This window comes from Bacteroides pyogenes, from assembly GCF_014196225.1.
GTDB lineage: Bacteria > Bacteroidota > Bacteroidia > Bacteroidales > Bacteroidaceae > Bacteroides > Bacteroides pyogenes_A.
On the sequence record NZ_JACIDI010000014.1, the window covers coordinates 1 to 85,055 of the forward strand.

The window sequence follows — 85,055 nt, forward strand, 5'->3', positions numbered from 1 at the left end:
AGCCCCGCAGATGAGAAAAGCGCAGCGGACAAGGTTCAGAAGGGAACAAGGACCAACAAAGAGGATATACATTAAACCTCGACAGGAATATCCAAGCACTCATAGCCCTGCATATATGCTACGCTGACGAGAGGTTGTAAATTAAACTATATCAGCAAAGAATGAAGTATTAACTTTGCTGATATAGTTTAATTTACAACCTCAAAACTGCGAACGAAGATAATAACAGTAAACAGTAGAGTAGTCAGGAAGAGCTTGTCCGAGAAAGTCTGCAACCTTTATCATTTATTCATTCTGAATATGGGGTAGTGTAAAATAAACTGTGTCACACATTGTTTTTCTTTAAAAACTCATCGGTCGAAGAGCGACCAGCGCCAAGGAGGAAGGTTGCAAATTGCAGTCCCTGCGACAAACTTAGAGCAGCGCAGCAAAACGAAAGCAGGGAATCATTTCTTGGACAACCTCTCCGGGCATGTTCAAAGATTAAAACTGAAAGTAAATAAACGGCTGTATTTCGGTACTCTGCATCTGAATAACGACATAGATCACCGCCACTACGACTACCGCTTTCCCTATCAGCGGCAAACGAACGACTCCACGTGAGAGGGCATGTTCCCAGCTATCGGGTGCAAAATGAAGCAAGAAGCCGAGCAGCATCAGAGCGAACACACGCCAATATCCTTCAATCAACTGGGGAAGCAATTGCGGACGGAATGCCGTAAAAATCTGCTCCAGCATATTTATCGAGTGTTGGAAATCCGTATTACGAAAGAATATCCAGCAGAAGCAAACAAAATGGAAAGTGATAAAAACGCCTGTACCACGAAGCCATCCGCAGCTTTGCTCACTTTTCTTCCGGCTCATGACAGTTCCCCCGACATTATGCGAATCCGGAGAGACTCCGCAACGCCTTTCAACACTTCGACCCGTAACAGATATCCACACTTTGTGCAAAGCCAAAGCAATGCCGTGGAACATTCCCCAAACGACGAAATTCCAAGAAGCTCCGTGCCACAATCCACCCAGAAACATGGTAATGATCAGATTCAGGTATTGCCGGAACTTTCCCCGCCGGTTGCCTCCTAACGATATATACAGATAGTCGCGTAGCCACGTAGAGAGCGAGATGTGCCAACGGTGCCAGAACTCGGTGATGGAGGCAGACTTATAAGGAGAATCGAAATTGATGTTGAAGTGGAAACCCAACAACAAGGCAATACCGATAGCCATATCGCTATAACCCGAAAAGTCACAATAAATCTGCAAGGCGTAGCCATACACCCCCATCAGGTTCTCTACACCCGAATAGAGTGTCGGGTTATCGAAGATGCGCTCTACGAAGTTGACACTGATATAGTCGGATATGACCGCCTTCTTGAAAAGGCCGGAGACAATGAGGAAGATGCCCCGCCCGAACATCTCCTGCGAGACAAAGAGCGGCTTCCGGATTTGCGGAATGAAATCCCGCGCACGCACAATGGGGCCGGCTACGAGCTGGGGGAAGAAAGAGACGTAAAAAGCGTAATCGAGGAGACTGGATAGCGGCTTGATCTCCTTCCGGTAGACATCGATGGTATAACTGAGCGACTGGAACGTGAAAAACGAAATCCCTACCGGCAGGAAAATATCGAGCGCAGTGAAGCTTCCTCCAGTGAAAGAGGTGATGACTCCTCCCAGAAAGTTGGTGTATTTAAAATAGGCAAGCAACCCCAGATTGATACTCAGACTTGTCGTCACCAATGCCTTACGCTTCCACCCCGTAGCCGTGCGTTCCATACGCTGCGCCAGAAAGAAGTCGGAAACCGTGACGATGGCAAGCAGAAAGAAATACGTGCCACTGCTTTTATAATAAAAATAGTAAGAGAACAACGTAACAAAAAGAATACGTGCCGTAAACCGACGGTTTAGCGTGACGTAAATCGGCAGAAAGGCTGCAAACAGCCACAAGAAGATACCGCTGCTGAATATCATCGGCGCTTGAGGATCGTACACAAGAATATCCTTCAGCCGGCCGAAGTCTACGTCGGGTAGAAGCAACGACTCTAATCCGGCGAATACCGCCGCACACGCACACACTTTGCCGAAACCCATATCAATTGGAAACATAGTCATTATAAGCGCGGATTATAGCTTGAAACAATAAATCTCCCTGCAGGACGTATCCTTCGGGCAGATAATGCACATGGTCGAAGTGCATCATATTCGCCTCCGTCCAGTTAAGGCAAGCCCTGCGTCGTCCGCCGACCACCTCATACATATCCCAGAGCAGTACCTGATGATCGCCCGCGTATCTGCGGATTGTTTCCGCCGCTATTGCAGTGCGGGGATTGATAGCATACGTCCGTTTACGTCTTTTTTTGCGGAAACTGTCGTACGACCCCGGCGGCGTAGTCAATAAGAACGGCACGTCGGGGAGGGCCCGACGTAACAACTGCATCAGCTCATCCATCTGGCGATAATGCACATTGGCGTTATACCGCCGGTTGTGGCTTTCATTCGTACCGAAAGAAACAATAAGCAATTCCGGGCGCAGGGCAGCAATATCGGCTATGCGAACCGGGTGTGTGAATGTGAGAGAAGTAGCCCCGTTCACTCCCATATCTACGTAGGATATAGCTCCGAAGGTTTCTGCCAAGCGTATCCCGGCAGTCTGCGGATAAATATGTCCGCGCACGTGGCTGTCGCCGATGTGAACAATACGTACCGTATCTTCCGACAGCCCTGTATGCACTTGGCGTAAGCGTTCGAGAAAAGGGGTCAGCACAGCGAGACTGTCTACAATTTCATTATGTCCCGTACCACGGAACACATCGGGAAACTTTACCTGTACAGCCACTTTCACAGCCTCGCGGTTCATCAGCTCCTGCAAAGGCTTCATCTTCCTCAAAGGATGCTCCGATGCGGCTGTTTGCGGCAAAGAATCCTGAGCCGCCGCTTCGGACAGTGGAAAGAAGAAAGACAGCAGCACCGCAAGAGACAAAGCCTTCAACAACTGCCTGCCCTCACTTCCGGCAGAAACACCGGAAGGTGAATACTCTATCAGCTGAGACTTTACTCTACCGACAGAAACAACGGAAGGTAAAATCGTCACCGGAAGCAAATACCCTATTAGCCAAGACTTTACTCTACCGACAGAAACAACGAAAGGTGGCAACATTGCCGGAGAGAATCCGAGTGTTACCCATGAAAAGCTAAACGACAACCGCAACAAATCGAATATCGTCCGCAAGAAACTAAATGGCAACCGCGAGAAAGCAAATGGCAATAAAGAAAAGCCGGGCGTCGTCCACGAGAGACCGAACGACAGTCGCGAAAGAACCCTTGTCCGGAAAAGCCTGAAAAGAAATAGCACCGCCGGAGAGAGAATCGGCAAGCGGTATTCAATCGCCTTTCTCATAAGAACGCCTCCTTTCATGCTGTTCTCTCCCGTATATCAACGCTTCATAAAGCAGACCCGCCAGATAATGCCCGCCACGGAAATTGATATGAGTGTAATCATAATTCGCCATCGAAGGTTTGGCATGTACCAGCTTTGCCATACTTCCCTCGCCACCCATGGCTTCGTACATATTCCAGAAAGCGATTCTACTTTCAGCTGCGATATTCTGTTGGTAACGGATCAGGTTTTTCACTCCCGGCATGGTACGAACATCACCGGTTTCGGTCTTATAATTGCGGTCGCCCACGCTCAGCAGAAGAATGCCCGCTTGCGGGAAACAGTTTTTCAAATGCTCGACAGATGCAAGCAGCCCCTTGCGGTATCCGTCATAATTCCGCCCATGCTTGGTAACCACGTTCAGCCCATATTCAAGAATAATCAAATCGTATGGACGCTGCCGGTTAAACTGATGCAACATATTTGCTGATATGCCGCGCAGTGATAACCCGGAACTGCCGCGTAATGAGAAATTATCCAGAACGATCCCCTCTTTACCATCCATCGCAAGACCGTAGAAGAGAGCAGAATCAGCCCGATCTACAGACCAGCGAACGGACCCGATGTTCCCTTCCACCGACACCTGCCGTAATTCGCGAGAAGGAACGCACACGTACTCTTTACTCTGGCCGCGGTTCACACGCACACTCAGAGCCACCGTATCTTTGTTATAAAAGAAGATGGAGGCTTGCCCGCACGTATCCAATAAAGAGGCGTATTTGCTCTGACCACGCAGTTCTACATACGCTCCTTTGCGAGGCACAAAATAATGTCCGGAAACCCCTTGTTTCTTTCTGTCGAAGGAGGATCGATCCGTCACGGCATGGCTCGACCATCCGTCGAACGTATGCCGCACGGTAGGCCGATAGCCGTTGATGGCAGAAGTGATCGTCACAAAGCCCACCCCACATCCGCCAAAACGTTTCTGAAGCATTTCCCGCAGGTCGGCAGTGAAAATATCCGCTTCGATGAAAGAGTCGCCAAACACAGCTATGCGCACATGCCCTCCACTGTCCGACAAGCGATCGATCGCTTCGTAGAAAGGCTTCATTCCACGATAAGTAGAGTCACTGTAATCCTCGATGCAGGTCATACCTGATCGGCAAGTGTCGATAAAAGTCGGCTTCGAGAGCGGTGCCGGAATGACGCTATCCGAATCGACCGCCGTTTCGCCCGGATCAGGCAGCCTCAAATCGGCCAAAAGATCGACACGCCTCAACGAATGCCCACCTATCCGGATCGCAGGCAACCAATGAAGCGCGAACAAGAAAAGAAACACAATCAGCGCCAACCACAACGAGTATGTCAAATAATTTTTCATAATTCCAATATTATTTTGTGTGCCTCGAATAAAGCAGACAGACAAAAGAGAGCGCAAAGATAAGCAAAAGAGAGAAATAAAGAGTTCTCCGGAAATAGAAAATCAGAGTTGAAGCTTTTATGAATCAAAACCTTTTTTTTAGGGCAAACCACCATAAAAGCAGTATTTTACATATCCCAGTAGAAGCTTTGCAGGCAGAAACCGGAGAAGCAGATGACTGCAGGAATTGCTCACCCCACCCGACAGGTATACACGGCGGATATGGTAGGCATATATAGTCAGCACGGTGGGTATATATAGCCACGATGGTGGGTATATATGGTCAGGGTGGTTGAGTATATATGGCCAGCACGGTAGGCATATATGGACAAGAACAATAACCATATATGAACCGTCCGATGGATTTTATTTCAGCCTTTCTTTCCCCCCCCAATTACCGAGAAAGCAATATTCCGATATGGGCGAACATTGTTTTCTTTGGTACATCTCCGATGTGATAACTTCATGCTTATAAAAACCATCTGCCTAAAAAAATCGCGTTTGACTAAAGAAACATTTCTATCCTTCTAAACGCAAAAATCTTTTTAGGCAGAGGTAGCTCCTCCCGTAACGTAAGCTCGGCAAAGATTGCCTGCACTTCGCATTTTTCCTTAAACAGGTTCTATGCGTGCGCATTCTACCAAACGATACTCAAAGAGTTTTGTTTCAGGAGTATCACTCCAAGAGACAATCAAATAGTCCGTTCGATGTTCCACACGAAAGCACGCAAGCCCAATTGCTCCGTCTGCAAATCCATCTTATGCAACACTTCGAGCAACGGCTCTACCTTTTCATCATCCACCACCGTGAGGATGGCAGAGCACATGCCCGGCCATGCGTGGCTGCCGAAGTGCGGGTCGCCGGTGCGGGAACCGCGCCCCTGCACCTTTTCCATATAAGTGAATCCACGGCAATTCAAGCGGTCGAGCAATGCGATGATACGCTCGTAATAAGCTTGGTCGAAGGTTATCAATACTGATTTCATCTTTCTCCTGTACTATTTAGTGACAATACTATGCTTTAGATTCTTCGAAATATGCGTTCAACACTTGTTGATTGCGCAGCTTGCGGCGCTGGTTCCTAATGCCTACCCCTGCAAACACAGAATACAAAGTAGGGATGAGAATCAGTGTCAGCACCGTAGACACGGTAAGCCCGCCGATAACGGCAATGGCCATCGGGCTCCACATTTCGGAACCCTGTCCGCCCCCCACAGCCATCGGTATCATACCGAGCACGGTCGTAGCGGTAGTCATCAATACCGGACGGAGGCGGCTCTTGCCCGATGTGACTACGGCGTTCAGCACCGCCATGCCCCGCTCGCGACAAAGCGAAATATATTCGATAAGCACAATACCGTTCTTTACCACAATACCAATGAGCATGATGGAGCCAAGCAAGCTCATTACACTCAGCGTACTTCCGGTAAAGAACAAAGCCATGAGCACGCCGCTGAACGCAAAAGGCAACGAGAACATGATAATAAACGGATAGGTGAGCGACTCGAACTGGGCAGCCATTACAATAAATACAAGGATAATAATCAGAAGCCCCAACGTACCCAAGTCGCGGAAGGAGTCCTGCTGATCTTCATACGAACCCGCTACCTGAATGCTGACCCCTGCCGGAATATCCATCTTATCGATAATAGCATTTCCTGCTTTCACTACATTTCCTAAAGGAGCGCCGGAGATAATGGCAGAAACAGTCACAATACGCTCCCGGTCTTTACGCTCGATGGTCGGCGGCGCAAAACGTTCGACCACTTTGCCCAAATCCTTCACGCGAACCGGCTCTCCCCTGCTGTTGTAAATCAGGATGTTTTCAATATCCTCCAGAGTTGTACGGAATTCGGGAGCGTTGCGTACTTTAATATCATACTCTTCACCGTCTTCACGGTATTTCGAAGCTACCGACCCATTAATACGGTTGCGTACGGCCATACCGGCAGTCGACAAGTTCAACCCGTGCATGGCTAGTTTCTCACGGTCGAAGTCCACCTGATATTCCGGCAGATAGTCGCTCCGGCTGATGTTCACCTCAGACACGCCTTTCACTTGCAGCAATGCACGCTTCAGACGGGCCGACACGCTATCAGTCATAGCCATGTCGTAACCATACACTTCGAAATCGGCGCTTGCCTGTGCAGCCATACCCGAATTGCTTCCTCCCAGAATCACCCGCGCCTTGTCCAACTCCGGATAAGCCTTCAGGTCTTCACGCATCTCATCGCATACTTGCTCCAAAGTAATGTCGCGCTCGCCCGGATCGACCAGACGCATATTGAAAGAGATGATATGCGAACCGTTGGATTGCATCGAAGCCCACGTATTGTCCGAATCGGCCTGCCCCACCGTGTAGTTGCAGACTACCAATATACCTTCATACTTTGTGAGCCATTGCTTCGTCAGCCTCTCGGCAAGTTCTTGCGCCATCTCCTTCCGTGCCCCGACAGGCAATTCCAGATTGATCGAGATACGTGCATTGTCCTGAGCCGGGAAAAATTCCGTACCAATGCCTTTCATACTGAACAAGCTCAGTACGAAGAAAGCAATACAACCCATAATGACAACGGTCCGGTGACGCACCGCCCAGTTCAGCATTTTCGCATATCCGGTATCCAACTTATCCAGTGCCTTTTCTACGGGAGTAAAAAACAAGGTGAAGAGTCTGGTTTGCTTCTTTTGCAGGCGAAGCAACTGCGAACAGAGCATCGGTGTGAGCGACAGCGCCGACATAGTAGAAACCAGCATGATGACACACATCATCCAGCCCAATTGCTTGAAAAGCACTCCCGACATGCCGCTGACCATTGTCAGAGGGAAGAATACGGCAATCATCGTCAGCGTAGAAGCGACAACGGAGATAGCCACCTCGTTCGTGCCATGTATGGCAGCCTGCTTCGGATCCGAACCACGTTCTATATGGGTGGTCACATTCTCAAGCACTACAATCGCATCGTCCACCACCATACCGATAGCAATGGAAAGAGAAGAAAGCGAAATGATGTTGATCGAGTTTCCGGTTATTGCCAGATAGATAAAAGAAGCAATGAGCGAAAGCGGAATAGTGATACAGATAATCAGCGTAGCCCGCCACCTTCCCAAGAAAAGGAAAACAACCAGTACCACGAACAGCAACGCGTACATCACCGTTTCCGCCAAGCTGTCGATGGTATTCAAAATGTTATCGGACGTATCGACAATCATTCCCAGCTTCACATCGCTCGGCAAGCTTTTCTGCAAACGGGGCAGAACTTCCGCCACTTTCTTGGATATATCTACCGAATTGGCTCCCGACTGCTTCTGAATAACAATCATCGCACCCTTCACGCCATTGTTATAGGTTTCTTGTGCCCGCTCTTTTACCGTGTCGGCAACTTTCGCTACATCACGCAAAAAAACATTGGCCCCATTATGCGTACCTACTACAATATTCTCCAACTGACGGGCATCTTTAAACTCACCTTCCACACGTAACGAATAAGTGTCGCTTCCAATATCGAAATTACCCCCCGGAATATTCTTGTTCTCCGCGCCGATAACGGCACTGATCGATTCCACAGTCAGCCGGTAGGCTTCCAGCTTATTCGGGTCGCAATATACCTGAATCTCACGTTTTGGCGCACCGCTGATGGACACTGTTCCTACTCCCGGGATACGCGCTAACGGGTTCACGACACGGTCGTCCAAGATTTTATAAAGCGCTGCCTGACTTTCATTGGCCTGCACCGACAGAATCACAATCGGGATCATGTCCGTACTGAACTTGAAAATAACCGGATTGTCTACCGCATCAGGAAGTTGGGAGCGCACCATATCGAGCTTATCACGCACATCGTTGGTGATCACATCAATATCGTTGCCAAACTCGAACTCCAGTGTGATGAGCGACATGTTCTCCGAAGAACGGGACATGATATGTTTCAGGTTGCTCACCGAGTTCAAGCTATTCTCCAACGGGCGTGTCACGTTATTCTCTATATCCGAAGCGCTTGCTCCCGGATAAGCAGTCAGCACCATAATCGTATTCGTATCTATGTCAGGATACAAGTCGATAGGCAACTTAGATAAAGAGAAAAGACCAAATATCACCACTGCCAGAAAGCAGAGCGAGGTCATAATCGGCTTTTTAACCGCACCTTCGTATAAACTCATTTCTTCTATAATTAAATTGTTGGCAATAAGTTGTCGGCCATTCCACAATCGGGACAATGACGTCCGGCAACGTTACCGACAAGCTGTCGCAATTGTCCCGATTATTTATCCGGGCCTCATCACTTATTGTCGTTTTTTATTTTTCCACTTCTACCTCAGTGCCATTTACCAGACGGGACTGACCGGCGATAACAACCAGAGAGTTATCAGGCACACCCGATTTCAACTCATATTCGTCTCCCAAACGTCTGCCTAACTCCACTTTGTTGTAAAAGACTTTGCCATCTTTATAAACATACACATAACGGTCGCCTGAGCCGGCCTGCTTAATAATGGCTAAATCAGGAACCACTACGTGATTCTCCGTAGCAAAGTTCAGCGTCGCGCGGGCAAACATACCCGGGCGTACACGCTGGTCGCGGTTGTCGAGCTTTATCTCTACCTGAAACGTACGGGTGGACGGGTTGACGGTAGGATATACCAGACTGACTACGCCCTTGAATATCTCTCTCCCATATACATCCAGTTTTACGTCTACCTGCGCTCCCTTCTTTACTTGTGTGAAATAAGACTCAGACACATTGATCAAAAGTTTAACGGGAGTAATCTGCTCTACCACCAGCACAGGAACACCACCTCCGTACATATCTCCGTTATCGTAATTTCGGGCAGTCACCACACCGCTGATAGGGCTTAAGAGAGCAGTATTGTCCTGCAGATTCCTATAAGCGGTTTGCTTTATGTCGAGCTGCATCTTTGCGGCATCCCATTCCGACTTAGACGCTCCGCCCACTTTATAAAGTTCGTCGATACGCTTGAATTCCGTTTCCTGATTGTCCAACTGCAACTTTACTTGCTTCAGATTAGCCGGATCCATCTGTACCAGCTTCTGCCCTTTCACTACCCGGCTGCCTACCTCTACCAAAATACGGTCGATACGTACAGGAGAAGAAGGAGAGATGTTGTTTTTCACTTCGGCTTCTACCGTGGCGGTATATTCCTGCGTCTGCTCTACGGGGCGGGCAGTCACGGCAGCCAACTTGACTCTTGGTTTCTCGTCTGTTTTCACAGCAACCTTATCTTTTGCACCTGTACACGAACCGAGCCATACAGAAAGCAACAAGATTACGATTTGAATACTTCTTTTCATATTTCGTCAATTGTATGTTCTTAATTATATACCTGTTCTTTCCCCAAAACCTGATCCAAGTCTGCCTTGGCACTCAGATAGTCGAAGATAGACTGATTGTACGTGAGCTGCGCCTGAGTGAGCGAAACCTGCGAGCTGTTCAGTTCCAATACCGTTCCTTTGCCGACTTCGTAGCGCTTGTCGGCAATTTCCACCGCCTTTTCCGCCTGCCGCACATTCTCCTTGTTACTCGCCACTTGTTCGGAGCTGGCGGCCATACTGTTGCGATAGCCGGTTGCCTGCATATTCAGTTTCCGTTCCGTATCAACACGATTCCAGTCGAGCTGGCGCATCTGAATACGTGCTGATTTCAATTTCGTAAAGTTAGCGGCTTTATACAAAGGAATGCTTACATTGAACATCAGAGAAGAGCTGTTGGTCCAATTATAATCGAAAAAGTTGATATTCGAATTATAAAGAGACTGGTACTTGTATGAAAAGCTCACCGACAAAGTTGGCATGAAGTTCGTTTTCAACGACTGAATACTTCTTTGCAGCAACTTCTTGTTCAGGTCGAATTGTTTCAGGCTTGTATTGTTCTCCAATGCGGTTTCCGTTACGCTCAACCGATCGCCAAACAACATCGCCTCATAATTGGCCAGATTATCGTTGATCTGTATATCTACATCAGCAGTGATTCCCATCAAAACTTTCAACTGCAATTTCGCTAAAGTTATCGCATTGCCTGCTGCAATCACATTCGGTTTTATACTGCGCATCTGTACCTCCGCACTGATTTTGTCGAACTCGCTGACAGCTCCTTGCTGATATTTTGCATTGACGATATCGAATTTCTCTTCCGCCAGTCTGTAACTGCCCTGAAGTACTTCATAGCTGTCTTGCGCCAACATCAACTGATAAAAAGCTTTGGTCACCTGATTCACCAGACTCAGTCTGGAAGCGCGTGACTTCTCTACCGCCAGCTCGATGTCAGCCTTCGTCATCGACATAGCTTTGTACACAGCCGGAGCGAACAAGGGCAGGTTGATGTTTAAAGCAGCGTTAGCAGTATTGCTCCCGTCTTTTCCCATCTTAAACGACATATCGTTCAGTTTCATTTCGGCGGCTTTGATCGTATGGTCTAAAACACCGCCCATACTTACTTCAGGCAACAAGTACTGCCAAGCCTCTTTAGCAGCTACCTTCTTCAAAGCAATCTCCTCGTCCGCCGCTTTGATGGTGGGATTTTCATCCAATGCTATCTGTAAAGCCCTCTCAAGCGTCAGATTCAAAAGACTCCGTACATTTGAATTTTCCTGTGCCTTTGCAAGACTGCATGAGCCAAGCATTACCGCAATCAGAAGTACTTTTCTCGCCATCAAAATTTTCATCTTATCCCATACACTCATATTCTTATGATTTTAGCAAAAAAATTATAATAAAATAGGAGAATAGAACTCATCTCTTCTGGATTAATTCTCTAATACTTACTCCCGACATCCATTCAGGGCTCTACCCTATCCGACCCTTCCGGTATTCCTGTATAAAATCTTCGAGCATACTCGCGCCTTTTTCAGTAGAAATACCCCGTAAATAAGTGAACATGATAGATTCATACACTTCGATAAAAGGATATTCATTGCAGATGTCCGTATTCAGCAATACATCAAACTGGCTGCGCACCAACAGATTGACTATCCCGAAATTAACATCACCCCTAAAAAGCCCTTGTTCTACGCCGGATTTGAAAAAAGAGAGTACTTTCTCCGAATCAGTGTCATGCCTGTTTTTCACGATAGCATATATCTTCGGATATTTTTTCATATCCTCAAAAAAACGTTTGTTCGTTTTGTGAAAAATCTCTATATGTCTTTGAAATACAGCAAGTATAACCTCCAACACATTGCCCGATTGGGCATAAACTTCCTCCACATAAGAATCTCCTTCAGCCTGTTTTTTCAACACACATGCTTCCAGCAGCGATTCTTTATCTGCAAAAACTTCATAGAGCGTGCGTTTGGAGATACCTAAAGAGGCCGCCACGTCATCCATCGTGATGCATCTGATTCCGTTGGCAGAGAAGGCTTCCATCGCAGTCAATATGATACGCTCTCTTAATTCGGCTCTTTGCGAAGTTTCTTTTTCGTACTCTATCATTACTATTATAACTGATTATCTATTCGATCCTTTATTGAGTTCATTTTTTTATATGAAAAGTGCGACAAAGATAAATAGAAAACTTAAATCATTAGTTAAGTTTCCAACTATTTTTATCGCGTTTGATAAAAATTATCAATCAGTACGTTGGATTTCAAAGAAGTGTTAACAAAAAGAAGACAAAACAAAGATTGATTCATTGCCAGAATGAGAAAAAGAACTTCTTCTAATGACCAATTTTTGAGAGAAAGAGAGAAAGAGAGAAAGAGAGAAAAGCAACACGCTAACAACAAGCATAAATTCCGGACCGACGTATAAGTCCAACAAGGTGATATCTTAAAAAGTACCGCTTCTGCCCGACCGAACAGGCGTAAAGCGGTACTTTTGCAATGTAGCCACAAATTTCAGTTTTCAAGCGACTATCGAATGATTAGATGCATTCCTCAGACATCAATAACAATCAATCATCCAGTTGAGTTCTTTTCAGGAAAGCGACGGTCTTATGTATTTCCTTGTACATTACAATGTCGTCTTTCACAAAAGGAACTTCCTTACGGTAAGCATGCAGGAAGCGTTCCAGCACAGGAGAGGTTTTCAGCGGACGACGAAAATCGATGCCTTGTGCCGCATTCATCAGTTCCACAGCCAATATATGCTCGAGATTATCCATTACTTTATAAAGTTTCGTGGCTGCATTGGCGCCCATACTGACATGATCTTCCTGCCCGTTGGACGAAACGATGGAGTCACTCGAAGCAGGATAACAGTACATCTTATTCTGGCTGACCATGGAGGCTGCGGCATATTGAGGAATCATGAAGCCGGAGTTCAATCCCGGATTCGCCACCAGAAATTCAGGCAGCCCCCGAAGCCCCATAATCAATTGAGCCACTCTTCGTTCGGAGATGTTTCCCAATTCCGCCAATGCGATGGCAAGGAAATCGTAAGAAATGGCAAGCGGCTGCCCGTGGAAGTTACCGCCGGAAATAATCAGATCTTCGTCGGGGAAGATGGTGGGATTGTCCGTCACCGAATTAATCTCGGTCAGCAATACCGACGAAACGTAGCGGATAGCGTCTTTCGTCGCTCCGTGCACCTGCGGGATGCAACGGAAAGAGTACGGATCTTGCACATGCTTCTTCGGACGCTTGATGATTTCGCTCCCTTCGAGCAGTTTACGGAATTCCGCTCCCGTTTCTATCTGCCCCTGATGGGGACGCATCTGCTGAATACAATCCATAAACGGATCGATGCGCCCGTCGAAAGCCTCCAGCGAAAGCGCTCCGATCAAATCGGCCTTGCGCGACAGACGGAAAGCTCTGAGCATGGCGAACACTCCGTTGGCACTCATAAACTGTGTGCCGTTGAGCAAAGCCAAGCCCTCCTTGCTCATCAGCTTCACGGGTTCCCACCCGAACTCATCGAGCACGCTGATGGCTTCGCGCTTCTTACCTTTATAATATACATCGCCTACGCCGATCAACGGCAGAAACAGATTGGCAAGCGGAGCCAGATCGCCCGAAGCTCCGAGTGAACCGCGATCGTAGACAATGGGCATCACATCGTTGTTGAAAAAGTCGAGAATGCGCTGAACGGTGATGAGCTGCACACCGCTGTGTCCCAACGAAAGGGCGTGCGCCTTGAGCAGCATCATCAGCTTGATAATGACCGGACTGATCTCTTCGCCCACGCTGCAAGCATGGCTTTTAATCAGGTTCTCCTGAAGAGTCCCCAGTTCGTCCGGCGAAATATTCTTGTTGCACAGCGAGCCGAATCCGGTCGTAATGCCATACAAAGGCTCTTTCGACGAAACGGTTTTCCGGTCGAGGTAATCACGGCATTTCTGAATGCGGAGCTTGGCCTCGGGAGCCAGCTCGAGCTTTAAATTCTCATTGACAATCCGTTCGATGATTTCGAAGGTCAGATCTCCGGAACCGACTTGATAGACATTGGCACTCATACGCGTAAATCTTGGTTAACGGCATCCAACAACTCTTTTTCCCGTTCGCGAACAGTCTGCTCCATCCGGTCGGCCTCTGCCTGCAAAGATGACGCAAACTCTTTATCTTTCAATCCGCCCAGATTGATGCGCACATTAAGTAACGCGCCCAACACCGCATTGCGGGCAGACATCATCGCCACACAAGCGTCCGTCACGGCATTGCGGTTTCCCAGGCGAGCCACATCGGCTATCACCGGCATCATTTCCAAAGCTTTGCGGGCAACCTCCATCGGAACAAGAGCTGCGTGCTTCGTTGCCTCCTGAATGGCGGCACTCCTTGCCGCCTTCTCTTCGTCGGTGTTTTTGGGCATCTTGAAGCAAGCAAACACTTTATCATACGCTTCCGAATCTTTATCAATCAGACCGACGAACTCCTGCAACCGCTGCGCGGTGGTTTCCCGCGCGTGCAACATTATTTCCTCATGGTCTTCATAGCCCTTCTTGCCGATTGTCAGATTGGCCACCATCGTGGCAAGCGCCGAAGCCAATGCCCCGCTCAGAGCGGCGACGCTTCCACCTCCGGGAACGGGGTCGCTGCCGGCTACTTTATCTAAGAAATCTTTTACGGTTAATTCTACTAACATGGTATTAAGTTTTTAGTTAATCAATTTACAGGATATAGCACTCCTTCCTTTATTGTCATCGCCACGGAATTCATACCTATATAATAAGGTAGAACGTGGTAGTTGTCCGAATTCAGAACGACGAAATCGCCCTGTTTGCCCACTTCGATACTTCCGATGCGATGGGCGCGATTCAAAGCAGCGGCACCGTTCAGCGTGAGGGCGGTAATCGTCTCTTCGATGCTGAGATTCATGTAAATGCAAGCAAGCGCGATGGTCAGCGGTATGGAGCCGGAAAAGCAACTTCCCGGATTCAGATCGGTAGCAAGCGCTACGGCACAACCGGCATCGATCATTTCGCGACCGCGCGCATAGGGTTCTTTCAGCGCGAATGCAGTCAGCGGCAACAACGTGGCAACCACACCCGCCTCCGCCATTGCCCGAATGCCGGCATCGGATGCCTGAAGCAAATGGTCGGCCGACAAAGCGCCCAGTTCGGCAGCCAGCTCGGCTCCGCCAAAAGAGACAATCTCGTCGGCATGAAGTTTCAGCAGGAAGCCTTTCTCTTTGGCAGCCGAAAGCAAGCGGCGCGACTGCTCTACAGAGAATACGCCTTTCTCGCAGAACACATCGCAGCATTCCGCCAAGTCATCTTTGCGGATAAGCGGAAGCATCTCATCGATCAAGAAGTCGATGTACTCGTCGCCACGCCCTTTATACTCCTCGGGAAGTGCGTGAGCGCCCAGAAAGGTAGATACAATATCCACCCGCTTATGCTCCGAATTGTTCAGGCTGCGCATCACTTTAAGCTGGAGCAGCTCGGTGTCGCGATCCAAGCCGTATCCGCTTTTCCCTTCCACCGTGGTCACCCCCATGGCGCTCATCTTCTTCAGAAAGCCTTCGGCTGCGGAACGGAGCTTGAGAAAGTTAAGCGCGCGCGTAGCTTTTACGGTACTGGCAATTCCGCCTCCGCGCTGCATGATAGACATGTAGCTTTCGCCTTTCAAACGCCAGGAGAATTCTTCGGAACGTTCGCCGCCAAATACAAAATGCGTATGCGAGTCGACAAAGCCGGGCAACACACAATGCCCCCGGGCATTGTAATGCCAGTAGTGCTGGTAGTAGCCGTCGCGCGACTCCCCGCGATTCTCGCCTACGTAAGTGATGATACCATCGGTCACCTCCACCGTTCCGTTTTCGATAATGCGCAGTTGCGACATTTCCGCACCGCGACGCGCCGTAAATCCTGTCGGTGTCACGATGCGGGCATTGAATATAATCAGATTTTCACTCATACGCCGTTTTTTATTCCATGATACGTGCTTCGAGAACCTGCTGCATGGAGAAGTTCTCCAATCCGAGATAGTACGATGCCGTGTCGATCAACGCCTCCATCGGTACCAGTCCGATAATTTCGCTTCCCACGATACTCACTCCGTAGCGGCGGGCTTCGATGCGTGTAAGCTCGAAAGCCCGGTAAAGCGCGGTGCGGGTATAGTCGGTCATGTTGATGGAAACCTGCGTGATGTTCCGCTCTTTCAGTTCCACCCCCATCGCTTTCACAAAACGCAACCCGCCGTTGATGTGACGGATGTTTTTGGCAATGCGGCTGGCAATCTCCAGATCGGGAGTATTCAGGTTGATGTTGTAGGCCACCAGCGGCATGCGTGCCCCGATAGCCACTGTTCCTGCCGTAGGATGCCGTTCGGCTGGGCCGAAGTCGGGCGCCCATTCGGGAAGCTTTATCTTCTCCGCCATGCCTTCGAACTCCCCTTTGCGCACTGTGGCAAGATTTTCACGGTAAGGAGCCGAAGCCGACTTTTCATACAGGAAGACCGGAAGATTATAAAGCCGGGCAACCTGCTCCGCCACCTCTTTCGAAAGAGCGATGGCTTCTTCCATCGTGACGTTTTTAATCGGAATAAAAGGCACTACATCTACCGCTCCCATGCGGGGATGCTGTCCCTGATGCTTGTTCAGGTCTATCAGACGAACGGCTATGCCGATGGCTTCCACCACCGCATCGCGCAAAGCTTCCGGTTCGCCTACCAGAGTCACCACCAGCCGGTTGTGATCTTCGTCGTTGCTATAGTCGAGCAACTTCACGCCGCTCTTTCCCCGGAACGGAGATACAATCTGATCTATTTTCGCCAAGTCGCGTCCCTCGCTGAAGTTGGGCACGCATTCTACAATCTTATTCCAATTCATGTCTTTAAGTTATTAGTTTAATTCGTTTACAGGTTTCAAAATATCTATAAATCGCCGGACTTGTACATATCCAAACGAAGGCGTCAAGCATAAGACGAAACACAAGCAGAGACCCCGCGCTTTGCCGGGCGGCAGTTCCCTGCGGATATGCCGCGCAAGCCTGCGGCGACAATCACTTCAACAGCCGTTCTATCAGCTTTTCATCCGCCAGATAGGGCATCGTGATACGGTAGCCTTCAGAATGCGAACGGTTGAAAGCGTCGGTAGTCTCCATCGCATGTTCGTTTCGTGCCCACGAACGGCGCGCCACTCCTCCCATCACATCCCACAACATGGACGAACGGAGAATTTCGTCTACCCGTTCGCTGCCGTCGCACACCATGCCGAACCCGCCGTTCACCGCCTTGCCGATGCCTACGCCGCCACCGTTGTGCAAAGCCACGAGGCTCATTCCGCGCGCGCAGTTGCCGGCGAAACATTGCACAGCCATATCCGCCATCACGTTGCTTCCGTCTTTTATATTCGATGTCTCGCGGAAGGGAGAGTCCGTGCCGCTCACATCGTGGTGGTCGCGGCCCAGCATGATGGGGCCTACCTCGCCCTTGCGCACCATCTCATTGAAACGCAAGGCGATGTTCATTCTTCCCACCGCATCCTGATAAAGGATGCGCGCCTGCGTGCCGACAACCAGCCGGTTCTTCTCGGCATCCCGTATCCAGTTATAGTTATCCATATCCTGTCCGCGGCGGTTCACGTCGATACACTCCATCGCCGCCCGGTCGGTCTTGATCAGGTCTTCATGCTTTCCGCTAAGGCAAACCCAACGGAAGGGGCCGTATCCGTAGTCGAACAGTTCGGGCCCCATAATATCTTCTACATAGCTGGGCCAGATAAAGCCGTCTTTCTCGTCTGTGCCGTTGCGCGAAATCTCCTTCACGCCCGCATCGTACATGGCCTTCATGAACGAATTGCCGTAATCGAAGAAGTAAGTGCCGCGCGCCACGAGCTTGCGAATCACTTCAAAGTGCCTGCGCAGGGAGATGTCCACCAGCTTCCTGAACTCCTCCGGCGACTCGTGCAACAAGCGTGTGCGCTCGTCGAATGTCAGTCCGGCGGGACAGTATCCGCCTTCATATACGGCATGGCAGGAAGTCTGGTCGGAAAGCAGCTCGATATGAATGCCTTTCTGTTCGGCATACTCCAACAGGTCCACCACATTGCCATGATAAGCGATGGAGCAGGGTTCCCGTTTTTCCAAAGCCGCTTGCGCCATCCGGAAAGCTTCCGGCAAACTCTCTGTGACGTGCCCCACCCAGCCCTGATTATAACGGGTTTCGATACGCGACGAGTCGACTTCGGCAATGATACATGCCGCTCCTGCGATTTCCGCCGCCTTGGGTTGCGCGCCGCTCATGCCGCCCAGTCCGGAGGAGACGAAGAAATGCCCGCGCAAGTCTTCGTTTTGGGGGATTCCCAGCTTCATCCTTCCGGCATTCAGCAGCGTATTGAATGTACCGTGCACGATGCCTTGCGGACCGATATACATCCATCCGCCGGCAGTCATCTGTCCGTAATTGGCAACACCCATTTGAGCCGCGACATGCCAGTCGTGCTGATTGTCGAACATGCCCACCATCATCGAATTGGTGATGATAACCCTCGGCGCGTCGGGACGCGAACGGAACAAACCCAGCGGATGTCCCGATTCGATTACCAGCGTTTGGTCTTGGGTAAGCTCTTCCAGATATTGCATGATGAGGCGATATTGCATCCAGTTCTGGCAAACCTGTCCGGTTTCTCCGTAAGTGACCAGTTCGTAGGGATAAAGGGCGATATCGAAGCAGAGGTTGTTGTCGATCATCACCTGAAAGGCTTTTCCCTCGATGCAGCGTCCGCGATATTCGTCGATGGGTTTCGCTTTCAAATCGCCTGCGGGACGGAAGCGGTATCCGTAGATCCGCCCGCGCGTGCGTAGTTCTTCCAGAAATTCCGGAGCCAATTGTTCGTGCCATTCCGTAGGAATGTATCGCAATGCGTTTTTCAGGGCTGTAGCCGTTTGCGACGGGATAAGCGTATACCCGCGATCGGGAGCCCTCCGAATACCTTCTGCAAAATCAGGGTATACGGGAAGTGTGTCGCAAATAGTCTTGTTCATCATAACTTAGGATTAAGATTGCAAACTGTAAGCAATTTCATTTGATAACTCCCGCAATATAGAGAAAAAAGAAGAAAAGAGAAAAGAATCGGGATAAAAAGATTGGCATAAAGGCAAAAAAAGGATCGGAGGAACGACAGGCAACGGCTGCGCAGGCAAAACCGAAGACAAACATTCTGAAACAGATATACCTGCCGTGCAGAATGTATATATACCCGCCACAACGGTCGTGCATAGCCATCATGTGAATATATATAGTTGCCGCACGAAGCACATATGACCAATCACACCGGATATGTACATTCACCATGACAACCCAAAGCAAGCAAGCGGACACGCGCCAATCCTTTCACCGGCATACGACCGGAAAGAAAAAGCCGCCGTGTTGCTTCCCCAACCCGATACCGACAGCCACACCTACCGACGAAAACGCGAAGAAAAAAACGAAGTATTACTCCTCCAACCCGATATCCACAGCCGCAGCCACCGACGAAAGCGCAAAAAAAGAATCGTCGTATTGCTCCTTCAACCCGATACCCACAGCCGCAGCCACCAACGAAAGCGCGATGAAAAAAACGCAGTATTGCTCCTCCAACCTGATACCTACAACCGCAGCCACCGACGAAAACGCGAAGAAAAAACGCAATATTGCTCCTCCAACCTGATACCTACAACCGCAGCCACCGACGAAAGCGCGAAGAAAGAATCGCCGTGTTTCTCCAACCAACCCTTCTTACTTAAGCCCCAAACACGTGTGATCTTAGCACAGAAAGGCTTTAATCCAGTCTATCTTCTTCTTACCTAAACCCCAAACATGTGTGATGTTGAAAGAAAAACAGACTGCCCTTCCGCCTATAGGCAGAGGGTTTGCCGCTCTTTTCCGCAACGGTTCGTGCAGCAAACACCGCCTCACTCCTTCGCTTCTTTGAGCATCATGATGTATTTAAACGTGCTTTTGGATTCCTGACTGTTCTCCTTCAAATACGCCTGCCGCCATTCCGGATATCCTTCAAGCAGCTGAAGCATCCGTTCTTTGCCTACGAAATCGACTTTACCGGTTTCTCCGTTGAGCTCGTAACACACCCGTTTATTCACCAAGCCGGAGGTGGCAAGAGCGTCTCCCACCTCACCGCCTAACTTCTGGTCTTCTTCACCCACAAACAGGCTTCCGACAACAGAGCCTACGGGCATGGCGGAGAAATAAATGTTGTTTCCCAAACGGACGGCCGGGGCAAACCAACCGCCGAATCGCAGCCGTTTGTATCGCAGCTTGCGGCAGTTCAGATACAGGTCTCCCCGATCGCTGAGCACGGCAAAGCAACGCTTCTTCAATATGTGGCAGAGGAGTTCGTTGTCGCCCGCCGTAATCCGGTAATCGGCGCCGCCCGTCAGCAATATCTGGCTCTTCGAACGCTTTTCGATACGCAACGTAGTCACAGTATCGCCTTTCTGGGCAAGCAGATTCTTCAGGTTCACATAGACAATATGCTGTTGTGCCAATAACGGAACGCTCAGGAAACCGGTCAACAATACCAAGAGATATACTTTCTTCATACTTTCCCTTTCTTGAGAGATTTCATGCTTTTCGAGTGGAAAAATACTCATTTCGACAGAATTAAGCAAACTTATCCTTTATTTTTTCAGTGTATCAAACTGTTTTCCCGCAGTCCGACACCCGATGTCGCGGTGGGTTGATACAGCATCTCCCCGAACATCTTTTTTTGCTGCCGCGCTTCGTGAGGGGCGGATGAACGTCTGCCGATTCGATATATTCAACACGTTTAGCCGCCAAATGGTTTATTCCGGACCTTCGGGCGTTTTCATTTCGAAGTCGATAAACTTTGTTTAGCCGTCAAATGGTTTATTCCGGACCCAGTGCGAAGCTGCACGAAAGCGTGAAGAACCTCGCCAACCGCAATGGGTCTCATCAAAAACCGGGAGAAAGGAGTTTCGCACGCAGCATGAGAGAAAAAACGCATCATTAAGGGAGACGGCAGACGGCATAGTTACCCACCGTTGAAAACACCGTAAGAAATGATTAGTTTCCCACTGGGGAAACTTTATTTTCCCCGTATGGAAACTTTTGTTTCCCCAGTGGGAAACTTTTGTTTCATCAGTGGGAAACTTTTGTTTCATTCGGCGGGGAGCTCTTGGTTCATCAATAGGAAACTATTCGAGGAAAGGGCATTAGAGAGGATAGAGGGTAAGTAAATGGAAATGAAAGGGGGTTCAGTATATCTCTATGATTTGCATAAAGGTATAAAGTGCAGAAGATGTGGATTTATGCAGAAGTTCCGTTACCAAATCATTAGTCGATTCGCAGGATGGTAACGATAAGGCAAAAGGAGGTAACCGAAGAGGGTTTCATCGGTAACGAACTTTTCCTCTTCTGCGGTACTGATGATCTATAACACAATGTTTTGAGTAATAGAGAACGCTTCGGCAACGGGTAACTTTGCCCATAAAAAGAGAAGCGTATGCAAACAGAAAAATTCAAGGTATTGCTCTATTTGAAAAAGAGCGGACTGGACAAGTCGGGGCAAGCTCCAATCATGGGGCGAATAACATATGAGCGTACAATGGCGCAGTTCAGTTGCAAGCTTTCGCGTGACCCCGATTTGTGGAATGCTCGTGAGAGCAGACTAAACGGCAAGAGCCGTGAAGCGGTGGTAACGAATGTTTTGGAACGATACGACCGAATGGTTGAAGAGATGAAGCAAAAGCTGGGCATAGAAATAAAGGCTACGACTTTGAATAGTTACTATACTATCCGCAAGCATCTGCAAGTCTTTATCCGTAAGAAGTACCACACGACAGATATTCCTTTCGGACAGGTTGAGGAAGATTTCTTGGAATGCTTGCAACACAACTCTGTCAGAAAATTGGGACATTCACAAGGTTATTATCGTAAGATGGATTTGGCGGTGAAGAAAGTCTGCCGTTTCGCGTATCGTGAAGGATTGACAGAGCGACAACTGTTCGCTCACATGGAGATAGAACGAGGAGAGCACAAACAACCTCGTGCTTTAAACAGGGCTTCGCTGGATAAGTTGGAAGGCTTGACTTTTGAAGCGTATGAAGTAGAGTTAGAAACAGCTCGCAATCTCTTTCTCTTCTCCTATTATACCGCTGTCGCCTATTACGATATGGTTGCCCTTGGTCGGGAGCATCTCTTCAGGATACCCTTTGCCGTGTGAAGCTCCTGCCTGAAGCGATGCGTTTGATAGAGCGGTATCGCTCTGAAGAACGTAGTGCGCTCTTTGCGCCCATTGCCTATTCGGCTTATCTCGCCCAACTCAAAGCTTTGCAACTTCGGTCAGGCATCTCTATTCTGCTTTCGGCTCACGTCGCAAGACACAGCTTCGGCACGCTGACTTTGGAAGCAGGTATTCCGATAGAGAGCATTGCTAAGATGATGGGGTATTCCTCCATTGCCAGCACGCAAATCTATGCCCAAATCACTGATCAGAAGATTGCAATGGATATGGACAGGTTGATGCAGCAAAGAAGTATGTAGAATTAATAGAAAAGAATTTGCTCCATTAGCGTGGAACAAACTCTTTTAATAGCATGAAAGCTATATTATGCTATATTTTTTGATTTATCACTTTCTTCAACTGCTATGTTCATTGATTTTTCAGTTCTGCAAACTGGGAGTTGCAGAATCTAAAGTTTACAGATCATAATATAGTCTTCTTCATTTTCATGAACAACTTCAAAACCTACTTTTTTGTACATACGCACAGCATAGTTCACCTTTTGTACTGATAATGAAACTTGCTTATATTGACGCTCTTTTAATGTCGAAAGAATTTGTTTCATAAGCTCTGTTCCAATACCCAAATTTCTATACTCCTTAAGAAGTGAAATTGAAAGCGATGGTGTTTCATCATCAACATGACCGTAATCATTCATAATACGAGTCCACACTGCTCCTACTATATTCCTATCAACTTCTGCAACATAACACACATCGGTTTTCTTACCAAAGTCCGAAATATACATTTGTAAATCAGGATGTTTTATAATATCTTTTGACGGTGCTTCAACTCCTTCAGGAATAAAAATAGCCTCATATAAAAATATATCCAGTATATTAGTTTCACTTTGCTTTAATTCTCTTATTCTATAATCCATGTAACCCTCCTATTGTTATCCGATAAATTTAACAGTTTCCCCTATTTTAATTGTTATTCGATTATGAAAGACACTGGAGCAAATGCCATTCGTTGGCAATCGTTCCACAAGTTCGATTAAAGTCCTTCATCGCCATTTGAACCACCACCCTCATTAGGTTTAGGCGAGGGCTTTGTACCTTTCTTTGGTTTGGCAGCAGTCTGTTCGTAAGTACATCGGTAAGGGTAAAGTATTTACGAGAGGGCGCGAGCCGAACGACAGGTTTTTCTATATGCTTTTGCACGTTGAAGACCTCGCCTTTTGGCACTATCTTGCTTTTGAATGACGGACTGAGCGTACCCAAGTCGCCAAACTCAAAGATGTCGCCGTTTGCCACGATGTCGCGCGCAATTTCGGTGGCATAGTTCAGCACGGCTTCCACTTCTTGACGATTAAATGTGGTGGACTTTGCCACGCGCCCGCAGAAACTGCGGAAGTCCACACGATGCCTGCCCGTAGAGCGGGCAACTTGTACCGTCTTTCTTGCCTGAGGACCGACATTCATCTTGCGTTCCCTAAGAACGAGTTGCAATGGTTTATTTGCCATAATTCAATAGTGCTTCCTCCTTTGTTTTCTTTCCCGAAGTCGGAGGATTTCGCCTGCGGGAGAGGTTTTCTTGGGTTAATAAAGCAAATGTACTTGATTTATTGCGAAAAGACACCGAGTAATCAGCAAAAAGATACCGAGCGATTGCGATATTGCTCGGTATCTTTTGGGAGGCCATTCGACAAATTCTTTCTGTGTGGCTGCCAAACGGCAAGAAAATACCTCGCGAATGCTTTATCTCCGATAGTTCTCTTGCAGCAGTTAATTGATGCCGGAGAGACGGTAAAGGATTTCTCTGCAATTTGAGCGTAGGGAATGATGTCTTTGCCCCAAAATAGTCCTGCAAGGTGTCGGGCTGATGAAAAGCCGTTCGCAGACCTCACGCCCCGTGAGGCAGATTTCTCCTCCGAAGAGCGGACGGTGCGTTTGGGCGATCTCCCCAATACGTTTGCTTACTTATTGAATGCCTGAGATGAGTTGTTTCATCTCAGGCGTTTCCTTGTTGATGGTCTCGTCTTCCATAACCGTAGTTATTGTCGGTTGAATCTGGCAAGGAGCGCTTCCATATCCTCACGTTTATAATACATTTATGCCCGATTTGGATGAATGGCAGCACGACAACAATGAAGTAGGACGAGAAGCTCTCCAATCACTTCGCACGGCAGGTATCAACGTGGAGGATATGAACCGACACTACTCCCGTTACAAGGACCTCAATGAATACCACGTTGCCGATTCATCAAAAGGAACCTCCTGATTCATTGAAAAAGAGCTTCTGATTTATCAAAGGAGGAGCTCTGTTTCATCAAAAGAAAACCTCTGGTTTATCAAAGGGCAACCCCTCCGCCATCAAGAGAGATCTCTGATTAATCAAAAAGAAACCTCTGATTCACCAAAAGGAAACCCCTCCGCCATCAAAAGAAAACGTTTGCAGGATGCTCAGCTTATTAGCTGTACTCAAGGAGAAGCTCCTGCACTATCAAAATGAAATCGCTGTTTCATCCAAACAGAACCTCTGATTTATTGAAAAAGAGCTTCTGATTTATCAAAAGAGAGCATCTATTTCACGAAAGGGAAACCCCTCCGCCATCAAAAGAAAACGTTTGCAGGATGCTCAGCTTATTAGCTGTACTCAAGGAGGAGCTCTGCCCCATCAAAATGAAACCTCTGACTCATCCCCCCAAATCCCTGTCCCGTTGGCAGGAAACGGTGATTTAACTTTGCCGGGGCGACTTTTTTCTGCATTATCTGCAAGTGCAACTGCCTCCGGGCGATACTGTTTCTATCTCAAGCACACATATTCTTGAGTGCAATTCCCCTACAACCGGGGCGTTCCTGATGAATCTTCCCCCCGGCACAAGGTCGATCCCCATTGGAGTCATTCCACGAGGACTCATATAATGAAGGTCGTTATCGTACGATCGGCAACGCTCTTTACAGCCTACCTCGTTCGAGGAACTGATGAAACGTGCCGCAAGGGGTTTCTTGTTTCGTCCGACGACAGGACTTCCGAAAGCAAACGACGGCTTATTCACCCCGTGCGCCCCGACTCTTCCGAGCATTACACACTCGCGCGCTATTGTCTCTATAAAAAATAATATTTATCTTTGCCGACCAATGGCAAACAGCAATATCCCATGAATAACAACATAAAAAGCATCGAAGAAACATACCGAAAGATTGTCACCGAGTCTGAACAACATTTACAAAAAGCAAGAAAACACATTGCACGGATCAGCCTTCTGCGCGTTATTCTTTTCACCGAAGCCGTCGTCTCTTTCTTTCTCTTCTACGACAGAGGATGGAATTATATACTTCCGCTGTCCGTACTTCCTCTTTTCGTCTTCGTCTGGCTGGTGAAAATACACAATCGCTGGTTTTACCGGAAAGATTACCTGAAGAAAAAGATAGAAATCAACCGGCAGGAATTAAAGGCGCTGCACGGCGACTTCTCGGCGTTCGACGCCGGAAACGAATACATCGACCCGGCACATCTGTACTCTTTCGATTTGGATGTGTTTGGAGACAAGTCACTGTTTCAAGCCGCCAACCGCACGTCCACGAACATCGGGAGCCGGCATCTGGCAGATTGGTTCAAATATCCGCTGGAAGAGAAAGAGCGCATCGTGAAACGGCAGGAAGCCGTCGGCGAACTTTCGAAGGAGTTGGAATATCGCCAGAACTTCCGGCTTTTCGGGCTTCTGAACAGCGCGAACGCCACGAAAACGAGCGAAATCTATGAGTGGGCGAATGCTCCGATACGCTACCGCAAACACTTGTTCCTACGGATTCTGCCCGCTTGTATCGCCTTGCTGAACGCGTGCTTCATCGGAGCCGCCATTGCCGACGCGCTTCCTTTCACCCTTGCGGGCATCGTATTCGTAGGCTGTGTCACATTCAGCTTCGTGTTCACTCAAGGCATCACCAAGCTGCAAATCACCTATGGCAAGAAGTTGCAGATTCTTTCGGCCTATGCCGATCAGATTCTGCTCACCGAACGCAAAGAAATGCGGAGCGAGAATCTACGGACCCTGCAAAACGAACTGACGGCGCATGGAAAAAAAGCGTCGCAAGCGCTTCACCGCTTGTCGCACCTACTCAACGGGCTCGATCAGCGAAACAACATATTGGTGAGCACCATTCTCAACGGACTTTTCTTCTGGGAGTTGCGGCAGGTGATGCGCATAGAGCAGTGGAAAGAAGAGAATGGCGCGGAACTTCCGCAATGGCTGGAGGCAATCGGCGAGATGGATGCGTACTGCTCGCTCGCCACTTTTGCATACAATCATCCGGACTACATCTATCCGGATGTGTCCACACTTCCCTTCGAACTGGAAGCCGAAGCGTTGGGACACCCGTTGATGGCGCCCGAACGGTGTGTATGTAACGACATAAACATAGAGAAACGCCCTTCGTTTATCATCGTCACGGGGGCCAACATGGCGGGCAAAAGTACTTATCTGCGCACCGTCGGCGTGAATTACCTGCTGGCAAGCATCGGTTCGCCGGTATGGGCGCGGAAGATGATCTTCACCCCGACGCGCCTCGTCACGAGTTTGCGCACGAGCGATTCGCTCACCGATCACGAGTCTTACTTCTTCGCCGAGCTTAAGCGTCTGAAGCTGATTATCGACAAGCTCCGGAACGGAGAAAAGCTCTTCATCATTCTGGACGAGATATTGAAAGGAACCAACTCGACGGATAAGCAGAAAGGCTCTTTCGCGCTGATCAAGCAACTCATATCGATGAACGCGAACGGAATCATCGCCACGCACGACTTGCTCCTAAGCACTTTGGCGGATGCCTTTCCGGAGAATATCCGGAATTACTGCTTCGAAGCCGACATTGCAAACAACGAACTCACTTTCTCGTATCGAATGAGAGAAGGGGTGGCGCAGAACATGAACGCCTGCTTCCTGATGAAGAAAATGGGAATAGCCGTCATCGACAGCTGATCGACAATTGACGGTAGTATAAAATTATTGGTGTCCGATAAAACAAAATGGGGAATCCGGCAACTAATGCCGACTGCAACATATAGGTTCAACAAAACAATAGCGACTGCAACTATTAGCTTCATAGTGACAGTCGCTATTGTTATATATAAAGGTTTAATACCTGTAGTTTATCAAATGCTTACGTTCATCGAATGCTTACGTTTAATTTACATCCTCTTGTAGAGGACTTAGAATTCATCCCCTTTGTACATAAAAAAAGGATGTGCCGATTCTTGACACATCCCATCAATATTTTGTCGAATGACAAGTCTTGCAACAGCAAACTGAATCTAAAAAGATAAGCGCTGCATGCAAGACTAAATCTTAGGCATTATTCAGCAGATTCTGCTTTTGGCTCTTCGGCAACAGGAGCTGCAGTAGTCTCAGAAGCAACTGCCGTTGTTTCAGCAGCAGCCCCGCTCTTCTTTGAACGACGAGTACGGGTTGCTTTCTTCACAACTTTTTCTTTTGCCATGTTCTCGTTGTAGTCTACCAACTCAATGAAGCACATTTCCGCATTATCACCCAAGCGATTTCCTGTTTTAATGATACGGGTATAACCGCCCGGACGATCGGCAATCTTTACTGAGATTTCTTTGAAAAGTTCCGTAACAGCAAATTTATCTTGCAAGTTGCTAAATACTACACGACGAGAATTGGTCGTATCGTCTTTAGCTTTAGTCAGCAAAGGTTCAACAAACTTCTTCAATGCTTTTGCCTTTGCAACAGTCGTAGTGATTCTTTTGTGCTTGATCAAAGAGCAAGCCATGTTAGATAACATAGCGCTTCTATGAGAAGCAGTACGACCTAAATGATTGAATTTCTTATTATGTCTCATTTTTTATTCTTTATCTAATTTATATTTAGAAATATCGGTTCCAAACGACAGATTCAGACTTTCCAGCAAATCATCAAGCTCGGTAAGCGATTTCTTTCCGAAGTTTCTGAACTTCAAAAGATCAGTCTTGTTGTATTGTACCAAATCTCCTAACGTTTCCACATCTGCGGCTTTCAAGCAGTTAAGGGCACGAACGGACAAGTCCATATCAACAAGTTTGGTTTTAAGCAGCTGACGCATATGCAAAACTTCTTCATCGAACTCTTCATTACCATCACCGTCACTTGTTTCCAAAGTGATTTTCTCATCAGAGAAAAGCATGAAATGGTAAATCAAAATTTTTGCAGCTTCTTTCAGCGCATCCTTCGGGTGTATAGAACCGTCGGTAGTAATCTCAAGCACCAGCTTTTCATAGTCAGTCTTCTGTTCTACACGGAAGTTCTCAACCAGATACTTGACATTACGTATCGGAGTATAAATAGAATCGATTGGAATTACATTAACATCCGTACAATATTCGCGATTTTCTTCAGCAGGAACATAGCCACGGCCTTTGTTAATAGTAAGATCGATCTGCATAGTTGCCTTGGAATCTAAATGACAAATAACTAATTCAGGATTTAACACTTCAAATCCAGTCAAATACTTACCTATGTCACCTGCTTTAAATTCACTCGAATTCTCTACAGTGATACTCACTTTTTCGCTTTCGAACTCTTCAACTACTTGCTTGAATCTCACTTGTTTCAGATTCAAGATAATGTTGGTAACATCTTCTTTTACTCCGGGTACACTGGAAAACTCATGCTCCACCCCTTCAATTTTGATGGTAGTGATAGCAAAACCTTCCAATGAAGAAAGAAGAATACGGCGTAATGCATTACCTACAGTAATACCAAAGCCCGGCTCCAACGGACGAAACTCGAATTTCCCGATTTTCGGATCCGCATCCAACATTAATACTTTATCAGGTTTTTGAAATGCTAATATCGCCATGAAATTAATTATTATTTAGAATACAATTCAACGATCAAATGTTCTTTAATGTTCTCAGGAATATCTGCCCTCTCAGGTACATGCAACATTTTACCTACTTTTGAAGCTTCGTCCCATTCCAACCAAGCATATTTGCTATGATTGAAGCCGGCCAAAGAATTAGCAACTACTTCCAGAGATTTAGATCTTTCACGAACACCAATCAATTGCCCGGGTTTTACTGCGTAAGAAGGAATATTCACTACTCCACCATCTACTGTAATATGCTTGTGGCTTACCATTTGACGGGCAGCTGCACGGGTAGGAGCAATTCCCAAACGGAATACGACATTGTCAAGACGGCATTCGAGCAACTGAATAAGAATTTCACCGGTAATACCTTTAGCTGTCTCAGCTTTCTTAAACAGATTGCGGAATTGTTTTTCCAAAACTCCATAAGTATATTTAGCCTTCTGTTTCTCACGAAGTTGAACTCCATATTCAGAAGTCTTTCTTTTTCTAGAATTTCCATGTTGTCCGGGAGGATAATTCTTTTTGGATAAAACTTTATCAGATCCAAAGATACCTTCACCGAATTTACGGGCGATTCTTGATTTTGGTCCAGTATATCTAGCCATTTCTTTTAAATATTTAATTGTTTATTCATGAACTCAATTTGTTGCAGCCGCGATTACAGAGAAGAAATAATGCAATCCATAAACAAAATCAAGATCATTTTTAAGTTAAAGGTAAATTAAACTCTACGTCTTTTAGGAGGACGACAACCATTATGCGGAAGCGGAGTCACATCAATGATTTCTGTAACCTCGATACCGGCCCCATGTATTGTCCTGATAGCCGACTCACGTCCGTTGCCCGGACCTTTTACATATGCTTTTACCTTTCTAAGGCCAAGATCAAATGCTACTTTCGCACAATCTTGGGCAGCCATCTGAGCTGCATAAGGAGTATTCTTTTTAGAACCTCTGAATCCCATCTTTCCGGCAGATGACCATGAAATAACCTGCCCTTCACTGTTTGCAAGAGAAACAATAATATTGTTGAAAGATGAATGAACATGCAATTGTCCATTAGCGTCTACTTTCACATTTCTCTTCTTTGCTGCAACTGTTTTTTTTGCCATATCAACAATTATTATTTAGTAGCTTTTTTCTTATTAGCAACGGTTTTCTTTCTACCCTTACGAGTACGCGCATTATTCTTCGTACTCTGGCCTCTTACAGGCAATCCGATACGATGACGCACACCACGATAGCAACCAATATCCATTAATCGCTTAATGTTTAATTGAACTTCAGAGCGAAGATCTCCTTCTACTTTATACTCAGCACCGATAATCTCACGAATCTTAGCTGCCTGATCATCTGTCCAGTCTTTCACTTTGATGTCTCTATCAACACCTGCTTTCTCTAAAATCTTAGCTGAACTACTACGACCTATTCCATATACATAGGTCAACGCAATCTCACCTCTCTTATTCTGAGGCAAATCTACACCAACTATTCTTATAGCCATATACTAAATTATTTTTTTTGCAAAAATAATAAATTATCCTTGACGTTGTTTATACTTAGGATTTTTCTTGTTAATAACATACAAACGGCCATTGCGTCTAACGATCTTACATTCTGGCGTGCGTTTCTTTAATGATGCTCTTACTTTCATATCTAATTTTATTTATATCTAAACACAATTCTTCCTTTCGATAAGTCGTAAGGAGACATTTCGACTCTCACTTTATCTCCCGGCAAGATTTTAATGTAGTGCATCCGCATCTTACCTGAAATATGTGCAGTAATCTCATGTCCGTTTTCTAATTCAACACGAAACATTGCATTCGACAATGCTTCAACTATAACTCCATCTTGTTCTATTGCAGATTGTTTTGCCATATTATATTGCTTTATCTCCTAAAACTTCTTCTATAAACTTGAATGAAGACAAAATATCAGCTTCACCGACTCCGACAGCTACCGTATGTTCAAAATGAGCAGCATATTTTCTGTCTCTGGTGCTCACTGTCCATCCATCACTTTCCATCATCACCTGTCTGCCGCCCAAAGTTATCATTGGTTCGATTGCAATGCAAAGCCCTTTTTTCATTAAAGGCCCGTATCCCCGCTTTCCGTAATTTGGCACTTGGGGGTCTTCATGCATTTCTTTTCCAATTCCATGACCAACAAATTCACGCACTACACCGTAAGAATGTGACTCACAATATTGCTGAACAGCATATCCGATATCACCAATTCTTTTTCCATGCACAGCGTTCCGAATGCCAATATACAAAGCCTCCTTTGTCACTTTCAACAACTGACGAATTTCTTCATCCACTTCTCCCACACAAAAGGTATAGGCAGAATCGCCGCAAAAGCCGTTCATATAAGTCCCGCAATCAACAGACACAATGTCACCATCTTTTAGAACAATATCACCCGGAATACCATGCACTACCTGTTCATTAACAGAGGTACAAATGGATCCCGGAAACGGGCTTCCGTATTGATTCGGAAAACCTTTGAAAGTTGGAGTTGCGCCGTTATCTCTGATAAACTCTTCAGCAACCTTATCCAACTCGCGCGTAGTAACACCGGGCTTCAATATCTTAGCAATTTCTGCCAAGGTTTTTCCAACCAATAAATTACTCTGACGGAGCAGTTCTATCTCATCTTCAGTTTTAAGAAAAATCATTTCTAATCTAAAGAATTAATATGCCGCTACACCGGCTCGCCCTTTGATACGACCAGACTTTAACAAACCGTCATAATGCCTCATTAACAAATGACTCTCTATTTGCTGCAACGTATCAAGAACTACACCTACAAGAATTAACAAAGATGTGCCACCGAAAAACTGGGCAAACCCGGCTTGTACACCAAATATACCGGCAAAAGCAGGCAGGATTGCGACCAAAGCCAAAAAGAAAGAACCCGGCAAAGTGATACGAGACATAATGTCATCAATATACTCAGCGGTTTTCTTTCCCGGTTTGATGCCGGGAATAAAGCCATTGTTCCTTTTCATATCTTCGGCCATCTGAGTCGGATTAATTGTTATTGCAGTATAGAAATATGTAAATAATATAATCATTACGGCAAAAACAAAATTATACCAGAAACTTGTATGATCCATAAACGCATGCAAGAAACTGCCTGCATCATTTGTATTTGAAAAACCGATAAATGTAATTGGGATAAACATTATAGCCTGAGCAAAAATAATAGGCATTACACCTGCAGCATTTACCTTTAGAGGTATATACTGCCTGGCCCCTCCATATTGTTTGTTACCGACAATCCGCTTTGCATATTGCACAGGAATCTTTCTTGTCCCTTGTACCAAAAGAATTGCAACAGCAATAACCAACAACAAGAAAGCAATTTCGACAATGAACATAATCAAACCTCCGCTCTTGTTGGCAACTCTGGAGACAACTTCTTGTAGTAAAGCATCCGGGAAGCGGGCAATAATACCGATCAAAATGATAAACGAAATGCCATTACCTATACCTTTATCGGTGATCCTTTCACCAAGCCACAAAATAAACATACTACCTGCTGCCAAAATAATGGTAGAGGTAACAATAAACAGAGTCCAACCTAATGAAGCATTTAAGGAAGGTCCGGCCTGCATTTTAAGGTTGAATAAATAGGAAGGGGCTTGAAAAAGCAATATAGCAATCGTCAAATAACGAGTATATTGATTCATCTTTCTCCTACCACTTTCACCCTCACGCTGCAGTTTCTGAAAATACGGCACGGCGATTCCCAACAACTGAATCACGATAGATGCAGAGATATAAGGCATTATTCCCAATGCAAAAATAGAAGCATTGGAAAAAGCTCCTCCCGAGAACATATTTAACAAAGCGAGAAGACCTTCACTTGTTTGCTCGTGCAATTTTGCCAACATTCCCGGATTGACACCCGGCAATACGACATACGAACCAAAACGATAAATTGCCACAAACAATATGGTAATGAGGATCCGTTGTCTCAGATCCTCAATCTTCCATATATTCTTTAATGTTTCAATAGCTTTTCTCATTGAATCAGAGTTTTACTACAGTTCCACCAGCAGCTTCGATAGCAGCAGATGCAGTCTTGGAGAATGCATGAGCTTCCACTTGCAGCTTCTTAGTCAGAGCTCCATTACCTAATACTTTTAGCAATTGATTTGAAGAAATAAATCCTGCTTCAATAAAGTCGTTCAAGCCAACTTTTTCTAAATTCTTAGCCTCAGCAAGCTTCTGAATCGTATCCAGATTGATTGCTTTATATTCTACACGATTGATATTCTTAAAACCAAATTTAGGTACCCGACGTTGAAGGGGCATTTGTCCACCTTCAAAACCGACTTTTTTAGAGTATCCAGATCTTGATTTAGCTCCCTTATGGCCTCTTGTAGAAGTTCCTCCCAAACCAGAACCGGGACCACGTCCGATTCTTTTTCTTGTCTTGGTAGATCCTTCTGCAGGCTTTAGATTACTTAAGTTCATATTGTAATAGTTTTATTATTCAACAAAATTACTTAACAATGGCAACCAAGTGTTTGACTTTATCTACCATTCCAAGAATTGAAGGAGTATTCTCGTGTTCTACCACACGATTCAGTTTACGAAGTCCTAGTGCATCAAGAGTTCTTTTTTGATCAATCGGAGCACCAATTCTACTTTTCACTTGTTTGATTTTTATAGTTGACATATCTTCCTCCTTATCCTCTAAATACTTTTTCAACACTTATACCTCTGTTCTGAGCCACCATTCTTGCATCACGCATCTCGCTCAAAGCTAAAATCGTAGCTTTAACAAGGTTGTGCGGATTTGAAGAACCTTTCGACTTTGCCAGAACGTCAGTCACACCAACACTTTCCAATACTGCACGCATAGCACCTCCAGCTACTACACCGGTACCATGAGATGCCGGCTTGATGAACACTTCAGCCCCACCGAATTTTGCCGATTGCTCATGCGGAACAGTACCTTTTAATACAGGAACTCTCACCAAGTTCTTTTTAGCCGATTCAACACCTTTAGCGATAGCAGCTGTCACTTCACCTGCCTTACCGAGTCCCCAACCGATGATACCTTCTTCGTTGCCCACAACAACAATTGCTGAGAAACTGAAGGTTCTACCACCTTTGGTAACTTTAGTTACACGATTGATAGCAACCAATCTATCCTTCAGTTCTATATCGCTAGTAACTTTTACTCTATTATTAACTCCTGCCATAATGATTAAAATTTAAGTCCACCGTTACGAGCAGCATCAGCTACTTCTTTTACTCTCCCATGATACAAGTAACCATTACGGTCGAAAACAACGGTAGTAATACCTGCTTCCTGTGCTTTCTTAGCAATCAATTCACCAACTTTAGCAGCTTGCACTTTCTTAGCAACCTTTTCTGTTAGTCCTAAAGAAGAAGCTGCAGCTAATGTTTTGCCAGACAAATCATCGATAATCTGGACGTAAATCTGCTTGTTACTTCTAAATACACTCATGCGCGGACATTCAGGAGTACCTGAAATTTTATTGCGCACTCTATATTTGATCTTAATTCGTCTTTCTACTTTTGTTGTCATAATGATCTAATTTTATGTAAATTATTTAGCGCCGGCAGATTTACCAGACTTTCTGCGAACAACTTCGCCAACAAACTTAATACCTTTACCTTTATATGGTTCAGGTTTACGGAAAGAACGTATTTTAGAGCAAACTTGACCAAGCAGTTGTTTGTCACAGGATTCTAAGATAATAAGAGGATTCTTATTTCTCTCTGACTTGGTCTCTACTTTAATCTCAGCAGGCAACTGCATAAAAATACTGTGCGTATAGCCTAAAGACAACTCTATAATATTACCTTGGTTAGAAGCACGGTAACCCACACCAACAAGTTCCAGCTCTTTCTTATATCCTTCGGACACACCTACAACCATGTTGTGGAGCAATGAACGATACAAGCCATGGAAAGCATGCTTTTGCTTCGGGTTATCAAGCATTTCTTTTTCATTTTCTGTTAAAGTTACGTGTCCGTCTTCAATGGTAACATCGATGGCAGGATTCACATATTGGCAGAGTTCGCCTTTCGGTCCCTTCACGGTAACCACATTATCCTTAAGAGTGACTGTCACTCCGGCAGGAATACTAATGGGTAATTTTCCTATTCTTGACATTGCTTAATTCCTCCTATTAATATACATAACACAAAACTTCGCCACCAATCTTCAATTCAGCAGCTTCTTTGTCGGTCATTACACCTTTGGAAGTAGATATTATAGCAATACCCAGCCCATTAATAACACGCGGCATATCTTTGTAACCGGTATACTTACGTAAACCCGGAGAAGATATTCTAATCAATTTTTTAATCGCATTAACCTTGTTAACGGGATCATACTTCAAAGCAACTTTAATAGTTCCTTGAGGACCATCTTCTACAAACTTATAATTAAGAATGTAGCCTTTCTCAAAAAGAATCTTCGTGATTTCTTTTTTCAAATTTGAAGCGGGAACTTCTACAACTCTGTGCTTTGCACTAATTCCGTTCCGCAACCTCGTCAAATAATCTGCTATTGGATCAGTCATATAAAATAAATTAAATTAATCAGGACTTTCCTGACAATATTTAAAACAAAAAATTACCAACTTGCTTTTTTTACGCCCGGGATCAATCCGTTAGATGCCATCTCACGGAACTGGATTCTCGAGATACCAAACTGGCGAATATAGCCCTTAGGACGACCGGTCAACTTACAACGATTGTGCAAACGTACCGGAGATGCATTTTTAGGAAGAGCCTGCAAAGCTTCATAATCGCCTTCTTTTTTCAGTCGGGCTCTTTTCTCAGCATATTTGGCTACTAACTTAGCACGCTTAACCTCACGTGCTTTCATTGATTCTTTTGCCATATCTTATCAGTCTTTATTAGCGTTTTTAAAAGGTAATCCGAATTCTTTCAACAAAGCAAACCCTTCTTCATCTGTCTGCGCAGAGGTTACAAAGGTAATATTCATTCCAAGGATTCGGGTAATACTATCAATATTTATTTCAGGAAAAATGATTTGCTCCTGAATACCGAGTGTATAGTTACCTTTTCCATCAAACTTCGTTTCAATACCTTTGAAGTCACGGATACGCGGAAGAGCTACACGAACCAGTTTTTCTAAGAATTCGTACATTCTTTCACGACGCAAAGTTACCATCACACCGATCGGCATCTTTTTACGCAACTTAAAGTTAGCGATATCCTTACGAGAAATGGTTGCTACGGCTTTTTGACCGGTAATAGCTGTCATTTCATTGATTGCAACTTCAATAATCTTCTTGTCGGCCACAGCCATACCCAAACCTTGATTGATCACAATCTTCTTAAGTACGGGTATCTGCATCGTTGAAGAATACTGGAATTGTGATTTCAATGCAGGAGCTATACGCTCTGCATATTCTTTCTTAAGACTTGCAGTATTACTCATTACTTAATCTCCTCTCCTGATTTTTTAGAATAACGCACTAAAGTTCCTTCAGAACTCTTTTTTCTCCCAATACGCGTTGCTTTACCAGTTTTGGGATCAATCGGGTTCAAGTTTGAAATGTGGATAGAAGCTTCTTGCTTCACAATACCACCTTGTGGGTTCTTCGTGTTCGGCTTAGTGCTTTTAGATACCATATTGATACCTTCTACGAATGCACGTCCTTCTTTAACAAGAACCTTCAACACACGACCAGTTTTGCCCTTATCTTCACCAGCATTTACGTAAACTGTATCGCCTTTTTTAATATGTAATTTACTCATTACTTAAATCTTTTACAAAATTAAAGTACTTCAGGCGCAAGTGACACAACTTTCATGTTTGTAGCACGAAGTTCTCTTGCTACCGGGCCGAAAATACGACTACCTCTAATTTCACCTGCATTGTTCAACAACACACAAGCGTTATCATCAAAACGTATATAAGAACCATCGGGACGACGGATCTCTTTTTTCGTACGTACAATCAAAGCTTTTGATACCGCACCTTTTTTAACATCACTCGAAGGGATGACACTCTTTACAGAAACTACAATAACATCCCCCACCGAAGCATAACGACGACCTGTACCACCTAAAACACGGATACACAATGCCTCTTTAGCTCCACTGTTATCACATACTGTAAGTCTGGATTCTACTTGTATCATAATTACTTAGCTCTTTCAATTATTTCTACTAATCTCCATCTTTTAGTCTTGCTCAAAGGACGAGTTTCCATAATGCGTACAGTATCACCGATATTGCATTCATTCTTTTCATCATGAGCATGGTATTTTTTCGTTTTGCTAACGAATTTACCATATATAGGGTGTTTTTCTTTGAACTTAGCCGCAACAGTGATGGTTTTTTCCATCTTATTGCTCAACACAACCCCTGTTCTTTCTTTTCTTAAATTTCTTGCTTCCATCAAGCTGATCATTTATTGTTAAGTTCTCTTTGGCGTAATTCAGTCTTCATACGCGCAATAGTCCTGCGTAATTGTTTAATCTGGGCAGGATTTTCCAAAGGAGAAATCGAATGATTAATAACCATCTGATTATAATTCGCAGTTTCTGCCTCAATTCTATCTACCAAATCAGTAGTAGCTAATTCTTTAATTTCTGCAATTTTCATAAACCTTACGCATTTTGATTTTGAATATCATAATCACGTCTTACGACGAATTTCGTTGTAATAGGAAGCTTTTGAGCAGCTAAGCGCAATGCCTCTTTCGCGATTTCATAAGATACTCCTTCAGCCTCGATAATAATTCTACCCGGAGTAACAGGAGCCACAAATCCTTCGGGGCTACCTTTACCTTTACCCATACGTACATCAGCCGGCTTGCGAGTAATCGGTTTATCAGGGAATATACGAATCCAGATCTGTCCTTGACGTTGCATATATCTTGTTACTGCAATACGAGCAGCTTCGATCTGACGGCCTGTAATCCATTTCGTTTCCAAAGCCTTTATGCCAAAAGAGCCAAAAGCCAATTGATTACCTCTTTGGGCATTTCCTTTCGCACGGCCTTTCTGTTGTCTTCTGAATTTTGTCTTTTTCGGTTGTAACATAGTTTCCTAAAATTCAAATTCGTTTAGCGATTATTTTTCTTTCTTTTGAAGTTTCTTCCGCCGTTGCTTCCACTATTGTTTCCACGACCACTTTCTTTGCTTTGTGTAAAGTTCGGAGCCAATTCTCTCTTACCAAACACTTCACCTCTACAAATCCAAACTTTGATACCCAACAATCCTACCTTTGTCAATGCTTCCGCATGACAGTAGTCGATATCAGCTCTGAAAGTGTGCAACGGAGTTCTTCCTTCCTTATACATTTCAGAACGAGCCATCTCAGCTCCATTCAAACGTCCTGAAATCTGAATTTTGATACCTTCGGCCCCCATGCGCATCGTGTTTGCGATGGCCATTTTAATAGCGCGGCGATAGGCAATTTTACCTTCTACCTGACGAGCGATGTTGTTGGCAACAATCACAGCGTCCAGTTCGGGTCTCTTCACTTCAAAGATATTGATTTGAATATCCTTGTCGGTAACCTTTTTCAACTCTTCTTTCAACTTATCAACTTCCTGGCCACCTTTTCCGATAATAATACCCGGACGAGCAGTGCAAACAGTAATAGTCACAAGCTTCAGCGTACGTTCAATTACAATTCTCGAAACGCTTGCCTTTGCAAGTCTTGCATTAAGATATTTACGGATTTTGCTATCTTCCAGCAAAGAATCACCGTAATCATTTCCACCGTACCAATTGGAATCCCAGCCTCTGATAATTCCTAAACGGTTGCTTATTGGATTAACTTTTTGTCCCATCTACCTTAATTTTGATCTTCGTTATTACTTTTAGAATCAACGAACAACGTCACATGATTTGAACGTTTGCGAATTCTGTAACCTCTCCCCTGAGGTGCCGGTCTCATTCTTTTCAGAGTAGCGCCTCCATCAACATAAATTTTAGTTATGAACAATTCGCCGTTTTCAGCTTTGCGCTCGTTTTTCTGCTCCCAGTTAGCAATTGCAGAGCGAAGCAATTTCTCCACTCTTGCAGCAGCTTCTTTTGAAGAAAACTTCAAAACACCAAGTGCTCTGTTCACTTCCATTCCGCGAATCATGTCAGCCACCAGACGCATCTTTCGCGGAGAAGTAGGAACATTTTGCAATTTAGCAAAATACATGGTTTTAAGGGCCTCTTTTCTCTTTTCAGCCGATATTTTTTTTCTTGCTCCCATTATATTTATTACTTTATTATTTCAGATAAATCCTGTTATTTTTTCTTGTTACCAGCATGTCCTCTGAATGTACGAGTTGGAGCGAACTCGCCCAACTTGTGTCCGACCATATTTTCGGTAACATAAACAGGAATAAATTTATTTCCATTGTGAACTGCAACAGTGTGCCCTACAAAATCAGGCGAAATCATTGAAGCTCTTGCCCAAGTCTTAACCACGACTTTCTTGCCTGATTCATTCATGGCAAGCACTTTCTTTTCAAGCTTCACGTTAATATATGGACCTTTTTTTAATGAACGACTCATAGTTTACTCAATTAATCAGATTACTTTTTTCTTCTCTCAATAATGTACTTAGACGAGTGTTTCTTAGGAGCTCTGGTCTTAAGTCCCTTAGCATACAATCCCTTACGAGATCTCGGGTGACCTCCGGAAGCGCGTCCTTCACCTCCACCCATCGGGTGATCAACGGGGTTCATTACAACACCGCGGTTGCGAGGACGACGTCCCATCCAACGAGAGCGTCCGGCTTTACCTGAGCTTTCCAATCCATGATCCGAATTACCAACGCTACCGATCGTAGCTTTACAAGTGCTAAGAATTTGTCTTACCTCACCTGAAGGCAATTTAACCACACAATATTTTCCCTCACGGGAAGTCAACTGCGCGAAGTTTCCTGCCGATCTTACAAAAGCGGCACCCTGTCCGGGACGCAGTTCGATATTGTGTATTACCGTACCCACAGGGATATTCTGAAGAGGAAGAGCGTTACCAATCTCTGGCGCCGCTGTTTCACCTGACATCAGAGTCGCACCAACTTGCAATCCATTGGGAGCAATAATATATCTTTTTTCTCCATCAGCATAATACAACAAAGCGATCCGAGCCGAACGATTCGGATCGTATTCAATAGTTTTCACAACTGCTGGAACACCGTCTTTATTTCTCTTGAAATCAACAATTCTAATCATCTTTCTGTGACCGCCGCCGATGTAACGCATTGTCATCTTACCTTGGTTGTTACGGCCACCTGATGATTTCTTACCATATACAAGAGACTTTTCTGGTACTGATGCAGTAATTTCTTCGAAAGTACCAATAATTTTATGTCTTTGCCCCGGTGTTGTGGGCTTTAATTTACGTACTGCCATTTCTTTTAAATATTGCTATAAAAATCAATAGTATCTCCTTCTTTCAATGTCACGACTGCTTTTTTGAAAGCATTCGTACGGCCATTGATAAGACCGGCTTTCGTATAGCGGCTCTTATTTTTCCCAGCATACGTAGCTGTGTTTACATCAACTACAGTAACATTGTAAAGGGTCTCAACTTCTTTCTTAATTTCCAGTTTGTTAGCTTCAGGACGCACGATAAAGCCGAAACGATTCAGCTTATCTGTTATTGCAGTCATCTTCTCTGTCACCAACGGTTTAATAATAATTCCCATTATTTAAGCCTCCTTTTTAAATTAAGATATTGTCAATAGCCTTCAGAGAGTTTTCTGTAAGCAGAAGAACCCCAGCATCCAATACTCTGTAAGTATTTAATCCTGAGATAGTCTGAACATTTGCTCCCTTTATGTTACGAGCCGACAAATATACGTTTTTATTTGCTTCCGGTAAAATCATAAGTAGCTTTTTATCAGAAACTTTAAGATTTTTTGTCATAGCAATGAAATCTTTTGTCTTGGGAGCCTCAAAAGTGAAGTCTTCCAGAACAACGATTGCATTGTTTTGAGCTTTGTAAGACAAAGCCGACTTACGAGCCAATGCCTTTACTTTCTTATTCAATTTGAAGTAGTAATCTCTTGGCTTCGGACCGAAAACACGTCCACCACCAACGAGTACGGGCGAATTCATATCACCACGGCGTGCTCCGCCGCCGCCTTTCTGACGACCGATCTTACGGGTAGAACCTGTGATTTCGCTTCTTTCTTTTGATTTATGAGTGCCCTGACGCTGATTGGCCATAAACTGCTTCACATCCAAATAGATAGCATGGTCGTTGGGCTCAATTCCGAAGATAGATTCGTTTAACGTAACCTTTCTCCCGGTGTCTTCACCTTTAATGTTATATACGTTAACTTCCATTATTTCTCAATTATTACGATTGAACCTTTGCAACCAGGGATAGAACCTTTAATCAAAAGAAGGTTGTGTTCCGCGATTACTTTTAATACCTGTAAGTTTTGAATAGTGACTCTGTCACCTCCAAGCCGTCCACCCATACGCATTCCTTTGAATACTTTAGCAGGATAAGAACATGCACCGATAGAACCCGGCTTACGAGCACGATTGTGCTGACCGTGCGTAGACTGACCTACACCGCCAAATCCGTGTCTTTTAACTACACCTTGGAAACCTTTACCTTTCGAAGTTCCAACCACATCGACAAAGCTCGTGTCGTTGAACAGCTCTACGGTAACAGTATCACCCAGATTCAACTCTGTTTCAAACTCTTTGAACTCAGCCAAGTGTCTCTTTGGAGTTACTCCGGCTTTTTTGAAGTGACCCATCAGTGGTTTCGTCGTATGTTTCTCTTTTTTGTCCTGGAAACCCAACTGAACAGCTGCATAGCCATCTTTCTCTACGGTCTTAACCTGAGTAACAACACAAGGACCTGCTTCGATAACAGTGCATGGTACATTCTTACCATCGGCACTGAAAACGGATGTCATTCCGATTTTTTTTCCTAATAATCCTGGCATTTCACTAATTTTTAATTATCAAACTTTAATTTCTACTTCTACACCACTCGGCAGTTCCAGCTTCATCAGAGCGTCGACGGTTTTAGCGGTTGAGCTGTAAATATCGATCAATCTCTTGTAAGAAGAGAGTTCAAACTGTTCGCGCGACTTTTTGTTAACGAAAGTCGAACGGTTCACGGTAAAGATACGTTTGTGCGTAGGCAGAGGAATAGGACCGCTAACAATGGCACCTGTAGCCTTTACTGTTCTTACAATCTTCTCAGCCGACTTGTCAACCAAGTTGTGGTCGTAAGATTTCAATTTAATTCTAATTTTCTGACTCATTACAGTTTTTAATTAAGTATTTTATAAAATGATATAAAGCGGCAGGCTAAGAGTCATTCGCTAGCCTGCTGCTTTTGTTTTTACAGTAAATCCGCACGCCCTTTCACTTCATCCAATACTGCCTTAGCAATAGAGGTAGACACTTGGGCATGGTGAGAGTAAGTCATTGAAGAAGTTGCACGACCGGAGGTAATTGTACGTAATGCTGTTACGTAACCAAACATTTCAGCCAGCGGAACCAATGCTTTCACAATACGGGCACCCGAACGGCTTGACTCCATACCTTCTACCTGACCACGGCGTTTGTTCAAGTCACCGATTACGTCACCCATATTCTCTTCCGGAGTAACAACCTCCAGTCTCATAATAGGCTCCATCAATACAGGGCCTGCCTTGGCACAAGCGTTCTTGTAAGCTTGGATGGCACAAATTTCAAACGACAACTGGTCTGAGTCAACCGGGTGGAATGAACCATCGACCAACGTCACCTTCAGCGAATCTAAAGGATATCCGGCCAACACACCGTTCTTCATTGCTGTAGCAAAACCTTTCTGAACAGAAGGGATAAACTCTTTGGGAATGTTACCGCCTTTCACTTCATCTACAAACTGCAGGCCGCCCAGAGTAAAGTCTTCGTCAACAGGACCGATGTTCACAATGATATCGGCAAACTTACCGCGTCCACCAGACTGTTTCTTGTACACTTCGCGCAAGTTAACGGTCTTCGTGATTGCTTCTTTGTAATTTACCTGAGGTTTACCTTGATTACATTCAACTTTGAACTCACGCTTCAGACGGTCGATAATGATATCCAAGTGAAGCTCACCCATACCAGAGATGATAGTCTGTCCGGTTTGTTCGTCACTTCTTACGGTAAATGTCGGATCTTCCTCTGCCAATTTCGCCAAACCGTTAGAAAGCTTATCCATATCTTTTTGAGTTTTCGGCTCGACGGCGATACCGATAACCGGTTCGGGGAAGTCCATTGATTCCAGTACAATCGGAGCCGACTCGTCACATAATGTATCCCCTGTGCGTATATCTTTAAAGCCTACGCCTGCACCAATATCACCTGCACCGATTACTTCAACCGGATTCTGCTTGTTTGAGTGCATCTGGAACAAACGGGAAACACGTTCTTTTTTACCTGAGCGAGAGTTGTAAACATAAGAGCCTGCTTCTACTTTACCAGAATATACACGGAAAAAAGTCAAGCGACCTACATACGGGTCGGTAGCAATCTTAAATGCCAAAGCGGAAGTTTTTTCTTCGTCACTCGGCTTGCGGTCTTCTTCAGCTCCCGTATCCGGATTTGTACCGACTACATTCTCTGTATCCAACGGAGAAGGCAAGAAAGCGCAAACATAATCGAGCAATGTCTGAACACCTTTGTTTTTGAAAGAAGAGCCACAAAGCATCGGGACAACAGCCATCTGAACAGTTGCATTCCGGAGTGCTCTCAACACTTCTTCTTCCGTAATAGTAGAAGGATCGTCGAAATATTTCTCCATCAAAGCATCGTCGAACTCGGCTACTTTTTCAAGCATTTTATCTCTCCATTCATTGGCTTCATCAACGAGGTCGGCGGGAACTTCTTCTACAGAATAATCGGCCCCCATAGTTTCATCGTGCCAATAGATAGCTTTCATCTTGATCAGATCAACCAATCCCTTGAAGTTTTCTTCGGCTCCGATAGGCACGACAATAGGACAAGGGTTAGCCCCCAAAATTTCTTTCATCTGGCGAACAACTTCGAAGAAATCAGCGCCCGAACGGTCCATTTTGTTTACGTATGCGATACGGGGAACATTATATTTGTCAGCCTGACGCCATACTGTTTCCGATTGAGGCTCCACACCGCCCACAGCGCAGTAAGTAGCTACAGCACCATCAAGCACGCGCAAAGAGCGCTCCACCTCAGCAGTAAAGTCAACGTGTCCCGGAGTGTCGATCAAATTGATCTTATAAGTATTGCCTGCATATTTCCAACGGGTAGTCGTAGCAGCAGATGTAATAGTGATACCACGTTCCTGCTCCTGAGCCATCCAGTCCATAGTAGCCGTACCATCATGTGTTTCACCGATCTTATGAGTCAAACCGGTATAGAAAAGGATACGTTCGGAAGTTGTGGTTTTCCCGGCATCAATGTGAGCCATGATACCGATATTACGAGTCAATAATAAATCTTGCTTTGCCATTTTATTCTTTCTACTTTAAGTTTATTTATTCGTATTCTTATAGCATTAGAATCTAAAATGAGCAAATGCGCGGTTAGCTTCGGCCATTCTGTGCATATCTTCTTTACGTTTGAACGCACCGCCCTGTTCGTTAAAGGCATCCATGATTTCAGCTGCCAACTTGTCTGCCATTGATTTTCCACCTCTCTTGCGAGCAAACAGAATCAGATTCTTCATAGAAATCGATTCTTTGCGGTCGGGGCGGATTTCTGTAGGTACTTGGAAAGTTGCACCACCTACGCGACGAGATTTTACTTCTACTTGAGGAGTTACATTGTCCAACGCTTTTTTCCAGATTTCAAGGGCAGTTTTTTCTTCGTTAGGAAGTTTTGCCTTCACTGTTTCTAAAGCGGCATAAAAGATTTCATAAGAAGTGTTCTTTTTGCCATCATACATTAAATGGTTTACGAACTTGGAAACCTTTTGGTCATTAAACACGGGATCCGGAAGGATGACGCGTTTCTTTGGTTTAGCTTTTCTCATTTGTCTGAAAAATAATGTTTTTGTTCTTGGTTGTCTACCTCTTGACTTCTTCAACTCTCCCTCCGGAAAATTTACTCAACCTTTAGCATCTCCAACAAACTAAAACGAAAGTTATTACTTAAAAATTAATTGGGGTCTTAATCCTTATTTTTTCTTTGCCGGTGCTGCTTGTCCCGGTTTCGGACGCTTAGCTCCGTACTTAGAACGTCTTTGAGTACGACCGGCAACACCTGCTGTATCAAGTGTACCGCGCACGATGTGATAACGTACACCCGGAAGGTCTTTCACACGACCGCCGCGTACCAAAACGATTGAGTGTTCCTGCAAGTTGTGTCCCTCGCCCGGAATGTATGAGTTCACCTCTTTTTGGTTTGTCAAACGCACACGAGCTACTTTACGCATCGCAGAATTCGGCTTTTTAGGAGTAGTAGTATATACTCTCACACAAACGCCACGTCTTTGAGGACATGAGTCTAAGGCCGGAGATTTGCTTTTCTCCACCAACACTTCGCGTCCTTTTCTTACTAATTGCTGAATTGTAGGCATTTTAATTGTTTTTAAATTTATATTGTTGTTATATTAATTTCGTAACTATACATTTTGGGCTGCAAAAATACGAATAAAAATTGGAAATTCAATGCGCTACAATCTTTTTTTATTTTTTAATACATATAAGATTTTCTTACGCTTCACCTCTTATACCCGCCAGCGGGGATAAATTGGAGTCATCCGGAAGTCGTATCGGTCCGAATGTATGTTCATATTTCGATATATTATCTTCCAAAGCTTGCAATAACCGCTTAGCATGCTCGGGCGCCAAAATCAAGCGGGACTGAACATTTGCCTTAGGCATACCGGGCATCACGCGTATAAAATCAAGTATGAACTCTGAACTTGAATGAGAGATGATGGCTAAATTGGAATATGTTCCCAATGCCACCTCTTCTTTCAACTCAATCTGTAACTGATCATTGTTGTTTTGCTCTTCCATTTTTTACAGTTTAATTAAAGGTATTCTGCAAAATAACACAAAATATTTGAGACTACAGCTGTTTGGATACAAAGTAAATGGTGAAAAAGAAAATCTAAAACATAGCGGACTCTTAAAAAAACACGGCGGGCTTTGAAAAAAACACGGCGGGCTTTGAAATCAAACACGCTGATGTTTGGAACCAAAGGCGGCGGGCTTTGAGAAAGCCGTGACGAAGCACTTCTTGGCTTCGAGATTTTGAAAGAAATCGGCACATAGAAGCTTTTAAAAGAACGCATCAGGCGAATCATCGATATGAATAGTCCTAATAATGCGGTCGGTACAATAAAAAAACAACATGCAGGGTTATTTCTATCCAGATAATAGATTTCTTCTCTTTACTTCCTGAAAAAAAGGCGGAGCAATTGCCTTTATATAAGCAATCGCCCCGCCTTGATGCAGTAAATCGGATTATATTATTCTACCTCATTGTAATCAAGTACCGTTTTCTTGTTTGCCAAGATACGGTCGTACTCTTCTTTCGAACCCACAATAATCTTCTCAAACTCACGCAAACCTGTGCCGGCAGGAATCAAATGGCCACAGATTACATTTTCTTTCATTCCTTCAAGTTTATCAACTTTGCCGTTGATGGCAGCTTCATTCAACACCTTAGTAGTTTCCTGGAAGGAAGCGGCCGACATAAAGCTTGAAGTCTGCAACGCGGCACGTGTGATACCTTGAAGAATTTGAGTGGAGGTTGCAGCTACGGCATCACGTACTTCAACAAGACGTAAATCGCGACGCTTCAACATACTGTTCTCATCGCGCAATTTACGGGCAGTAACAATCTGCCCCGGTTGCAGATTCTGAGAGTCGCCTGCGTCTACTACTACTTTCTTCCCCCAGATACGATCGTTCTCTTCCATAAATTCCAACTTGTCCACCACTTGTTGCTCCAAGAAGCGAGTATCACCCGGTTCTTCGATCTGCACCTTACGCATCATCTGACGGACGATGATCTCGAAGTGTTTGTCGTTAATCTTCACACCCTGCAAACGGTACACATCCTGAACCTCGTTCACAATGTATTCCTGTACGGCAGTAGGACCCTTGATAGCCAGAATGTCGGCAGGAGTAATAGCTCCATCAGACAACGGAGTGCCGGCGCGAACATAATCGTTTTCTTGCACCAGAATCTGCTTAGACAATGCTACAAGGTACTTCTTCACTTCACCGGTTTTCGATGTAACAACGATTTCGCGATTACCACGTTTTATTTTCCCCATTGTCACCTCGCCGTCGATCTCGGAAACGATAGCCGGATTGGACGGATTACGCGCCTCGAACAGTTCGGTCACACGTGGAAGACCACCGGTAATGTCACCGGCCTTACCTACGGCACGCGGAATTTTCACAATTACTTCACCGGCTTTCACTTTCTGACCGTTTTCCACAATCACGTGACCACCTACTGGTAAGTTATAGGTACGAATCAGCTCTCCGTCTTCCGTCAAGATATGAGCCGAAGGCATCTTGGCTTTATCTTTCGACTCAATGATAATAATCTCGCGAAGACCGGTAGCTTCATCCGATTCAACCTTATAAGTAACATTTTCAATAACGCCTTCGAACTCGATTCTACCGGTAGCCTCCGTTATAATTACAGCATTAAACGGGTCCCACTTGGCGATAAGTTTGCCTTTCTCTACCAGAGCTCCATCGCTTACGTATAACGTCGAACCATAAGGAACGTTGTGGGTAGAAAGAACAATACCGGTATTTACATCTACCGAACGAACTTCGGCCAAACGGCCTACTACGACTTTTGCAGCTTCACCCATTTCATCGACAATATCGACGGTGCGCAACTCTTCGAATTCCAAGCGTGCATCATTCTTTGCCACGATACTTGCGTTGGCCGCAATGTTAGCCGCCGTACCACCGGCATGGAAAGTACGGAGTGTCAACTGTGTACCCGGTTCGCCGATAGATTGTGCTGCAATCACCCCTACGGCCTCTCCTTTTTGTACCATCCGGCTTGTAGCCAGATTACGTCCGTAGCATTTTGCACAAACACCTCTCTTCGCTTCGCAAGTCAATACCGAACGAATTTCAACACTTTCAATCGGTGAGAGCTGAATCTTCTTGGCAACCTCTTCCGTAATCTCTTCACCGCCTGCAACGATCAGCTCGCCTGTAGTAGGATGAATAATGTCATGAACGGAAACACGTCCCAAGATACGTTCATATAGGGTAGCAATCACTTCGTCGTTGCTCTTGAGGTCTGTGCAAACCAATCCGCGAAGTGTTCCGCAATCCTCTTCGGTAATAATCACATCGTGAGAAACATCGACCAGACGCCGAGTCAAATATCCGGCATCGGCAGTCTTCAACGCTGTATCGGCCAAACCTTTACGGGCACCGTGGGTGGAAATAAAATATTCCAATACCGAAAGGCCTTCTTTAAAGTTCGACAAAATGGGATTTTCAATAATCTGACCGCCTTCTGCACCTGCTTTCTGCGGCTTCGCCATCAAACCACGCATACCCGATAACTGACGAATCTGCTCCTTAGAACCACGGGCACCGGAGTCAAGCATCATATATACGGAATTGAATCCTTGGTCGTCCGACGAAATAGTTCTCATTAATATATTGGACAGCTCAGCATTTACGTGCGTCCATATATCAATCACCTGATTATAACGTTCGTTATTTGTGATGAAACCCATGTTATAGTTATTCACCACTTGCTCTACTTCGTCATAACCTTTTTGCACCAGTGCCTCTTTCTCTTCTGGGATAATAATATCTCCCAAGTTGAACGAAAGGCCACCTTTGAATGCCATGTGATATCCCAGATTCTTGATTCCGTCGAGGAACTCGGCAGCTTTGGAAACACCGCATACCTTAATTACGTTGCTAATGATGTCGCGCAAAGATTTCTTCGAAATAATCTCGTTGATATATCCTGCTTCAGGGGGAACAATCTCGTTCACAATCACGCGCCCTACAGAGGTTTCACGCATTACATCCACAATATTGCCGTTTTCGTCGATATCTTTTACAACGACTTTAACGGGCGCATGAATATCCACCTTCCCTTCATTATATGCAATCAATGCTTCTTCAGGACCATAGAACGTTAAACCTTCGCCTTTCGCTCCGGCGCGCAACTTGGTGATATAATACAAACCAAGTACCATATCCTGTGCAGGCACTGTAATCGGCGCTCCATTGGCAGGGTTCAGGATATTATGAGATTGCAGCATCAGCATCTGCGCTTCCAAAATAGCTTCATTGCTCAACGGCAGGTGAACCGCCATCTGGTCGCCGTCAAAGTCGGCATTAAATGCCGTACATGCCAATGGATGCAACTGGATAGCCTTTCCTTCGATCATCTTGGGCTGGAAGGCCTGAATACCCAAACGGTGCAACGTCGGGGCACGGTTCAATAGTACCGGATGACCCTTCATCACATGTTCCAAGATATCCCAGATTACCGGTTCCTTACGATCTACGATTTTTTTGGCAGATTTCACCGTCTTCACAATGCCGCGTTCAATCAGCTTGCGAATGATAAACGGCTTATACAGTTCGGCTGCCATTAACTTCGGAATACCGCATTCGCCCATCTTAAGCTCCGGGCCAACCACAATAACCGAACGAGCCGAATAATCGACACGCTTACCCAACAGATTCTGACGGAAACGTCCTTGTTTACCCTTCAAGCTGTCGGACAAAGATTTCAGCGGACGATTCGCGTCTGTCTTAACAGCGCTTGATTTACGTGAGTTGTCAAACAAGGAATCCACCGATTCTTGAAGCATACGTTTCTCATTGCGGAGAATTACCTCCGGCGCCTTAATCTCAATCAGTCTTTTCAAGCGATTATTACGAATAATCACGCGACGATAGAGATCATTCAAATCGGATGTCGCAAAACGTCCGCCATCCAGCGGCACCAACGGACGAAGTTCGGGCGGGATAACGGGCACCACACGCACAATCATCCACTCAGGTTTGTTACGTCCACGCGACACGCGGAACGACTCAACAACCTGAAGACGCTTCAAAGCCTCATTCTTACGTTGCTGTGAAGCATCGTTACCCGCACGGTGGCGCAACTCGTACGATAAAGCATCCAAATCAAGACGGGCCAAAAGGTCGTAGATCGCTTCAGCCCCCATTTTTGCAACAAACTTGTTGGGATCGTTATCTTCAAGATATTGATTGTCTTTAGGAAGAGTATCCAGAATATCCAAATATTCTTCTTCCGAAAGCAAGTCATATTCGGCAATACCGTCTTCGGCCTTTACACCGGGCTGAATAACAACATATCGTTCGTAATATATGATCGAATCCAGTTTCTTTGTCGGCAATCCCAGCAAATAACCTATCTTATTAGGAAGCGAACGGAAATACCAGATGTGTGCCACCGGCACCACCAGCTGGATATGTCCCATACGTTCGCGCCGTACTTTCTTTTCTGTAACTTCTACACCACAACGATCGCAGACGATACCTTTATAACGGATACGTTTGTATTTTCCGCAATGGCATTCATAATCCTTGATAGGACCAAAAATACGTTCACAGAACAAACCATCGCGTTCCGGCTTGTACGTACGGTAATTAATGGTTTCAGGCTTCAAAACTTCACCACTCGAATTCTCAAGGATTTCTTCCGGAGAAGCCAGTCCTATCGAAATTTTCGAGAAATTACTTTTCGTCTTATTTTCTTTTCTAAAAGCCATACTCTTATTTTAATTGAAAAATAAAAATTCAAAATTGGGGAATTATCTGCTTGTTCGTTATTCCAAGTTTACACTTAGACCCAAACCTCTCAATTCGTGCAGCAATACGTTCAACGATTCCGGTATGCCGGGTTGCGGCATAGGCTCACCTTTCACAATGGCTTCATAAGCCTTAGAACGTCCTATTACGTCATCCGACTTGATCGTTAGTATTTCTTGCAGAATATGAGCAGCGCCGAAACCTTCAAGCGCCCAAACCTCCATTTCTCCGAAACGCTGACCACCAAACTGTGCTTTACCTCCAAGAGGCTGTTGGGTAATCAAAGAATACGGACCTATAGAACGGGCGTGCATCTTATCTTCAACCATATGTCCCAACTTCAACATATAAGTTACCCCTACAGTCGCCGGTTGGTCGAATTGCTCACCGGTTCCGCCATCGCAAAGATAAGTCTTGCAATAACGGGGCAGACCTGCTTTGTCAGTCCACTCATTCAAATCCTCCATAGTGGCCCCATCAAAAATCGGAGTAGCGAATTTAACCCCCAATGTCTTTCCTGCACGTCCCAATACCGCCTCAAAAATCTGGCCGATATTCATACGCGAAGGTACGCCCAACGGGTTTAAAACAATATCTACCGGAGTGCCATCCGCCAAGAATGGCATATCTTCCTGACGCACGACACGCGAAACAATACCTTTGTTACCGTGACGACCGGCCATCTTATCACCAACGCCGATCTTACGTTTCTTGGCAATGTAAACTTTAGCCATTTGGATAATGCCTGCAGGAAGCTCATCGCCTATCGTAATAGCAAATTTCTTACGTTTCAATTCAGCATCCAACTCTTTGTACTTCTTGATGAAGTTCATTACCAGATCGCGAATCATACCGTTGGTATGCGCATCGTTGGTCCAGTTGCTTAGCTGAATGGAAGTAAAGTCAAGCGAATCAAAATCGGATGCAGCAAACTTAGCGCCTTTGGCTACGACATCCGCACCCAGATAATCTTTCACACCTTGAGAGACTTTGCCTTCCGTCAAGATCATCAGTTTCTTGATAAGAATATGCTTCAATTCTGCTACTTGAGATTCAAATTCATCGTCAATCTTAGGAAGCAAGGCTTTATCGGCAAGTTTGGAACTACGGTTCTTCACTACGCGAGAGAATAATTTCTTATCAATGACAACACCTTTCAGAGACGGAGAAGCTTTCAAGGAAGCGTCTTTCACATCACCCGCTTTGTCACCAAAGATTGCACGCAACAATTTCTCTTCCGGTGAGGGGTCGGATTCACCTTTCGGCGTAATCTTACCGATCATAATATCACCCGGTTCAATACGAGCCCCGATTCTTACAATACCGTTCTCATCAAGGTCTTTGGTAGCTTCTTCGCTAACATTAGGGATATCGGAAGTTAACTCTTCCATACCTCGTTTGGTCTCACGAACCTCCAGAGAATATTCTTCCACATGAACAGATGTCAACAGGTCTTCGCGCACCACACGCTCATTCAAAACGATGGCATCCTCATAGTTATACCCTTTCCAAGGCATATAGGCCACCAAAAGGTTCTTACCCAAAGCCAATTCGCCGTTTTCCGTAGAATAACCCTCCGTCAGGATATCTCCTTTCTTCACGCGCTGACCTTTATCGCAAACCGGGCGCAAGTCAATCGTCATGTTTTGATTGGTCTTACGGAATTTAGGTATTCTATATTCTTTTAATGCCGGTTCGAAGCTTACAAACTCTTCATCTTCCGTCCGGTCATACAATATACGTATAGTCGTAGCATCTACAAAATCAACCACTCCGTCACCTTCGGCAGTGATCTGAGTACGGGAGTCTCTTACCAATTGGCGTTCGATACCTGTTCCGACAATCGGAGCTTCGCTTCTTAGCAAAGGAACTGCCTGCCGCATCATGTTCGATCCCATCAAAGCACGGTTAGCATCGTCATGTTCCAGAAACGGAATCAACGAAGCAGCAATTGAAGCAATCTGCTGAGGAGAAACATCCATCAAATCAACCTCTCCCGGTTCAACGACGGGGAAGTCTGCATCCTGGCGAGATTTAACTTTATTGCGCACAAATGTACCATCGTCATTCAGCGGAGCGTTTCCTTGCGCAATAACCTTTTCTTCCTCTTCTTCAGCAGTCAGATAAACCAAGCCTTCTGCTGAAAGATCGACTTTAGAATTTTCTACTTTACGGTAAGGAGTTTCAATAAAGCCCAAATCGTTGATCTTCGCAAACACACACAGCGAAGAAATCAATCCGATATTCGGACCTTCAGGAGTCTCGATCGGGCAAAGACGACCGTAGTGCGTATAGTGAACGTCACGAACCTCAAATCCGGCACGTTCGCGGGAAAGTCCTCCGGGACCCAACGCCGACATACGGCGCTTATGCGTAATCTCGGCCAGCGGGTTTGTCTGATCCATGAACTGAGATAAAGCATTTGTACCGAAGAATGAATTGATCACAGAAGAAATAGTTTTCGCGTTGATCAGGTCAATCGGAGTAAACACTTCGTTATCACGTACATTCATGCGCTCACGAATAGTACGGGACATACGTGCTAAACCGACAGCAAACTGATTGGACAGCTGTTCGCCTACCGTACGAACACGACGATTACTCAAGTGGTCGATATCATCTACATCTGCCTTTGAGTTGATCAGTTCAATCAGGTATTTGATAATCTCAATAATATCCTCCTTGGTGAGCACTCGTACATCCATGTCAGTCGAGAGGTTCAACTTCTTGTTGATTCTGTAACGGCCTACATCACCAAGATCATATCTTTTTTCTGAGAAGAACAAGTTATTGATAACCTCCCTTGCACTTGCATCATCTGCCGGATCGGCATTACGCAACTGACGATAAATATAGAGCACGGCCTCCTTTTCTGAGTTACTGGGGTCCTTCTGCAATGTGTTATATATAATAGAAAAGTCCGACTGATTGGGCTCATCTTTGTGCAAAAGAATATTTTGAACACCTGACTCAAGAATCTCAGCCATGTGTTCCTCTTCCAACACAGTCTCGCGATCGATAATAACTTCATTACGTTCGATAGAAACGACTTCTCCGGTATCTTCATCGACGAAATCCTCAATCCATGTTTTCAGCACACGTGCAGCTAACTTACGGCCTAAGGCCTTCTTCAGATTGGTTTTATTTACCTTAACATCTTCTGCAAGATTAAATATTTCCAGAATATCTTTATCGTTTTCAAAGCCTATGGCACGCAATAAGGTTGTCACGGGAAGCTTCTTTTTGCGGTCAATATACGCATACATTACGTTATTGATATCGGTGGCAAACTCAATCCAAGACCCCTTAAATGGAATGATACGGGCCGAATAAAGCTTTGTTCCGTTGGCATGCACGCTCTGCCCGAAGAATACGCCCGGAGAACGGTGAAGTTGCGACACGACTACACGCTCGGCACCATTGATGACAAAAGTAGCCTTGTCAGTCATATAAGGAATCGGGCCGAGGAATACGTCCTGAATCACTGTGTCAAAATCTTCATGATCCGGATCAGTACAGTATAGCTTAAGCTTTGCTTTTAAAGGAACACTATAAGTGAGCCCACGCTCTATACAATCATCAATGGTATAACGCGGCGGATCAATATAATAGTCCAAAAACTCAAGAACAAAATTGTTTCTTGTATCGGCAATGGGGAAGTTTTCAGCAAAGACTTTATATAGCCCCTCATTCCTACGCTTCTCAGGCGGGGTATCCAATTGTAAAAAGTCTTGGAATGACTTCAATTGTACTTCCAGAAAATCCGGATATTCGAGCGGATTCTTAGTCGAAGCAAAATTAACTCTTTGATTTACAGTATTTGAAGACATCTGTCAATGAATTTGGAGAACTTAATTTTAAATATATACACAAAAAGGTTAAGAACCCTCTTTTGAAGGATTCCTAACCGAATCACCTGATTTCCAGGCTAATGTTATTTAAGTTCAACTTCAGCTCCAGCTTCTTCCAATGTTTTTTTCAATGATTCTGCTTCGTCTTTAGCCAAACCTTCTTTTACTACACTAGGAGCACCGTCTACCATGTCTTTAGCTTCTTTCAAACCAAGACCACAAGCTTCCTTAACCGCTTTAACAACCTGAAGTTTAGCTGCACCGGCACTCTTCAATACTACGTCAAAAGAAGTTTTTTCTTCTACCGCAGCAGCACCTGCTGCAGGACCAGCAGCAACAGCCACAGCTGCAGCAGCAGGTTCAATACCGTATTCTTCTTTAAGGATAGTTGCAAGTTCATTAACTTCTTTTACTGTCAAGTTAACTAATTGTTCTGCAAAAGCTTTCAAATCTGCCATTTTTGTATGATTTTAATTGTTTAAATACTTTGTTGATTTTTGAAAATTATTCGGATCTCTCGCCAAGTGTTTTGAGAACTCCGTGAAGGGTGTTACCACCTGATTGAAGAGCAGAAATAACATTTTTGGCCGGTGACTGCAACAATGCAACGATTTCAGCAATAACTTCATTCTTACTCTTAATAGAAACAAGAGCATCCAATTGGTCAGCACCAATATAGAACCCTTCTTCCGCATATGCGGCTTTCAGTCCGGGAATACCATCTTTCGCTTTATCTTTGATAAGTTTTGCGGGAGCATTGGCAGTATCACAGAACATAACAGCCGTAGTTCCTTTCAAAGATGCGTAAAGAGGAGAATAGTCTTCTTCCAAGCTCTCAAGTGCTTTATGAAGCAATGTGTTCTTCACTAACATCAATTTGATGCCAGCTTTGAAACAATCTCTTCTCAGCGCAGTGGTAGCAGCAGCGTTCATTGCTGTGACATCTACCAAGTAGAAGTGACCATATTCCTTTACCGTAGCAGCAATTTGCTCTATAATCGTACTTTTATCTTCCTTTCTCATTATTTCTCTGTTTTATTAAACTTCTTCCACTGATTTCGGGTCTATTTTAATACCCGGACTCATTGTACTAGAAAGATAAATACTCTTAATATATGTACCCTTAGCTGCTGTCGGTTTCAGTTTAATCAGCGTAGAAATAAACTCTTTCGCATTATCGCGAATCTGATCGGCGCTGAATGAAACTTTGCCAATAGAAGTATGAACAATACCGCTCTTATCAACTTTAAAGTCAATCTTACCTTGTTTTACTTCCCGCACAGCTTTAGCAACATCCATAGTCACAGTGCCGCTCTTAGGGTTCGGCATCAATCCGCGAGGACCGAGCACGCGACCGAGCGCACCAATTTTACCCATGATAGACGGCATAGTAATGATTACATCAATATCAGTCCATCCACCTTTGATCTTTTCAATATATTCATCAAGACCAACATGGTCAGCACCAGCTTCTTTTGCAGCAGCTTCAGCATCCGGTGTACAGAGCACCAAAACACGCACTTGCTTACCAGTTCCATGAGGAAGTGAAACAACACCTCTCACCATCTGGTTTGCTTTACGTGGGTCAACTCCTAAACGTACATCAATATCTAATGAGGCATCGAACTTTGTAAAAGTAATCTCTTTTACCAAAGCCGAAGCTTCTTTCAGTGAGTATGCTTTCCCTGCTTCAATTTTCTCTGCAGCCAACTTTTGATTTTTTGTCAGTTTACCCATTACAATTGAAGTTTATTGATTATTAACCGGGAACTCCCCTTTTACAGCGATACCCATACTTCTAGCCGTACCAGCAACCATCTTCATGGCAGCTTCCACTGTAAAACAGTTCAAGTCAACCATTTTGTCCTGAGCGATCGTACGAATCTGTTCCCAAGTAATTTCAGCAACTTTCTTACGGTTAGGCTCAGCAGAACCACTCTTTACCTTAGTTACTTCCAACAATTGAATAGCAACCGGAGGAGTCTTGATTACAAAATCGAAAGACTTATCTGCATAGTAAGTAATAATAACAGGCAAAACTTTGCCTGCCTTGTCTTGGGTTCTGGCATTGAATTGCTTGCAAAACTCCATGATATTTATACCCTTGGAACCCAAAGCCGGTCCAACGGGTGGTGATGGATTTGCAGCGCCTCCTTTAATCTGTAATTTGATTAGTCCAGCAACTTCTTTAGCCATTTTTAAATTGATTTATATATAAACATTAAACGAAGAACAACTACAGTGTAACAATGCTGCACGTTATTCCTTTTCCACTTGCATAAAGCCTAATTCAAGAGGCGTTTTGCGCCCGAATATCTTCACCATGACCTTCAGTTTCTTTTTTTCCGTATTAACTTCTTCAATGATACCACTGAATCCGCTAAAAGGCCCAAAAGTTACTTTTACAGTCTCACCCACTACATACGGGATATTAAGTTCTTCACCCGTCTCCTGGAGTTCGTCTACCGTACCAAGTATACGATTCACTTCTGATTGTCTGAGAGGAACCGGTTTATCGGAACCTCCTAAAAAGCCTATCACATTAGGAGTATTTCGTAGCCGGTGAGCAACCTCACCGACTAAAGCAGCCTCCACCAATACGTAACCAGGGAGATAACTTCTCTCTTTCACAATTTTCTTTCCATTGCGAACCTGATAAACTTTTTCAGTAGGAATCAATACCTGAGACACATATTCACCAAGATCACTGTTCTTCATATCAGCTTCGATATATTCCCGAACCTTGGCTTCTTTACCACTAATAGCACGCAGAACGTACCATTTTTTTTCAATCTCAGCCATTCTTTAATTCCTGTCTTTTTAATGTGGATAAACAATTTTTTCCATGAAATTCTGGAAACAGAAGTCCATCGCGAACACTACCAATGCAATGAGCAGGGAAGCATATAATACAACTACTGCACTGTTAGCAAGTTCAGAATACGTAGGCCACGATACTTTATGTACAAGTTCGTCGTAAGATTCTTTAATGTTAGCTATTATCTTTTTCATTTCAATAATATTAGCACGGGAGGAGAGGCTCGAACTCCCGACACCCGGTTTTGGAGACCGGTGCTCTACCGACTGAGCTACTCCCGTTTGTACACATAATCAGTTCCCGTTAAAAACCGGGAACTGATTAGTTAATATCTATTAGTCAAGAATTTCTGTAATCTGGCCGGCACCAACCGTACGTCCACCTTCACGAATAGCGAAACGCAAACCCGGGTTCAACGCTACGGGGTAGATCAACTCTACAGTGATCGTTACATTATCACCCGGCATTACCATTTCAGTTCCTTCCGGCAAAGTGATTTCACCAGTACAGTCCATAGTACGCAAGTAGAACTGAGGACGATACTTATTGTGGAACGGAGTATGACGTCCGCCTTCTTCTTTCTTCAGGATATAAACCTCAGCTTTGAATCTAGAGTGCGGCTTAATCTGACCCGGCTTGCAAAGAACCATACCACGTTTGATTTCGTTTTTGTCAATACCGCGGAGAAGCAGACCAACGTTATCACCGGCTTCGCCTTGATCCAACAGTTTGCGGAACATTTCAACACCTGTAACAACCGACTTCTTATCTTCACCCAAACCAAGGATTTCAACTTCGTCACCGACATGGATAACACCGGTTTCAATACGACCGGTTGCTACGGTACCACGACCAGTGATAGAGAATACGTCCTCAACCGGCATCAAGAAAGGTTTATCTACATCACGCGGAGGCAGCGGCACCCAATTGTCAACTGCGTCCATCAACTCCATTACTTTATCTTCCCATTTCTCAACGCCATTCAATGCACCAAGAGCAGATCCGCGAATAATAGGAGTATTGTCACCGTCGAAATCATAGAATGAAAGAAGTTCTCTCATTTCCATTTCAACAAGCTCCAACATTTCTTCATCATCCACCATATCACACTTGTTCAAGAACACAACAAGACGAGGAACATTTACCTGACGAGCCAACAAGATATGCTCACGAGTTTGAGGCATCGGACCATCAGTTGCAGCACAAACGATGATAGCACCATCCATCTGAGCAGCACCGGTAACCATGTTCTTAACGTAGTCGGCGTGACCCGGACAGTCTACGTGAGCATAGTGACGATTAGCTGTTTGATACTCAACGTGTGAAGTATTAATAGTAATACCTCTTTCTTTTTCTTCAGGAGCATTGTCGATAGAATCGAAAGAACGCAACTCTGAAAGACCTTTTTTAGCCAACACTGTTGTGATAGCAGCTGTCAACGTTGTCTTACCGTGGTCTACGTGACCAATTGTACCAATGTTTACATGCGGTTTGGTACGTTCGAATTTCTCTTTAGCCATAGCTTTACTTGTTATTTATTTGATTAATAATCAGCTTTTACATATTTACACCCTGAGCTGTTACCGGGACTTGAACCCGGGACCTCTTCCTTACCAAGGAAGTGCTCTACCGCTGAGCTATAACAGCAAGAAAAAGAGCGGAAGACGGGACTCAAACCCGCGACCCTCAGCTTGGAAGGCTAATGCTCTATCAACTGAGCTACTTCCGCATTCTTGTCAAAGCTGAATCAGTCTGCTTGTGGGCAAAGATGGATTCGAACCACCGAAGGCGTAAGCCAGCAGATTTACAGTCTGCCCCATTTGGCCACTCTGGTATTTGCCCTTTAAAAAAACAAGCCTAAAGCTGAAACAACTATCCAAGCATCCATTTTCTTTTGAGCCTCTTGTCGGATTCGAACCAACGACCCCGAGATTACAAATCACGTGCTCTGGCCAACTGAGCTAAAGAGGCATTTTAGCAAAAAATGCAACCGCCACGTTCTTAATACGAGCGAAACGGCTGCAAATTTAGTTATTTATTTCTTATTCCGCAAAATATTTGCGTTTTTTTTATTTGCTTCGTTGTTTTTCCTTGTATTTGACCAGCTGCTTCTCGAGTGCTTCAACATTTAAATCGACAGCCTCCTCAAAAGTATCACACACTTTACTTGCGTAAAATTCCCCACTGGGAACGAGAATTTTAATACCTGCCTCTTTATTCTCGGCAGTCTCCGGCTTCACAACCTTTAATGACACCTCCACTTTCTTTATATCATCGTAATATTTCTCCAACTTAGACACTTTTTTTTGTATAAATGCCCGCAATTGCTCTGACGCATCAAAGTGAATCGATTGAATTCTAATATCCATACTTACCTCCTTTTTTTTAAGCTCTGGGATGAGCTTGTTTATATACTTTTTTAAGTTCTTCAAATGTAGCATGCGTATAAATTTCGGTAGTTCCAATACTTTCGTGCCCCAAACACTCTTTTACAGCCCCGAGTTGGGCCTCATTATTCAGCATTACAGTAGCGAAAGTATGCCTCAAAACATGAGGGCTCCTCTTTTTTAACGTTGCCACCTTTGAAAGGTTTCGTTTCACCAGATTATAAACCAAGCCTCCATAAAGCCGCTCCCCATTTTCACGAACGAAAAAAGCCTCAGAGCTTTGCGGCACTTGCTGATTTCTTACGTTGATATATTCACACATTAAATCCTTAAGTCCATCGCCAAAAGGAATCAAACGCTGCTTATTCCTTTTCCCCGTCACCCTCAGAATAGATGTTGAGAAATCCACGTCTTTGTCATTAATACCGATCAACTCCGAAAGCCTAATACCTGTGGCATAAAAGACTTCAATAATCAGCCGGTCTCGACAACCTATAAATCCTTCCCCGAAATCCACCTCGTCCAATAACTTATCCATCTCACTCTCTTTCAAGAAAACAGGCAATGATTTTTTATTTTTAGGCCCTGTTATTTTAGACAACGGATCCATCGTCACCCTGCCATTCCTTAAAAGATACTTGTAAAAAGACCGAAGCGAGCTCAGTTTGCGATTTACAGAAACGGAAGCATAACCATTATCCATCAATGAGACAACCCATTCACGAATCAACTCCGGCCTCACCTCCAGAAAGTCAATTTCTCCATCTTTTTCTTGTGCAAACTCCTGCAACTGCATGATATCCCGACCATATGCAAGAATGGTTTTCTCGGAATAGCCACGTTCATATCGGAGATAATCAAGAAAAGATGCTATCAACATAATATCGTCACTTGTATAATCCAGCAACGAATGTATGAAAAGATTTCAATAATTCAAAGGAAATTACGAATTATTAATCTTCTATCTGCTGAAGCTTTTGCACATAAACAGCACGTTCCTTTTTAAGTCTTTTTATTACAGAAGGTTTGTCGAACTGCTGTCTGCTTCTCAACTCTTTTACAATACCGGTTTTCTCAAATTTTCTTTTAAACTTCTTCAGCGCTTTCTCAATGTTTTCGCCTTCTTTTACAGGTACTACAATCATTCTTTTTATTATTAATTATGTTATTGGTTAAAAAATTGCGCAGTTAAATTGCGCCGCAAAATTACACATACTTTCTTTATCCACAAAACTTTCCCCGTTTTTTTATCAAAAACTATTCGTAAACAAAACATTACCTGCAGAAAGTTACTACCTTTGAAGAAGATTAGTATATTATCATTAAAAACACTTCAACGCATGAAAAAGGACATTAGCAAACGCATAGAAGCATTGCGTACAGCTTTCGCGTACAGCTGCGTCAAAGCTTTAATCATCCCCAGTACCGATCCGCATCTTAGCGAATACGTAGCCCCGCATTGGAAGTCGAGGGAATGGATTTCGGGATTCACGGGATCTGCCGGAACTGTGGTCATCTCAGAAAGTCAAGCCGGACTATGGACCGACTCCCGTTATTTTCTTCAAGCTACCGAAGAGCTGCAAGGCAGTGGCATAGCCTTATACAAAGAAATGCTTCCGGAGACACCGAGTATCGTTGATTTTCTGGCACAACAGCTCAAACCGGGTGAAGCTGTCGGCATTGACGGAAAAATGTTCTCCGTAATCCAAGTAGAACAACTGAAAAAAGAACTTTCACAACATCAGCTCCAAATAGAGATTCTCGAAGATCCGCTGAAAGAGATTTGGAGGGGGCGCCCATCTATCCCTGACTCGCCTGCATTTATTTACAAACTGCAATATGCCGGCAAAAGCTGCAAAGAGAAGCTTGCAGAGATACGCGCTGAACTAAAGAAGAAAAATGCAAAAGCTTTATTCTTATCGGGTCTGGATGAGATTGCATGGACACTCAACCTGCGGGGAAGCGATGTTCATTGTAACCCCGTAGTTATCAGCTATCTGCTTATTACCGAAAAAGAGGCCGTCTATTTCATTGCGCCCGAAAAGATTAATCCGGAAGTCAGCGCTTATCTTGGGGAACAGCAAATCGACTTACAAAATTATGAGCAAGTAGAGGAGTTTCTAAGAGGATTCACAGAAGAAAGTATTTTAATCGATCCGCGCAAAACAAATTACGGGATTTATTCCGCCATTAACCCTTCCTGCGAAATCATTCGGGATGAATCACCCGTCGCCTTATTGAAAGCCATTCGTAATGAAACCGAGATAAACGGGCTATATACTGCCATGCTGCGGGATGGTGTGGCATTGGTGAAATTTCTCAAATGGCTGGAAGAAGCTGTTCCTTCCGGAGAAGAGTCTGAATTAAGTGTTGACAGAAAGCTACACGAACATCGAGCTACACAACCCTTATATATAGGTGAAAGTTTCGACACCATCGCCGGGTATGGCCCTCACGCAGCCATTGTACATTATTCGGCTACCCCCGAGAGCAATGCCACTCTTCATTCCAAAGGATTTCTTCTGTTGGATTCAGGCGCTCAGTATCTAAACGGGACAACGGACATCACACGCACCATCGCTTTGGGGGAACTTACGGAAGAAGAAAAGACCGACTATACACTCGTACTTAAAGGACACATCGCATTAGCCATGGCGAAATTCCCGCTCGGCACACGAGGAGCGCAATTGGATGTGTTAGCCCGAATGCCGCTTTGGGAGCATGGAATGAACTTCCTGCATGGCACAGGGCATGGCGTAGGCCATTTCTTAAGCGTACACGAAGGGCCTCAAAGCATTCGTATGAACGAAAACCCCGTGGCTTTGTATCCGGGTATGGTAACTTCCAATGAGCCGGGAGTATATAAACCCGGTTTACACGGAGTTCGTATTGAAAACCTCACATTGGTCTGCAAAGATCAGGAAGGAATGTTTGGGGAATACTTAAAATTCGAAACGCTTACCCTCTGCCCTATCTGTACGAAAGGAATAATAAAAGATTTGCTCAGTACACAAGAGGTTGATTGGTTGAATAACTATCATCAAAACGTATACACTCAACTCTCTCCCCACTTGGACAAAGAAGAAAGAGCATGGTTGCGAAAAGCGACCCTTGCCATTTAGAAACCGATAATTCAAAAACAAATTATGGCCCTTATTAAATCAGTAAGAGGTTTTACGCCTCAAATCGGAGAAAATTGTTTTTTAGCGGAGAATGCTACTATCATAGGAGATGTTAGCATAGGGAATGATTGCAGCATCTGGTACAGCACCGTATTGCGCGGCGACGTGAACTCGATACACATAGGAAACGGAGTGAATATACAAGATGGTAGTGTACTGCACACGCTATATCAAAAATCGACCATCGAAATAGGCAACCATGTATCCATAGGACACAATGTCACGATCCATGGCGCAACCATAAAAGACTATGCTCTGATTGGTATGGGTTCGACCGTCCTCGACCACGCTGTAATAGGAGAAGGAGCAATTGTGGCGGCCGGTTCCTTGGTCCTGAGCAATACCCTGATAGAGCCCGGCAGTATTTGGGGAGGGGTACCGGCTAAATTCATTAAGAGGGTAGATCCCGAGCAGGCAAAAGAACTGAACCAAAAGATTGCTCACAATTATCTGATGTATTCGCAGTGGTATAAATAGCCCCGAAGCAGCCTTTGATACAAATTTATAAAGAATGTATCAAAGGCCCTCTTCAGCAATTCCACATAATCAATAAAGCCACTTTAGCTCCGAATATACGAGCTAAAATGGCTTTAATTATGTACAGAGAAAAGATTATCTCACACTTTTAAAAAGCATAGTCCTCTTAATCAATCCTTATCGGTTTTTCCAGAGTTACAACATCGAGTTTTTTCAAACCATCGTTTACCAAGCCATCCATATCATTTCCCGAAGCATTTTTCACATACCACTTATCGTCTTTCTGGTATTGATCTGTTCCGTTCAGTTTGTAGTAAACCAGCAGCCCTTCGGTTTTCGGATCGACTCCCAACATATTCTGCTGAATTTGGTTTTCAGTACGGGCGGCGTTCCAAATTCTCACCTCACTCATACGTCCATAGAACGGGCGTTCTCCCCACATAAATCTGGCAACTTTACCAATAAAGAATCCGCCGGACCCTTCACCCGATAAATTGAAGCTCGGAGCATCCCAAGTAGATTCCGCCGACTTGACACCATTGATAAAGATAGCTGTCTTTCCGGAGGTCTGGTCATACGTAAAGGCTACGTGATACCATCTCTCCTTTTGGAACTTTTGGGTAGATTGATATTGCTTATTACCTGCAATCTGGATTTGGTCCCGAGGAAGTCCGCCTCCTTCATCACCGATACGCAAGATTAGGGTACCTTCTTTACCCATAATAGTATTATTACCACCAAAGTATCTCATATAAATCAAGGCTTCATAAGTAACTGATTTAAATGGAGTTGTCGGCAGAAATGGTACTCGAATAAAATGACTTTCCAATTGGGCTGCTTTCAAGATACGCATAGGTTTACGTAAAACAAAATAAGCAATATCTGTTCCGCGAATCACCGGTAAAGAAGCAGATTGTATGCGTACAGGAAGCAGATAGGACTTTCCTTCTTGCACAGCGTTCAAGTTAGAAATTTGTAACAACCTATTTTCTGCATAAAGCGCTCCTACGGGTATATTAGTCCTTTCATTGTCGATTTTCACATTAGAAAGGTCAAACAACTCATAGTTAGTACCATTCCTTTTGTTATACGCGGCCACGATATCGGGCTCTGTTACTAACGAGTAGGCTACACTTGTCACTTCAGTTGTCATTTTCGAAAGCCGTGCACGCAAATCATATGTGATCTCGTTCTGGTCTTCCACTTCTATCTGATACTCTTTATTCTCAAAATAAACTTTCGGTTCCAACAATTTCTTCTCACCTGAGTCACAACTACTCAGGAAAGTTGCTGTGAGAGCAAAAACGGATATGAAAAATAAGTTCTTATTCATGTTTATCACTTGTTTTCGGTTAATTCTTTTATATCATTATTAATTACCTGCTGTTCCTGCCTGCTTAGCTTTCCATTCCTGAAATACTTGTTGGTTAATCTGAATAGCTTGGCGCATATATTTATAATCGGGCTTATTGTTGTAATCGTTATCAAAGCGATACGCACCTACTCCGCCTTTGTATCCTTCATTAGGCATAGCAGCAGCTTGACTGGTCAGATAACCTCCATTGCCCCATCTGGACTCAAAATTTTCAGTGACAATCACTTTATGAGGGTTCTTCCCGCTCGGATTCCGAATAGAAGGACTAGACTGCCCATATGTCTGCCGAATCCAATAGTCTACATACTCGTCCAATTCTCCCAACCCTGAGATTTCTCCATCAATGCAAAGAAGCTTATGTCCCTTACCTTCGGGATCGCTCTTCGGACCGATGTATTTCCCCATTTCCTTAACCAGAAAGATGATGTTATCATGATTGAGCGTACCGTCTGCATCGTTGAAACCCGCACCCGGCTCCCAGTCGATATCAAATCCATCCATTTCATTTACGACCAACGAATCGCAAAGCGCTTTGGCAAATTTGGACAATGCAGCTTTCAACTCTTCCTGATTATTTAAGTCATGTGACTTAAATCCCCAGAAATCCCAACGAGCAAATTTTTTCGCTCGCGCCAACTGAGAATCGCTCCAGTTTTCTTCTTTGGCTTTTTCAGCCAACCCTTCATACACAGACTCGGGGGTTCTTCCTTTTCCGAGATGTGAAAGCAAACTTACTTCCAGGAGCTTGATACCCTTTACTTTTTGCACAAACTCTTTGTCGCGCTTCTGAGCTTCGGTGATTTGAAATCGTCCCGGTACACCACTCCACATAGAGATAATGTCCATACTATCGGGGACAGCCGAAAGATAGCCTTTGCGCATGATACCCGAGGGCGACCAGTTGGAGAACCACCCGAAAGCCACCGGCCGACCGTAGTTGCGAGCTTGGTCTTTATAAGCACGGAGTTCCTTGTAATATTCTTCACTCTCAGTGTTGAACATGGTGGCAAAACCACCGATGTGCTCAATCTGTTTGGGTTCGGGTTCGGTCCAATCGCTGCAAGCAGCCATTGCCATACCAATCACTCCCCAAGCTAATCCATTGCGTATATATTTTTTCATATATGTCTTTCTATTAAATGATTACGTATATCTTATCTTTTCTTATCCCACCAAAGTTTAGTAGCCGGTGAGTCGGGGCCACCCAACAGCTTCACGGCTTCGTCATACACTGCCTGCTCTTCTTCACTGCGTGCCGTTTGAATGGAATAATGCATCCTGCGGATTCCCTGCTTGCTGTTCACCTCTCCGTTACTGGTGTTCTTCAGAGGAGTGTGCAACTTAGGATAGCCTGTACGCCTCCACTCGCTCCATGCTTCCTGACCATTAGGGTAAAGAGCAATCCACTTTTGAATCATAATTTTTTCCAATTTTTGCTCTTGCGTTCCTACAAATTCTACAGTAGCTGTACTTACAGCTTGAATGGTTGTACGCACTCGATTGAGTTTAGTCATATCCACATCCACCGGTTTCAAACCACTTCCGATGTACAGAGCAGCCTTTGAAGCAGGTACACCGTTTTCCTCAAAAGACATTTGAATGCCCTGTGTGTAGAAATTTTCAGCTGTTCCTCCCATGTTCCAGCCAAAAAGAGCTCCTTCAGCACGCAAGAAAAGCACCTCAGAGGTTAGCAACCAATGCACCGGAGTCGTACGTTCTATATTAGGCAGCGAGCAGAAGTAAACAGACTCTTCTCGTTTTTCGTCTTGCCTGATGCCAAAGCCTACCGGAATGGGGAAGTATGATCCACCTGCCCAAGGTAGAGAGACTGCATAGGGATGCTTTGTCGTGCGGAAGTACTTAGGCAGACGCGGATCTTCATAGCCGGCCATGTAGCTGAAGGCAGGCGTACCCATACGTGTTTCGGCATATTGCCCCGCAGTGCGTTCAATAGGATTCTCAAACTGAAGTCCGTGTGCCACAGAGATAGAAGCACCATCTTCCTTGCCCGTCATCACTCCGATGCGATGATTCACTGCCATCTCAGCATATTTTTTTGCTTCAGCAGGTGCTACGTAACGCATACGCATAGCCAAACGCAACATCAATGAGTTGGCGAACTTCACCCAATTTGTAGTATTTCCTCCATACACCAGATCGTAATTGGGAAAGAGTTTACCACCTTGCTCTTCAAAACTTGTCAGAGTTTCAATGGCTTTTTCCAAATCGCTTAACATAGACATGTATACCACCTCTTGCGAATCATAAGGGGTATTCAAAAGTCCCTCGCCGGCTTTGGTATAAGGAATCGGACCGAAGATGTCGGTAGCTTTATGCCATACGGCAACTTTCAAAACCTGTGCCAAAGCAAAGTTCTCAGGATTCAGTTTCGCTGCTGGACTATTTTTGATAGACAACCACGGAGAAAATGCTTGTGTATAAGATTGCTTATAACTCTCTTTCACCCAGTCATTCACTAAAGAGTACGTGGTATGATTCCTACCGCCTTTCCAGTCTGCGTTTTGGCCGAAATAACCGGCCCAATCATCCTGACCAATGTGATAGGCAGTCTGATACACATTGATTATATCAGTTTTATTGGCAGCCGTACCTACCGGCACCACTGATCTTTGCAACGTTTGTATAAAACCACCGGAAGCTACACCGTCTCCTTCGGCCTGTTCCGGAGTTACCCCTTGTTTGTTGGTATTGATTTCTTCAAAGTTTCCGCAACTTGCCAAAAGTGCAGTCGACAAAAACAGTGAAGAGACATATTTATAAATATTAATTTTCATATTTTCCATATTGAATAAGAAAGAAATAAAATATTAGAAGCTAAGCTTGATACTTGCTCCGAAACTTCTTAAGCTGGGCTGCATGAAGTAATCGTTGCCGACGCCGTATGTACCTGTGGTCGGAGTCAACTCCGGATCATGAGGAGCTTTGTTGTAGATCATCCACAAGTTATTACCGATCAGAGTCAGCGAAAGGCCGCGAATATATCCTTTGAACCATTTTGCAGGGAACCGGTATCCAAGCGAAAGCTGCTGTAAACGAATATTCGTAGCACTGTAAGTATAGTACCCCATCAGTTCCGACTCACCTGAAGCTCCTACCATTTCATAATATTTCTGCGCGTCATACAAGCCTTGGTTAGGCAGTAAAGCACCTCCGTTATCGCGAGCAATAGCCGATACTTCAGACACTCCGAAGCTATCCATAATGGCTTGAGTAGACGAAGTGACGATGCCACCGAAGCGTCCGTTGAAGGTAAAGCCGAAATTAAGTCCTCTCCAGCTTACAGAGGCGTTCCATCCCATGTTAAAGTCGGGGGTTGTACGCCCCAAAAAGACGGGTTTACCGACTTCCATATTCACTTCACCGGTTTCCGGCACATACACATAACCATTGCCATCTTTCTTAAAGAACTTGCTGGCATAGACATCGTTGATACTTCCGCCTACTTTCAGAATTGTGGACCCTTTGGACACTTCAGGAATATCAAAGGTATAGTTCAAATCAGGATGTTTGTAGTCTTTCACCATCTCCTTAATTTCATTCTTGTTACGACTGAATACCAAGTTGGTAGAAAAGTCTACTTCACCGACCTTGTGTCCATAACCCAAAGATGCCTCGATACCTGTATTCTGAACATTACCGGCTTGCAGATAAGCACCTGTATATCCGGAACTTTCGGGCATCGTACCAAGAAATGTCTGATTGTAGGTATTCGATTTATACAAAGTGAGATCGAACGAAAGTCCTTTCAGGCCTTTGAAGCTCAAACCAAACTCATATGACTTGGTACGTTCGGCTTTGAAATCGGTATAAGGATAGAGAGTGTTGGGAATGATTACCCCACCTACAATCTTGTCTGTATAAGTTCCCGGTGTCATTCCGATGCGAGAGACAGGCGCTCCTACTTGAGTATAAGAGGCGCGAAGTTTCAACAGGTCGACCATCTGCCCCATGTTTATCATCTCAGACAGCAAACCGGAAATACCGATAGAGGGATAGAAGAAAGAAGGTTCTTTTGAATTTACCAACCGGGAGTTCCAGTCGTTACGTCCGGTAGCGGTCAGATAAACCATATTCTTCCAGCCCAACTCTATGCTGGCAAAAAGAGCCACATTTCTCACTGCACGATCGCCTCCGCCTTCTGACGGAGCTCCCACGCTCGGATTGATGTTCCCGATGGTAAAGAGATTGGGAACAAGTTGCAACGGGCCACCGTATCCTCCCATATCAGAGCTGTAATCGGAGAAACTCGTACCTAAGTTGGCTACTACGCTATAATCTCCGAACCTCTTGTCCACGTTCGCCATCAAATCGGCGTAAAACTGATCGTCTGTGGTTCGGCTGTATTCAAAGTTTCCTTTGGGTTTCGCCCATTTTTCATTGGTACTGGCATAAAGATCTCTATGGAAATAAGTATTTGCTTTATCCAAGCGCAAACGCCCCGCCACGTTCAACCAATCAAAAATATGATAGCGTGCATTGGCGGTGAATATGTAACGGTCTTTATCGTTCTCCGCAATATTTCTGTAAGCCGTCCAGTAAGGGTTCTGAACCCCAAAAGTACCTTCGCTCACCGGCCAGTACTGCGTATAGATTTTACGGGCAGGGTCCCGTCTTTCGAAAGTTTTGATCGGCTCCCACTTTTCTCCCCGCGGGAAGAGGTATGCCGCTACGATAGGATTCCAATATTGTCCCTGCGACACCATATTGCGGTCTTTCTGTTTGATGTATTGTGCGCCCACGCTCAGTTCCAACTTTTCATTCAACATTTTCATATTGTTGTTGAAAGAGAAATTATAGCGCTCATAGTCGTTATTGGGCACAACACCTCCGGCGTTGGTCGATGCTACGGAGATAAATGTCTGACTTTTCTCTGTCCCGAAAACCATCGTAGCCGAATTCATAAAATTGCTTCCTGTGCGGAAGAAATCTTTGGCCGGATCATATGAAGACGGAGTATCGAGTTTATCTCCCCAGCTTTTGTACGAACCTCGCTTGTTTCCATACGTATTTTGAAAACGAGGCATAACAAACGGATTGCTAAATTCAAATGAAGAAGTAAGATCTACCTTCACCTTCCCCGACTCGCCTTTTTTCGTTGTAATCAAGATGGCTCCGTTTGCAGCACTACTACCATACAGAGCGGCAGCAGACGGACCGGAGAGGACAGAGATAGAAGCAATATCTTCGGGGTTGAAGTCGGCAATACCTTCGCTGCTCACGCGACCGGTTCCCATTACGCCGCTGTCATCGCCTGCCGACGTATTAAATAAAGGGATACCGTCTACTACGTAGAGCACATTATTGTTCCCCTCCAACGACTTGGCACCACGCATCACTACACGTGTGGCGCCACCGACTCCGGAACCACTTTTATTAATAGTCACACCGGCTATTTTACCGTTCAGCGAGTTCACGAAGTTGGCATCTTTGGCCGTAGTCAAGGCCTCGTTTTTAATTTCTTGCACGTTGTAGCTCAAAGCCTTTTGGGCGCGTTTTATACCCAATGCCGTTACAACCACTTCGTTCAAGACATGATTATCCTCCTGCAGTATGATTTGGAGCGGTTTGTTACCGGCGACCTTGACCTCCTGAGTCACATAGCCCACATACGAGATTTCGATAATGGCGCCTTCTTGCACTTCAAGCGAAAAATTACCGTCGAAATCGGTAATCGCACCCACAGCGGCCCCCTTAACTTTCACATTCACTCCGATCAGGGGCTCACCCTTGCTATCACGAACCGTCCCTTCCAAAGGGAAAGAAGCTGTCGCCTGCTGATCGTTTTTTTTGGTCGACAGAATAATCTGTTTGTCCATTACGGTATAAACCACGTTCGTCCCTCGGAAGATGTGGTCCAGAATTTCTGTAATCTTGCCGCTCTTATTATTCACCGAAACGATCCTATCGGTATTGATAGTCTTATCGTTGTAAAGGAATACGTAATCGGAAGTTTTTTCGATTTTGTTTAACACTTGCTCTATGGTAACATTAGAGACGGAAATAGGCACTCCCGTACGTTGGGCATAGCCATTGTTAGCTGAAAGCTGGAATACTGCCATGAAAAGCAGCACAATACTAATCCTCATTTTTAAAGGTAGTTTTAGATTCAAAGCACATTCAGGATTAAGCACTGAAAATGAATGAGTTTTTTTCATCATGTGCGGTTAACTAGAGTTTATAAATAAATTAAATTGATAGGGTAACAGCAGTTCACTTCGGTTGCCCGCCTGCTGTAAGATCTCAAAAATGAAAGGGCTTCGCTATCGCAGAAGTCTTTCCTCTTTTCTTCTTAAATTTTCCGGTATTAAATCATAAGCAATGTTTTTCACTGTTTTAACGGTTAATATAAATCGATAATTATTCTTTTTCGGGTAAATGTCCCATCCGCCTGTTGCTCGGATTCTTCGACACTCCATTTCAGGTTAGCCGACTTGGCCAAGTAATCCAATATTTGCGGTAAGGTTTCGCTACGAAACGTCGCACGATATTTATATTCTTTATTCGAGTGGTTGCGGAAGGAAATATCCACATTGAAGTGACGTTCCAAACGCTTGAATATATCTTCCAGACTGGAGTTTCTGAAAATCATTTTCCCGTCTTTCCATGCCACTTTTTCATATACATCGACAGGCTCCTTGAAAGCTTTGCCCGTGAGTTTATCATAAGACAAATATTCGCCGGGGGCAAGAGAACATTGATGCCCGCTATGCGGAAAAATCACATTCACCTTCCCCTCTTCGAGCACGGTTTCCACGCAGTCATCATCTTCGTAAGCCGAAACGTTAAAACGAGTACCGTACACATATACATTCAGACCAGTAGGGGTGTTTACATAAAAAGGAGATTCTTTATCGGCAGAGACTTCAAAAAATGCTTCTCCCTGCAGACTCACCTGACGGCGAGAAGATTGGAACCGGGTGGGAAAGCGAAGTTTGCTCCCCGAGTTCAACCATACCGTAGAGCGGTCGGGCAATTCGTATCGCACGATAGAGCCGGCTGCGGCCGTGACTTCGGCAAATGCTTCTTGCTCGATGCGATCGGAACGATGGAAATACATATACCCCAGCGTCAGGCTTGCAAAAAGCAGAGGCAAGGTAAGCATCGCCGCATAGCGCATCAGTTGCACACGCAATTCTTTTCTACGGCGTTCTTGCTTTTGGATTTTCAGTTTCTGGTAAGCCGACGCTACATTCACCGACTCCATTTCGAGAATATCTTCGCTAATCGCTTCTGCGCGTCTCAGCAACTCGTTCGTATCCGTATTCAGATTATTAGTATCCAAAGTCCTGTTTTTTAGTTTCTATTTATAATACAAGCGAATTTCCCAAAAGGGACAGGATACGACTGCTTTTTTTGAATTGCAACACAACATAACGGAAGAGAGAGCACACATTAACCCCAAAATAAATGAAAAACAACATGTTATATTAAAAAACTTATTCGTCTTTCGTCTGTGTTTTATTCGTCTGCCGAATGGCAGACGAATAAAACACAGACGAAAGACGAATAGGACACGTTCGGCAGACGAAGTATCCGCATAAGCAAATGGCTTAACTTTAGCAGCCGTTCCCTTTATCTTTCAGCGCATATTCGTTCTTTATAGTCTTCCCTCTCGCTGAAAGGGCCTAAAACCCATCCCCTTGGGGTATTACAGAGCTGACAGGAAGGGCTTTCGAGCATTTCGGGCCAGCCTCTCCGGCGCAACAATGTGACATATATTATCGAAATCCGTAGCAAGAATCCGGAATTTATCATGTACATTTGCAGTCGAAAAACATGTGCAACCTTTTCAAGATACATGATTCTTTCATCCAATAAAAAAGCAAAAGAGCAGCGCTTCAAACAGTTGTTCGAAGAATATTATGCTCCCTTCTGCCTCTATGCCAAGCGATTTATCGATGACAGAGAGGTTAGGGAAGACATTGTGTCGGATGTATTTGCCGTGGTGTGGCAAAAAATAGAGTCCGACGACCTGAGACCGGAAACCGCCTTGGGATATATCAAAATGTCCGTACGGAATCAATGCCTCAACCACCTCAAGCATCAGGAATACGAATGGAATTATGCGGAATGGCAGCAGCAAAAGGCACCGGTATACGCCACCTCGCCCGACAAGGTTTATACGCTGGACGAATTATACCGCCTGCTTTTCAGTACGTTGGAAAAGCTTCCCGAAAACTATCGGACAGTATTCCTGAAAAGTTTCATTGAAAACAAAACGCATGCGGAGATAGCCGGAGAGATGAACCTCAGCGTAAAATCCATCAACCGGTACAAACAGAAAGTAATGACTGTGCTCAAGGAAGAACTGAAAGACTACTTATCGATCATACTTCTGCTGCTTGCGATGGAATATCATCAGTAAGGATTGCCCTTGCATGGATGGCATGCAGAATATAAATAAGCCTCATACGCAAGCAATCACGCCTGCCTATTTTTTGCGCTTAGAACGATGGAAATACTTTTTAGGCAAACGTGTTTTTCTTAGACAGGGAGATAAATCCACAAGAGGTACGACAGGTTCAAAAAGAGTTTGGAGATATCGCAATTTCGCGTAAGTCAAAATTGCGCGGGTATCGCTTCGTCAGAAATTGATCATGTGCATTATCTTTCGCGTGGCACCGGCATTACCCGTCACATAGTTTCCGGCTTTCGCACCGGTATCATGCAGAAATGCCTCGTCGATACGGAAACGATCGAGCAGAGACTTCAGTTCTTCATAATCTTTGATGGAATAAGCGCCTTCGGCTTCCAACAGCTGCTGGGCTTCCATGAATTTCTGGTACTTGGGACCGAAAATAACCGGAATGCCATATACTGCCGCCTCCAGCGTATTATGAATGCCTACGCCGAATCCTCCGCCGATATACGAAACTTCCCCGTACCGATAAATGGAAGAGAGCAGACCGAAACAGTCGATTATCAGGCAATCGGCTTTTAGCACATTCCGTTCATCGGCTCGTGTATATCGCACATACGGACGTTTCAGCTTGCTTATGATCTCTACCAGATGATTTTCATCGATTACATGCGGAGCAATAATCAGCTTCATTTCAGGATGCGTATTAAAATATTCCAGAAACAGGTCTTCATCCGGACTCCATGAACTTCCCGCCACAAAAGTGAAAGAATTGTCTCCTTTAAACTTTTCCACCAGCGGAAGTTCCTTCGCCTCCTCGCGAATTTGCAGCACACGGTCGAAACGGGTATCGCCCACCACCGTCACACGGTTGATGCCGATTTTCGACAAATAGCGTTTAGAAGCCTCGTTCTGAACGAAAAGATGGTCGAAATTCCTCAGCACCCTGCGGTAGCTTCCGCCATACCATTTGAAAAAGATCTGGTCGCGGCGGAAAATGGACGAAACGCTGTACACGGGAATCCGGCGTTTGTGAAGTTCGTCGAGATAATTTTTCCAGAATTCATATTTAATGAAGAAAGCCATGCACGGATTGGCGATGTCGAGAAACTTTTTCACATTGCGAGGCTTGTCGAACGGCAAGTAGCAAACAATGTCGGCTCCTCTGTAATGCTTGCGCACTTCGTAGCCCGAAGGCGAAAAGAACGTAAGCAGAATTTTATAGGCAGGGTATTGTGCACGAATCTCTTCAATCAGGGGCCGACCTTGTTCAAACTCTCCGAGCGAAGCGGCATGAAACCAGATATATCGTTCGTCTTTCTCCACCTGTTGGCGAAGAAGTTCATACACCACCCAATGTCCCTTCATCATTTTTCGCGGTTTACGGCTGAACGGCGCCGCCAAATGAACGAGAAAATCGTATAAAACAATGGCTAAGTTATAGAGCATAGCGTGTCGCGGGGTTATTTCAATACTTCAACGGCGCGCTTCATACGTGCCAATGTTTCTTCTTTGCCCAACACCCAAGAGATGTCGAACATATGCGGGCCTTTTCCCTCACCCACCAGCGTCAGCCGGAAAGCGTTCATGATGTTTCCGGTATGATAGCCCTTCGCGGCAATCCAGTCCATCACAACCTTCTCCTGCCCTTCGATGCTGAAATCATCGATGCCGGCAAGCACTTCGGCGAGTTCGGTCATATGCTGTGCAGAATCTTCCTTCCAGCGTTTCTTCACCGTTTTCTCATCGTATCGCTCGGGAGCTTCGAAGAAGAAGCTGCACGTTTCCCAAAGCTCTTTCACAAAACTTACCCGACCTTTCATCATACCCACTACGGCAACCACCTTTTCGAAAGGCGTTTCCACGCCATGTTCTTTCAATATGGGCAAAAACATCCGGGCAATTTCCTCATCCGGTTTTTGCTGGATATACTGATGGTTGAACCATATACCTTTCTTATAGTCGAACTTTGCGCCCGACTTACTGCAACGACGCAGGTCGAAAAGTTGCACCAGCTCGTCCATCGACATAAGTTCCTGATCGTTGCCCGGATTCCACCCCAGCAAGGCAAGGAAATTAATGACAGCCTCGGGAAGATAGCCCGATTCGCGATACCCTGAAGACACTTCTCCCGTTTTAGGATCGTGCCATTCCAAAGGAAATACGGGGAAACCCAAACGGTCTCCGTCGCGCTTGCTGAGCTTGCCGTTGCCTTCAGGTTTCAACAACAAAGGCAGGTGGGCAAACGCCGGCATCGTGTCCGCCCAGCCGAACGCACGATACAGCAATACGTGCAGCGGAGCCGATGGCAACCATTCTTCGCCGCGTATCACATGGGTGACTTCCATCAGATGATCGTCTACAATATTGGCCAAATGGTAAGTCGGCAACTCGTCTGCCGATTTATAGAGCACTTTATCGTCCAGAATGGAAGAGTTGATTACCACTTCGCCGCGAATCAGGTCGTCTATGCGAATATCTTCATTCGGTTCGATCTTGAAGCGAACCACATACTGTTTGCCTCCGGCGATCCATGCCTCGACTTCCTCTTTCGGCATAGTCAGCGAGTTGCGCATCATCCCACGAGTGGAAGCATCGTATTGGAAGTTAGCAATCTCGGCACGTTTCGCGTCCAGTTCTTCGGGCGTATCGAAAGCGACATACGCTTTCCCGGCATCCAGCAACTGCCGGACATATCTTTTATAAATATCGCGGCGTTCGGACTGACGGTACGGACCATGTTCTCCCCCGAAGCTCACTCCTTCGTCGAAATGAATGCCCAGCCACTTAAATGATTCGAGTATATATTCTTCCGCACCGGGTACGAAACGGTTGGAATCTGTATCTTCAATGCGGAATATCAAGTCTCCGCCATGCTGGCGCGCAAACAGGTAATTATATAAAGCCGTACGCACACCGCCGATGTGCAACGCCCCCGTAGGGCTGGGTGCAAAACGCACTCTTACTTTTCTTTCTGCCATAATATCGGGTCTTAATATAGGTAAATCGGGGCAAAATTAATTTTTTTTTTCCATACTATGTTTTTTTTTCGTACTTTTCGCCAAAAATTCAACGGTTATGGAATATCTGAAAGGAAAAAGAGGCTTCTTACAAAAAAAATTAATCTATAAAGCTTTATTGTTTATAGTCACAGTGTCTCTTATTGTATATTTCCTTCCTCGCGACGGAAAATTCAACTATCAGTTCGACATGAACAAGCCGTGGAAATACGCCCAGTTGATAGCCACTTTCGATTTTCCCATTTATAAAAGCGAATCGGTGGTGAAGCACGAGAAAGACAGCTTGATGGAGTTTTTCCAGCCTTATTACACGCTCAACAAAAGTGTGGAGAAAGAAGCATTGGAAAAGCTGAAGCGGCAAGGTCATGCAAAGCTGAAAGGCATCCCCGCCGCCGCAGAACACTTGAAATACATTGATAAAACGCTGAAAAAAATCTATACGACCGGAGTTGTTTCGACAGAAGACAAACAAAGGCTTGAACAAGACAGTGTGGTTTCCATTATGGTTGTTGATGATAAGCTGGCCAATCCGGAAGCTACAGGAAATCTTTTCACTGTAAAAAAAGCCTATGAATATTTACTATCCACCGCCGATTCCCTGCATCTCAACTTAGACATTCTGCGTCAGTGCGCCATGAACGAATATATCGCTCCGAACTTGTCTTTTGACCGCCAGCGCACGCAAACGGCGCAAGAAGAAATCTTCAAAAACTATTCTTGGGCAAACGGGCTCGTAGTTGCCGGGCAAAAAATTGTAGATCGGGGAGAAATCATCAGCCCGGAAACCTACAACATTCTGGAATCGCTGCGCAAAGAATCAATCAAACGAAGCGAATCGACCGGACAAGCCCGTCTGGTGCTCATGGGACAAATTCTCTTCGTAAGCATGCTGATATTCTACTTCATGCTTTATCTCGACCTGTTCCGAAAAGAGTATTATGTACACAAGGGACGGCTATCGCTATTGTTCATGCTGATCGTTTTTTACAGTGTGGTGACCGCACTCATGATCACACATAATATATTCAACATCAACATCATTCCGTATGCGATGTTGCCGATCATCATACACGTATTTTTCGATTCGCGAACCGCTTTCCTGACACATGTGGTCACCATACTTATTTGCTCTATAGCGCTCAGATTCCCGCATGAGTTCATCCTGACGCAATTGGGTGCAGGACTGGTAGCTATTTTCAGCCTTCGCGAACTTTCTCAGCGGTCTCAATTAGTCCGCACTGCTTTGTTGGTGATAGCGACTTACGTAAGCATTTACTTCGCGCTTGACCTGATGGGCGGAAACGTTTTCTCAAGCGACTTCTCAAAGATCAACGTGCGAATATACATATACTTCATAATTAATGGCATCTTATTGCTGTTCGCCTATCCGTTGCTATTCCTGTTGGAAAAAACATTCGGATTCACCTCCAATGTAACCCTCGTAGAGCTTTCAAATATTAATAGTCCCCTTTTGCGTCAAATGTCGGAAACTGTGCCCGGCACTTTCCAGCATTCCATGCAGGTGGCCAATCTGGCCTCCGAAGCAGCTAACCGTATCGGAGCCAACAGTCAGTTGGTACGTACAGGCGCTCTATATCATGATATAGGAAAAATGGAAGCCCCGGCTTTCTTTACCGAAAACCAATCGGGAGGCATCAACCCGCACAAGAGTCTGAGCTATGAACAAAGCGCGCAAGTTGTCATCAAACACATTACCGGGGGCATGAAATTGGCGGACAAGCACAACTTGCCTAAGGTAATCAAAGACTTTATCAGCACTCACCACGGGCGTGGCAGAACCAAGTACTTCTATATTTCATGGAAAAACGAACATCCGGGAGAAGAACCTGATGAGGAGAAGTTCACCTACCCGGGTCCTAATCCGTTTACCAAAGAGACAGCCATCCTGATGATGGCGGACAGTGTGGAAGCAGCTTCCCGCAGTTTGCCGGAATACACGGAAGAAAGCATCAACAATCTTGTCGACAAGATTATCGACTCTCAAGTAGCAGAGGGATACTTCAAAGATTGTCCCATCACATTTAAAGACATCGCTACTGTGAAAACCGTATTCAAGGAGAAGCTGAAAATCGCTTATCATACCCGGATCAGCTATCCTGAGTTAAAGAAGTGAGCAACCCCTCACAAGCATCCTCCAGAATATCCAGTACATATTCAAAGCCCTCTGCCCCTCCGTAATAGGGGTCGGGCACGTGGTCGGCAGATATGCGAGTGCAATAGTCTGTCATCCTCTTGATTTTCTTCCACTCTTCGGGCGATGGAGCCTTCTCTTTCAGATCGTCTATATTCCGGTCATCCATCCCGATGATTAAATCGAAGCAGTAAAAATCTTCCGTCTGCACCGGGCGTGAACGGTGCACCAGTTGATACCCCCGACGGGCGGCATGGGCACGCATCCGGCTGTCGGGCAATTCTCCCTGATGGTAGGAAAGAATCCCGGCAGAGTCAATCACAAAATCTTTTTCCACTCCCTTTTCTTTCAATAAATGGAGCATCACTCCTTCCGCCGCAGAGCTGCGGCATATATTGCCTAAGCAAACAAACAGTATTTTTTTCATATTCTTATAAAATTAACAGCTACCCCGAATAAAAATGGGAAACAACCTCCATCCATTATATTACCAACGTCTATATTTCGGCTTGTTGTCTTGCAATACTTCACATTATCCCACCGCTCCAAAAGCGTGAGGTATATCAAACTCTGAAGCTGCCAAACAAGTAGTCGACAGTCAGGAAGATCGTGCCGGAAGTATGGGGAATAGAAAGCAGGCTGTTTTCCTTCAGATGACATAACGCAACGGTCTGTTTTATACCGGATCTACATCGTAGTAAACGATGAGCGACTTAAAACGTTCTTCTTCCTGCATCTCACCCTGTATCCGTGACAGCAATTCACGCACACGTTCCATGGGAGCATTATGCTCTATTTTCAGAATGATCTTTTTTATATATAAAGTCTGTATGCGGGCTACAGGAGGCTTATCAGGGCCCAGCACCCGATTACCGAACACAGCTCTGAGCTTATCTGCCATCACTCCCGCCATTTCATCGAGTAAAGACTCCTTCCGGTTTTTCAGATAAACATATACCAGCCGATAATAGGGCGGATAGCGAAACATTTGCCGTTCGGCAAGCTGTCCGTCCACCATCTCTTCGTAACTGTTCGCTATCACCTGACGAATGATGGGATGGTCGATACTTCTGGTTTGCAACACTACTCTGCCCTGTTTGTTCTTGCGGCCTGCACGTCCCGCCACCTGAGCCATCAGTTGGAAAGCCCGTTCGTAGGCACGGAAATCGGGATAGTTCAACATAGTATCGGCATTCAGGATGCCGACTACACTGACGTGATCGAAGTCGAGTCCTTTCGATACCATCTGCGTACCGATGAGTATATCCGTCTTTCCCTGTTCGAAATCGGCAATAATCTTTTCATAAGCCGTGCGGGTGCGGGTTGTATCCAAGTCCATGCGCGCTACCGCTGCCTCGGGAAAAAGAATCTTGATATCGTCTTCTATCTTTTCGGTTCCGAAACCACGGTTTACCAGTTCCGTTCCCTCACAAGCAGGGCAAGCCTTTGGCAATCCGTAAGTGTATCCGCAGTAATGACAGGTGAGCTGATTAATACCTTTATGATAAGTCAGGCTCACGTCGCAATTCTTACACTTCGGAACCCATCCGCATGTGCGGCACTCCACCATAGGTGCAAATCCTCTCCGATTCTGAAAAAGAATTACCTGCTCTTTCTGTTCCAACGCCTCTTTCATGTATTGCACGAGCAAAGGAGAGAACGGGCCGGCCATCCGCTTCTTCCGATGCAACTCTTTGATGTCTACCGGAATAATCTCGGGCAGACGAATTTCTTTATAGCGTTCTTTCAATTGCACGAATCCATACTTCCCGGTTACGGCATTTTGCCATGTTTCGATAGAGGGAGTGGCCGTTCCCAAAAGAGTTTTCGCCCCATACATGGCAGCCAAAACGATAGCCGCGTTGCGCGCATGGTAGCGGGGAGCAGGATCTTGTTGCTTATACGTATTCTCGTGCTCTTCGTCTACAATAACTAATCCCAGATTCCGGAAAGGGAGAAAGACGGACGAGCGCACTCCCAGAATAATGTCATACCCTTTTTCTCCCAACTGCTTCTGCCATATCTCCACCCGTTCGGCATCAGGGAACTTGGAATGGTAGATGCCCAGCCTCGAACCGAAAACCCGCTGAAGACGATCGGTTATCTGTGCGGTGAGCGCTATTTCGGGAAGCAGATAAAGCACCTGCTTCCCTTGCCGAATGGTTTCTTCGATGAGATGAATGTAGACTTCGGTTTTCCCGCTGGAGGTTACCCCGTGAAGCAGACAGACATTTTTCCGGCAGAAAGATTCTATGATTTCACCGTATGCGCGTTGCTGAAACTCATTCAGAGGATTAAGGGAATTTAAGACGCTTTGCACGGGAACTTGGCCGTTCAAGCGTCCCACTTCATGGAAATAAACTTCAAAGATATGCTTCTCTACCAAACCATTGAGAATGGCGGCAGATACTCCCGCGCGTTCGAGCAATTCTTTCTTGGAAATCTCTTTCGGAACTCCGTCTCCCAAAATCCCCGCACACTCTACATACTTCATCAACAGCGCGAGTTGCTTGGGAGCACGGGACAAAAGGTCGAAAAGAATATGCAACTGCTGTTCGTCGGGCGTCGCCATGAGGCGTACCCTTGCTTCTGTCTTGGGCTTATAGGTACGTCTTAGTTCCTCCTTGACAAAAATCGCCTCCTTATCGAGCAACGACTTGATGACGGAAAGGATGTTTTTCATACCGCTCTCCTTCTCCAGCTTAGTGACGCTTTGCTGAGAATCTTCCGCCAACAGATCGAGTATTCGCTGTTCCTTTTCAGGCAACGGAACATCCGTTTCAAAATCGGGGTTGTACTCCACGATTGTTTCGCTCTCGAGTTTCAATCCCGAAGGTAAAGCAGCCTTATATACATCCCCCTGCGTGCAAAGATAGTAGTCTGCCACCCATTTCCAAAACCTAAACTGCACCGGCAGCAAGATGGGCGAAGGATCGAGCAGGGTAGAAATTTCCTTCACTTCATATCCTTCGGGAGAACAGCAATGTACATTACACACAATAGCGGTATAAAACTTTTTACGACCGAAAGGCACCACCACCCGACAACCCGGCTTTACCTCATCCGCACAGTGGGTGGGCAGCGCATAAGTAAAACTCCTCGCCAAAGGCAAGGGTAATATAACATCTACAAACTTTTTCATTGCAGGTACAAAGATATAAAAAAGAAGACCTCCGTCTAAAAAACCATCTATCCTTCTAAACGCGTTTCTCAGACAAACGCGAAAATCGTTTCAGGCAGACACGAATTCGCGCAAATCAATGCAAACTCATTAAAGTAATCATTGCATTAATCTGCGCAAAAACATTTTTTCTAAAAATCTCATTAAGCCTTGCCACTATCTTTCTTTCAAGATGGCTAGGAATACACTGTTCCTTTCTAAGTTCTTTCTATCCACGTCTCGTCGGGATAAATCCTCTCACATGCTTACAGATTTCTCGGGCTGTTTATTTCTAGGTTATATCCGCCTTTCAACATGGCTTTCGGATAGTTCAAAACCACCAAATCTATATTAGAACATATAGGCTACGGAAATCTGCCAAGTCTTCGTCTTATACGATCCCGACTCTTCTTCTCCTCTGAAGAATTTAGCAGTGTCACTGAAAGGCATGTTATAATTCACACCCACTTGCAGATGATTCAGCAATTTCACGCCACCTCCCAGGTTGAAACCAACTTCCGCTTTTTTCTTATCCGTACGCAGCTTCTTATTATCGGCGTCCCAAACATCCTTGTTCTTCTCGAAATCGAAATAGAAATCGGGACCTGCTGCCAGATAAATGGCAGCGAGTTGACCTACTCCGAACGTATATCTCAGGTTAACGGGAATATCCAATCCGTTCTGCTTGATTTTTTCATTACCCACATCGACTCCTTTCTGAGAGAACAGCAACGCCCCGTCTACTCCCAAGCCGACAACAGGCAGAGTGAATTCAACCATTGGTCCGATAAAGAAGCCGGTAAAATTATCCTTTTTAAAATTTGCAGGCACATCAGAGAGACTTGCTTTCGACAAGTTCAAACCGCCCTTTACACCAAAATGTACTTGAGCCAAAACCGGAGTTGCCACAAGCATGCATATGGCAACTAAAAAAACACTAAAAGTCTTTTTCATAAATCTGTACGTTAAAGTTTCGATACAAAGATATATATTATCATGATAAATTACAAACTGCGCGCTTTCATTCTCGCAGTAATTCCCTCCCCGGAGCACGGAGGTAGAAAACATTTCGTCTGCCTCCGTGTCTTTATCCGCAAGAGACTGAAACTTTGCACAAAAAATCCCGAGAACCTTTGCAGGCTATCGGGTTATTATAAAATTCTTGTTCTAAACCTCTCTCGGGTCAGTACTCTTCCTCATTAAAGAAGAAGTCCTCCTTGCTTGGATAGTCCGGCCAAATATCTTCGATACTTTCATAAATTTCGCCTTCATCTTCCATCTCTTGCAGATTCTCAATAACTTCCAGAGGAGCACCCGAACGCATGGCATAGTCAATCAACTCGTCCTTGGTTGCCGGCCAGGGAGCATCTTCCAGTTTTGACGCTAATTCCAATGTCCAATACATAAAACCCAGTATTAAAAGTGAATACTAATTATTTTGCTTTTCTATTTTTCGGCAAAAGTATAATAAAATCTATCATTTCCAACTATTATCCCAGAATATTTCAATATTTTGTTCGTCTACATTCATTTTTCGCGATAAAACAAACAAATAATCAGACAGTCTGTTGATATAAGCCAAAAGTTCAGGAGCAATCGCATAACTTTCGGGCAACGCCAAAATACGCCGTTCGGCCCTCCGACAAACGGTGCGGCACACGTGGCAAACAGATGATCCACGGCTCCCTCCGGGAATGACGAAAGCGGAAAGAGCAGGCAACGCCTCATCCAGCCGATCTATCTCTCGCTCAATCCTTTCAACATCTTCCGGCATAATAATACTACGCTGTTTCAGTTTTGTTTTTGTTTGATCAGTAGCCAGATGCGAACCGATGGAAAACAACTTGTGCTGCACGTCCAAAACAAAGTTTCGGTCGTTTTCATCACGCAGGTATGTATGCAGCCATCCCAAATGTGAGTTAAGCTCATCTACCGTCCCATAAGCTTCCAGACGAATATGAGTTTTCGGCACACGGCTTCCTCCTACCAAACTGGTCGTTCCCCGGTCTCCGGTTTTCGTATATACAAGACTTTTTTTCATGGTGTATTTTGCTTAAATATTCTACTCATATAAAATTAACGCATAAAGGCTCTCAGAAGTTGACTACATAATGCTGTTTAAACTTTTTCCGGTCGAAAAAAATCAGCCCGACATCATACAGGTCGAACGTGATTCCTGCCCGTTCGTCCTCCTTCAACCGTCTCCACACATCCCTCATCGGTTTCGAATAACAGATTCCATGAACCACGAACAAGGACCCGGAAGACACGCGACCGGCACAAATATCAAATATTCTTTCCACTTCCTCCGGTTGCCGATATCGGTTCAGATACAGAAAATCAACTTTCGTATCGGCAACGAGCACAAGCTCCGAGAGATTCGAGGCAAAAACATAACCGGCAGACTTTCTGGCAGCCTGCATATACAAAGAGGCAACAGACAAAGGTCCCACTTCTACAATCGTACCCGGTTGTATCCTGTTGACCAAACGAAACAGCAAGCGATTCACTTTTACATGCCCTTTAATCCTTCCTTCCTTTCTTCTTCGCTCTTTTTCCTCACTTTCCAGATTGGCATAAGCATAATAAGGGCGCCGCTCATAAACGACATCGGTTATCAGCCCGAAAGCAAAAGGAGAATGCACGCCGTATCCGCAACGGTGGCGAAAACGGGACAACCAGATAAAAGGACGTTTCAGACAAAGTAGAAAACTCATAATACAGGTATTTCTTTATTTATATTCAGACACCTATTCTGCTTTAAGAATAATCCGGCGGCAAAGATATGATTTTTTTATCGAAGAATGAGGTTGTCTCATCCTCGGAAGAGATCGTCATTGCGGTTTCCACCTCTTCGTCATTGGCAACTATATTGAACACGTCCGTCACTTTGGTATCCGGAGAGGGAGGCGGTTCTAACTTCTTCGGGATGGGTAATCGGAATAAGTACCTCTTCAAAAATGGGATCGTGGGCCGATGAATATGCAGCCAACTTTACATCTTGTCGTGTCCATTCGAACGAAACGAACATGAAAGCAAGCGCAACAACCACTCCCATTAACAACCAAGAACTCCGTTGATTCTCGATTGCAGCCTTTCTTGATTTTTTGGCTTCCATAAGAAATGTGTTTAAGTAATTAATAATAGAAAATATATAGTATATAATAGTTCGTTAAAAATTCGCCAAGGCTAAGCGGCTCTGGCAGTAAATAAAATGAGTTCTTTGAAAAGTTTGTCAATAACTTGCGGGTCTGGGT

82 protein-coding genes, 5 tRNA genes and 4 pseudogenes are annotated in these 85,055 nt (G+C 44.8%); 8 read left to right on the forward strand and 83 right to left on the reverse strand.

The window, feature by feature from the left end; translation table 11 throughout:
• Positions 1–483 precede the first annotated feature (483 nt).
• From GGR07_RS09675 to GGR07_RS09735, 13 genes are all read right to left on the reverse strand, one after another.
• Positions 484–1,971, reverse strand: coding sequence for an MBOAT family O-acyltransferase (locus tag GGR07_RS09675; RefSeq protein ID WP_394357307.1), 1,488 nt, complete (start codon positions 1,969–1,971; stop codon positions 484–486).
• Positions 1,972–2,092: 121 nt separating this feature from the next.
• Entirely contained in the window at positions 2,093–2,992 is a 900-nt protein-coding gene (locus GGR07_RS09680; protein ID WP_039972718.1) for an SGNH/GDSL hydrolase family protein, read from the reverse strand.
• A 388-nt stretch (positions 2,993–3,380) separates the two neighbouring features.
• Positions 3,381–4,766 (reverse strand): SGNH/GDSL hydrolase family protein, encoded by a 1,386-nt coding sequence (locus tag GGR07_RS09685; protein WP_034543136.1) that lies wholly within the window; start codon positions 4,764–4,766, stop codon positions 3,381–3,383.
• 721 nt (positions 4,767–5,487) lie between these two features.
• Positions 5,488–5,781 (reverse strand): PG0541 family transporter-associated protein, encoded by a 294-nt coding sequence (locus GGR07_RS09690; RefSeq protein ID WP_021645900.1) that lies wholly within the window; start codon positions 5,779–5,781, stop codon positions 5,488–5,490.
• Positions 5,782–5,809: 28 nt separating this feature from the next.
• A complete protein-coding gene (locus GGR07_RS09695) occupies positions 5,810–8,953 on the reverse strand; it encodes an efflux RND transporter permease subunit (protein ID WP_034543101.1) in 3,144 nt (1,047 codons plus the stop codon).
• 136 nt (positions 8,954–9,089) lie between these two features.
• Positions 9,090–10,103 (reverse strand): efflux RND transporter periplasmic adaptor subunit, encoded by a 1,014-nt coding sequence (locus GGR07_RS09700; RefSeq protein WP_034543103.1) that lies wholly within the window; start codon positions 10,101–10,103, stop codon positions 9,090–9,092.
• Between the two features lie 20 nt (positions 10,104–10,123).
• Positions 10,124–11,491, reverse strand: coding sequence for a TolC family protein (locus tag GGR07_RS09705; protein ID WP_034543105.1), 1,368 nt, complete (start codon positions 11,489–11,491; stop codon positions 10,124–10,126).
• Positions 11,492–11,594: 103 nt separating this feature from the next.
• Positions 11,595–12,239 (reverse strand): TetR/AcrR family transcriptional regulator, encoded by a 645-nt coding sequence (locus tag GGR07_RS09710; RefSeq protein WP_021645896.1) that lies wholly within the window; start codon positions 12,237–12,239, stop codon positions 11,595–11,597.
• Positions 12,240–12,699: 460 nt separating this feature from the next.
• Positions 12,700–14,199 carry a histidine ammonia-lyase gene (hutH, locus tag GGR07_RS09715; protein ID WP_021645895.1) on the reverse strand — a complete coding sequence of 500 codons (1,500 nt, stop codon included), beginning with the start codon at positions 14,197–14,199 and terminating at the stop codon, positions 12,700–12,702.
• Positions 14,196–14,825, reverse strand: coding sequence for a cyclodeaminase/cyclohydrolase family protein (locus GGR07_RS09720; protein WP_034543106.1), 630 nt, complete (start codon positions 14,823–14,825; stop codon positions 14,196–14,198). Before GGR07_RS09720 ends, hutH begins: the two co-directional genes overlap by 4 nt.
• A gap of 20 nt (positions 14,826–14,845) precedes the next feature.
• Positions 14,846–16,099 carry an imidazolonepropionase gene (gene hutI / locus GGR07_RS09725; protein ID WP_034543108.1) on the reverse strand — a complete coding sequence of 418 codons (1,254 nt, stop codon included), beginning with the start codon at positions 16,097–16,099 and terminating at the stop codon, positions 14,846–14,848.
• Between the two features lie 10 nt (positions 16,100–16,109).
• On the reverse strand, positions 16,110–17,012 hold the full coding sequence (gene ftcD, locus GGR07_RS09730; protein ID WP_034543111.1) for a glutamate formimidoyltransferase: 903 nt from the start codon (positions 17,010–17,012) through the stop codon (positions 16,110–16,112).
• 172 nt (positions 17,013–17,184) lie between these two features.
• Positions 17,185–19,167, reverse strand: a complete 1,983-nt coding sequence (locus GGR07_RS09735; RefSeq protein ID WP_122056666.1) for a urocanate hydratase — start codon at positions 19,165–19,167, stop codon at positions 17,185–17,187.
• Between the two features lie 295 nt (positions 19,168–19,462).
• Between GGR07_RS09735 and GGR07_RS09740 the strand changes: the two genes are divergently transcribed.
• The gene (locus GGR07_RS09740; RefSeq protein ID WP_147298109.1) at positions 19,463–19,972 is read left to right on the forward strand and encodes a hypothetical protein; all 510 of its coding nucleotides are present in this window, start codon (positions 19,463–19,465) and stop codon (positions 19,970–19,972) included.
• 104 nt (positions 19,973–20,076) lie between these two features.
• On the opposite strand, the gene GGR07_RS09745 is transcribed toward GGR07_RS09740, so the two are convergent.
• On the reverse strand, positions 20,077–20,721 hold the full coding sequence (locus GGR07_RS09745) for a DUF6563 family protein (RefSeq protein WP_034543137.1): 645 nt from the start codon (positions 20,719–20,721) through the stop codon (positions 20,077–20,079).
• A 923-nt stretch (positions 20,722–21,644) separates the two neighbouring features.
• Between GGR07_RS09745 and GGR07_RS09750 the strand changes: the two are divergent.
• Positions 21,645–22,684, forward strand: a pseudogene (locus GGR07_RS09750) (tyrosine-type recombinase/integrase).
• A 149-nt stretch (positions 22,685–22,833) separates the two neighbouring features.
• Here the strand turns inward: GGR07_RS09750 and GGR07_RS09755 are convergent.
• The 3 genes and pseudogenes from GGR07_RS09755 to GGR07_RS13925 form a co-directional block, all read right to left on the reverse strand.
• Positions 22,834–23,304 carry a GNAT family N-acetyltransferase gene (locus tag GGR07_RS09755; RefSeq protein ID WP_021645884.1) on the reverse strand — a complete coding sequence of 157 codons (471 nt, stop codon included), beginning with the start codon at positions 23,302–23,304 and terminating at the stop codon, positions 22,834–22,836.
• Between the two features lie 116 nt (positions 23,305–23,420).
• Positions 23,421–23,890, reverse strand: a pseudogene (locus GGR07_RS09760) (HU family DNA-binding protein).
• Positions 23,891–24,151: 261 nt separating this feature from the next.
• Positions 24,152–24,334: pseudogene (locus GGR07_RS13925) on the reverse strand (hypothetical protein).
• A gap of 172 nt (positions 24,335–24,506) precedes the next feature.
• Here GGR07_RS13925 and GGR07_RS09765 point away from each other — a divergent pair.
• Positions 24,507–24,647: pseudogene (locus tag GGR07_RS09765) on the forward strand (toprim domain-containing protein); the annotation flags it as partial.
• 487 nt (positions 24,648–25,134) lie between these two features.
• On the opposite strand, the gene GGR07_RS09770 reads toward GGR07_RS09765, so the two are convergent.
• Complete coding sequence (locus GGR07_RS09770; protein ID WP_034543116.1) at positions 25,135–25,452, reverse strand: hypothetical protein; 318 nt, start codon at positions 25,450–25,452, stop codon at positions 25,135–25,137.
• Positions 25,453–25,527: 75 nt separating this feature from the next.
• On the opposite strand from GGR07_RS09770, the gene GGR07_RS09775 reads away from it, so the two are divergent.
• On the forward strand, positions 25,528–27,345 hold the full coding sequence (locus GGR07_RS09775; protein WP_034543118.1) for a MutS family DNA mismatch repair protein: 1,818 nt from the start codon (positions 25,528–25,530) through the stop codon (positions 27,343–27,345).
• A 373-nt stretch (positions 27,346–27,718) separates the two neighbouring features.
• Here GGR07_RS09775 and rplQ read toward each other — a convergent pair whose 3' ends face one another.
• The 51 genes from rplQ to rpsU all read right to left on the reverse strand — a co-directional run bounded on the left by rplQ (position 27,719) and on the right by rpsU (position 61,197).
• Positions 27,719–28,225: a 50S ribosomal protein L17 gene (gene rplQ / locus GGR07_RS09780; protein ID WP_034543120.1), complete on the reverse strand. Its 507-nt coding sequence runs from the start codon at positions 28,223–28,225 to the stop codon at positions 27,719–27,721.
• Between the two features lie 3 nt (positions 28,226–28,228).
• On the reverse strand, positions 28,229–29,221 hold the full coding sequence (locus GGR07_RS09785) for a DNA-directed RNA polymerase subunit alpha (protein ID WP_021645875.1): 993 nt from the start codon (positions 29,219–29,221) through the stop codon (positions 28,229–28,231).
• Positions 29,222–29,232: 11 nt separating this feature from the next.
• Positions 29,233–29,838, reverse strand: a complete 606-nt coding sequence (gene rpsD, locus GGR07_RS09790; RefSeq protein WP_034543122.1) for a 30S ribosomal protein S4 — start codon at positions 29,836–29,838, stop codon at positions 29,233–29,235.
• A 116-nt stretch (positions 29,839–29,954) separates the two neighbouring features.
• Positions 29,955–30,344 (reverse strand): 30S ribosomal protein S11, encoded by a 390-nt coding sequence (rpsK, locus tag GGR07_RS09795; protein ID WP_021645873.1) that lies wholly within the window; start codon positions 30,342–30,344, stop codon positions 29,955–29,957.
• A gap of 11 nt (positions 30,345–30,355) precedes the next feature.
• Positions 30,356–30,736 (reverse strand): 30S ribosomal protein S13, encoded by a 381-nt coding sequence (rpsM, locus tag GGR07_RS09800; RefSeq protein WP_021645872.1) that lies wholly within the window; start codon positions 30,734–30,736, stop codon positions 30,356–30,358.
• A 33-nt stretch (positions 30,737–30,769) separates the two neighbouring features.
• The gene (gene ykgO, locus GGR07_RS09805; protein WP_002558051.1) at positions 30,770–30,886 is read right to left on the reverse strand and encodes a type B 50S ribosomal protein L36; all 117 of its coding nucleotides are present in this window, start codon (positions 30,884–30,886) and stop codon (positions 30,770–30,772) included.
• Between the two features lie 8 nt (positions 30,887–30,894).
• Positions 30,895–31,113, reverse strand: coding sequence for a translation initiation factor IF-1 (gene infA, locus GGR07_RS09810; protein ID WP_002558052.1), 219 nt, complete (start codon positions 31,111–31,113; stop codon positions 30,895–30,897).
• 1 nt (position 31,114) lies between these two features.
• Complete coding sequence (gene map / locus GGR07_RS09815; RefSeq protein ID WP_021645871.1) at positions 31,115–31,912, reverse strand: type I methionyl aminopeptidase; 798 nt, start codon at positions 31,910–31,912, stop codon at positions 31,115–31,117.
• A 15-nt stretch (positions 31,913–31,927) separates the two neighbouring features.
• Positions 31,928–33,268, reverse strand: coding sequence for a preprotein translocase subunit SecY (gene secY, locus GGR07_RS09820; protein WP_021645870.1), 1,341 nt, complete (start codon positions 33,266–33,268; stop codon positions 31,928–31,930).
• A 4-nt stretch (positions 33,269–33,272) separates the two neighbouring features.
• The gene (gene rplO / locus GGR07_RS09825) at positions 33,273–33,719 is read right to left on the reverse strand and encodes a 50S ribosomal protein L15 (protein ID WP_021645869.1); all 447 of its coding nucleotides are present in this window, start codon (positions 33,717–33,719) and stop codon (positions 33,273–33,275) included.
• A gap of 28 nt (positions 33,720–33,747) precedes the next feature.
• Entirely contained in the window at positions 33,748–33,924 is a 177-nt protein-coding gene (gene rpmD / locus GGR07_RS09830; protein ID WP_034543143.1) for a 50S ribosomal protein L30, read from the reverse strand.
• Between the two features lie 10 nt (positions 33,925–33,934).
• Complete coding sequence (rpsE, locus tag GGR07_RS09835) at positions 33,935–34,453, reverse strand: 30S ribosomal protein S5 (protein ID WP_021645867.1); 519 nt, start codon at positions 34,451–34,453, stop codon at positions 33,935–33,937.
• Positions 34,454–34,458: 5 nt separating this feature from the next.
• Complete coding sequence (gene rplR, locus GGR07_RS09840) at positions 34,459–34,803, reverse strand: 50S ribosomal protein L18 (protein WP_021645866.1); 345 nt, start codon at positions 34,801–34,803, stop codon at positions 34,459–34,461.
• Positions 34,804–34,824: 21 nt separating this feature from the next.
• On the reverse strand, positions 34,825–35,394 hold the full coding sequence (rplF, locus tag GGR07_RS09845) for a 50S ribosomal protein L6 (protein WP_021645865.1): 570 nt from the start codon (positions 35,392–35,394) through the stop codon (positions 34,825–34,827).
• A gap of 16 nt (positions 35,395–35,410) precedes the next feature.
• Positions 35,411–35,806, reverse strand: coding sequence for a 30S ribosomal protein S8 (gene rpsH, locus GGR07_RS09850; RefSeq protein ID WP_021645864.1), 396 nt, complete (start codon positions 35,804–35,806; stop codon positions 35,411–35,413).
• A gap of 53 nt (positions 35,807–35,859) precedes the next feature.
• On the reverse strand, positions 35,860–36,129 hold the full coding sequence (gene rpsN, locus GGR07_RS09855) for a 30S ribosomal protein S14 (protein WP_122056386.1): 270 nt from the start codon (positions 36,127–36,129) through the stop codon (positions 35,860–35,862).
• A gap of 6 nt (positions 36,130–36,135) precedes the next feature.
• Entirely contained in the window at positions 36,136–36,693 is a 558-nt protein-coding gene (rplE, locus tag GGR07_RS09860) for a 50S ribosomal protein L5 (RefSeq protein ID WP_021645862.1), read from the reverse strand.
• Complete coding sequence (gene rplX / locus GGR07_RS09865) at positions 36,693–37,013, reverse strand: 50S ribosomal protein L24 (RefSeq protein WP_034543126.1); 321 nt, start codon at positions 37,011–37,013, stop codon at positions 36,693–36,695. The genes rplE and rplX overlap by 1 nt, the downstream gene beginning before the upstream one ends.
• Before the next feature lie 20 nt (positions 37,014–37,033).
• Entirely contained in the window at positions 37,034–37,399 is a 366-nt protein-coding gene (gene rplN / locus GGR07_RS09870; protein ID WP_004296340.1) for a 50S ribosomal protein L14, read from the reverse strand.
• Positions 37,400–37,401: 2 nt separating this feature from the next.
• Positions 37,402–37,671 (reverse strand): 30S ribosomal protein S17, encoded by a 270-nt coding sequence (gene rpsQ / locus GGR07_RS09875; RefSeq protein WP_008762040.1) that lies wholly within the window; start codon positions 37,669–37,671, stop codon positions 37,402–37,404.
• Positions 37,668–37,865, reverse strand: a complete 198-nt coding sequence (rpmC, locus tag GGR07_RS09880) for a 50S ribosomal protein L29 (protein ID WP_021645860.1) — start codon at positions 37,863–37,865, stop codon at positions 37,668–37,670. The genes rpsQ and rpmC overlap by 4 nt, the downstream gene beginning before the upstream one ends.
• A 5-nt stretch (positions 37,866–37,870) precedes the next feature.
• Positions 37,871–38,305 (reverse strand): 50S ribosomal protein L16, encoded by a 435-nt coding sequence (gene rplP / locus GGR07_RS09885; RefSeq protein WP_005791549.1) that lies wholly within the window; start codon positions 38,303–38,305, stop codon positions 37,871–37,873.
• 23 nt (positions 38,306–38,328) lie between these two features.
• Positions 38,329–39,060 carry a 30S ribosomal protein S3 gene (gene rpsC / locus GGR07_RS09890; protein WP_021645859.1) on the reverse strand — a complete coding sequence of 244 codons (732 nt, stop codon included), beginning with the start codon at positions 39,058–39,060 and terminating at the stop codon, positions 38,329–38,331.
• Positions 39,061–39,065: 5 nt separating this feature from the next.
• Positions 39,066–39,476, reverse strand: a complete 411-nt coding sequence (gene rplV / locus GGR07_RS09895; RefSeq protein ID WP_021645858.1) for a 50S ribosomal protein L22 — start codon at positions 39,474–39,476, stop codon at positions 39,066–39,068.
• Positions 39,477–39,511: 35 nt separating this feature from the next.
• Positions 39,512–39,781: a 30S ribosomal protein S19 gene (gene rpsS / locus GGR07_RS09900; RefSeq protein WP_002558070.1), complete on the reverse strand. Its 270-nt coding sequence runs from the start codon at positions 39,779–39,781 to the stop codon at positions 39,512–39,514.
• A gap of 20 nt (positions 39,782–39,801) precedes the next feature.
• A complete protein-coding gene (gene rplB, locus GGR07_RS09905) occupies positions 39,802–40,626 on the reverse strand; it encodes a 50S ribosomal protein L2 (RefSeq protein WP_021645857.1) in 825 nt (274 codons plus the stop codon).
• A 5-nt stretch (positions 40,627–40,631) separates the two neighbouring features.
• Positions 40,632–40,922, reverse strand: a complete 291-nt coding sequence (gene rplW / locus GGR07_RS09910; RefSeq protein ID WP_021645856.1) for a 50S ribosomal protein L23 — start codon at positions 40,920–40,922, stop codon at positions 40,632–40,634.
• A 16-nt stretch (positions 40,923–40,938) separates the two neighbouring features.
• Positions 40,939–41,565, reverse strand: coding sequence for a 50S ribosomal protein L4 (rplD, locus tag GGR07_RS09915; protein ID WP_021645855.1), 627 nt, complete (start codon positions 41,563–41,565; stop codon positions 40,939–40,941).
• Positions 41,565–42,182 (reverse strand): 50S ribosomal protein L3, encoded by a 618-nt coding sequence (gene rplC, locus GGR07_RS09920; protein ID WP_021645854.1) that lies wholly within the window; start codon positions 42,180–42,182, stop codon positions 41,565–41,567. The genes rplD and rplC overlap by 1 nt, the downstream gene beginning before the upstream one ends.
• 18 nt (positions 42,183–42,200) lie before the next feature.
• Positions 42,201–42,506: a 30S ribosomal protein S10 gene (rpsJ, locus tag GGR07_RS09925; protein WP_002558075.1), complete on the reverse strand. Its 306-nt coding sequence runs from the start codon at positions 42,504–42,506 to the stop codon at positions 42,201–42,203.
• Positions 42,507–42,586: 80 nt separating this feature from the next.
• Positions 42,587–44,704: an elongation factor G gene (gene fusA, locus GGR07_RS09930; RefSeq protein WP_021645853.1), complete on the reverse strand. Its 2,118-nt coding sequence runs from the start codon at positions 44,702–44,704 to the stop codon at positions 42,587–42,589.
• 45 nt (positions 44,705–44,749) lie between these two features.
• Positions 44,750–45,226, reverse strand: coding sequence for a 30S ribosomal protein S7 (gene rpsG, locus GGR07_RS09935; RefSeq protein ID WP_005791536.1), 477 nt, complete (start codon positions 45,224–45,226; stop codon positions 44,750–44,752).
• A gap of 144 nt (positions 45,227–45,370) precedes the next feature.
• On the reverse strand, positions 45,371–45,772 hold the full coding sequence (gene rpsL, locus GGR07_RS09940; protein WP_005675419.1) for a 30S ribosomal protein S12: 402 nt from the start codon (positions 45,770–45,772) through the stop codon (positions 45,371–45,373).
• Between the two features lie 136 nt (positions 45,773–45,908).
• Positions 45,909–46,217, reverse strand: coding sequence for a DUF3467 domain-containing protein (locus GGR07_RS09945; protein ID WP_021645852.1), 309 nt, complete (start codon positions 46,215–46,217; stop codon positions 45,909–45,911).
• Positions 46,218–46,672: 455 nt separating this feature from the next.
• Positions 46,673–50,956, reverse strand: coding sequence for a DNA-directed RNA polymerase subunit beta' (gene rpoC, locus GGR07_RS09950; RefSeq protein ID WP_122056387.1), 4,284 nt, complete (start codon positions 50,954–50,956; stop codon positions 46,673–46,675).
• Positions 50,957–51,013: 57 nt separating this feature from the next.
• A complete protein-coding gene (rpoB, locus tag GGR07_RS09955; protein WP_021645849.1) occupies positions 51,014–54,826 on the reverse strand; it encodes a DNA-directed RNA polymerase subunit beta in 3,813 nt (1,270 codons plus the stop codon).
• A 104-nt stretch (positions 54,827–54,930) separates the two neighbouring features.
• Entirely contained in the window at positions 54,931–55,305 is a 375-nt protein-coding gene (gene rplL, locus GGR07_RS09960; protein WP_002558082.1) for a 50S ribosomal protein L7/L12, read from the reverse strand.
• A 46-nt stretch (positions 55,306–55,351) separates the two neighbouring features.
• Positions 55,352–55,870, reverse strand: a complete 519-nt coding sequence (gene rplJ / locus GGR07_RS09965) for a 50S ribosomal protein L10 (protein ID WP_021645848.1) — start codon at positions 55,868–55,870, stop codon at positions 55,352–55,354.
• Positions 55,871–55,885: 15 nt separating this feature from the next.
• Entirely contained in the window at positions 55,886–56,584 is a 699-nt protein-coding gene (rplA, locus tag GGR07_RS09970) for a 50S ribosomal protein L1 (protein ID WP_021645847.1), read from the reverse strand.
• A 12-nt stretch (positions 56,585–56,596) separates the two neighbouring features.
• On the reverse strand, positions 56,597–57,043 hold the full coding sequence (rplK, locus tag GGR07_RS09975) for a 50S ribosomal protein L11 (protein WP_021645846.1): 447 nt from the start codon (positions 57,041–57,043) through the stop codon (positions 56,597–56,599).
• 63 nt (positions 57,044–57,106) lie between these two features.
• Complete coding sequence (nusG, locus tag GGR07_RS09980; protein ID WP_021645845.1) at positions 57,107–57,649, reverse strand: transcription termination/antitermination protein NusG; 543 nt, start codon at positions 57,647–57,649, stop codon at positions 57,107–57,109.
• Between the two features lie 18 nt (positions 57,650–57,667).
• On the reverse strand, positions 57,668–57,859 hold the full coding sequence (gene secE, locus GGR07_RS14185; RefSeq protein ID WP_021645844.1) for a preprotein translocase subunit SecE: 192 nt from the start codon (positions 57,857–57,859) through the stop codon (positions 57,668–57,670).
• A gap of 14 nt (positions 57,860–57,873) precedes the next feature.
• Positions 57,874–57,946: transfer RNA gene (locus GGR07_RS09990), tRNA-Trp, on the reverse strand.
• A 54-nt stretch (positions 57,947–58,000) separates the two neighbouring features.
• Positions 58,001–59,185, reverse strand: a complete 1,185-nt coding sequence (gene tuf, locus GGR07_RS09995) for an elongation factor Tu (RefSeq protein WP_021645843.1) — start codon at positions 59,183–59,185, stop codon at positions 58,001–58,003.
• Between the two features lie 55 nt (positions 59,186–59,240).
• A tRNA-Thr gene (locus GGR07_RS10000) sits at positions 59,241–59,312 on the reverse strand.
• A gap of 9 nt (positions 59,313–59,321) precedes the next feature.
• Positions 59,322–59,394: transfer RNA gene (locus GGR07_RS10005), tRNA-Gly, on the reverse strand.
• A 30-nt stretch (positions 59,395–59,424) separates the two neighbouring features.
• Positions 59,425–59,507, reverse strand: a tRNA-Tyr gene (locus GGR07_RS10010).
• 55 nt (positions 59,508–59,562) lie between these two features.
• A tRNA-Thr gene (locus GGR07_RS10015) sits at positions 59,563–59,636 on the reverse strand.
• Positions 59,637–59,734: 98 nt separating this feature from the next.
• Positions 59,735–60,034 (reverse strand): ribosome hibernation-promoting factor, HPF/YfiA family, encoded by a 300-nt coding sequence (gene hpf / locus GGR07_RS10020; protein ID WP_021645842.1) that lies wholly within the window; start codon positions 60,032–60,034, stop codon positions 59,735–59,737.
• Positions 60,035–60,050: 16 nt separating this feature from the next.
• Complete coding sequence (locus GGR07_RS10025; protein WP_021645841.1) at positions 60,051–60,932, reverse strand: tyrosine recombinase XerC; 882 nt, start codon at positions 60,930–60,932, stop codon at positions 60,051–60,053.
• Positions 60,933–61,005: 73 nt separating this feature from the next.
• Positions 61,006–61,197, reverse strand: coding sequence for a 30S ribosomal protein S21 (gene rpsU, locus GGR07_RS10030; protein WP_021645840.1), 192 nt, complete (start codon positions 61,195–61,197; stop codon positions 61,006–61,008).
• A 195-nt stretch (positions 61,198–61,392) separates the two neighbouring features.
• Between rpsU and GGR07_RS10035 the strand changes: the two genes are divergently transcribed.
• Entirely contained in the window at positions 61,393–63,174 is a 1,782-nt protein-coding gene (locus tag GGR07_RS10035; RefSeq protein WP_034543134.1) for an aminopeptidase P family protein, read from the forward strand.
• Positions 63,175–63,198: 24 nt separating this feature from the next.
• Positions 63,199–63,711 (forward strand): gamma carbonic anhydrase family protein, encoded by a 513-nt coding sequence (locus GGR07_RS10040; RefSeq protein ID WP_021645838.1) that lies wholly within the window; start codon positions 63,199–63,201, stop codon positions 63,709–63,711.
• A 166-nt stretch (positions 63,712–63,877) separates the two neighbouring features.
• On the opposite strand, the gene GGR07_RS10045 is transcribed toward GGR07_RS10040, so the two are convergent.
• The 5 genes from GGR07_RS10045 to GGR07_RS10065 form a co-directional block, all read right to left on the reverse strand.
• Positions 63,878–65,044, reverse strand: a complete 1,167-nt coding sequence (locus GGR07_RS10045) for a DUF1735 and LamG domain-containing protein (RefSeq protein WP_021645837.1) — start codon at positions 65,042–65,044, stop codon at positions 63,878–63,880.
• Positions 65,045–65,083: 39 nt separating this feature from the next.
• The gene (locus GGR07_RS10050; protein WP_231381873.1) at positions 65,084–66,163 is read right to left on the reverse strand and encodes a glycoside hydrolase family 18; all 1,080 of its coding nucleotides are present in this window, start codon (positions 66,161–66,163) and stop codon (positions 65,084–65,086) included.
• A gap of 77 nt (positions 66,164–66,240) precedes the next feature.
• On the reverse strand, positions 66,241–67,881 hold the full coding sequence (locus GGR07_RS10055) for a RagB/SusD family nutrient uptake outer membrane protein (RefSeq protein WP_034543146.1): 1,641 nt from the start codon (positions 67,879–67,881) through the stop codon (positions 66,241–66,243).
• Between the two features lie 33 nt (positions 67,882–67,914).
• Positions 67,915–71,193 carry a SusC/RagA family TonB-linked outer membrane protein gene (locus GGR07_RS10060; protein WP_256680531.1) on the reverse strand — a complete coding sequence of 1,093 codons (3,279 nt, stop codon included), beginning with the start codon at positions 71,191–71,193 and terminating at the stop codon, positions 67,915–67,917.
• Positions 71,194–71,447: 254 nt separating this feature from the next.
• The gene (locus GGR07_RS10065) at positions 71,448–72,389 is read right to left on the reverse strand and encodes a FecR family protein (RefSeq protein WP_395955466.1); all 942 of its coding nucleotides are present in this window, start codon (positions 72,387–72,389) and stop codon (positions 71,448–71,450) included.
• A 516-nt stretch (positions 72,390–72,905) separates the two neighbouring features.
• Between GGR07_RS10065 and GGR07_RS10070 the strand changes: the two genes are divergently transcribed.
• Positions 72,906–73,472 (forward strand): RNA polymerase sigma-70 factor, encoded by a 567-nt coding sequence (locus GGR07_RS10070; RefSeq protein ID WP_021644116.1) that lies wholly within the window; start codon positions 72,906–72,908, stop codon positions 73,470–73,472.
• Between the two features lie 219 nt (positions 73,473–73,691).
• On the opposite strand, the gene GGR07_RS10075 is transcribed toward GGR07_RS10070, so the two are convergent.
• Positions 73,692–74,915 carry a 3-deoxy-D-manno-octulosonic acid transferase gene (locus tag GGR07_RS10075; protein ID WP_021644118.1) on the reverse strand — a complete coding sequence of 408 codons (1,224 nt, stop codon included), beginning with the start codon at positions 74,913–74,915 and terminating at the stop codon, positions 73,692–73,694.
• 14 nt (positions 74,916–74,929) lie between these two features.
• Complete coding sequence (gene gltX / locus GGR07_RS10080; RefSeq protein WP_021644119.1) at positions 74,930–76,447, reverse strand: glutamate--tRNA ligase; 1,518 nt, start codon at positions 76,445–76,447, stop codon at positions 74,930–74,932.
• Positions 76,448–76,544: 97 nt separating this feature from the next.
• Between gltX and GGR07_RS10085 the strand changes: the two genes are divergently transcribed.
• Positions 76,545–78,620: an HD family phosphohydrolase gene (locus GGR07_RS10085; protein ID WP_021644120.1), complete on the forward strand. Its 2,076-nt coding sequence runs from the start codon at positions 76,545–76,547 to the stop codon at positions 78,618–78,620.
• Here GGR07_RS10085 and GGR07_RS10090 read toward each other — a convergent pair.
• From GGR07_RS10090 to GGR07_RS10120, 7 genes are all read right to left on the reverse strand, one after another.
• Positions 78,595–79,065, reverse strand: coding sequence for a low molecular weight protein-tyrosine-phosphatase (locus GGR07_RS10090; protein WP_021644121.1), 471 nt, complete (start codon positions 79,063–79,065; stop codon positions 78,595–78,597). The two genes, GGR07_RS10085 and GGR07_RS10090, sit on opposite strands and share 26 nt — an antisense overlap.
• Positions 79,066–79,314: 249 nt before the next feature.
• On the reverse strand, positions 79,315–81,780 hold the full coding sequence (gene priA, locus GGR07_RS10095) for a replication restart helicase PriA (protein WP_021644123.1): 2,466 nt from the start codon (positions 81,778–81,780) through the stop codon (positions 79,315–79,317).
• A gap of 369 nt (positions 81,781–82,149) precedes the next feature.
• On the reverse strand, positions 82,150–82,752 hold the full coding sequence (locus tag GGR07_RS10100; RefSeq protein ID WP_034543150.1) for a porin family protein: 603 nt from the start codon (positions 82,750–82,752) through the stop codon (positions 82,150–82,152).
• A 229-nt stretch (positions 82,753–82,981) separates the two neighbouring features.
• Complete coding sequence (locus GGR07_RS10105) at positions 82,982–83,203, reverse strand: DUF2795 domain-containing protein (RefSeq protein ID WP_002558131.1); 222 nt, start codon at positions 83,201–83,203, stop codon at positions 82,982–82,984.
• Between the two features lie 72 nt (positions 83,204–83,275).
• Positions 83,276–83,839, reverse strand: a complete 564-nt coding sequence (locus tag GGR07_RS10110) for a cob(I)yrinic acid a,c-diamide adenosyltransferase (protein ID WP_021644125.1) — start codon at positions 83,837–83,839, stop codon at positions 83,276–83,278.
• A 52-nt stretch (positions 83,840–83,891) separates the two neighbouring features.
• Complete coding sequence (locus GGR07_RS10115) at positions 83,892–84,515, reverse strand: hypothetical protein (protein WP_039972331.1); 624 nt, start codon at positions 84,513–84,515, stop codon at positions 83,892–83,894.
• A gap of 140 nt (positions 84,516–84,655) precedes the next feature.
• Entirely contained in the window at positions 84,656–84,916 is a 261-nt protein-coding gene (locus GGR07_RS10120; RefSeq protein WP_021644128.1) for a hypothetical protein, read from the reverse strand.
• Between the last annotated feature and the right edge of the window lie 139 nt (positions 84,917–85,055).

Bases quoted from the DNA above. Each gene is read 5' to 3' on its own strand.
- gltX (WP_021644119.1), bottom strand. From the start codon at position 76,447: ATGGCAGAAAGAAAAGTAAGAGTGCGTTTTGCACCCAGCCCTACGGGG.
- rplQ (WP_034543120.1), bottom strand. From the start codon at position 28,225: ATGAGACATAATAAGAAATTCAATCATTTAGGTCGTACTGCTTCTCAT.
- rpsK (WP_021645873.1), bottom strand. From the start codon at position 30,344: ATGGCAAAAAAAACAGTTGCAGCAAAGAAGAGAAATGTGAAAGTAGAC.
- priA (WP_021644123.1), bottom strand. From the start codon at position 81,780: ATGAAAAAGTTTGTAGATGTTATATTACCCTTGCCTTTGGCGAGGAGT.
- GGR07_RS10120 (WP_021644128.1), bottom strand. From the start codon at position 84,916: ATGGAAGCCAAAAAATCAAGAAAGGCTGCAATCGAGAATCAACGGAGT.
- rplL (WP_002558082.1), bottom strand. From the start codon at position 55,305: ATGGCAGATTTGAAAGCTTTTGCAGAACAATTAGTTAACTTGACAGTA.
- GGR07_RS09745 (WP_034543137.1), bottom strand. From the start codon at position 20,721: ATGAAGAAAGTATATCTCTTGGTATTGTTGACCGGTTTCCTGAGCGTT.
- rplP (WP_005791549.1), bottom strand. From the start codon at position 38,305: ATGTTACAACCGAAAAAGACAAAATTCAGAAGACAACAGAAAGGCCGT.
- rplR (WP_021645866.1), bottom strand. From the start codon at position 34,803: ATGACAACAAAAGTAGAAAGACGAATTAAGATCAAATATAGAGTGCGC.
- GGR07_RS09700 (WP_034543103.1), bottom strand. From the start codon at position 10,103: ATGAAAAGAAGTATTCAAATCGTAATCTTGTTGCTTTCTGTATGGCTC.
- rpsQ (WP_008762040.1), bottom strand. From the start codon at position 37,671: ATGATCAGCTTGATGGAAGCAAGAAATTTAAGAAAAGAAAGAACAGGG.
- rpsJ (WP_002558075.1), bottom strand. From the start codon at position 42,506: ATGAGTCAGAAAATTAGAATTAAATTGAAATCTTACGACCACAACTTG.
- hpf (WP_021645842.1), bottom strand. From the start codon at position 60,034: ATGGATATTAGAATTCAATCGATTCACTTTGATGCGTCAGAGCAATTG.
- rplF (WP_021645865.1), bottom strand. From the start codon at position 35,394: ATGTCAAGAATAGGAAAATTACCCATTAGTATTCCTGCCGGAGTGACA.
- GGR07_RS10105 (WP_002558131.1), bottom strand. From the start codon at position 83,203: ATGTATTGGACATTGGAATTAGCGTCAAAACTGGAAGATGCTCCCTGG.
- GGR07_RS09785 (WP_021645875.1), bottom strand. From the start codon at position 29,221: ATGGCGATATTAGCATTTCAAAAACCTGATAAAGTATTAATGTTGGAT.
- GGR07_RS09695 (WP_034543101.1), bottom strand. From the start codon at position 8,953: ATGAGTTTATACGAAGGTGCGGTTAAAAAGCCGATTATGACCTCGCTC.
- rpsU (WP_021645840.1), bottom strand. From the start codon at position 61,197: ATGATTGTAGTACCTGTAAAAGAAGGCGAAAACATTGAGAAAGCGCTG.
- GGR07_RS10040 (WP_021645838.1), top strand. From the start codon at position 63,199: ATGGCCCTTATTAAATCAGTAAGAGGTTTTACGCCTCAAATCGGAGAA.
- rplD (WP_021645855.1), bottom strand. From the start codon at position 41,565: ATGGAAGTTAACGTATATAACATTAAAGGTGAAGACACCGGGAGAAAG.
- GGR07_RS10085 (WP_021644120.1), top strand. From the start codon at position 76,545: ATGGAATATCTGAAAGGAAAAAGAGGCTTCTTACAAAAAAAATTAATC.
- GGR07_RS10045 (WP_021645837.1), bottom strand. From the start codon at position 65,044: ATGAATAAGAACTTATTTTTCATATCCGTTTTTGCTCTCACAGCAACT.
- hutI (WP_034543108.1), bottom strand. From the start codon at position 16,099: ATGAGTGAAAATCTGATTATATTCAATGCCCGCATCGTGACACCGACA.
- rplO (WP_021645869.1), bottom strand. From the start codon at position 33,719: ATGAACTTAAGTAATCTAAAGCCTGCAGAAGGATCTACCAAGACAAGA.
- tuf (WP_021645843.1), bottom strand. From the start codon at position 59,185: ATGGCTAAAGAGAAATTCGAACGTACCAAACCGCATGTAAACATTGGT.
- rplE (WP_021645862.1), bottom strand. From the start codon at position 36,693: ATGAGTAATACTGCAAGTCTTAAGAAAGAATATGCAGAGCGTATAGCT.
- GGR07_RS10115 (WP_039972331.1), bottom strand. From the start codon at position 84,515: ATGAGTTTTCTACTTTGTCTGAAACGTCCTTTTATCTGGTTGTCCCGT.
- rpsG (WP_005791536.1), bottom strand. From the start codon at position 45,226: ATGAGAAAAGCTAAACCAAAGAAACGCGTCATCCTTCCGGATCCCGTG.
- rpmD (WP_034543143.1), bottom strand. From the start codon at position 33,924: ATGTCAACTATAAAAATCAAACAAGTGAAAAGTAGAATTGGTGCTCCG.
- GGR07_RS10070 (WP_021644116.1), top strand. From the start codon at position 72,906: ATGATTCTTTCATCCAATAAAAAAGCAAAAGAGCAGCGCTTCAAACAG.
- GGR07_RS09710 (WP_021645896.1), bottom strand. From the start codon at position 12,239: ATGATAGAGTACGAAAAAGAAACTTCGCAAAGAGCCGAATTAAGAGAG.
- rpmC (WP_021645860.1), bottom strand. From the start codon at position 37,865: ATGAAAATTGCAGAAATTAAAGAATTAGCTACTACTGATTTGGTAGAT.
- ftcD (WP_034543111.1), bottom strand. From the start codon at position 17,012: ATGAATTGGAATAAGATTGTAGAATGCGTGCCCAACTTCAGCGAGGGA.
- GGR07_RS10075 (WP_021644118.1), bottom strand. From the start codon at position 74,915: ATGCTCTATAACTTAGCCATTGTTTTATACGATTTTCTCGTTCATTTG.
- GGR07_RS09735 (WP_122056666.1), bottom strand. From the start codon at position 19,167: ATGAACAAGACTATTTGCGACACACTTCCCGTATACCCTGATTTTGCA.
- rplW (WP_021645856.1), bottom strand. From the start codon at position 40,922: ATGGGAATTATTATTAAACCGTTGGTGACAGAGAAGATGACTGCAATA.
- GGR07_RS09740 (WP_147298109.1), top strand. From the start codon at position 19,463: ATGTACATTCACCATGACAACCCAAAGCAAGCAAGCGGACACGCGCCA.
- GGR07_RS09675 (WP_394357307.1), bottom strand. From the start codon at position 1,971: ATGATATTCAGCAGCGGTATCTTCTTGTGGCTGTTTGCAGCCTTTCTG.
- GGR07_RS09705 (WP_034543105.1), bottom strand. From the start codon at position 11,491: ATGAGTGTATGGGATAAGATGAAAATTTTGATGGCGAGAAAAGTACTT.
- secE (WP_021645844.1), bottom strand. From the start codon at position 57,859: ATGAAAAAGATAATAGCTAACATTAAAGAATCTTACGACGAACTTGTA.
- rplC (WP_021645854.1), bottom strand. From the start codon at position 42,182: ATGCCAGGATTATTAGGAAAAAAAATCGGAATGACATCCGTTTTCAGT.
- rplA (WP_021645847.1), bottom strand. From the start codon at position 56,584: ATGGGTAAACTGACAAAAAATCAAAAGTTGGCTGCAGAGAAAATTGAA.
- GGR07_RS10055 (WP_034543146.1), bottom strand. From the start codon at position 67,881: ATGAAAATTAATATTTATAAATATGTCTCTTCACTGTTTTTGTCGACT.
- rpoC (WP_122056387.1), bottom strand. From the start codon at position 50,956: ATGGCTTTTAGAAAAGAAAATAAGACGAAAAGTAATTTCTCGAAAATT.
- GGR07_RS10035 (WP_034543134.1), top strand. From the start codon at position 61,393: ATGAAAAAGGACATTAGCAAACGCATAGAAGCATTGCGTACAGCTTTC.
- GGR07_RS10090 (WP_021644121.1), bottom strand. From the start codon at position 79,065: ATGAAAAAAATACTGTTTGTTTGCTTAGGCAATATATGCCGCAGCTCT.
- GGR07_RS09720 (WP_034543106.1), bottom strand. From the start codon at position 14,825: ATGTTAGTAGAATTAACCGTAAAAGATTTCTTAGATAAAGTAGCCGGC.
- rpsM (WP_021645872.1), bottom strand. From the start codon at position 30,736: ATGGCTATAAGAATAGTTGGTGTAGATTTGCCTCAGAATAAGAGAGGT.
- GGR07_RS09755 (WP_021645884.1), bottom strand. From the start codon at position 23,304: ATGGATTATAGAATAAGAGAATTAAAGCAAAGTGAAACTAATATACTG.
- rplK (WP_021645846.1), bottom strand. From the start codon at position 57,043: ATGGCTAAAGAAGTTGCTGGACTAATCAAATTACAGATTAAAGGAGGC.
- rplV (WP_021645858.1), bottom strand. From the start codon at position 39,476: ATGGGAGCAAGAAAAAAAATATCGGCTGAAAAGAGAAAAGAGGCCCTT.
- nusG (WP_021645845.1), bottom strand. From the start codon at position 57,649: ATGGCTGAGATTGAAAAAAAATGGTACGTTCTGCGTGCTATTAGTGGT.
- rpsL (WP_005675419.1), bottom strand. From the start codon at position 45,772: ATGCCTACAATTCAGCAATTAGTAAGAAAAGGACGCGAAGTGTTGGTG.
- GGR07_RS10025 (WP_021645841.1), bottom strand. From the start codon at position 60,932: ATGTTGATAGCATCTTTTCTTGATTATCTCCGATATGAACGTGGCTAT.
- rpsD (WP_034543122.1), bottom strand. From the start codon at position 29,838: ATGGCTAGATATACTGGACCAAAATCAAGAATCGCCCGTAAATTCGGT.
- rplN (WP_004296340.1), bottom strand. From the start codon at position 37,399: ATGATACAAGTAGAATCCAGACTTACAGTATGTGATAACAGTGGAGCT.
- GGR07_RS10060 (WP_256680531.1), bottom strand. From the start codon at position 71,193: ATGAGGATTAGTATTGTGCTGCTTTTCATGGCAGTATTCCAGCTTTCA.
- GGR07_RS10100 (WP_034543150.1), bottom strand. From the start codon at position 82,752: ATGAAAAAGACTTTTAGTGTTTTTTTAGTTGCCATATGCATGCTTGTG.
- fusA (WP_021645853.1), bottom strand. From the start codon at position 44,704: ATGGCAAAGCAAGATTTATTATTGACTCGTAATATCGGTATCATGGCT.
- secY (WP_021645870.1), bottom strand. From the start codon at position 33,268: ATGAGAAAAGCTATTGAAACATTAAAGAATATATGGAAGATTGAGGAT.
- rpsN (WP_122056386.1), bottom strand. From the start codon at position 36,129: ATGGCAAAAGAATCAATGAAAGCACGTGAGGTTAAGCGTGCTAAGTTA.
- GGR07_RS09690 (WP_021645900.1), bottom strand. From the start codon at position 5,781: ATGAAATCAGTATTGATAACCTTCGACCAAGCTTATTACGAGCGTATC.
- GGR07_RS09770 (WP_034543116.1), bottom strand. From the start codon at position 25,452: ATGCTCGGAAGAGTCGGGGCGCACGGGGTGAATAAGCCGTCGTTTGCT.
- GGR07_RS10110 (WP_021644125.1), bottom strand. From the start codon at position 83,839: ATGAAAAAAAGTCTTGTATATACGAAAACCGGAGACCGGGGAACGACC.
- ykgO (WP_002558051.1), bottom strand. From the start codon at position 30,886: ATGAAAGTAAGAGCATCATTAAAGAAACGCACGCCAGAATGTAAGATC.
- rpsE (WP_021645867.1), bottom strand. From the start codon at position 34,453: ATGGCAGGAGTTAATAATAGAGTAAAAGTTACTAGCGATATAGAACTG.
- rpoB (WP_021645849.1), bottom strand. From the start codon at position 54,826: ATGTCTTCAAATACTGTAAATCAAAGAGTTAATTTTGCTTCGACTAAG.
- GGR07_RS10050 (WP_231381873.1), bottom strand. From the start codon at position 66,163: ATGGCAATGGCTGCTTGCAGCGATTGGACCGAACCCGAACCCAAACAG.
- rplB (WP_021645857.1), bottom strand. From the start codon at position 40,626: ATGGCAGTACGTAAATTAAAGCCCACAACACCGGGGCAAAGACATAAA.
- rpsS (WP_002558070.1), bottom strand. From the start codon at position 39,781: ATGAGTCGTTCATTAAAAAAAGGTCCATATATTAACGTGAAGCTTGAA.
- map (WP_021645871.1), bottom strand. From the start codon at position 31,912: ATGATTTTTCTTAAAACTGAAGATGAGATAGAACTGCTCCGTCAGAGT.
- infA (WP_002558052.1), bottom strand. From the start codon at position 31,113: ATGGCAAAACAATCTGCAATAGAACAAGATGGAGTTATAGTTGAAGCA.
- hutH (WP_021645895.1), bottom strand. From the start codon at position 14,199: ATGAGTGCCAATGTCTATCAAGTCGGTTCCGGAGATCTGACCTTCGAA.
- GGR07_RS09775 (WP_034543118.1), top strand. From the start codon at position 25,528: ATGAATAACAACATAAAAAGCATCGAAGAAACATACCGAAAGATTGTC.
- GGR07_RS09945 (WP_021645852.1), bottom strand. From the start codon at position 46,217: ATGGAAGAGCAAAACAACAATGATCAGTTACAGATTGAGTTGAAAGAA.
- rpsH (WP_021645864.1), bottom strand. From the start codon at position 35,806: ATGACTGATCCAATAGCAGATTATTTGACGAGGTTGCGGAACGGAATT.
- rplJ (WP_021645848.1), bottom strand. From the start codon at position 55,870: ATGAGAAAGGAAGATAAAAGTACGATTATAGAGCAAATTGCTGCTACG.
- rpsC (WP_021645859.1), bottom strand. From the start codon at position 39,060: ATGGGACAAAAAGTTAATCCAATAAGCAACCGTTTAGGAATTATCAGA.
- rplX (WP_034543126.1), bottom strand. From the start codon at position 37,013: ATGAGTAAATTACATATTAAAAAAGGCGATACAGTTTACGTAAATGCT.